The following is a 115343-nucleotide window of genomic DNA, read 5'->3' as shown; positions in this document are numbered from 1 at the left end:
TCCGCGCCCTGCTCTCCGGCGCCAACGCCATGGACCAGCACTTTCGCACCACGCCGCTGGAGCAGAACCTGCCCGTGGTCATGGCGATGCTTGGGCTCTGGTACAACAACTTCTGGGGCGCCGAAACCTACACCATCCTGCCCTACGACCATTACCTGCGCAGCCTGCCAGCGCATCTGCAGCAACTGGACATGGAAAGTAATGGCAAGAGCGTCACCCAGAGTGGCGAGCCGCTGACCTACCAGAGCGGGCCGGTCATCTGGGGCGGCGTGGGCGCCAACGGCCAACACGCCTTCCACCAGCTACTGCATCAGGGCACGCGCCTGATTCCGGCGGACTTCATTATTCCTCTCGAGACCCACAACCCGGTCGCCAGTCACCACGTTACCCTGTTTGCCAACTGCCTGAGCCAGTCACGGGCGCTGATGGCCGGCAAGACCCTGGACGAAGCCAGGGCGGAACTCAAAGCCGAAGGCATGAGCATTGACGAGATCGAAAAACTGGCACCCCACAAGGTGATTCCAGGCAACAAGCCCAGCAACACCCTGTTGATGGATAAGTCGACGCCGGACACCGTCGGCGCCCTGATCGCACTCTACGAACACCGCACGTTCGTTCAGGGCATTATCTGGGATGTGGATTCGTTCGATCAGTGGGGCGTGGAGCTGGGGAAACAGATGGGTAAAGGAATACTGGACCGTCTGACCGACGATACCGAGGGAGCCGACGAGGCTATCGACAGCTCAACGGCCAGCCTGATCCGGCTATACCGCTCGCATCACGGGGCATAAGGGCCAGATTATCGCTCAGAGGCCGGCGAGATTCGCCTGCCCTGCCAGGTAAAGTCCACCGGCCACAGCTTCTGGTCACGGTCATAAGCCTTCCACAGCGCTTGGTAGCACTCGCCGCAGACCGGATGAACGGCAGTCGGCGCAATTTCAGCCAGTGGCAGCAGCACGAAAGCGTTTTTTAGAATCTCGCCCCGGGGCAACTCAACACCGTCGACCCGGCCCACCTCGTCGTCGTATATGAGAATATCCAGATCCAGTGTTCGTGGGCTGAACTTCGGCACATCCCGCCGTCGACCATTGTCCGCCTCTAGTCGTTTGAAGCGCGCTGACAAGTCGGCCACACTAAGGCCTGTATCGACGCCTACCACCAGATTGTAGAAGGGCGAGCCATCGAAACCGACGGACTCACTCTCATAGACAGACGAAATGAGCAGTTCGTCAAACCAGCCAGCCAGCGCATCCAGCGCCGCCGTAATATAGCGCTCGCGGTCAATGTTACTACCGATACTGATATACACCCGCGCCATCAGCGACTCCCCCGTTCAATCCTTACGCCCACGGCTGCTGCAGCTGGAACAGCGCCGGGCTTACGAAGGGTCAGTCTTACCCAGCGCACATTGAATTCGCTCTGCAGCAAATCGGCAATGCCTTCTGCAGCGGTTTCCAGCAATTGGGGGCGAGTCTGGACCAGATAGACCGAAACCCGCTCACTGACCATAGCGTAGTTCAGTGCATCGCTGACATCATCCGACGCCGCTGGCACTCGGTTGTCCCAGGCCATCTCCAGATCCACCAGCAGCCGCTGACTGATTTCCCGCTCCCAGTCGTACACGCCGATGATTGCCTCAACGGCCAGACCTTCGATCAGTACACTATCTGTCAACGGATGGATCTCCCGGGCTAACACTCTTTGCTGATTGAATAACGCACAGGCAGCGGATACTGTGTAAATTCTGACCTGCTTTGTCGCGGGGCCGGCATTTTCTCATAAATGACCAGTACGCGTCTTTGCGTCTTTTTCACTTTGCCAACGAACATCGCCGATGAGTTTTCTGAGTGACCCGGTACTGACGGTCCTGCTTTGCGCCCTGGCATACTTGGCGGGTTCGGTGCTGTTTGCGCTGCCAGTCTGCCGCGCCTGGCACCTGCCTGACCCACGCGCTCAGGGGTCCGGAAACCCCGGCGCCACCAACGTCTACCGTACCGGCGGATGGCCGCCGGCGGCACTGACGCTGTTTCTGGATGCCGCCAAGGGCTGGCTACCAGTGTGGCTTGCCCACCAGGCAGACCTGACCATTCTTTCCCAGGCCATGGTGGCACTGTGCGCGGTGACCGGGCACATGATTCCGTTGTTTTATCGATTCAAGGGCGGAAAAGGCGTGGCGACGGCACTGGGGGCTGGGCTTGCGCTGGCGCCAGCAACCACTCTTTTGCTGGCTGCCATCTGGGCCCTGGTGATGTGGCGCTGGAAGATCTCGGCGCTCGCATCAATCGTGGCCATCGTCAGCGGCCCCATCATCAGCGCCTTGATCGAACCAGACACCCTGCCGCTGTTCGGCTTGCTGGCCATCCTGATTGTGGTACGTCATCGTAACAATCTGATCCGTATGGCCCAGGGCCGGGAACCCGGCTTCTAGTCCACCAGCCCATTCGTCCGTAGCTCGTCAACCGGTGGTAGCGTATTCATCGGCCAGCGCGGCACCGCCACAATCCGGTCGCCATCCTGCTGGCCGGCGTTCATGCGCTGACAACCCGCGTAGGCAATCATGGCGCCGTTATCCGTGCAGAACTCGGGGCGGGCGTAGAACACGGCGGCACGGAGCTTCTCAGTCATTTTCTCAAGCCCGGCACGCAACCGCTTATTGGCACTAACGCCGCCGGCAATCACCAAACGCTTGCAACCGGTCTGCTCCAGAGCCCGGCGGCATTTGATGGTCAATGTATCTACCACCGCCGCCTCGAAGGCCAGGGCGATATCGGCGCGGGTCTGGTCGTCCAGTCCGTCGGCTTTCTTGGCTGCCGACACGGTATTCAGGGTAAACGTCTTCAGGCCACTGAAGCTGAAATCCAACCCGGGCCGATCCGTCATCGGACGCGGGAACCGGTAGCGGCCAGGAGCGCCCTTTTCAGCCAGCGCGGCCACCCTTGGCCCACCGGGATAATCCAGCCCCAGCATCTTGGCGGTTTTGTCGAACGCTTCACCGGCCGCATCGTCCACAGATTCACCCAGCATTTGATACTCACCAATACCTTTAACCAACACCAACTGGGTATGGCCGCCGGAGACCAGCAAGGCAACAAAGGGAAACGCCGGAGGATTGTCTTCCAACATCGGTGCCAACAGGTGGCCTTCCATGTGATGGACACCCAGCACTGGCACACCCAGGGCAAACCCCAGGGCATGAGCTACAGAGCCACCGACCATCAGCGCTCCCACCAGGCCGGGACCGGCGGTGTAGGCAATGCCTTCGATGTCAGCGCGAACCCGGCTGGCATCGGCAAGCACCTGATCACACAGCGGCACCAGCTTACGGACATGGTCGCGGGAGGCCAGCTCCGGCACCACACCGCCGTAATCCGCGTGCATATCAATCTGGCTGAACAACGCATGCGCCAGCAGCCCACATTCGCTGTCATAGAGGGCAACGCCGGTTTCATCACAGGAGGTTTCAATACCGAGAATCAGCATAAATAAGGGCCACTACTCCGGGCTGGTAAACGTAATCGACGCATTTTAGCAGAAACCCGAAACCCTCCGTCAGTTTCATCGAACAAACATTGACCTTGGCCATGGGCAGGCGCTATCATTGCCGGCCTTAAATACGCACTGGTCGAGTTTTAGCCAATCTGACCAGGTATCGAGTCGATTTGACAGACAGGTCGATCAGATAAAACAGAAACCGAATCAATCAGGTAGGTGATTTTCGAATGCCAGCTGTTAAAGTGAAAGAGAATGAACCGTTTGACGTAGCCCTTCGTCGCTTCAAGCGCTCCTGCGAAAAAGCAGGCGTTCTGTCGGAAGTACGTCGCCGTGAGCACTACGAAAAGCCGACAGCCGTGCGCAAGCGCAAGGCAGCTGCAGCCGTCAAGCGTCATCTCAAGAAGCTTCAGCGGGAACAGCGCAAGTTCGAGCGTCTGTACTAAGCTTTACCGGACGCCGCTTGACTGCAAGCCTATAATCGCCTGTATAACCACAGGTTGCACAGAGCGATACCAAAATGCCGCCGAGGCCTGGCTTCGGCGGCATTTTTGGCTGTACTTCCAGGCCCGGCATTTCCCGTGCGACCGGAGACATCATGAGTGGACTGATCCCACAACACTTTGTTGAAAACCTGCTCGACAGGATAGACCTGGCAGAGCTGATCGGATCACGTATCACCCTGAAAAAGGCCGGTGGAAACTATAAGGCCCGCTGTCCATTCCATGACGAAAAAACGCCGTCTTTCAACGTTCGGCCGGACAAGGGCTTCTACCACTGCTTTGGCTGTGGCGCCCATGGCGATGCCATCAGTTTTGTCCGCGAATTCGACGGCCTGGGGTTTACCGACGCGGTAGAGGAACTGGCCCGCCGAGCCGGCATGGAAGTGCCCTACGACCAGAGCGCGCGCCAGGAAATGCAACAGGCGCGAACACTGACGGACGCCCTGGATTACGCCAGCCGCTTCTATCAGTCCGCCCTGAAGAGCCAGCAAGGTGAATTCGCCCGGGACTACCTCAAACAGAGGGGCCTGGACGACAGCATCATTGAGCAATACCAGTTGGGCTACGCCCCTGGCACCGGCACCGCCCTGTTCGACAGCGCAAGCAAGGACCTGCAGGGGCCATTGGTTGAAACCGGCGCCGTGTCTGACCGTTACGGGCGGCCCAGGGATTTGTTTCGCAATCGGGTAATGTTCCCGATCCGCAACAGCCGCGGGCGAACCATTGCGTTTGGCGGGCGCACACTGGGAGACGACAAGGCCAAGTACATCAACTCTCCGGAGTCTGATGTATTCCATAAAAGCCGCGAAATCTACGGCCTTTATGAAGCCAAACAGTCGATCCGCCAACTCGACAGGTTGCTGGTGGTGGAAGGCTACATGGACGTCATTGCGCTCGCGCAGAATGGCATCCACTTTGCCGTGGCCACGCTGGGCACAGCCACGAACCAGGACAGCCTGTCAGCACTGCTAAAGCAGGTACGGCACCTGGTGTTCTGCTTTGACGGCGACCAGGCCGGTTACCGGGCGGCGGACAAGGCCCTGGAAAATGCACTGGAATTGCTGACCGACGGCCTGCATCTGCAGTTCCTGATGATGCCGGACGGTGAAGACCCGGACACACTGGTGCGCAAGGAAGGCCCTGACGCGTTCCAGGAACGCATCAACGGCGCCACGCCCCTGTCCCGCTACCTGTTCAACCGGCAAAGCGAGGGGCTGGATCTGACGCTACCGGAAGACCGGGGCGAGCTAAAGGCACGGGTAGAACCGCTGCTGAAGAAAATGCCCAGGAGCACCCTCAGGGATGCCATGTGGCATGAAATGCTGCGACTGTGCGGCAACAACCGGGGCGACTGGCAAAACCGGCGCCAGCCGAACGGCAAAGGCGGATACGGCGAGCGCCGGGTACAGGAACAACGGATTGACGTAAAACTCAGCAAGGATACGCAGCTTTGCCTGGCCCTGCTGGAAGCGCCGGACATGGCCAGCGAAATTGCCGAACTGTGCCGGAGCAGCCGCCAGTACCGGCAGGCCGGACAGTTTGCCGGCTGGATTCTGGAGAACGCCATCAAAGACAGGCGCTCCCTGGTCCGCGAACTGGCAACGGATAACCGCGCCAGAGAACAGTTTTACAGCCTGTTCGATGGCATTGAACACATCCCCGCACGGGAACAGACTCTGGCTGGCGCCAGGGAAATGCTGAACCCGAACCGGGAAGTGGCACGTAAGCAGCGGCTGGCGTCGCTGCTATCGGAAAAACGCAGCCTGGCGGACCTTAGCGCTGAAGAGCGGCAGGAACTGAAGGCACTGACTGGACAGAACGACGACTGACCAGCGTTAGAAAACAGAGCCGGCGGGCCGAAAAAACGCAATAACTGCAGCCGGAAACGGCACTGCACTTGAAACTTGGAGTGTTGATCACCATCTAACCATCCGGTGGCAGAGCAACCGCGCGACAGCTATAATGGCTGTTTCACTTTTTTCCTTTTACCAGCGAGTTCACAAGGTGTCTATGTCAGGCAATTCGCAGAAATCACGTCTTAAAGACCTCATTGCACGAGGCAAGGAACAAGGTTACCTGACTTACGCCGAGGTAAACGACCACCTCCCGGAAGACATTGCTGACCCGGACCAGGTCGAAGACATCATTCGCATGATCAACGACATGGGCATCCAGGTGTCTGAAGTGGCACCGGACGCGGATACACTGCTGATGACCGACGGTGACTCTACCGCTGACGAAGCAGCGGCCGCCGAAGCCGCCGCCGCACTCGCTGCCGTAGAGTCAGACGCCGGCCGCACCACCGACCCTGTGCGCATGTACATGCGCGAAATGGGCACCGTGGAGCTGCTGACCCGTGAAGGCGAAATTGTTATTGCCAAGCGCATCGAGGAAGGCATCCGCGATGTAATGGCCGCTGTAGCCCACTTCCCCGGCATCACTGGCACTGTCATCCAGGCCTACGACCGCATCATCGAGAACGAAGGCCGTCTCAGCGACATCGTCTCCGGCTTCCTCGACCCCGACGGCGCCGAGCCGTTTATGGAGGAAGACACTACCCCGGACACGTCCAGCACCTCAGACGACTCATCCGACGATGATGACGATGACGACAGCGAAGAAGAAACTGAAAGCGGTCCGGATCCGGAAGAAACCCGCCTGCGCTTCGAGCTATTGAAAGAAAAGCTCGACACCGCGGACGCTTGCCTGGCCAAACACGGCCGTGGCCACAAGAAAACCCAGGAAGCCCTGAACGAGCTGGGCCAGGTGTTTGCACCATTCAAGCTGGGCAATAAAGCTTTCGATGAGCTGGTGAACGTTGTTCGCTCCACCAACGACCTGGTGCGTGAGAACGAGCGTGCGATCATGAAAATCTGTGTGCGTGAGTGCAAGATGCCGCGCAAGGATTTCATCAAGACATTCCCAGGCAATGAAACCAGCCTGGACTGGGCCGAGAAAACGTCCAAGGGCAAGAAGGCCTACGCCCCGCTGATCGCCGAGCGTATCGATGAAATCGTCCGCCTGCAGAAGCGCATTGCCAACATTCAGACCGAAGTGGACCTGGACGTTTCCGACATCAAGGAAATCAATCGTCGCGTCTCCATCGGTGAAGCTAAGGCACGCCGCGCCAAGAAAGAAATGGTGGAAGCCAACCTGCGCCTGGTTATCTCCATCGCCAAAAAGTACACCAACCGCGGCCTGCAGTTCCTCGATCTGATCCAGGAAGGCAATATCGGCCTTATGAAAGCGGTCGACAAGTTCGAGTACCGCCGTGGCTACAAGTTCTCCACCTACGCCACCTGGTGGATTCGTCAGGCCATCACCCGCTCCATCGCGGACCAGGCCCGCACCATCCGTATTCCGGTGCACATGATCGAAACCATCAACAAGCTTAACCGCATCTCCCGTCAGATGCTGCAGGAGATGGGCCGCGAGCCCACACCGGAAGAGCTTGGCGAGCGCATGGAGATGCCCGAGGACAAGATCCGCAAGGTATTGAAGATCGCCAAAGAGCCGATCTCCATGGAAACCCCGATCGGTGATGACGAAGATAGCCACCTGGGCGACTTCATTGAAGACATCCAGGCGCTGTCGCCCGTCGACTCCGCCACCGCAGAGGGCCTGCGCGAAGCCACCCGCTCCGTGCTCTCCGGCCTGACCGCGCGCGAGTCCAAGGTGCTGCGCATGCGCTTCGGTATCGAAATGAACACTGACCACACCCTGGAAGAAGTGGGCAAGCAGTTCGACGTTACCCGTGAGCGAATCCGCCAGATCGAAGCCAAGGCCCTGCGCAAACTGCGCCACCCTTCCCGCTCCGACCACCTGCGCGGCTTCATTGACGACCAGGGCAACGGATAACACCACAACAGTAGCGGGCGCCACCGCTCACCGGTATAATGGCGCCCGCTTTGTTGTTCCCCCGGGGCAACACCCTGAAAAGCAAACCTTTAAGCAGCATCCGCTGACAAAAGGGCCTATAGCTCAGTTGGTTAGAGCAGAGGACTCATAATCCTTTGGTCCCTGGTTCGAGTCCAGGTGGGCCCACCACTCCCCCATCTTTTACGTTTAAATAAGCCTCTGCCCATTACTCACCTTGTGGTCCGTGCTCACCAAGGTTATCGCTCCCTCATCATTCTTGATCCCCGTCACCAGGCACTCGGACATAAAGGGGCCGATCTGTTTGGGCGGGAAGTTGGTCACGGCAAGTACCTGTTTACCCAGTAACGACTCAGGGTTGTACAAGTCGGTGATCTGCGCACTGGATTTGCGGACACCCACCTCTGGGCCAAAATCGACTTTCAGCTTATAAGCCGGGCGGCGGGCTTCCGGAAACTCATTCACTTCGATGATAGTGCCGATTCGCAATTCTACGTTCTCAAAGTCTTCCCAGCTGATCATGCCTAGTGCGTCCTCTTGCCTCTATATGAATGCGGTTATTTTCTGTGGTCCGCGAGCAGGGTTCCGACCGTGAACGCGATGTCCTCGTGTTCGGTGTCCCGCCACGGTTCTGCAAGGGATTCGGCTTCCCACTGCTGCATACTGCCCAATGCCAGGATCCTTTCCACATAGGCGGAGGCGTCTTCACTCAGGCCCAACCCATAGGTGCGAACCCGGTAGACAACGGGGGCGAAGAAGGCATCCACGGCGGTAAAGTGGTCGCCAGCGAGGAATGGACCACCAAATTGCTGCAGGCCGTGGGACCACAAACTGTCGATGCGGTCGATGTCCTTTTGCAGACCCTCGCTAACAGTGTGCATGCGGATACGCAGGCCCACGTTCATGCTGCAGATATCCCGCAACGACTGAAATCCAGAGTGCATTTCAGCGACAGCACAACGGGCCCAGGCGCGGGCCTTTGCGTCTTTGGGCCAGACTCCGTCGTGGCGCTCCGCCAGGTACTCAATGATGGCCATGGAGTCCCATACAGTTATGCTTTCGTCCATCAGGCAGGGTACCTTGCCACTGGGGCTCAGGCGCCTGTATGCCTGCCAGGTGGGTTCGTCACCAAACACGATGAGCTGTTCATTGAATTCAATGCCCTGCTCTTTCATCAGGACCCAGGGCCGCAATGACCATGACGAGTAGTTCTTGTTCGCAATATGAAGGGTGTACATCCCTGTCTCCATCCAGGTTGGGTGGTTTTATCCGGAAATCATTTTTGCCGAATTCCGTGGCTTCGTATACAACTACACTAAGGCCATTAAAAATAACACAAGGAACGCACTATGCCCTTCTCTTCCGACCACATTGATGAACTCAACCTGCTGGCCATGTTCGATCTGTCTTCCGCGCAGGAGGGCATCAAGGTTCACCAGCATTCGGCCGCGCCAGAGATGGTGAGAGCGGCAGAACGTCTTCACCAGAAGGGGCTGATTACCCAGAAGGATGGCGGTTACCTGACGAGTTTGGGCAGTGAAATGGCCGAGCATGCACAGAAGGTGCTGTCCGTGCTTACAAGCGCTCAGAGATGAACGTTCTAGGCTGTCCCATAAGATAATTTGGGGGCTAACCCCAATACAAAAGCGCCCGTATCGCAAAGCGATACAGGCGCCTGTCGTTAATCAAACCGATCAGGAACCGGCCCGATCCACCCTTACGACTGCAATCGACGACGTCTACCCGACACAACCAAGCCAAGAGCGCCAAGGCCAAGCAGCCCTAACGTTCCCGGTTCAGGAACTTTGGTAACCGGCGTGCCGGTACCAGAGGCGTCGTCATAACCAAGGGCTTCAGAGTTAAGCGACTGCCACCGAACGCCGAAGTTGTCCAGTGTAACCGCCCCTGGAAGACTGGCGAATCCCAACTCCAGAGAGAAGCTGGCCGAGCCGCCAATTCCGACTCCCCCAGGACCACCACTGCAACTGCCCTGAGACTGACCTTTGACGCAGATATCCAGGGCTCCAAACTGGTTAGGGAAACTCCCACCAAGCAGAGCAACCCAAGGCGAGCTTGCCGTTACACTGGTTACGTTAGAGTCAACATTAAAGCCAATCCGAGAAACTCGCGATTCTTCCCACAGTGAACTGCTGGTATTCGCCAACACAATATCAAACACAAAACTGCTGGTCTTAATCTCTGTTAGCGTGAAACTGGTGCTGGCAGCAAGTCCCTCGACTTCCGTCTGCTCGATGTTGCCTCCGTAATAGACCGTCCCGGAATCGCCAACACTATCAAAGGAAATCATCGCCGCGCTGGCGCTACCTGCGATCATTAAACTGGCAACAACCAACGATGTTTTTTCGAGAATGCTCATCATGCAACTCCACCTGTCAAAAACCGGAATATTCCGGCAACGTAACCCAAATGGCCCAACACTCAGCCTTTCCGCTAGTTAAGCAATAACGAGGCCGGTCACCAGAAATAACCTATTTTCAGTTTGTTAAAAAAAGCATCTGATCATGGCACTCACCTGAGTGGAAAGAATCCTGACACATTTGGCAAACAACCATTGCACCGGTTGCCTGATGCCAATCAATTCACAAAACCGATAACAAACGCTTACACAAGAAAACACCTTCCGGCCTGATAAGACCCTGTATTTCCTTCATTTTTAAACCATTTTTAACTAGAAGGTGGTCATTCCGACACCAAAAGCTGTCAAAAAAGCCAACGTCCCGATAAGACAAGAGCACTACACTGCTTTTCGAACAAACGTACCAACAATAATTGCCAGCCCTGTTACCCGGCTCCGGGGGCACGGCGAAGGTCCATAACAAAGACAAACGAATGGAGTGTGTTTCATGGTTTCAACCTCCCGCTTTTCCCTGCGTGCGATGACACTCGCCGTTGCAGCCGTCTCGGCCGGCTCTTCATTGAATGCCTCTGCCAGCATGGGCAACATCGGTACAACCTATGGCGTGATGCCCGTGGACGTGGCCACCGCCCAGTCCCTGTCGATGTTCAACGAGCAGGTGTCAGCCACCTATTACAATCCGTCCTACCTGACCAGTGATGAGCGTGGCGAGCTGACCGGCGGCATCCTCCATGCGGAGCAGGAATTGCGCTCCAGTCGTTCCGATGCAGACGGCGATATCATTTCCGATTCTCCCAGTCAGCATGTGCTGATTGGCATGAAAACCAACCTGGCGGGCCTGACCCGCTTTGACCATCCGATTTACCTGGGCTTCATCGCAGGCGTTGAGAAGTATGGTAAGGAAATGCTGGCGTTCTCCTCCGAAACCTCCGAAACCGGGCAGTACCTGCAATACGGCAAGGAACCCCTGTTCCTCAATATTGGTGGCGCTACCCCACTCTGGCGGGGCATCTCGGGCGGTTTCTCGGTGCGTGTCACTCTGGAAGCGGCCGCTCAGTTGGATGCCGTTTCAACGCTTGGCGGTGAAACCAGCCGCGAGCGACTGGCGGTCAACGCCGAGCCTTCGCTGAAGTCCATCCTCGGCACCACCATCAAGTGGGGCGATACCTTCTGCCCGGACAGCGACTGTTTCCTCGACGGCTGGGAAAGCGCGGTCACCTATCGCGCCAAGTCATCCGCTTCGACGTCTGTGGACTCCAACATCATCGTGACCCAGACCATCCCCGACCCAGGCCTGAGCCTTGCGGTGGCCACCATCGATTCCTTCCAACCGGAAACCTTTGCCATCGGCACCCAGTACAAGGGCAATGGCTGGCGCATCGGCGGCAGCATCGAGCAGCAGAACTGGTCGGAGCTGGAAGACGAATTCTCCGGCGACACGATCAAGGACCAGGAGGATGTCAGCGCAGCCAATCGCATCCGTTTTGATGACATCCTGGTGCCTCGCATCGGCGCTGAATACCAGCTTAGCCGCCACTTTGCTGTTCGGGGCGGGCTTGCGTATGAGGAGTCTCCCCTCAAAACCACCCGCAACCCGGAGCTGAACTATCTGGACACCGACAAGATCGTGGCCGGGCTCGGCATCAGTGCAACCTATGAACGCACACGCGTGCTGGCCTACCCGGTGCGACTGGATATCGGTTACCAATATCAGCAGTTGCAGGACAGGGATTTCACCATTGTCGACTATGACGGCAACGAGCAACAGGCGACCGCCGACGGTGACGTCCACGTTATCAGCGGCTCGATCACCCTGAAGTTCTGAGGAGAAGTTTGCCATGAAACACAACAAGACATTGGCACTGGTTCCCGCGATGCTCCTTGCGGCATGCGGCGGGAGTGATGAACAGACCATCGACGAGCCCAATAGCCCGGGAGAGGTGGTCTACTCCTACCCGGCGGATGGCCAGAGTAACGTCAGCCCCAAGGCCGACATGGTACTGCGCTTCTCCCATGCGCTGTCTGACAGCGATGTCGCCAGCAAAATACGCATCACCGATGGAAGTACCGAGCTGAGCTTCTCTTCCGAAAGCGTGGATGGCGGGCGCAGCCTGACATTATCACCACAGGGCAAACTCCGCCCCGGAGCCGACTACACCATTGAGTTCACCGAAGCACTGCAAGCGGAAGGTGGCCGTACGATTTCTAACCCCAATGCCTTCGGCCCGGAGGGCGTGCAGTTTTCAACACGGGGTGCATTCAGCGGCATCGCCGGGCTGGACAACCTGAGCCCGGAGTTCGCGGTTGCGGAAATGATTCCGTCCGAGGGCAACGTGTTCCAGCCCATGAACTTCTCCACATTCCGTCTGCAGATGACCCAGACCGTGCATCCGGATTGGGAAGCACAGGGCGGTGTGATTGAAATCACTGACAGTAACGATAACGCTGTACCGGCCACGGTGATTGTCAACGGCAGGGACATAACCATTGACCCCTGCCTTGCAGACTCAAAGGAGCGCTGTGGCCGTGAGGAGGACGTACTGACCTCGGGCGAGACTTACACCGTGTCAGTCCGCAACCTGCCGAGTCTCCATGGCGGCACGCTGGACGACTTCAGCGAAACCATCACCCCACGCGACACCGGCCCGACCGTTGTGCTGTCTCAGCAAGTGGTGGATTCCGGTCTGAACGCCGGTGAGAGTGCCGACAACACCCGCAAGTCGCGGCTAAACGGGCAGATTATCAATGGAATCACCCTAAACTCCGTGTTGCAGGGGAATGCCGGACCGTCTCAGCAAACCGGCGACCTGTTCGCGGAGCTTGCTTACGCGCCGGCGTTCGAAGCCAATGAGCCCTTGCCATTGCGGGTACCAAAAGGCAGCCTGCTGACCAGCAGCAGCCTGGATGTCCGTATCAACGGAGAGGTACCGGTTATCGACCCGGCAACCGGCAGCATCCAGAAAACCGGCGACATTAAAGTCACCATGTTGTCGGACGCCACTGGCTACCTGATGCCGAACTCCTACACGGACAGCATGAACGCCCCTCGCCACGTCAAACTGTTCATGGACGTTGCCATGAACACCGAGGAGGCACAGCCCAATGCTTCACTTTCCCAGGACCTGCTTGGGGTGGAGCTGACCGGCATCGCGATCGTGGAAGACGGCGTGCTAACCATCGACGCCATCGGCATGGTCGAACCCAACCTGCTGGGCCAGGAATTCACCGACGCCACCATTGCCTTTCGCATCGAAGCCGCGACGGATTCCGAGTCCGCACTGGATGCCGCCGAACAGCGGGACAAAGAGCTGGCCGACAACACTGGCCCACAGTTAGTGAGCTGGATGCCAGGGCCGGACGATGCTGTCCCCGATACCCGCCAGGACATGCAACGCCCGGGTGACCCCATTGTACTGAACTTCAATGAGCCACTGGACGCTGATACCATCGCCGACGGCATCGTATTGGACGAAGGCGGCGTTCCACTGACTACCGGTGATGGCACCCTCGAGGCCATACTGGACGGAACGGTTCTGGTACTGAACCCTGAAGGCGGACTCAGGCATGGCGTTGACTACACGGTACAGATCGGCAACGCCCTGACAGACCTGGCCGGTAATGGCGCAACACCCGAGGACCTGACATTCGCACTGCCAGATCTGGGAGGCGACTCTGTCGCCAAGGCTTCGCCTCTTGCGCTGACCACCTACCCCGGTTACCCCTGCGTGACCACCGGCGTAGATCTTGCCCAAGGCACACATGGGCAATGCACAGACGCCGCCGAAGGCGGGCCTGCCGGTGATGTGCTGCCGGTTACCGAACACCCGGAAGACCGCCCCATCGTAGTGGTTTTCTCCCAGTCGATGGCTCTCGGCACCATCAACGAAAACACCTTTGTTGTTGAGAAAGTAACGGATGCCTCCACCCCAGTCGGCTCCGGAGATATCGTTAATGGCCGGATAGAGAAGAACAACCAGCGCATACGGTTCTACCCGGATTCCCCTTGGGACACATCAGATGGCAGCTTCTACCGTTACACCATGCGTTCAGCGACCGGAACCGGCAACTGCGATACCGCAATCTGTTCAGAACAGGGTTACCCCCTGCAAACGGATTTGCTGGTGGACCCGACCGACGTCGGGGGCCCGAACATGACGATTTACTTCCATAGCAGCGAAGCTCAGGAAACCGTATTCACACCTCTACGTAACCTGCCGATCCGTGATACCAACTCTAACTACGAAGTCGACTGCCCAAGTGTCGGGGATGAGGATTGCTTAGAGCCCTTCAACCATGAGGGCAACGACACAGACGGCTACCTCCCCTCGGCAAACGCGGCAAAACTGTTGGTCAACACCGCGGAGGACGACTCCTCCAGAGTAGGCTGCAGCCCGCGTGAAAACGACTGTCCGAGAAACAAGTTCATCTACCAGACCTACGCTCTGAATACCGAAGTGACGGGTCCGGCCACTGACCCTGAAACCGGCAAGACAGGCGTGGGAATCCTGCTGTACCCAACCATGCTGGCAACGACTTCGGCGGAGACTTATGTTGATCTTGGCCTCTTGGTAGCCCATTCATCAACCGGCCCTCAGATTCTGCGTATGCGCTATGCCAAGGACGATCCCGATTGCACCGGTAACGACTGCGCCAGGAACAGTCTGATTCCCGGCATTATCATCGAGGGTGACGACGGCCAGCCGATTTTCAAAACCAACGCGGAGCTGACCCTGGACGCGCCAGCGCTGACAGCAGATGTGAGCATCGAGCACAATCTGTACAGCTACCCGTTCGAACTCAAACTGGAAGGCCCCGTCAGGTTCTTCGACGACGGCCGTATGCAGGTCGAACAGCGGAATAACAATATCCCGGAGATCGATGTGGAGGCAACGGCGCTCTCAGTTATACCCATCAACATCCCGTTGATCATTCCACAGCAGGGCGTTTACCTGAACTTCCTCTCCAACCCCATCAAGGAGATTCCAGCAGAGTACTAACTTCAGGCTCCGCTACTTATGGCCAGCCCCCGGGCTGGCCTTTTTTGTGGCCTTAATAGCCGAAAAGCGGTTTCCCCCTCCCAGGCATTTCCTGCTAATCTGGTTTTCTATTGAAACTAATTGCAAAGTCCGAGGCCGTGCGGAGACGGTGCTCGGAAATGCTCAGAGTAAGATAATAAAAACCTATTTGGAGAGACCCCATGGAAAACGGCACCCACTACCGCACCTGCCACCTGTGCGAAGCCATGTGCGGCGTGGCCATTGAGGTCAGGGAAGGCCATGTCACCTCCATCAAGGGCGACGAGGATGACCCGTTGAGCCATGGCCACATCTGCCCCAAGGCCGTCGCCCTCCAGGACCTCCACGAAGACCCGGAGCGCCTGCGCAAACCGGTACGGCGCACCACCGACGGCTGGCAGGAAATGGAGTGGGACGAAGCCTTTGACCTGGTAGCCAGTCGCCTGCACCGGGTACGCAAAGAGCACGGCCGCAACAGCATTGGCGCCTACCTCGGCAACCCCAACGTACACAACCACGGCTCGCTGGTGGCTACCATGCCATTCCTCCGGGCCCTGGGTACCCAGAACCGTTTCTCCGCCACCTCCAACGATCAATTGCCCCACATGCTGGCCAGCCTGGAAATGTTCGGGCATCAGATTCTCTTTCCAATACCGGATATCGACCGCACCGACCTGTTCATCTGTATTGGCGCTAATCCGATGGCCTCCAACGGCAGCCTGATGACCGTGCCGGACTTCCGCGGCCGCCTCAAGGCGCTTAAGGGTCGCGGCGGCAAAATGGTGGTCGTGGACCCGCGCCGCACCGAGACCGGCAAACTGGCCGACGAATTCCATTTCATCCGCCCGGGCACCGACGCCCTGTTGCTGATGGCCATGGTGCACACCCTGTTCGAAGAGAACCTGGTCAATCTTGGCCACGCGGAACAGTGGACGAAAGACGTCGACCTGATACGGCTGGCTGCACTGGGATTCACTCCCGAGGCCGCCAGCGAGAAAACCGGCATGCCGGCGACTGATATTCGAAACCTCGCACGACAACTGGCCACAACACCCAGGGCTGCGCTGTATACCCGCATGGGCACCAGTACCCAGGCCTTTGGTGGCGTTGCGACATGGCTTGCCTACGTGCTCAATATCCTGACCGGGAAACTGGACAGCACCGGCGGCATGATGTTCACACAACCCGCGATTGATCTGATTGCACTCGGAGGCATGTCCGGACAGAAAGGCCATTTCGGCAAGCGGTTCAGCCGAGTGAAAAAACTGCCTGAGTTTGCGGGTGAATACCCTTCAAGCACCATTGCCGATGAGATTCTCACGCCGGGCAAAGGACAGATAAGGGCGTTCGTGACGGTGGCGGGCAACCCGGTACTCTCAAGCCCCAACGGCGGACGACTCGACAAGGCCTTCAGCGGCCTCGACTTCATGGTATCGGTGGATTACTACCTTAATGAAACCACTCGCCATGCGGACGTCATACTGCCACCCACTGCTGGTCTGGAACGCAGCCACTACGACATCATCTTCAGCATGTTTGCAGTCCGCAACATCGCCAAATACAGCCCGGCCCTGTTTGATGCCGGCAAGGACTCCCGCCACGACTGGCAGATACTGTTGGAATTGGCGCACCGTTTGGAGAAGAAGCGTAAAGGTGGCCGCCTGCCCCTGCGTTCCGAAATGGGTTGGCGCGCGTTCAAACAGATCGGGCCGGACCCGATCCTTGATCTTATGTTGCGGGCCGGCCCCTACGGAACCGACATCGGGCCTGCACGCGGCCTGGTCCAGCCCGCCATCGATCTGGTGATGGATATCCTTCCGGAGCGCCATCCCCTGCGGGGGCTGGCAAAAATGAGCCCACTGAACCGCCATTGGCAGGACTTGCCCAAGGGACTGTCTATCAGCGCCCTGAAGGAGCTGCCCAACGGAGTGGATCTCGGGCCGCTTCGCCCATGCATGCCCGGCAGGCTGTTTACCCGAGACGCCAAGGTAAACCTGGCCCCACGCCGATACCTGCAAGATCTGGATCGGCTCCATGCCTTACTCACGGCACCGCCCTCCGACGGTCTGTTACTGATCGGGCGCCGGCACGTTCGCAGCAATAATTCCTGGATGCACAACAGTCAGCGGTTGGTTAAAGGCAAAGAGCGCTGTACCCTGATGATCCATCCGAAAGATGCTGCCCGCTGTGGCCTTCAGGCCGGCGATTCCGCCGAGGTTGGCTCAGCATCCGGGCAGATTGTATTGCCGGTGGAGATTACCGAGGATGTGATGGCCGGCGTGGTTTCGGTACCCCATGGTTGGGGCCACCATCGGGAGGGTACTGGTCAGAGTGTGGCGGTTGCCCACGCTGGCGCCAGCATAAACGACGTGTTGAGCGATCAGGAAATTGATCCGCTTGTTGGCACGTCCGTACTCAATGGACAGACCGTGTCCGTAAAAGTCTGGCGTGCGGACCGCCAGCGCAAACAGGCCTGACATTTTTAAGGGAGACCCTCTATGCCGCCGTGGCTTCAATGGACATTGATTATTTCCGGCTTACTGGCCATCGCGTTACTTGTAGCGTTTATCGGCCGCCAGTCCCGTACCCTGCAGGACAGCAGGAAGCGGCAGGAGAAAGCCGAAACTTTCCAGAAGGAACGCCGCGACAGTATGATTGAAAGCATCCGGGTATTGGCCATGGCGGTGGAAGAGAATCAAGTGGAATACTCCGAAGCCTGTCTGCGAATCAAAGGCCTTTTGGATCACGTGGCACCAGAGTTGCTGGACCAGCCTCCTTTCCGGGTGTTCCAGGAAGTGCATGACCAGATCCAGCACATGCCGACCCATCGCGCCCGCCAGGAAACAGATGCTCGCTTTGTGGAAAAGATGGACCGCGAGCGTCTGGCGGTCGAGGAAGAGCACGCCGACGCCATCCGCCGCGCCGCAACCGCCATTCGACATCATCCGTTCCAGGCTTAACGCTCACCCCATACAGAGCTGACGCTTCAGTATTTTGTAACGTTTTGTAAGCATGTTTCGTCGCTGAAGATTTGATTAGCTTTACAAATCAATCTCTTCAGATGTCACAGAATTATGACGCCCTGCTCATTCACCAAACACCAACGTAGCCAGCTTTTATTTCACTCCATTTTGGCTAAGTTTAAAAAAGCACGTTGCCTCTACCGACCCTGCAACGGCTTACGTTGTTTTCTCCTGAACACGTTTGGTTTGATCTGCAACAAGCGGGTGAGCTTGCCGGCCTTCGGGCCGGCTTTTTTGCGGGGGGCTTTAGCCAGCATAGCGGTTTGTCGGCATAGAGGGACAAGACCTACTGGTTCATCATCCCCGCCATCGCCATGATGCTATCTTTGTTTTCGACCAGTTCGTCAAACTGCGCTTCCACCCTGTCCCTGTCCAGTCCAAGAGATTCGTAAAACGCGTCCGACACCTCTTCACCCGCACCCAACGCAACACCGCGTTTGGTCAGCAGTTGCCGGCCCAGCCAGAGCAGTTTGCCGTACACCGCATGGGGACCGTCATAATCAGGGTTCTTCTGATTGCGGATTGCCAGGCAGACCTCGTCGGGCATCCCCCAGTTCTGCATCAGTTCCGCCGCAATCTGTTCACGAGTCACCCCCAGCAGAAAATGCTCGATCATTGAGGAATCGAGATGAGGGTTGGCTTCCAGCGACCGGCACACCAGCTTGAAATGGGGAGGAAATACCTGCGCCAGCACCAGGTAGCCAAAGTTGTGTAACAGTCCCCCCAGGTACGCAAGACCGAAGATCGGACGCTCGCCACGAGGCATCATGCTGGCCAGGATACCGGCCGACTGGGCCTGCCATATCGCCTGTTGCCAGTAATCCACATAGCCTTCCGGATGGTCCTGGGGTTGTTTCAGAGCACGCCCCAGGGACAGGCCCATGGCCAGGTTCATCACCAGGTCGAATCCCAGAATCCGGGAGACAGCATCGTGCACAGAACGCACCTGTCCCGCCGCCGCATAAAAGGAGGAAGACGCCCAACTGACAACCTGAGCCGCCAGGCTGGGGTCACTTTCCACGACGTCCACCAGATCCCCCATCACAGCGTTGGGGTTCACCCGCAGGTGAATAATGCGCTGGGCGGTTTCAGGCAGAGGGGGCAACTCCAGCGTGTCTTCCAGGCGCTGCTGGATACGCAGCGAGGTAAACCGTCGAATGGCGGAATGCAGCTGGTCCCGGTCCTTTTCCGGGCTGTTGAGGTTCACGGTAATGCTATCCCGCGCCACCGAAAACGAATGGCGGTCGGCCGCAACGGTGATTCCCCGGAACTCGTCGCCGGGCATTACCATACAAAGATTCTGCTCACCCAGGACCAATGCCACAGAGGCTAATTCATCAACCCGCACGTCCACGATTGTAGGCCAGCCAGTTAAAGACGGTAACGCAGGCAGTTCGGTCAGGCCAGAGCGCTCACGAACCCGGACCTGCTCCCGCCGCTTCATCACCCGAAGGTCTCGCCCCAACTGTTTGTTCAGGGCATTGATATCCAGCAGGTCACCCTCGCGGCAAATGGCTTGGAGATTCCCTTCATCATCCGTGAGCAACACCATTCGCAACAGTTCGTCGTCCCGGGCCTGGCTCACATCCCTAAGGGAAACGCCGGCAGCAGACTCACCCAACGCCTGCCTGACTACGACAGGTAGCTCCATAAGTTTCTCCCAAAATGTAGACGGTGCCCCGTTGGACACATTGGTTTCACTCAGTATAGGGCACAAACAGCGACCCAACTTTGACATCAGGCGGGTTTTCACACGATTTCTGATGCCGGCGCGGCGCTGTTATACGTCGCCGTATCGAATTCGCTCCCCCAGCCAACGGCGAATCAAACCGTTCACCAGCGCCGGCTGCTTCATCAGCGGCGGCGCCATTTCACGGATTGGCTCGATCCAGCCCTTGTCCCGCTCAAAGTCTGCCAGCCGGAACTGCATCATACCGGTCTGGCGGGTACCTAACACTTCTCCCGGCCCGCGTATTTCCAGGTCTTTCTCGGCAATCACGAAACCGTCCTGGCTGTCACGCAGGGCCTGCAGACGCGACTTGCCATTCAGCGACAATGGTGGATGGTACATCAACACACAAAAACTGGCCTCTTCACCCCGTCCAACCCGGCCACGCAACTGATGCAACTGTGCCAGGCCCAGGCGCTCCGGATTTTCGATGATAATCAGCGAGGCATTGGGTACGTCAACCCCCACCTCAATCACCGTGGTTGCTACTAAAAGGTCGAGCTCGCCGTTCTTGAATTGCTCCATCACCGCCGCTTTTTCGGCCGCCTTGAGGCGACCATGGACAAGCCCCACTTTCAGGTCCGGCAAACGTTCCGCCAACTCCTGCGCGGTTACTTCCGCCGCCTGGCACTGCAGCGCCTCCGATTCCTCAATCAGCGTGCACACCCAGTATGCCTGCCGGCCTTCCTTACAGGCCTTTCGGACCCGATCGGTCACATCGTCACGCCGGCTGTCGGGAATGGCGATGGTTTCAATAGGCTTGCGGCCAGGGGGCAGCTCGTCAATCATCGACGTGTCCAGGTCCGCATAGGCACTCATGGCCAGCGTACGCGGAATCGGGGTCGCTGTCATAATCAACTGGTGTGGCGCCATAGTGCCACCGACGCCCTTTTCCCGCAGGGCCAGCCGCTGGTGCACACCAAAACGGTGCTGTTCGTCTACAATCACCAATGCCAGGCGGCTGAAGGTGACATCTTCCTGAAAAAGGGCATGGGTGCCTATCACCACGGTAGCTTCGCCACTGCCAATGGCCTCCAAAGCCTCCTTTCGGGCCTTGCCCTTAATCTTTCCAGACAGCCATGCCAACTGGATGCCAAGCGGCTCCAGCCAGCCGCGAAAATTCTGGTAGTGCTGTTCCGCCAGTATCTCAGTGGGCGCCATCAGCGCCACCTGAGCGCCGGCACCAATGGTTTGCAGCGCCGCCAGCGCCGCCACCACGGTTTTACCGGACCCCACGTCCCCTTGCACCAACCGCAACATAGGTACCGACTGGCTGAGGTCCTGACGGATCTCTGCCATAACGTGTCGCTGTGCCCCGGTGAGGCTGAACGGAAGCAGATCAAGGAAGCGTTCCGGCAGATCACCGGTTGGCAGTAACGGCAGCGCTTCCCGGGCCTGAACCTGCTGTCGTACCTGCAAAAGGCTCAGTTGGTGGGCCAGCAGCTCTTCCATGACCAGCCGCTGTTGAGCCGGGTGCCGCCCCTCCATCAACAGATGAACCGGCGCATTGGCCGGCGGCGAATGCACCAGCTCGACCGCTTCGGTGATACCAGGCAGCTGATAACTGGTGAGCAGTTCTTCCGGCAACCAGTCACGGATCGGGTAACGCTTGAGGTAGCCCAAAGCCTGCTGGCACAGAGCGCGCACTCGCGGTTGCTGAATGCCTTCTGTCAGCGGGTAGACGGGCGTGAGGGTGGCCTCACCCTGCGCTGGCATCGGCGGTGGATTGACCTGGTATTCGGGATGGTAGAACTCATAACCGGCCCGCCCTGGCCGAACCTCGCCGAAACAACGCACCCGCGCGCCTTCTGTGAGTTGGTTCTTCTGGGCGGCATTGAAATGGAAGAAACGCATGACCAGGAAGCCACTGCGATCCTTCAGGGTCACCTGCAGGCTGCGGCGCCGGCCCATCACCAGATCGGTTTTCATCACCTCGCCTTCCACCACCCCGACGTCGCCAATACGCAGGTTGCCCATGGGGATAATGCGGGTACGGTCCTCGTACCTGTGGGGAAGATGGAACAGCAGGTCCTGCAGCGAACGGATGCCCAGTTTCGACAACTTGTCGGCCAGGGCATTACCGACGCCCTTCAGGGCAGTGACGGCAATGTCGTCCAGTGACATCATGGCCTGGCTCAGGCAGTTGCGGCTGCGGCCGGGGTTTCAATCTTTGCTTTCTCGATCACCCGGCACTGGCTGGCCGCCAGCGACAGCACATCAATCGCCTTTGGTCGTGGGAAAGTGACCCGCCAAGCCAACGCCACCGTGCGATAGGGCACCGGTGCCGCGAAAGGCCTGACGGCAAGTATGTTCTCGTCATACTGCATCGCCGTGGCGGCGGACAGCGGCAACACCGTAATACCAAGACCGGAGGCGACCATATGGCGGATGGTTTCCAGTGAACTGCCTTCGGTTACCAGAGAGGGCGCCGCAGCACTGGGATTGCGGGTAACCGCATCCACCAGAGGCGGGCAGGATTCCAGCACCTGGTCACGGAAACAGTGGCCGGGGCCGAGCAGTAGCAACTGCTCCTGCGCCAGCTCCTCCGCTGTCAGGCTTTCGCGTTTGGTCAGTGGGTGACCTCCCGGCAGCAGTACCACAAAAGGCTCGTCGTAGAGAGGTAGGGTAACGACCTCAGGCTCTTCAAACGGCAGCGCGATGATAATGGCGTCCAGTTCTGACTGGCGCAGTTTCTGGCGCAGTGTGGCGGTGTAGTTTTCCTCGATGTAGAGCGGCATCTCAGGCGCGGCACGACGCAGTTCCGGCAGCAGGTGCGGGAACAGGTAGGGGCCGATGGTGTAGATGGCGCCTACCTTAAGGGGGGCATTGAGTTGGTTCTTGCCGTCCTGAGCCATGTCACGGATAACCCCCACCTGGTCCAGAACCCGCTGCGCCTGGTCGATGATACGCTTGCCCGTTTCGGTCACCCGGATACTGTTCTTGCTACGCTCAAACAGGGGGATACCAAGCTCGTCCTCCAGTTTCTTGACGGCCACACTCAAGGTCGGCTGACTGACATGACAGCGCTCGGCGGCACGGCCAAAATGCCTTTCCCGGGCAAGGGTAACAACGTATCTTAACTCGGTCAGAGTCATGGCGGGCTCCGGTCAGAATTCGTCCAGGTCAGGGATCGTGCAAACGTTCCGTTAATTTATTAGCCAAAGCATAAGGATTGATATTGTCTATGGCAATCACTGAGCACCAACAAACGCCAAGAATACTGGTCGCCGGCTGTGGCAAGCTCGGCGGTGCCATTGCCTCGAAGCTTACCAGAACCGCGAAGGTATACGGTCTGCGGCGCAATCCGGACAGGATTCCGGAGGGCGTCCAAGCGCTAGGGGCGGACCTGATGGTACCGGAGCAGGTGCGTTCAGTGCTGCCGAACAATCTCGACATTGTGGTTTATTGCCTGACACCCGCGACCTACGACAATGAGGGCTATCACAACGCCTACGTAAAGGGCCTTCAGAACCTGATCGACGCCCTGGACGGGCACCGACTCACGCGACTGGTGTTTATCGGTAGCAGCAGCGTCTACGCCCAGGACGATGATTCCTGGGTGGATGAGAGCAGCCCAACCGAACCCGCCCGATACAGTGGCCAGGCGATACTGGCGGGTGAGAGGACCGCGCTGGATAGCGGCAGCCCGGCGACAGCAATCCGTTTCAGCGGCATCTACGGCCCGTCACGGGCACGCTTCCTGGATACGGTGGTCAACGGCGACATGGACCCGGCCTCCCCCGGCCCCTACAGCAACCGTATCCACGAAACGGACGCAGTCGCAGCCACCTGCCATATCGTAGAGCGTGCACTGGCCGGCCAGCCGCTGGAGGAGTGCTATCTGGCCAGCGATTGCGAGCCTGTGCGTCTGGATGAGGTAGTGGCGTGGGTACGGGAACAACTGCCCTGTGCCAGGCCTGCCCCCGACGCCCGTAGAGGTGGCCGGGCCGGCAGTAAACGCTGCGACAACCAAAAGCTTCTGGGTACCGGCTTCCGATTCCGATACCCCGACTTCAGGGTGGGCTACCGAGAGATGATCGCCGAAAGGACCCGGTAGGCCAGGCGAGCACCGCCCCAATGAAAAAGGCGGCCCATGGGCCGCCTCCAGTGTAAGGTTGAGCTGATATCAGCTCAGCACCATCACTGCTTCCATCTCAACCGGAACGCCCTTAGGCAACGCCGCGACGCCCACGGCGGCACGCGCTGGATACGGCTCCTGGAAATAGGTGGCCATGATTTCGTTCACCGTTGCAAAGTTGCTCAGGTCCGTCATGTAGATATTGAGCTTTACGATGTCCTTGAGCTCGCCGCCACTGGCCTCGCAGACGGCTTTAAGGTTTTCGAACACCTGGCGGGTCTTGGCGGCGAAATCACCCGCGACCACTTCCATGGTTTCCGGCACCAGCGGAATCTGCCCCGACAGGTACACGGTGTCCCCGGCTTTCACTGCCTGGGAGTATGTGCCGATGGCCTGTGGCGCGTTATCAGTCTGTATTACGGATTTGTTGGTCATGACCTTGGGGTCCTCTTTATCAAAACGCCAATCCTCACCTCTGGGTGGCAGGCGTGTCAACAGGCCAAACGTCGCGGCTCTGGCCCGTTGCACCACGGTTACGTCAGTGCCTTACCCGGTTGATATGGGTGACAGCGCGAATATTTCTGATCCGCCGCATCACCCTGGCCAGATGCCGGCGACCGTTCACATGCACCACGAGGCTGACAATGCCCAGCTTGGCGTTCTGCTCTTCCACGTTGATGCGCTCGATATTACCATCCGCCATGGCAACCGCGTTGGCAAGCTCTGCAATGACCCCACGCTGGCGCTCAAGCTCCACTCGAAGTTCAACGGAGAACTCGTTGGCAATGTCCTTGGCCCACTTCAGATGAGTGAGGCGCGCCCTGCCTTCATCGTCCTCTGGCAACCGTGAGCAGGTATCCGAGTGGATCACCATGCCATTACCCGAGTCCATGGCACCGACCACCGGGTCACCGGGAATCGGCTTGCAACAGCTGGCAAACCGAACCAGCAAGCCTTCGGTGCCACGAATGGTGACCGGGCTGTTATCGGCCTTGTCCATAATTGTCGCGGATGCCACGTCCGATGCCTCATCATCTGTACTGCCGCTGACCAACTGGCGCGCCACGAGATAAGCCATGCGGTTGCCCAGACCAATATCGCTAACCAGATCCTCAAAACTGTCCACCTGATTGTGGCGGACCACCGCCTGGATCTGATGCTCGTTGATCTCCGACAGGCTGGTACCAAACCCTTTGAGCGATTTCTTCAACAAGGTTTTGCCCAAGTCCAGGGATTCGGCACGCTTCTGGTTCTTGAGCACATGGCGAATACTGCTCCGGGCCTTACCGGTTACCACGAAACTGAGCCAGGCGGGATTGGGCCGTGCTCCGGGTGCAGTAATGATTTCAACGGTCTGGCCACTTTGCAGCGGCTGGCTCAGGGACCCAAGGTTACGGTTGATACGGCAGGCCACGCAGGCATTACCGATATCCGTATGAATAGCGTAGGCAAAGTCGACGGGGGTCGCTCCGCTGGGCAACTCCATGATTTTGCCCTTGGGCGTGAACACGTAGATCTCGTCCGGGAACAGATCGACCTTCACATGTTCGATGAATTCCAGGGAGTCGTCCGCGCGCTCACGCATCTCCATCAGGCCCTTCACCCAACGGTCCACCCGTGTCTGGTTGACGCTGGTCACACTGGAGGGCTCGTTCTTGTACATCCAGTGGGCCGCAATACCGTTGTTGGCGATGTGTTCCATTTCCTCGGTGCGGATCTGGATTTCGATATTCACATGCATGCCGAACAGAGTGGTGTGCAGCGACTGATAGCCATTGGCCTTGGGCATGGCGATGTAGTCCTTGAAACGGCCCGGCAACGGCTTGTAGAGGCTGTGTACGGCACCAAGGATGCGGTAGCAGTCGTCCTCGGTGTCGGTGATGATCCGGAAGGCGTACACGTCCATGATTTCGTGGAAGGACTTCTGCTTGAACTTCATCTTGTTGTAGATGCTGTTCAAGTGTTTCTCCCGGCCCAGGATGCGGCCAGGCAGGCTGCGTTCTTCCAGCTTTTCCTGCAACTTGCCCCGGATATCGTCGATGATTTCCCGATGACTACCCCGCAGCTTCGCCACTGCCTTGGAAATGTACTTCGACCGCATCGGGTACAGCGAGGAGAAGCCCAGGTCTTCCAGTTCGGTACAGATGGAGTGCATACCCAGGCGGTTGGCAATCGGGGCGTATATGTCCAGGGTTTCGTTGGCGATGCGCTGGCGCTTCTCATAGGGCATCGGACCCAGGGTGCGCATGTTGTGCAGGCGATCCGCCAGTTTGACCAGGATCACGCGGATATCCCGTGCCATGGCCAGGGTCATTTTCTGGAAGTTCTCGGCCTGGGCCTCGGCGCGGGAACGGAATTCAATCTGGGTAAGTTTGCTGACGCCGTCTACGAGTTCAGCCACATCCTCGCCAAACTGCTCCGACAGTGCATCCTTGGGGATGCCGGTATCTTCGATGACATCGTGGAGCATCGCCGCCATCAGGCTCTGGTGATCCAATTTCAGGCTGGCAAGGATTCTGGCCACTGCCAGGGGGTGGGTGATGTAGCGGTCGCCGCTTTTGCGCATCTGCCCTTCATGGGCCTGTTCGGCATAATAGTAGGCTCTTCGCACCTGATTGATGCGATTGGTATCAAGATACGTGCTGAGTTCATTGGCCAGCACATCAACCGTTGCCTCTGCCGACACCGCGCCTCCGTGAGAATCATAAATGCCAGGGATAAAAAAACCCGAATGCATGCATTCGGGTCCTTCCGACGTTCTTCCAGTCATGTCTATAGATACACTATAAAACCGCAAGAACAGATTTCAATGCTTTGGACGGGTAAGCAGTAAATATTTCCCGTCTTCGGCCACATTCAGCCTTACTCGTCGTCATCCTCGGCGAGGAGATCGCGGGTGATCTTGCCTTCGGCGATTTCACGCAGGGCAATAACGGTAGGCTTGTCGTTCTCTTCGGCGACCAGCGGCTCAAAGCCCTTGGTAGCGATCTGGCGGGCACGCTTGGTGGCCAGCATAACCAGCTGAAAGCGGTTATCAACGTTTTCAAGGCAATCTTCAACGGTAACTCGTGCCATAACTTCCCCGACAATAGCAAAAATGACTGATTTCAGCAGACCGCGTAGTCTACTGCGACCGGTTTAATTTGTATACAGCTAATGCAGTCCGATCAATGGCGCTCGGACAACCTGACCAGCAACCCGGAGTGCCTGACCTGCTGTGCCTGCATGCGCAGGCGGTGGCAACGAACAATCGCCAGCAGATCACCCAGCGCAATGTCGAAATCATCGTTGACCACGAGATAATCAAATTCCACGGCGTGACTGCATTCATCTGCCGCCTCGTTGAGGCGACGCTCCACCACTTCGGGCGCATCTGTGCCCCGACCGGTCAGGCGATCCTTCAATGCCTCCGGCGACGGCGGCACGATGAAGATGCTCACGCAATCCGGCATCAGGTGGCGTACCTGCTCTGCACCCTGCCAGTCAATTTCCAGAATCACATCCCGTCCCGTAGCCAGTGTCTGCTTCACCCAGACCTGGGAGGTGCCGTAGTAATTCCCGAAAACATCGGCATGCTCCAGGAAGTCGCCCCGGTTGATCATTGCCTCGAATGCCTCTCGGGTGACGAAGTGGTAGTTGACACCATCCTGCTCACCCGTCCGCATAGGACGGGTTGTGTGGGACACGGAAACACCCAGCTTTTCATCCTGCTTCAGCATTTGAGCCACCAGACTGGTCTTACCGGCACCTGAGGGGGCGGAAATCACATACAGCGTGCCTTGTTCTGATTCCTGGCTCATGGGGCAAACAACTCCGGCATTGACGGGCTTTCAGTGGGCGCAGGACAACCCAGGCACCACCACAATAACGAGGGCGGGATTATACGGCGTTTGCGACGCCCCCGCATCCAAGCGACATTACTCCAGGTTCTGGACCTGCTCTCGCATTTGCTCTATCAACACTTTCAGGTCAACCGCTGCTCGAGTCACCCGGGCATCAATGCTTTTGCTACTGAGCGTATTGGCCTCCCGGTTGAGTTCCTGCATCAGGAAGTCCAGGCGGCGGCCGATGGCGTCGTCACTCTGGAGTGTTTCCGAGACCTCTGTGACATGAGCGTCCAGTCGATCCAGCTCTTCAGCCACATCACTCTTCTGCGCCAGCATCACCATCTCCTGGGCAATGCGATCCGGATCGATCTCGACCTTTGCCTGTTCGAAGCGATTTCTCAGATGCTCTTCCTGGGCACGGATCAATTCAGGCATCCGCTCCCGCACTTCAGCAACCAATTTGCCCATGGTCGCGAGCCGGCCTTCAAACAATGGACGCAGGCGCTCTCCCTCTCGCTCCCTGACGGTTACCAGCTCACTAACCGCGCGCTCAAACAACTCCCCCGCGGCCTTGCGGGCCGGGCCAAAATCCTGCTCCGTCGAGGCCAGCACTCCTGGCCACTTGAGAATATCCAGGGCGCTGATGTGCGCGGGGTTATCCAACATCTTGTTGATGTGATTGGCCGCCTCATTCACGGCATGGGCCACATCCTCATCAATCTCGAACCCTTGAGCCGCGGATTCCGTTGCCTGAAGCCGAATGGCTACATCCACCTTGCCACGCCGCAGTTGCTTGCGCAGTTGTTCGCGAAAACTGTTCTCCAACTCCCGAAGCGCCTCCGGCAAACGGAAGGACGGCTCCAGGTATCGATGATTAACCGTGCGAATTTCACAAGTAAGCGTTCCCCAGTCTTCCTGAGTATCCTGGCGGGCAAAGGCCGTCATACTTCTGATCATGGTGACTCCACGTTTGCGAAGCAGCAGATTTCAAGTTTAGCAGGCTGGACGCTCCAACATCGAACAGGCAACCCGGACTGCGTGTTATACTCCGCAATCTTTCGTTTATGCAATCGACTGGGGAATACCCCGGACACTCACCACTGAATATCAGGAACAACTATGAGACCGAGCGGAAGAACGCCGGAACAATCACGAGACATTCGCATCACCCGCCACTACACCCGCCACGCTGAAGGGTCTGTACTGGTGGAATTCGGCGACACCAAGGTGATCTGCACCGCCTCTGTCGAAAACAAGGTTCCGCCTTTCCTGCGGGGCGAAGGCAAAGGCTGGATTACCGCAGAATACGGCATGCTGCCCCGCTCTACCGGCAGCCGCATGGGTCGGGAAGCTGCCCGCGGTAAGCAGGGCGGCCGCACCGTGGAAATCCAGCGTCTGATCGGCCGCTCCCTGCGCGCAGCCGTAGATCTCAGCGCGCTGGGCGAGCATTCCATCACCATCGACTGCGACGTCATCCAGGCCGACGGCGGCACTCGCACCGCGGCTATTACCGGGGGCTGCGTGGCGCTGGTGGACGCACTGAACCATCTGGTGAAAGAAGGTCGGCTGAAGAAGTCACCGCTGAAGCAGATGATCGCGGCGTTTTCCGTGGGCGTCTACAAAGGCACACCGGTGCTGGATCTGGACTACCCGGAGGATTCCGAAGCCGAAACCGACATGAATGTGATCATGACGGACCAGGGTGGTTTCATTGAGATTCAGGGAACTGCCGAGGGCGCGCCGTTTGAGCAGGAAGAGCTGGATGGCATGCTGAAACTGGCCAAACTGGGCATTGGGCAGTTGTTTGAGGCGCAGAAGGCGGCTTTGGCACAGTAGCCGCTAACATCGAGGTTCGGGCGGGCTTGGGAAGATGGGCCTTCCCGGACCGTCTCCGGCCAGGGACGGCCGGAGTCGAGCGCACAGGGATGTGCTTGTAGCGTGTCCGGGAAGGCCCATCTTCCCGAGACCGCTTACTCCAATCCTAGAAACCTATTTCAATGTCATAATCCATGATCACCGGCGCGTGATCAGAAAAACGGGTGCTGTCATCAATCCAGCCATCCTGAATGGTCTTGCGGATGCCCGGTGTCAGCAACTGATAATCCACCCGGATACCGGCGTTCTTGCGGGAACCTTCCGCCTGCTCAGGCCACCAGGTGTACTGGTTGCTCTGCTTGTTGATATCGCGGAACGCATCAACACTTCCCATTTCATCAAACAGGCGATCCAGCCATGCCCTCTCGTGGGGCAGAAAGCCGGAAAAATCCAGTTTGTGGTACAGCGGGCTGGCGTCGGTCACATGATGGGCCGTTTGCAGGTTGGCGCAGAAAATAAACTGGCGACGCTTGCGCAGGGTTTTCTGCATATGGAGACCAAAGGCCTCCATGAAGTCGTCCTTGTGATCAAGGACGGTCAGGTCATCCTCGCCAATCAGCTCATCTTCCCGGCCCAAAGCACATGGGGATAGTACGCAGGCAACGGACACCTTGTCGAAATCCGCCTGAATAAAACGGCCCTCGCGATCAGCCTGCTCGTTGGCAAAGCCGTACATGATGGCTTTTGGGAAATGACGGGTGAAGATACCCACGCCGCCATCCTCGTTGCGCTCGCCATCAATAAAGTAGGCTTCATAGCCGTCCGGGATCAGGTTAAAATCCTCGACCTCGTAGGCCCGCATACGGTGGTCCTGAACGCAAACCACGTCAGCGTCCTGCCTGGCTAGCCATTCAAAGAAACCTTTTTCAACAGCCTGGGCAAGACCGTTGACGCTGATTGTAACTACCCGCATACGTGTTCCCTGATTCGGTTTGTGTGTATGATACCGGTTTTACGCGTTAATTAAAGATCCAAACCCGCCAGAAGCCTTGTCATGCACGACTATCAGCAACAGTTCATTGAGTTCGCCATCCGCCGTAACGTGCTCCGTTTCGGCGAATTTACGCTTAAATCCGGCCGCACCAGCCCCTATTTCTTCAATGCAGGGCTGTTCAATACCGGGGAGGATCTGCTTGAGTTAAGCAAGGCCTATGCCGCAGCGCTCCAGCGTAGTGGGCTGGATTATGACATTATTTTCGGGCCTGCCTATAAGGGCATACCGTTGGCGACGGTCACCGCCATGGCCCTGGCCGCCGAGGGTAACAACAAACCATTCGCCTTCAACCGAAAAGAAAAGAAGGATCATGGCGAGGGCGGCAATATTGTCGGTGCGCCCCTGGAAGGCAAGGTACTGATTGTTGACGACGTTATTACCGCTGGCACGGCTATCCGGGAATCCATGGAGCTGATCCGCACCTCAGGGGCGGAACCCGCAGGCGTGCTCATTGCCCTGGACCGCCAGGAACGAGGCGCTGGTGAACTGTCCGCCATCCAGGAAGTCAAAGAGGAATTCGGCATTCCTGTGGTCAGTATTATCAGGCTCGAGCAGGTACTTGCCTACCTGCAAAGCAGGCCCGGGTTCTCCGAACATGCTGACAAAGTCGCCGCATACCGGGACGAGTACGGGGTCTGAATCCAGGCATGGCTTATCGCTCAGCTTTTGTTATGCTTCCTGACATACATTGCTTTAAGCGGAGCGCCAGTCTCTCACCATGAATCGTCTGACCAGGTTTTCAATCGCTGCATGTGCTGCGGCTGCACTGATGTCTGCCTCTATCGTAGAGGCAAGGATGTACCGCTATACCGATGAGAATGGCCAGATCGTCATCAGTAGTACCATCCCCCAGGAGGCTTCGAGGCGAGGCTACGATATTCTCAGTAGAAGCGGCCGGGTGATTGAAACGATTGATCCGGAACCCACGGAAGAGGAAATTGCCGAAAGGGAAGCCGAGGAACAACGCCAGGCCGAAGCGGAACGACAGCGGGAGCTCGACCGCAAGCTTCTGGAACGCTACAGCCACCCGGACGAAGCCGTGCGCGCCATGCACCGGAAGATACGCGAGTTGCAGGGGCTGAATCAGCTCAAGAGAGGCAACATTTCGGTGATCGTCAGCCAATTGGACAGCGAACAAAGCCGGGCTGCAGACCTGGAACGTTCCGGTCGCGATATTCCTGAAGCGACACTGGAAAAAATACGCCGACTGGAAGCCCAGATTCGTGATATCGAACGAGAGATCAACTCGCAGAACGCCAATATAAAAGCACTGCGTGAGCGTTTCGAAGCCGACATTAAACGGCTGGAGGATATAACAGGTGAGGAAAGAACGCTTCCGCTGAACCCGGACGACCTGGAAGAATAATCAGCCACACGTCGTAACCAATCGGGCACAAAAAAGGTCACCTCACGGTGACCTTTTTTATGCTTCAAAGAACTCCGGTTGCCGATCAGGCAGTGGCGGCGCTCTTCTTGGCAGTGCTGGTGCTCTTGCGGGCTGTGGTTTTGCGTGCAGCCGGTTTCTTGGCCTGGGCAGTGGCCTTGGTTGACTGGGCAACACTGGTCACTTCGTCCGCTGCATCGCCAACGGCATCTGCACCTTCAGCCGCTTCTTTTTCAAGCTTGGCCACGAGGTCAGCGGCAAAGCTGCTGAAACGGGTATTCAGACTACGCAGCTGCTCAAACAGGTTCTCGCTGTATCCGTAGTAGCGGGTGCGCAGGGTCTTTACGCTGTATTCACGAGCTTCGGACTCCAGTTTTTCCGCATACTCGAACGGCTTGGAAGCCAGCTTCTTCTGCTGCTCTTCAGCAGCGTTGATGCCCTTTTCTACAATTTCCTGAAGCTGTTCCTGATAGGTCTTGAGTTTACCCATGATAATTCTCCTGAGATTGTGGATGCGTGGTTTGAAAATTTGCATCGTTATCGCCGGCAAACCGATGCCGACTTCTGATCACATGTCAAAGGTTACGGCCAAAAATTAGAATGTTCATACTAAAACCAACCCCCGATTTACTGACCACCAAAGGGCTCGGAGTCATTTCGGAATTTACCGACTGTTCACTTGATGATTTCCTCAGATTCGGCATACTTTGCGCCTCGAATTGAGAACGCCCGTCTCCCCGTTTTATTCAGGCCTCGCTTTTGACGTATCCCAATTACAGTAACAACAGCACCAATAACGCACTGACAAACGGATTGCGAGAAACACCATGCCAGGTAAAGAACTGAGCCGGAACGCTGCGGGCCACGGGCGGCTGTGGAAAATGGTCGTTGCCGGATTGGCGCTGGCCATCATGGCCGGATGCCAGGAAGATTCCGGGGCATCAAGGGCTGCCTCAAGCCAAGCCAACGAAGCATCGGAACAAAGGCTGGGTGATGCCGTTTCATCCATTCGGGACACCCTCGGGCAGCCTGAGCCGGTGCTGAAAGATACGTCCAACACTAACGAAGGGTTGGCCACCCCTCCCACACTGCACTGGGAGGCTCCGCTCACCCGGGAAGACGGCTCACGCCTCTATGCCAGCAACATCAGCGGCTACCGCATTTATTATCGTCTGCGACACAAAGATAGTTACGAGGTCATATCACTGCCCGGTAATGGCAATACCCGCTACCCGCTTGAGAATTTTCCGCCGGGCGCCTATGAATTCAGCATCACAGCCCTCGACGACAGCGGACTGGAAAGCCGACGTTCCGATGCGATCACTGTCGACCTGATTTAAGCGATCACCATCTGAAGATGACCCAACTGGGCACCAGCATGTCGGTCTCGTTCTCTCGAATCCAGCCACCGCCATCCGCTGGTACCAGGTAGTATTCGGGACCGACTTCCGGCACTACCTTGATCTCCACCAATTGGCCATTCACCCGGTATTCGTAGAATACCTCGCTCTCACCCGGGCGAATCACTATCTGTGCCCCGTTGGCGGATGGCTGGTAATCAGACACCACCAGGGGCTCCCTGGGTGTCTGTACAACATCGATATCCTCCTGGGCCGCCAAAGGCCCGCAGAGCACACCCAACACAAGACCCGAGCAAGCGATACGTTTCATTTTCATGGTACTCTTCGGTTCTGTTTAGAGACGTGCATCATCACGCTGACAAACGGGAAATGCACACCGTTGACGTCAGAGTTGCACAAGCCTATCAACGCTTCAATCAGAATCCGGATCCGTTTTGATATGACACAACAGCAGACTCCGCCGGTGGTTCTTGTAGATGGTTCGTCATACCTGTTCCGCGCTTATCATGCCCTGCCACCCCTGATGACCAGCAAGGGGCACCCCACGGGCGCCATAAAGGGTGTTATCAGTATGATCCGGAAGCTGGAACAGGATTTTCCGGGCTCAAAAATGGTGGTGGTGTTCGACGCCAAGGGCAAGACCTTCCGCAACGATCTGTACGAAGACTACAAGGCCACCCGTCCACCCATGCCGGACGATCTGGCTACTCAGATCCAGCCAATCCACGATATGGTTCGGGCCATGGGGCTGCCCCTGCTGATCGTCAGTGGCGTGGAAGCCGACGACGTCATCGGCACCCTGGCCCACGAGGCCACCAGCAAGGGCATTGATGTGGTGGTGTCGACTGGCGACAAGGACATGGCGCAGTTGGTGAGCGATCACGTCACCCTGATCAACACCATGACGGATACCCGCATGGACCGCGACGGCGTGGTCGAGAAATTCGGCATTGGCCCGGATCAGATCGTGGACTACCTGGCGCTGGTGGGCGACAAGGTGGACAACATTCCGGGGGTCAACAAATGCGGCCCCAAAACCGCCGTTAAATGGTTACAGGCCTGGGACAACCTGGATGACATCATTGAGCATGCGGACGAGGTCAAAGGCAAAATTGGCGAATACCTTCGGGAAGCGACCGAAACCCTGCCGCTCAGTCGCCAACTGGCCACCATCAAGACCGACGTAGATCTTGAGTTCGGGCTGGAAGACCTAAAGCTGAGGACCCAGGATGATGGCCAGCTGCTGGAGCTGTTTCGGGAGTACGAGCTTCGGTCCTGGATTGCCGAACTCGAAAACGGCGACTCAGACGATGGAAAAAGCACTGACAACGCAGGCGACAACAGCAACCACCCCGTCACCAAAGAGAAGACATACACGGTAGTGACCGATCAGTCGGAACTGGACAGCTGGATTGACCGCCTCAACAAGGCACCCTTGTTCGCCTTTGATACCGAGACCACCAGTCTGCGTTATATGGATGCCGATGTCGTTGGCGTGTCTTTTGCCATCGAGCCCGGCGAAGCCGCCTACGTACCATTCGGCCACGACTACATGGGCGCTCCGGAACAACTGGACCGAAACACAGTGCTGGAGCAGCTGAAGCCGTTGCTCGAAGACCCGAAAAAATCCAAACTCGGCCAAAATCTCAAGTACGACAAGAATGTGCTGGCCAACCATGGCATCAACCTGAAAGGCATTGCGGAAGACACCATGCTGGAGTCCTACGTGCTCAATTCCGTAGGATCTCGTCACGACATGGACTCGCTGGCTATGCAATACCTGGGCGAGCAGACCATCACCTTCGAATCCATCGCCGGCAAGGGCGCCAAGCAACTGACCTTTAACCAGATTGATCTGGAGCAGGCGGGGCCCTATGCGGCGGAAGACGCCGATATCACACTACGACTGCATCAGGTGTTACGCCCGCAACTGGAAAAAACCGGCCGGCTGCAGGAAGTGTACGAAAACATCGACTTGCCACTGGTGCCAGTACTGTCCCGCATGGAGCAACGGGGCGCGATGATCAGTGCCAGCACGCTGCGCCAGCACAGCCAGGAACTGGCAGAGCGTATGGCAGAACTCGAGAAGGAAGCTCACGAGGAAGCTGGCGAAAGCTTCAACCTGGGCTCGCCCAAGCAACTCCAGGCCATTTTCTACGACAAGATGGGGCTGCCGGTGGTGAAGAAGACCCCGAAAGGCGCCCCGTCCACAGCGGAACCCGTATTGCAGGAACTGGCTCATGAGCACACCCTGCCCCGGCTGATCCTGGAACACCGCAGCCTGAGCAAGCTCAAATCCACTTACACCGATACCCTGCCGGAATTGATTCACCATCGTACTGGCCGGATTCACACTTCCTACCACCAAGCAGTGACAGCCACTGGCCGGTTATCATCCTCGGAACCCAATCTGCAAAACATCCCCATCCGCAGCGAACAGGGCCGGCGCATTCGTCAGGCGTTCGTGGCGCCTGAAGGTTACAAGCTGCTGGCAGCGGATTACTCACAGATTGAACTGCGCATCATGGCGCACCTGTCGGGTGACAAGGGGCTGCTCAAGGCGTTTGAAAAGGGCGAGGATATTCACCGGGCAACGGCTGCTGAGGTCTTTGGCGTAGCCGTCGACGACGTCTCCGGTGACCAACGCCGCAGCGCAAAGGCCATCAACTTCGGGTTGATTTACGGTATGTCCGCGTTCGGGCTTGCCCGCCAGTTGGACGTGGGTCGCCATCAGGCCCAGGAGTATATCGACCGTTATTTCGAGCGCTACCCCGGCGTGCTGAGATACATGGACAACATCCGCAAGCAGGCCCACGACGACGGTTACGTGGAAACCCTCTACGGCCGCCGCCTGTACCTGCCGGAAATCAATGCCCGTAACAAACAGATGCAACAGGCCGCCGAGCGCACCGCCATCAACGCCCCCATGCAGGGAACTGCAGCGGACATCATTAAAAGGGCCATGGTCAGCGTTGAGGACTGGCTACAGGAAAACCATCAGGACGATGCCCGGATGATCCTGCAGGTTCACGACGAGCTGATTCTGGAAGTGCGTGAATCCGCCGTGGAAAAGATTCGAGAAGGCCTCGAGAAGCGGATGTCTGCCGCGGCGGCACTGGATGTGCCCTTGCTGGTGGAGGCTGGTGTCGGTAATAACTGGGACGAAGCCCACTGAACCTTCCTGTCCGGAGTTCCATTTTGGGGCGGGAAAGCGCTTTCCGCCCCAAAACACATCACCCTTCTTGCTCTCTCACCCCGACGTTCACAGCAACGGCGGCACTAGACCCAACAGCAGAAAACGGCACGAAATTCGCAAGCCTTGAGAGGGTCGGCCGCGGATTCACATGAGTGTACACCGGGGCCATGTTGTGACACTTTCTACCCGAGGCACTCACCATGACTTCTCTGGCTTCTGAGCGCAGTTGGCTTATGAACCCTGGTTTACTGAAACTGGTTCACCAATGTCGCCGTTTAATCCAGTCTGAGTTCGGGGTAAAGCTGCATCTCACGGAAGAGCACCTGGAACAGCACCTGGCAGACTATGCCAGCAAAACCCGCTCAGCCCATCTCATCCGCACCTGGGAAACGCTCAAACCCCAGATTCCCCACCTGGATCTGCACGACACCGATAACTCGAAGCGCATGTATCGCGGACAGGAAATTGCCGAGGAAACCTCAAGGGGCGACGGTAGTGCCTCCGAAACGGAAGCAGAAAGGGCAAGAAAGAAAAAGGTTATCTATCGCGGGCAGGTCATCGGTTGAGGGGCGCTGTGCACCCCTCAACGCACTACTTAAAACTGCTTACTGACCTGCACACCTGCACTCCAGGCGTCAAGTTCATAGGTACCGCGATAGCGTGCCGCACCGGGCATGGGCTCGTCGTTGACGTCATAGTTCTGTTCGTTCACTTCCTGATCGTCGAACAGCAACATGCCGGCCGCGACATCTACCGTCCAGCCTGAGCGGGCATCGGCATACTGCGCACCCAACGTGACCCAGTCGCGGTCACCCGATGGAATTCGAGCCGTACGGAAATCGTCGTTCACTGGCGATTCGTCCCAGGCATAGCCGGCCTTGAACGCCCACTCAGGGGTGGCCTGCCAGATGGCACCAACATTGGCCTGCCAGGTGTCTTTCCAGTTTTCGGAGACGTGCGTCACCAGGCGCTCATCACCCAGGCCGGGCCCCGCCTGCGAGGAGATGGGACCATCCTCCTCACTACTGACCACATCCAGTGCCTCAAACCGGCTCCACTTGGCCCAGGTAGCACCTGCCAGCAATGTCACGGTATCGGTCAGCCGGTGACGGGCGCCGAAGGTAATGCTCTCCGGAATGTCTAGCGGAACCGTGACCTTTTCGGTGACCGTGGACTGGCTGAACACCAGACCACCGCCACTAAGGCTACCCTGCGGATAATTGCGAACTTCTGCCTCGCCATCCAGTTCCAACTCCGTTCCGGTTTGGGCAGAGATGCCAAACTGAGTCTGCTCCGAGATTTCCCAAAGCATCCCGAAGGCAAACGTGAGCGCAACGTCATCGCCCTCGATATCCGCATAGCCGTCTTCCAATGTTCCAGGCGGCAATCCGAAGCGGGCTTCGGTGCCACTGTAGTCCTGGAATTTGGTCAGCCGGCCTTCGGCATAGATCACATTGACGCCCGCGCCCATGGAGAATCCGTTACCGTCGTTGACGGCAATGGACGGGCTGAATGCGATGGCGGTCAGCTCGGTCTTGTCCGCAAAAAAGCGCCCTTTGAAGTCGTTCTCATAATCCGCCGCCAGGCCATAGGGGGCATGCAGGCCAAAGCCCACGTCCAGCCAGTCGTTGATTTCGTGGGTCATGTAGAAATTGGGGAGGGCGGCCGGGTCGGCGATGTCACCACCGTTTCCACCGGCGACGGGACGGCCGTCATCGCGGACGGCACTGCCAGTGCCTTCCTTGAGCTCGGCATCAATATCCAGAACGGCAGCACCGAATGACATATTGGTGCCGGAAAGCTGGCTCATGCCGGCCGGATTGAAGAACACCGTGGTGGCATTCTCTGGGTTAGCGGCGGTACCGGCGTTGGCAACGCCCATGGCACTGGCACTTTGCTCATTAAGCGAGAAACCGCCAGCCAGCGCTGCGGCGGGTGTCGCCAACGCCGATGCTATCGCGATTCGGATAACAGAGCCGGGCAATACTTTGTTTTTGCGCATAAATCCCCCTGGATGATCGTCGGGACGGAGTATACGCACCGCGGGCCAATGGCCTCAAATGCCATGACTACTGATTCGGAATCCTAATCTGTTACTACTTTAGTCTAATTCCCGATCAATCGTCCTGGATCGACAACTTGTCGACACTGGAAGCCAGCTTGTCGGCACCCTGGGAATCGGCACCCAGCTTGATCATCAGGCGCAGGTCGTTGGCAGAATCCGCGTGCGCTAGGGCGTCCTCGTAGGTGATGGAGCCTTCGGCATAGAGTTCATAAAGCGCCTGATCAAAGGTACGCATGCCGCTCTCGTTGGACTTGGACATCAGCTCCTTAAGGCGGTGCACTTCGCCCTTGCGGATCAGGTCTGCAACCAATGGCGTGTTGACCAACACTTCGATGACGGCTTTGCGCCCCTGCCCGTCCGGCGTTGGGATTAGCTGTTGAGCGACGATGGCCTTGAGGTTCAGGGACAGGTCCATCCAGATCTGGTTGTGCTGTTCCGGCGGGAAGAACTGGATTATCCGGTCCAGCGCCTGGTTGGCGTTGTTGGCGTGCAGGGTCGCCAGGCATAGGTGGCCGGTTTCAGCAAACTGCACCGAGTATTCCATGGTCTGTCGGGTACGCACCTCACCAATCAAGATCACGTCCGGCGCCTGGCGCAGGGTGTTCTTCAGCGCCACTTCAAAGCTATCGGTATCAATGCCCACTTCTCGCTGGGTCACGATACAGCCCTGGTGCTGGTGGACGAATTCGATGGGATCCTCAATGGAGATAATGTGGCCCCGGCTGTTGCGGTTACGATGCCCGAGCATGGCCGCCAGTGAGGTGGACTTACCGGTGCCGGTGGCGCCCACGAACATGATCAGGCCGCGCTTGGTCATGGCCAGATCCTTGATGATTTCCGGCAGAGCCAAGTCATCAATTTGGGGGATTTTCACCTCGATCCGCCGCAGTACCATGCCGCAGAGGTTACGCTGGAAGAAGGCGCTAACACGGAAACGGCCGATGCCTCGAGCACTGATGGCGAAGTTGCACTCGTGGCTTTCTTCGAATTCGGCCCGCTGCTTGTCGTTCATGGCGCCATAGACGAACTCCCTCGTCTGCTCCGGCGTCAATGCATTCTTGGTGACAGGCAGGACCTTGCCGTTGACCTTCATGGAGGGTGGCACACCGGCAGTAATGAAAAGGTCGGAGCCGCCTTTGTCCACCATCAAACGGAGCAGTTTTTCGAATTCCATGATCTTTTTACCTGTGTTTCTGGCTTTCGGTGCTTTGGGTGTCGGGCAGCGCCTGTTCCAGGGCACGCTGTGAACACGTCCATGTGCGCTCGACAAAAACATCCATGTTTTTGACGTCCCTGGAACAGGCACTGCCCGACACCCTCCGAACTTTTGCCGAGCCTTCTACAAAGTTTAGAAATTATCCGGCATTTTTGCCTTCATTCTCGCGGCTTCGCGGGAAATCAGGCCTTTCTTCAAGAGTTTTTCCAAGCACTGGTCCAGGGTTGTCATGCCCAGGGAGCCACCGGTCTGGATTGCCGAGTACATCTGCGCGATCTTGTCCTCGCGGATCAGGTTACGGATCGCCGAGGTGCCAATCATGATTTCGTGGGCCGCAATCCGGCCGCCGCCCATTTTCTTCATCAGGGTCTGGGAGATAACCGCCTGCAACGACTCTGACAACATCGAACGAACCATAGACTTCTCTTCCGCCGGGAACACGTCCACCACGCGGTCGATGGTTTTTGCCGCCGAGGTGGTGTGCAGGGTGCCGAACACCAGGTGGCCGGTTTCTGCGGCGGTTAGCGCCAGACGTATGGTTTCCAGGTCCCGCAGCTCGCCGACCAGGATTATGTCGGGGTCTTCCCGCAGTGCCGAGCGCAGGGCTTCGTTGAAGCCCAGGGTGTCACGATGCACTTCCCGCTGGTTCAGCAGGCATTTCTTGGATTCGTGCACGAATTCGATGGGGTCCTCAATGGTGAGGATGTGTTCGTAACGGCTGTCGTTGATGTAGTCGATCATCGCCGCCAGCGTTGTGGACTTACCGGAGCCCGTCGGGCCGGTCACCAGCACCAGGCCACGGGGCACAGAGGCGATGTCCTTGAACACTTGGCCCATGCCCAGGTCTTCCATCGTCAGTACCTTTGACGGGATGGTCCGGAAGACCGCGCCGGAGCCCCGGTTCTGGTTGAACGCGTTGACACGGAAGCGGGCAACACCAGGCACTTCAAAGGAAAAGTCGGTTTCCAGAAATTCTTCGTAATCCTTGCGCTGCTTGTCGTTCATGATGTCGTAGATCAGCCCATGGACTTCTTTATGTTCCATCGGCGGAAGATTGATTCGGCGAACATCGCCGTCAACACGGATCATCGGGGGAAGGCCGGCAGACAGGTGCAAGTCTGATGCGCCCTGTTTGGCCGAAAAGGCAAGCAGTTCAGTAATATCCATAGGGGTCCTCGGAAGGCTTTTTTCTTTTATCCCGGTATACGCCGGCTCCGGTCACTGGCCCTGAACGGCTTCACTTGGCATTTCAGTGACCTGCGGGTAACGTGTCAGCGTATCAGAGACTGACCGGAATCGGCGGATTCGCACTATGAGCAGCATAGCAGACAACATCGGGAGCGTAACCCGACGCATACAAAAAGCAACATTGAAGGCCGGTCGCAGCGCGAGTTCCGTGCACCTGTTGGCAGTTAGCAAGACGCGCCCGGCCGACGAGATTCGCACGGCTTACAGCGCCGGCCAACGAGCGTTTGGTGAAAACTACGTTCAGGAAGCTCTGGACAAGATGGGCGAGTTGCAGGAGTTGGACGCCATCGAGTGGCACTTTATCGGCCCGATTCAGTCCAACAAGACCCGCCAGATTGCCGAGACGTTTGCCTGGGCACACAGCGTTGAGCGACTCAAAATCGCCCAGCGCCTGAACGATCAGCGCGCCCCCGCTCTCCCGCCGTTGAATGTCTGCCTTCAGGTGAACATCAACAATGAAGAGAGCAAGTCTGGCTGCGCCCTGGAGGACCTCATCGATATGGCAGATGCCATCGAAGAGATGCCAAACCTCTCGCTCAGGGGGCTGATGGCGATTCCGGACCCGGACCAGCCCGAGGCGGAATTGCGCTCAAGCTTTCGCAAGCTGGCCAATGCGCTTAAACAGATGCGCCAGGAAGCCCCTGGCTGCGGCCCGCTGGACACCCTCTCCATGGGCATGTCCGGCGATCTTGAGATGGCCATTGAGGAAGGCGCAACCTGGGTGAGAGTCGGTACCGCTCTGTTCGGGCCTCGGTAACCGGAGGCTGACAGCCTCAGATCCTGTTATCATCACCGGCAGACTGACAACTGACCACTACTGATCCAAACGTGGAGTGAACCTTGAGCACATCACCAACGATTTCGTTTATCGGTGCCGGCAACATGGCTAGCGCCATCATCGGTGGCATGCTGGACAGCGGCTTCAAGGCCGCCAACATCTGGGTCAGCGCCCCCGATGACAACCATCTTCAATCCATCCGTAAACAGTTTGGTGTCAGCGTCACCACCGATAATCGTTACTGCGCCGAGCAGGCCGACATGGTGGTTCTGGCGGTTAAACCACAGGTTATGGCAAGCGTCTGTGCCGACATCGCGCCGGTTGTGCAGAACACCCGCCCGCTAATGGTGTCCATCGCCGCAGGACTGGAAGCATCCACCTTGGACGAATGGCTTGGCGGCGGCCTCCCCCTGGTACGCGTGATGCCTAACACGCCGTCGCTGGTCGGCAAAGGGGCCGCTGGCCTCTATGCCAACGATCAGGTCAAAGAAAAACAGAAGGCCATGGTGGAGTCGGTCTTTAACAGCATTGGCTCGGCCCTCTGGGTGGAAGATGAGTCACTACTGCACGCAGTCACCGCACTGTCTGGCAGCGGCCCCGCCTATTTCTTCCTGATGCTGGAAGCACTGGAAGAAGCGGCTACCGATGCGGGCATCGCCAGTGACACCGCCCGCGCGCTGGCAATCCAGACCATGGCTGGCGCTGCCGAAATGGCAGGACGCAGCGAACACGACCCTGGCCAGCTCAAACGCAACGTCATGTCTCCCGGTGGCACCACGGAACAGGCCATCCAGACCTTTGAAGAAGGTGGCATGCGAGATCTGGTCAAGAAGGCCTACTCTGCCGCTTACAAGCGCTCCGGGGAAATGGCCAAAGAACTCGCCAACAAACAGTAACCGATAACGGGAGACACGGCTTCATGCTGGCTGACATTCTGATCACCATTCTGCTCATTGCCTCGACGTTTTACCTGACGATCGTACTGCTGCGCTTCCTGCTGCAACTGGCCAGGGCGGATTTCTACAATCCGATCTCGCAGTTCGTGGTCAAAGCCACCAATCCGCTGCTGCGCCCGCTTCGCCGCTTTATTCCCGGCTGGGGCGGTATCGACGGCGCGGCCCTGGTGCTAGCGGTCATCATCCAGGCGATCACCTTCTTCCTCATTCTTGTGGCCCTGAACAGCAGCATACCGGCGATCAACCCTCTCACCCTGCTCAGTTGGGCTATCCTTAACGTTCTTGATCTGATCGTTAAGATCTACTTCTGGTCCGTCATTGCGGTCGTGGTCGTCAGCTGGATTGCGCCACAAAGCGGCCACCCTGCTATCCAACTGGTTGCCCAGATTACCGAACCCGTGATGCGCCCCGTGCGAAATGTGATGCCATCCATGGGCGGCCTGGATCTGTCCCCGATTATCGTGTTCCTGATCCTCAACGTGGTTTCGGTGGTAATCGACCACATGAAGGTGGCCGCCGGCATGGGCTCCATCGTCGGAATGTAGACCACCTCTCAAAAACACATTCCGTTACATATCAGGACAATAAACTACTCTTACCCGCAGCTGGTTCATCTATCTGAATCAGCTGCATTTTTTGCCTCCCACACGTCGCCCCGCTATACAGACCCGCGATCCCCCACGCGGAATTGCCGCGCCAATGCGGTAACATTAGCTATATTTTTGGCACAACTTTAACCAACCAAGATCCAACGCAGTCGCCCGGAAGTCGCGCAGAAGGATGGTCCGATGAACAAGCAAGGAACCCTGTCGCAGCAGGTAGAGGCCTACCACGGCTGGAAAAAAGAACTGATCAGGCAGATCGGTCGCTACCGCCTGTGGCTGCAGGACAACAACCTGTTTTCAGACGATGTCAGCAACCGCATTCGTCACGGCCTTGAGCTGCTGATCGAAGATGAACTCACCATTGCTTTCGTGGGTGAGTATTCCCGTGGCAAGACGGAACTGATCAACGCCCTCTTCTTTTCAGAATACGGCCAGCGCATGCTGCCATCCCAGGCGGGCCGCACCACCATGTGCCCGACCGAACTGTTCTTCGACCGCACGTCAAACAGCAACTATCTTTTGCTGCTCCCTATCGAAACCCGAACCGGCGAGCTGTCACTCCAACAGCTGCGCAAACAGCCCGAGCGCTGGGTCAAACACGATCTGGACGAGCGTGATCCGGAAATCATGCGGGAAGTGTTGGCGGAAGTAGCCCGCGTAAAAAGCGTCACCCCGCAGGAAGCCCGCAAACTGGGCTTCGACGAGGACATGCTGGAACACGACCGCAACCAGCCCGGCAACGTTGTGGTCCCGGCCTGGCGCAACGCACAGATCAGCATCCGTCACCCGTTGTTTGAACGCGGCCTGCGCATACTGGACACCCCAGGCCTCAACGCCCTTGGCTCGGAGCCGGAACTGACCATCAGCATGTTGCCTCGCGCCCACGCCATTATCTTCCTGCTGAGCGCGGATACCGGCGTCACCGCCAGCGATATGACGATCTGGAAGGACCACATCGACACTGAGCACGCTGACCATCGTGCCGGGCGCTTTGCGGTTCTCAACAAGATTGACGTGCTCTGGGATGACCTCCAGGGCGAGAAGCACACCCAGGAAGCCATTGACCGGGTGCGCAGCTACACCGCCGACCATCTCGGCATGCGCCAGAACGACGTGATACCGCTGTCCGCCAAGCAAGGGCTGCTGGCCCGGGTCAAGGGCAACGAAGAACTGCTTGAACGTTCCAACCTCGTCCAACTGGAACAGCTGATTATCCAGCGCATCCTGATGCATAAGGAACAGCTGATCACCCAGAGCCTGATCAACGACCTGCTGGGTATGCTGCAAAACAGTCAGGCCGCCATGCAGAACCGGCTGGATGCGCTCGAAGAAGAGCTGCAAGCCTGTTCTGGCGCAACCATGGACAAAGACGCCCTACGGCGCCTGGCTGACCGCGCACAGCGGGACTACGACTTCTACTACAAGAAGCTGATCACGCTCCGATCCAGCCGCCGGCTGATGGACTCCCAGGGCGAGATGCTCAAGGGACTGGTCAGCGAGGACCGGTTTGAGGCCCATGCTGAGAAAATCCGCCAGAAGATGTCGAAGAGCTGGACCACCGCAGGCATGAACCACAGCATGGATCAGTTCTTCGAACTGCTGGAAAACGACCTGACCAATCTTCTTAGTGAGGGAAGGCTGGCCGAGAAGATGGTTAGCGCCATCTATCGCCGCTACAACGAAGACACCCGAGCCCGTCACCTGGAACCGATACCATTGCGAGCAGGTCGCCACGTTATTGCCATTCGCGAACTGCGCAAGAAGGCAAAACGCTTCCGCATCAGCCCCAAAAACCTGTTGACGGAGCAGTCGTTGCTGGTCAGGCGCTTCTTTAACGTGATGGTGGGCGAAGCTCGAACACTGCATCTGCGCGTACGGGCCGATGTCGAACGCTGGCCGTCGGAAGCGTTGTTGCCAATCATGCAATACTCCATGGAACAGAAGCAGCTGCTGGAGCACCAGATCCGCCGCCTGCGGGACATGGTTCGCACCAACCGCGACGGCCGGGCCGAACGTGAACGACTGCAGAACACCATCAGCGATCTGACGCGCCAGCTTGAACTCGCCGACGCCATGCAGCGGCAAATCCGCAAACCGGCACCCACCCTGATCCAGCAGAAGGTGGTCAACATTTCCGGCGCGGTCTGACCGGCGCCGGAAATGGCGGTTGCAGCCATGCAGGCCGGCCTTTAAACTGCTTGGCTGGCAATCGCTTGGCCATAGCAGTTTGGCCTGCACTCACACGCAGGTTTTCGCCCGGCCCTTGCCTGAAACGTCTTCCAGATAATACGGACTGAATCAGGAACCTGTCGCGCCAATGCCCGATCCCTTGCCAACGGATTCTGTCGGGATAGTCACCCCACAGACACTGCACTTCGATACACCGATCACTCTCGCCTGCGATCAGACGCTGGAGAGTTATGATCTGGTGATTGAAACCTATGGCAAATTGAATGCGGATGCCACGAACGCGATATTGATCTGTCATGCCCTCAGCGGCCACCACCATGCCGCCGGCTATCACAGCAAGGAAGATCGCAAGCCGGGCTGGTGGGACAGCTGCATCGGCCCCGGCAAGCCAATTGATACCAACCGTTTTTTTGTTGTCAGCCTGAACAATCTGGGCGGCTGCCATGGCAGCACCGGGCCCGGTAGCACCAATCCTCAGACAGGCCAACCCTACGGCCCGGATTTCCCGGTGATCACAGTACGCGACTGGGTTCACAGCCAGGCATTGCTGGCCGACCGGCTCGGCATTGAATGTTGGGCCGCCGTGGTGGGGGGCTCCCTCGGCGGGATGCAGGCTCTTCAATGGAGCCTGGACTACCCGGACCGTTTGCGGCATGCCGTAACTATTGCCTCCACCCCACGCCTGAGTGCCCAGAACATTGCCTTCAACGAGGTGGCACGACAGGCGATCACGTCCGACCGTGAGTTCCACGACGGCCGTTACTATGAGCACGACACGTTGCCGCGCCGGGGCCTGATGCTGGCACGCATGGTTGGCCACATTACCTACCTTTCCGATGCCTCCATGGGTGAGAAGTTTGGCCGTGAACTCCGGGATCAGGCCTACAAGTTCGGCTACGACGCAGAGTTCCAGGTAGAGAGCTACCTCCGTTACCAGGGCGAGCGCTTCTCGGAGTCATTCGATGCCAACACCTACCTGCTGATGACCCGGGCACTGGATTACTTTGATCCGGCCTATGAGCATGACAACGACCTGGCAAAGGCCCTGCTCCAGGCGCGCTGCGAATTCCTGGTAGTGTCATTCAGCACCGACTGGCGGTTTACCCCGGCGCGGTCCGAGGAATTGGTGAATGCCATGATCGCGGCCCGCCGCAAGGTCAGCTACGCGGAAATCGACGCGCCCTGGGGCCACGACGCCTTCCTGATTCCAACACCGCGATACACCGCCATCTTCCATTCCTACATGGACAGAGTTGCACGGGAGGTGGGCGCATGAGAACAGATCTGAAAATCATCGAGCAATGGATCAGCGCTGGCAGTCACGTACTGGATCTGGGCTGCGGCGACGGCACCCTGCTGGACTATCTGCAGCGGGAAAAACAGGCCACGGGGTTTGGCCTGGAGATCAATCCGGACCATATCACCACCTGCATGGGTCGTGGGGTGTCCGTCATCGAGCAGAACCTGGACACCCAGGGCCTGGGTAATTTCGAAGACCATTCCTTTGATACGGTGCTGATGACACAGGCCCTGCAGGCCGTTCGACGCCCGGACATGGTCCTCGACGAAATGCTTCGAGTCGGTCGCGAGGGGATCGTGACCTTCCCAAATTTCGCCTATTGGCGATTGCGCTGGTTCCTGATGCGACGGGGTCGCATGCCCGAATCCGAAACGCTACCGTATAAATGGTACAACACCCCCAACATCCACCTGTGCACCTTCAAGGATTTTGAAGCCCTGTGCTACCGCAAGGACTTCCGGATACTGAACCGCACGGTGGTGGATGGCGAGCACCAGGATCGCTGGCTCAGCCGTATTTGGCCCAATATGTTGGGGCAGATTGCCATTTACCGGATAACCCGGGAGAAATCATGACCACACAGAGTCGTAATCACTGGCAGGCGCTGTTGTCACTGGCGTGCCTGGTCCTGCTCTTCACTAGTCAAAGCCATGCTGATTCGAAGGACTTTGGTGAATTCGAGGTGCACTGGAGCGTTTTTCCAAGCACCTTCCTGGCACCTGAAATTGCCCGCGAGAACAACCTCAATCGCAGCCGAGGTATTGGTATCGTCAACATATCAATCATGAGGGAAACCGAGGATGGCGGCCTGGAACCGGTATCGGGCCAGGTGGAAGGCAAGGTTATGAACGATATCCAGCAGGCCCGGTTCCTGGCGTTTCGACGCATCCAGGAAGGTAACGCGGTCTATTTCATCGCCGAATACCAGTACAGCAACGCCGAGTTAATGACCTTCCAGATCACCACCCGTCCCGCGGGTGCCAGACAGGATCTGCCCATCCGATTCACCCACACACTGTTTAACGACTGATGACCAACGCCACCAACAGACTGGTAATCGCCAGCAACAACAAGGGCAAGATCGCCGAACTCGCAGGCTTGCTCGACCCCCTCGGGCTGGCGCCCGTAGCCCAGGGCGAACTGGGCGTTGACGAGGCCGAGGAACCAGCCGTCACCTTCGTGGAGAACGCCATCCTCAAGGCGCGCCATGCCGCCCGCATCACCGGGTTGCCGGCCCTTGCGGATGACTCCGGCCTGGCAGTTGATGCTCTGGGCGGCGCACCCGGCGTCCGTTCAGCTCGTTACGCCGGTGACACGGCCAGCGACGAGGACAATGTCCGGGCATTGCTCGACGCGCTGAAGGACGTTCCTGAAGGCCGTCGCACAGCTCAGTTCCACTGCGTACTGGTTTATCTGCGCCATGCCGATGATCCCACCCCGGTGATCTGCCATGGTCGCTGGCCGGGAAGCATTCTGCCAGAACCCCGGGGTGACGGTGGTTTCGGGTACGATCCGGTGTTCCTGGTACCGGACACAGGCACCAGTGCCGCCGAGCTGTCCCGTGCGGAGAAGGGACGCATAAGCCATCGCGGGCGCGCACTGACTCTGCTTCTGAATCAACTGGGGCAAGAGGCCGGGTGACCATGGCCCCGCCGGATGACACAGCGGTCAGCGCCCTGCCCCCGCTAAGCCTTTACATTCACGTGCCCTGGTGCGTGAAGAAGTGCCCCTACTGCGACTTCAACTCCCACGCACTGACCGGCGACATTCCTGAAGCCGGCTATCTTGATGCGATCATGGAGGACCTTGCCGGTGACCTCGCATTAATCCAGGGGCGCCCCATCCAAACCGTCTTCATAGGCGGCGGCACGCCTTCGTTAATGTCGCCGGACTTCTACAACATATTGTTCGACCGGCTGCGTACGCACCTGTCGTTTGCCGACGGCGCCGAGATCACACTGGAGGCCAACCCGGGCACGGTAGAACAAGCCCGCTTCAACGGCTTTCATGACGCCGGGATAAACCGGCTTTCGCTGGGCATTCAAAGTTTCAACCCCATGCAACTGAAAGCGCTGGGGCGTATTCACGACGACATGGCGGCCCACAAAGCCATTGAAGCAGCCCGCAACGCCGGATTCGACAACTTCAACCTGGACCTGATGCATGGTCTGCCAGGCCAGACACCGGCAGACGCCCTGGATGACTTGCAGGCGGCCATGTCGTGGCAACCCCTACACCTGTCGTGGTATCAACTGACCCTGGAGCCCAACACCGAGTTTTACAGCCGCCCGCCCCAACTGCCCGACGACGACCACCTCTGGGAAATCTATTGCCAGGGGGCCGACTACCTGCATCAGCAGGGTTTTACAGACTATGAGGTATCCGCCTGGAGTCGGCCCGGAATGGCGTCCCGCCACAACCTGAATTACTGGATGTTCGGGGATTACCTGGCGCTGGGTGCGGGCGCCCACGGCAAGGTCACCTTCCAAAACGGCGATATTCGGCGTTTCTGGAAAACTCGCCAACCCGAGGCCTATATGAACCGCATAGGCAGCCGCACCGCCGGCAGCCAAATGGTCGAGCTGGAAGAGCGACCATTGGAGTTTTTGATGAACGCCTTGAGGTTGACGTCCGGAGTGCCAGAAAACCTGTTCACAGAACGTACAGGTTTACCGTTGAGCAGAGTTGCGGTAAAACTTGAAGAATTGAGAAAAGAAAACATGCTGAAACCGGGACGGATACAGACAACGGAACTCGGACAGCGTTATCTGAACAGTCTGCTGGAGCGCTTCCTCTGATGTCACTGCCGCGCCTTATGACCCTTTTGCCCAAACGGCTCAGCCTGAGCCTGGCGGCTACGGCCGCCCTGTTGCTGATCCTGGTGGTGGTCAATCAGCCCCTGCAGACTGGCTCAGCTCCCCAGGGCATCGTCAGCTTCCAGATGGCCGCCACGGCGGACCAGTCCATGGCCATACTGCGCAGCTGGCGACAGGACGGCATGCTATGGGCACAGATATCCCTTTGGTTGGACTTCCTGTTTGTACCGGCTTACCTGGCCACGCTGATTTTCCTGACCAATCACCTGATGCTGGACCGACCGGGCGTCAGGGAGCGTAACGTGGCACGCTGGGTGAAAGCCCTGTTTGTAACTGCGGGAGCCGGCGATCTGACGGAAAACATTTTGCTACTCAATAACATGGACCCGCCCACGGATATGGTCAGCCTGTCCGCCACGCTCTGCGCACTGGTGAAATTCACCGGCCTGATGCTGGGTGGTGCCGGGCTGGTAATCATTCGCGCCGCCCGGCGCCATCCTCTGGCCCACGAATAGCGCCACCTGTTAGCGTACCCGGCAGCCTAATTGGTGCGGTAAAATACCAGATCCCAGACGCCGTGCCCCAGAGTCTCACCCCGTTTCTCAAACTTGGTGATCGGGCGATCCTCCGGACGCGGCGAATATTCACCGATGTCCTGTGAATTCGCAAAGCCCTCGGACTCTCCCATGATCTCCATCATGTGTTCGGCGTAGTTTTCCCAATCGGTGGCCAAGTGCAGGATCCCGCCCACACGCAATTTGTGGCGCAGGCGCTGGACAAATTCGTGCTGAATCAAACGGCGTTTGTGGTGACGCTTCTTGTGCCATGGGTCCGGGAAAAACACCATCACCCGGTCCAGCGCCGCATCGGGCAGGCACCGGTCGATCACATCGTTGGCGTCAATGGCGTAGACACGAACATTCTCCAGCCCCCGGTCTTCAATCTCTTTCAGCAGGGCGCCTACCCCGGGCAGGTGTACTTCCACGCCGATGAAGTCCTGCTCCGGTGCCGCTTCCGCCATGTCCGCCAGGGACTTGCCCATACCGAACCCGATCTCCAGGTTAAGCATGTTGTCCCGCCCAAAGATCTGGCGTGGGTCAATCATGCCCTGTTCACGGGTCAGGCCGTATTTGGGCCAACTGCGGTCGTAGGCCTTTTTCTGGCCTTCGGTCATCCGCCCCTGGCGTAGCACGAAACTGCGTACGCCACGGCGGGTCGTCACGGGTGAATCGCCGGAAACATCGTTGTGATCGGTCATCTGACGTCCTCAACCGCCCTGTGCGGTTTTCCTTCAATGGGTTATGGCAACAGTTTACCAGAGGCCACCCAGCGGACTATACCGAAACCTGCGCGTTCCGGGTCTGCTGTCGGTCCAGTTTGCGATAGCCCAGCGCCTCGACCAGATGACCATTGCCAATGTGGTCGTAGCCGTCCAGATCTGCCAGGGTCCGCGCCACCCGCAGTATACGGTGCAATGCCCTGGCAGAGAGTCCCAGACGCTCCATGGCAGCGGACAACATGGCCTCGCCTGCAGCATCCACGCGGCAGTGCGCCTTGAGTTCACCACCACTCAAGGCAGAATTCCCGAACCCACGCTGCATCTGCCGCTCACGGGCCTGATACACCCGCTCTCGAACAACCGTACTGGCCTCTCCTCCGCCATTATGCTTCATCAGTACCTCCCCGCTCTGTACCGGCACTTCCACATGCAGGTCGAACCGGTCCAGCAATGGCCCTGATATCTTTGCCCGATAACGGAGCACCTGCGGAGGTGTGCACTGGCATTCAATCGACGGGTGCCCCAGATAGCCACACGGGCAAGGATTCATGGCCGCCACTACCTGGAAGCGGGCTGGAAAGGTCACCTGCCTCGCCGCGCGGCTGATGGCAATCTCGCCGGATTCCATAGGCTCTCGCAGCACTTCCAACACCCGGCGCTCGAACTCCGGCAGTTCGTCGAGAAACAATACGCCGCGGTGCGCCAGGGAGATTTCTCCGGGGCGCGGGCTACCGCCGCCACCAACCATGGCAACGGACGAGGCGGTATGATGGGGCGCGCGGTACGGCGGCCGACACCACTCTCCGTCCCGCACGGGAAGGCCGGCCACGGAGTGGATACTTGCTACCTCAAGCGCAGATTCAGTGGTTAACGGCGGCAAAATACCCGGCAGGCGGCTGGCAAGCATGCTCTTACCAGTGCCTGGCGGGCCAAACATCAACAGGTTGTGCCCGCCAGCGGCGGCAATTTCCAGCGCCCGCCGCGGTACACTCTGGCCATGCACATCCGCAAGGTCCGGAGCGTTATTCACGCCCGTTTCCGGCACCGCTGGCGGTACCGGGGAAATCCTCGCCCGCTCACACAGGTGTTCGCAGACCGTCAGCAGGTGGCCAGCTGGCAACACATCGTCCTGGCTGGCGAGGGCGGCTTCGGCGGCATTGGCTTGGGGAATCAGCAACCGACGCCCCTCTTTGCGTGCTGCCAGTATCGCCGGCAGCACGCCTTTCAGCGGCCTGAGTGCACCATCAAGGGAAAGCTCGCCCACGCATTCGTACTGCGCGAGGCTTTCCGCCGGAATCTGCCCGGAAGCAGCAAGGATGCCAAGAGCGATGGGGAGGTCAAAACGTCCACCTTCCTTCGGCAGGTCAGCGGGCGCCAGATTGATGGTGATGCGGCGGGCGGGAAACTCAAAGCCGGCGTTCATCAATGCGCTGCGAACACGCTCCCTGCTTTCACGAACCCCCGTTTCGGGAAGCCCGACAATGGACAGCGCCGGCAGACCGCCTGACAGGTGGACTTCAACGGTAACGGAGGGTGCAGAAACGCCAATACTGGCGCGGGTATGGACAACGGCAAACATGACAACCTTCCATGGTTATAGGTAATAGCGGCCTGGCCGCCTGACGGGCCTCCCGCCTGTCAGCTACTCGGGAACTGCTTTTCCAGGTCAGCCACGCGCTTTTCCAGCGCCTCGACCTTTTCGCGGGTTTTCATCAGTACAGCTTGTTGGGCATCGAACTCTTCACGGGTGGCCAGTTCAAGGCGCGACAGAACCGTCATCACCGTTGCGCGGGCCTGAGCTTCAAAGTCCTCGCGCGCGGCACGGGCCATATCGGGAACGAACTGGCCGAACTGTCCCTGAAGCTGGGAAAAGAAATCCTGCGGACCTTTCACGAATCACCTCTCAAAAAATCACCGGTCAAAATAGCTGCGTTTGACTAAACCACGCCCTGGGCGGGCTTTTGGTCGTGCCTGAACGACGCTTCGGAGTGTAACACTAATGCCTCCCCTGCCATACTGTGGCCGTCGACAGTATAATGTCGCCGAGGCAGGCCGTAATGCTCGCACAGAGTTCGTGCATCATTATGGTTCGCTTATGGCAGGCAAGCCCCTAAATGGTGCGGCCTGACGATCCATTTTGGATCAGAATATACTCAAGATACTGATAATATTGTTATTTTTTGCGTTGGCACACCCGATGCTAAAAGCCTTGTACGCAATCCGCACAATTGGTGTGCGAGGTGGCAGCATCCCGACCTCAACAACAGGCCCAAGAGTTCCAGATGTTGAGACGGCTTTATCAAGGAGAAAGCAATGAAACTTGTGACAGCGATCATCAAGCCTTTCAAGTTGGATGATGTCCGTGAGGCACTATCCGAGATTGGCGTACAAGGCGTAACCGTCACTGAAGTCAAAGGCTTCGGTCGCCAGAAGGGCCATACCGAGCTCTACCGTGGCGCAGAATACGTGGTGGACTTTCTGCCCAAGGTCAAGGTTGAAGTTGCGATCGGCGACAACCTCCTCGACCAGGTCATCGAATCCATCACCAAGGCAGCCAACACCGGAAAAATCGGTGACGGCAAAATTTTCGTGACCGAGCTGGAACAGGCCATCCGAATCAGAACCGGGGAAACCGGCGAAGAAGCGGTTTGATCAACGCCTGACTTACCAGACTGCCAACGCAAAAAACTTATAACCTGAAAAGCCTCGTGCGGAGGGCTTCACATGGAAAGCAATCTCAATCACATTTTTGAACTCCAGTATGCGCTGGATACCTTCTACTTCCTTATTTGCGGTGCCCTGGTCATGTGGATGGCCGCAGGCTTCTCAATGCTTGAAGCCGGCCTGGTGCGTGCAAAGAACACCACTGAAATCCTGACCAAGAACGTCTCCCTGTTTGCCATTGCCTGCACGATGTACCTCATCTGCGGCTACGACATAATGTACGGTGGCGGTCTCTTCCTCAGCGGCGTTACCACGGTCGCTCAAATGGACGATGCGGCGATTGCCGGAGTCCTTGCTGCTTCCAACGAAGCCGGTTTTGGTGAGATGGGTGAATACGCCGGGGCTTCTGATTTCTTCTTCCAGGTTGTCTTCGTTGCAACCGCCATGTCCATCGTTTCCGGTGCCGTGGCCGAGCGCATGAAGCTCTGGGCCTTCCTGGCTTTCGCCGTCGTCATGTGTGGCTTCATCTACCCGATGCAGGGCTCCTGGACCTGGAACGGCGACGCTGTCTTCGGCATGTTCGAACTGAACTACAGCGACTACGCCGGCTCCGGCATCGTCCACATGGCAGGTGCTGCTGCGGCTCTGGCCGGTGTGCTGCTGCTGGGTGCCCGTAAAGGCAAGTACGGTGCGGACGGCCAGATCAAGGCGTTTCCAGGTGCCAACCTACCGCTGGCAACTTTGGGCACCTTTATCCTGTGGATGGGCTGGTTCGGCTTCAACGGCGGTTCTACCCTGAAGCTCGGTGGCATCGGTGTGGCCAACGAAGTCGCCAACGTGTTCCTGAACACCAACGCAGCAGCTGCTGGCGGCCTGATCGGCGCCCTGATTGTGGCTCGCATCATGTTCGGCAAGGCTGACCTGACCATGGCATTGAACGGCGCCCTGGCTGGTTTGGTGGCAATCACAGCCGAACCGGCTGATCCTTCACCTCTGCTGGCAACCATTATCGGCGCCATCGGCGGCATCATCGTGGTGTTCTCAATCGTGACACTCGACAAGCTGCGTATTGATGACCCGGTCGGTGCCATCTCGGTACACGGCGTGGTCGGCATCTGGGGTATCTTCGCGGTACTGCTGTCCGACGCGGACGCGACCTTCATGGGTCAGTTGGTCGGCATGCTGACCATCTTCATCTGGGTCTTCGTGACCAGCCTGATTGTCTGGGGCATCCTCAAGGCGGTCATGGGCATTCGGGTAACCGAAGAGGAAGAGTACGAAGGTGTAGATCTGTCTGAGTGTGGTATGGAAGCCTATCCGGAGTTTGTCAGCAGCAAGTAATATCAGCTGACACTGGATCAAAAGAGGGGCGCCTGCGGGCGCCCCTCTTTTTTGTTTCCTCTACCGTTCGCTCGACATCACCTCATCTTCCAGGGCATCCACCATGAACTGCGGCATAGCCAATGCCCCACGGTGGATGTCGGCGTTGTAATACCGGGTCACAAACGGCCGCTGGCCGGCGTCTTCCTCACGGAAATAGACCACCGGCTTTTCTTTCCCCGCCATGGTGCAACTCCACCAGCCGGTGGGGTACACCGGTTGCGGAAACGGCAGGGTGCGAACATGGTCGAAACCGGCCGTTTTCATCTCGTCGTGGATGGTCTTGATGATGGTGTTGGTGTGCAGCAGCGGCGATTCGCTCTGCTGGACAATGATGCCACCGTCTCGCAGGGCGATCATGCAGTCACGATAGAAGTCGAGGGCGAACAGGCCTTCGGCGGGGCCGACCGGGTCAGTGCTGTCAATGATAATGACGTCGAGGCTTCCTGGCACCGCATCGCGTATCCACTGGATGCCGTCGCCGAAGAAGAAGTTGGCGCGAGGATCAGTGTTGGATTCGCAGAGTTCGGGAAAATACTGTTCCGAAAGACGGGTCACACGCTCGTCGATTTCCACCTGCCAGGCCTCTTCCACGCCCGGGTGCTTGAGAACCTCTTTCAAGGTACCGCAATCACCACCGCCAACGATGACGACTTTTTTCGGGTCTTTATGGGTGAACAGGGCTGGATGAGTCATCATTTCGTGATAAAGAAAGTTGTCACGGGTGGTGAGCATCACGCAGCCGTCGAGCACCATCAGGTTGCCGAAGGTTTCGGTTTCCCAGATTTCCAGTTTCTGGAAGTCGGTTTGTTCTTCGTGCAATTTCTTCTTTACCTGCAGGGAAAAGGCGGTTCCCTGGTCCTGGAATATTTCGGTAAACCAGCCGTCGTTCAGTGCAGTCATGTCGTGTCTCCGGATGTACGCGTTGAGCCTGTTCGTATTGAAGCTATTGTAGGTGCGTAGCCACCACACCTAAAGGACTATCATTGCCTCTGGGCGGTGTTTTTCGGGTGTTGTTCTTTTAGCGGGGCGGTGGAATCCATACAATGAGCGCCATAGGCCGGCCCGTTGCCGGCTGCGGATTCAGCACAGGAAAACCCCATGAGCGAACCAACCCTCAGCGCCGCCCACAAGGTGTACAACATTGCCCACTGGAGCGATGGTTATATCGATGTGAATGCCCGTGGCGAGGTCCTGATAAGGCCCGACCGGGGGCACAGCGGCGAGGATATCAACCTGCCTGAGCTTACCCGCTCCCTGGTCCGTGAGGGCGTCCAGCTTCCGGTGTTAATCCGCTTTACCGATATTCTCCATGATCGGGTCAACAAGCTGTGTGGGGCGTTTAACAAGGTGGCCCATGAACACGGTTACCAGGGAGGCTACACAGCCGTCTACCCGATCAAGGTCAACCAGCAGCGCCGGGTGGTTGAGGAACTGCTCTGCGCCGAACCGGCCGCCAGCGACAACCAGATTGGCCTGGAAGCCGGCAGTAAGCCGGAGTTAATGGCGGTTCTGGCACTGTCGCGCCAGCAGGAATCGGTGATTGTCTGCAATGGCTACAAAGACCGCGAATACATCCGGCTGGCGCTGATCGGGCAGAAGCTGGGGCACCGGGTCTTCATTGTGGTTGAAAAACAGTCCGAGTTGCCGCTCATCCTCGAGGAAGCCCGCCGTCTGGGAGTGACACCACTGATTGGTGTGCGCGCACGGCTGGCGACCATCGGCAAGGGCAACTGGCAGAACACCGGCGGTGAGAAGTCGAAATTCGGCCTGTCCGCAAGCCAGGTGCTGGATGTGGTCGAGACCCTGCGCCGTGCCGGGGCCCTGGAATCCCTTCAGTTGCTGCATTTTCACCTGGGGTCGCAGATTGCCAATATCCGTGACATCCAGACCGGGCTGCGCGAGTGCGCCCGTTTCTACAGTGAATTACGCCACATGGGTGCGCCCGTGGGCACGGTGGATATCGGCGGCGGGCTCGGCGTGGACTACGAGGGCACCCGCTCACGCAGCAGTTGCTCGATGAATTACAGTGTGCACGAATACGCTTACAACGTGATTCATATCCTGCAATCGGAGTGCGATCGGGCGGACATTCCCCATCCCAACCTGATCAGTGAATCCGGCCGTGCGCTGACGGCTCACCACTCGGTGCTTGTGACCAATGTGATTGATCGGGAAGTGCCCGACACGCGACCGCCCGAACAACCGGCCAGCGATACCCCAGCACCGCTGCAGGATCTGTGGCGCGACCTGGAGAGCCTGCGGGATGAGGAATCGCGCCGTTCCCTGGCTGAGATCTACCACGATGTTCTCCACGCCATGGCGGATGTCCACACCCAGTTCGCTCATGGCCTGCTGTCACTGATGGACCGGGCCCGGGCGGAAACCCTCTATACCACCTGCTGCCGGGCTCTGAGAAAACAGCTGAATTCCGCCAACCGGGCGCATCGGGAAATCATCGACGAGCTCAATGAAAAATTGGCGGAGAAACTCTTCGTGAATTTTTCGCTGTTTCAGTCGCTGCCGGACGTCTGGGGGATCGATCAGATTTTCCCGATCATGCCGGTGAACGGGCTGAATCGCCCTCTCACCCGTCGCGCGGTCATTCAGGATATTACCTGTGACTCCGATGGGCGCATTGACCGGTACGTGGACGGCCAGGGCGTCGAAACCACCTTCCCGCTGCCCGAAGAGGCGCCGGAAGAACCCATGTTGATGGGATTTTTCATGACCGGTGCCTACCAGGAAATCCTCGGTGATATGCACAACCTGTTTGGCGACACCCACTCGGTGGATGTACGACGCAATGCCGGCGGCGGTCATATCGTGAGCGAGCCAATTCATGGCGATACCGTGGCCAAGGTGCTGCAGTACGTGAACTTCGAACCTGCCGCCCTGCTACGGGCCTACCAGCAGAAATTTGCCACCAGCGGACTGCCGGAAGAAGAACAGACGAGCCTGCTGGAGGAACTGGAAAACGGACTTGGCGGCTATACCTACCTGGAAGAATAATCCGGATCAGGCGTTGTTTACGCGCCAGGCTGAGGGCGACAGGCCTTCCCATTTACGGAAGGCGCGGCCAAAGTTGGACGGGTCGCTATACCCCAGGCGATAGGCAATGTCATCGATACCGAGGTCGGTCCGCCGAAGCAGCTCCAGGGAACGCCGATGGCGGATGTCATCAAGGATGCCCTGAAACTTCAGGCCTTCGGCGCTGAGCTGACGACGCAGTGTCCTGGGCGAAACACCCAGTTGCGCTGCCACGGAATCAATACCCGGAAGTCGGCCATTCCGTACCGACTCCAGCAACCGCCCCACTCGCTCCGGAATCGATGTGGTCGCTTCCAGCGATCGCATTTCCTCCTGGCATTGCGCTTCCGCTACCCGACGCGCCACAGGATTGGACAGGGAAATTGGCAGTTCCAGGAATTCCTTGCGAAAACGGAGCTGATTGGCGCCAGCGTCAAATCGGATACGATTGCCGAACAGCGACTCATAGGCCACAGCATACTCCGGTGGCGGATAATTCAGTCGACAACTCCCACCATCAAGCAGGCGGCGCCCGAATAACAGCAGGTTCACATCCATCAGCGAGGCCAGCACCACTTCCGCATTGAACCGATGCAGGTCATCCAGGCTGTGCACGATATCGAGCTGCAGTACCGCGTCGTTGTCCTCGGTGAAAAAGCTCAAATTCATATACACGAACCGGATGCGGAAATACTTGATCAGCACCGTAAGAGCCTGGCCAATGTTGTCACAACTGATGGCCGCCTGTGACAGGGAGCCATGAGTAGTGAACTTCAGGCGCTTGCCGTACTCCAATCCCAGAGCCGGCTCGTGGCTCAGCGCCAAGGCTGCGCGACAAAGGCTACTGAACTGCTCCACGGTAATGAAGTTGTCCGGGTGCCCCAACATCGACGGGCGAATTTCAGCCGAGCGCAGCAACTGGCCACGCGCCGCCCCCTTTTCTTCCGCCAACTGGCAAAGGATATCGGCGTAGTGAGCGCGAATAACAGGCAAGTTGCCAGTCTTTCCGGGAGCATTCATGTGGGCCAAGCGTTCCTGATCAATATCTGCCAAAGATTAGCCGTGATGATAGCGGTCGGCAATCTCCCTGCAGACGACACCGAGCGGCGGAGAAGCCAGCCAGTAGCATGCGCGGGGAAAAATACCGCCCAACAGATCCGTCTGCCCATCGCCCCCGTAAATATCACGACTGACAAACCCGGGGCGAGTGCATAGAATGATGAACACAACAATGCCAAATCATGCGACTGTCAAGGAGCGTCCGGTGTCCACACTGGATCAGAAACCAGCTCGGGCCGAGGGCCGCAAGGACCCCTGGAGCCAGCTACTGGAGAAAGTGGGTAAGCGTCAGGATCGACAGGCCTATCATGCCCTGTTTGAGCATTTTGGCCCACAGATCAAGTACTACGCTATGGCTAACGGCATGGCGAGCCATGCTGAAGAACTGGTGCAAGAGGTTTTCGTATCGATTTGGCGCCGCTCCTGCTTATATGACTGGCGGAAGGCTGCCGCGTCGACCTGGATTTTCACCATTGCCCGTAACCAGCGCATCGACATGCTGCGCAAGATGAAACGCACGAGCGCAGAGATGCCTGTTGAAACGGAAGACCTGTGGCAGATCCCCGGCGAAAACGAAGATGAGCCCGTTACGTCGCTGCACCGCCTGATGTCCGAACGCCGGGTAAGAGAGTCCCTCAGCCACCTCCCGGAAGAACAGATTACTGTGATTGCCAAGGTCTACATGGAGAGCAAGTCACACCAGATGGTTGCGGACGAGCTCAATATTCCACTCGGTACCGTAAAAAGCCGGGTTCGTCTGGCACTGAACAAACTGAAAGTGATTTTGCAGGACCAGAACGTATGACACGGCATCATCCAGACACACTCACCCTGATGGAATTCAGTGCGGGCAATCTCAGTGAGCCCCACGCACTGTGCATTCGTCTCCATCTGGATCAGTGCCCCCATTGTCGCAGCCGTGTGGATACGCTCGACAGCCTGGGTGCCGTAATGATGGAAAGTCAGCCCCAGGTCGGTGTTTCATCGGACATGTTTGACGCTATCCTGTCACGCATAGACAGCGAGCCTGACATGACGGAGACCTACATCAGTACACAAGCCAAGCGCATGAGCCCTCTTCAAAAGTTGCTGGGCGACGATCTCAACTCGCTGCCCTGGAAACGTCAGCTCGGCGATGTCAGTGTGCTGGACATCAGCGAACGGTTTCCCGGCCAGAACGAGCAGGTGGTTCTTCAGAAGTTGGCAGCCGGTGGGAAGGCACCCGCGCATACCCACAGAGGGAGTGAAACCACGATTGTTCTCCAGGGTGCGTTCTCGGACCAGAAAGGTGTGTTCAACCAGTGGGACTTCGTGGTGCTCAATCAGGAAGACGAGCACAAACCTGTGGCGGTTGGCTGCGAAGACTGCATCACCCTGTCCGTGCTCAGCGCACCGGTTAAATTAACCGGCACGTTCACTCGCTTACTGAACCCCTTTATACGCTGAGGCGGATGGACCTGAAACTGTACCAACCTGCCGGAGCCTTGGCCGAAAATGACCGGCCGTTGACAGTTTGTGACCTTCTGGGCGACACGTTGATAAACGATACTGATCACGTTGATTAGTGTCTCTGAACTAGTCCGGCCCAGCCCCCGTCGGGTTGGGCATTTGCTTACAGGCCACGCTCTTGCGTGGCCTTTTTTTATGCCTGCTCATTTCACCTCATGAATACGATATCCGGTTACTGATTAGAGACAGCCGGCTGGGCTGGGTTACAATCGTGGCTTTTCTCCGGAGATGCACCATGACGGGCGACGATTTTCATTTCCGCTTCGGCGGTATCGAACGACTCTATGGCCGCCGTGCTCTGGAGCACTTCCGTCACGCCCACATCGCCATCGTCGGACTGGGTGGCGTGGGCTCCTGGGCGGCCGAGGCACTTGCCCGCTCGGGAGTCGGCACCTTGACGCTGATCGACATGGACGATATCTGTGTGTCCAATACCAATCGCCAGCTCCACGCCCTGACCGGACAGTATGGCCGCACCAAAACGGACGCCATGGCGGACCGTTTGCGGGCGATCAACCCGGAGGCCGATATACGGGTTCACTTCGGATTCCTGAACACCAAGAACGTCGATGAACTGATTACTCCAGAGATGTCCGGCGTGGTCGATGCCATTGATAGCGTCAAAGCCAAGGCCGCGCTGATTGCCCACTGCCAGCGTCGCAAGATTCCACTGGTGTGTGCTGGCGGCGCCGGCGGTCAGATGGACCCAACCCAGATCCGCGTCAGTGACCTGAGCAAAACCACACAGGATCCATTATTGGCCAAGGTTCGTAATACTCTGCGGCGGGAATACGGTTTCTCACGCAACCCCAAGCGGCGTTTCGGGATTGAGGCCGTGTACTCCCTGGAACAGCTCACGTATCCTGCAGGGGACGGCGAGGTCTGCCTCCAGAAGCCAGCTACAGAGGGCCCGGTCCGTTTGGATTGCGCCTCCGGGTTTGGTGCTGCCAGCCCTGTTACAGCCAGCTTTGGCTTCTTTGCTGCGGCTCGGTTATTGGCTCGCCTGTCGCGCAAGGCCAATTCAGATAAGACAGCAGACTCTCTTTCGGAACCACAGAATTAAACCCATTATTCAACGGAACTGATTCCACTATGACCGTCAGCACTGTCTTCCTTCTTGCCTGCATCGGTGTGCTCTCCCTGTTCTGCCAGTGGCTCGCCTGGCGGGTTCGCATGCCCGCCATCCTGTTCCTCCTGGCCGGAGGCATTGCAGCAGGGCCGCTGTTGGGTTTTCTGGACCCCGAGATCGTGTTTGGAGACCTGCTGTTCCCGGTTATTTCCCTGGCCGTAGCCATCATCCTGTTTGAAGGCAGCCTGACCCTTCGCTACGACGAAATCCGCGGCCATGGCAAAATGGTCCGCAACCTGATTCCCGTCGGCTCCATTGTCACCTGCATCATTGGCACCCTGGCTGCCCGCTGGATCCTTGATGTGTCATGGGAAGTGGCGCTCCTGTTTGGCGCCATATCCATCGTCACCGGCCCCACCGTTATCGCCCCTTTGCTTCGTTCCGTCCGACCGGACGCAAAGCTCGCCAATATTCTGCGCTGGGAAGGTATTATTATCGACCCCGTGGGGGCTTTATTGGCGGTTCTCGTGTTCGAGGGCATTGTGTCCTGGGGCCAGGGCAATGTGTTCGGACATTCCATGTACATCTTCGGTAAAACCCTGGCGGTCGGCTTCCTGATCGGGGCGGTGGCCGGCTGGCTCAACGGTATCGCCCTGCGCAAACACCTGTTACCCCAGTATCTGCATAACGCTGGCACACTGACGTTCATGCTCGGGGTCTACGCCCTGTCGAATGAGATGGCCCACGAGTCCGGCCTGTTGACGGTCACTATCATGGGGATCTGGATGGCCAACATGAAGCAGGTCCCCATCGACAGCATCCTGGAGTTCAAGGAATCCCTGAGCGTGCTGCTGATTTCCGCTCTCTTCATCATCCTGGCAGCACGGGTGGAGTTCGAAGCCATCGCTCAACTAGGCTGGGGACTGGTGGCCGTATTGGCATTGCTGATGCTGGTCGCACGCCCGGCAAGCATCTTCCTATCGGCCATTGGCACCAGCCTCAACTGGCGCGACAAATTGTTCCTGAGCTGGATCGCCCCCCGTGGCATCGTCGCCGCTGCCGTTTCCGCCCTGTTTGCGTTTCAGTTACAGAAACTGGGCTACGAAAGCGCCGGGGCCCTTGTGCCACTGATATTCATGCTGATCATCGCCACCGTCACCCTACAGAGTCTTACCGCACGGCCACTGGCGAGGCTACTGAAGGTCGCCGAACCGGCGGAATACGGCTTTTTGATTCTCGGCGCCAACCCGGTGGCCCGAAAAATCGGCCTGGCGCTGAAAAAGCTGGAGGTCCCCGTTACCCTGGCGGATACCAACTGGGAGAACGTCAAACAGGCGCGCATGGAAAACCTGCAGGTGTATTTCGGCAACCCGGTGTCCGAGCATGCGTCGACCCACCTGGACCTGACCGGCATTGGTAATCTGCTGGTTATATCCCCCTACAAGCACATGAATTCCCTGGCAACCTACCACTTCCTGGACTGGTTCGGAAAAGACTCGGTGCTAACCCTGGCCGAAGGCGATCAGGACCAGAAGGCCCGGCACCAGACCGCCGAGAAAATACAACTGACGAGAGGGCTCTTCGGCGGCGTGAGCTATGCCAAGCTGGCCAGCCTGGCCAGCCAGAACTATTCGGTGAAAACCACCCAGCTCAGCGACGAATTTACGTTCGAGGATTTCCTGGACAAGTACGATCGCCAGGCCATGGTGCTGTTCGTGGTGAACACGCGCGAACACATCACGCCGGTCAAGAGCATGGAGGCCATCAAGCCCGAGAAAGACTGGACATTGGTGAGCCTGGTGCCACCCCAGGCGAGGAAGGAACGCAAGGAGCGGGATACCGGGGAGTCACCGGAACCCGCTCCAACCTGAGCGTATCAGCGGGCCCCGCAGTCCAGAACCAGCTTACCCCGAACATGCCCGCCCTCCAGCAAGCGGTGGGCATCGGCGACCTGTTCCAGCGGGAAGGCCTTGTCGATATGGACGCGTACATCACCGTCTTCGATCAATTCAGCGATCTCGTCGAGATGAAACACATCCGGGCGGACGGTCATTCCATGGGCTCTCAGCCCAAGGGACTCCGCCGCGGTTATGATGTCATCCGCCGTCGCGGTGGGAATTGTGACCAGTACACCGTGCTCGCTCAGGGTATGCAGGGAGCGCTTGCCCGCGTCGCCGCCGACCAGATCCAGCACCACGTCCAGACCATAGCACTCGTCCACCACGTCGGTGGTGTGGTAATCAATCACCTCATGGACCCCAAAGGCCGCCAGGAAATCGCGATTACTGGCTGAAGCGGTGGCGATCACATGGGCGCCCCGCTCGAGCGCGAACTGCACCGCAAAATGCCCGACCCCGCCAGCACCGGCGTGAATCAGCACTTTCTGACCAGCCTCCAGTTCCGCCACTTCGAACAATGCCTGCCAGGCGGTCAACGCGGCCAGCGGCATAGCGCCGGCAGTCACCAGGTCCAGCTCCTCCGGCACAATGGCCAACTCGTCGGCGCGAGCCACGGCGTATTCGGAATAACTTCCTCCGCCAGCCGGGAAGCCCACCATGCCCATCACCCGGTCACCCGGCGCCAATGTGGTCACATCTCGGCCGACGGCAATCACTTCACCCGACGCATCGTAGCCTGGCGTCCACGGCAGGTGGTCTTCAATCTGCCGGGCGGCAAATCCCAGGCCTTTCCGCGTCTTCCAGTCGATGGGATTCAGCCCCGCGCCGGCCACCCTGAACAGTACTTCCTCAGGCCCCGGGTCGGGAATGGCGGAGGATTCGATCCGCAGGACGTCAGTATCGCCAAACTGGTCGTAGACCACGTGACGCATGGCGTTGCCGGCATTCGGATCAACGGTATTTTCCATGGGGCTCTCCAGACAGCTTCAGGAACAGGACAGGAACATCTGTTCAGACTAGCAGAAATTCACTCTGTGGTATCAAAGGCGCGACCACCGGGCACCATCGCACCGCCGAGGATGTCGGCGTATTCCGCGGGCATCCGCGAGGGCCTCTGACTCTTCATGTTGACACAGGCATGGGTGGATACTGCCCGCACCAGGGTCTTGCCGTCGGATTCCCGCACCAGCTGGAACTGGCGAGCGGAGCGAAAACGACCATCGAACCCCGTCAGCCAAGTACCCAGCATCAAGCGGTCACCAGCGTTGGCGGACGCCAGGTAATCAATCTCGGTGCGAGTGATTGCCATGGCCTTACCGGTTTTTTCGTGCAGCTCCCAGGTCATACCCAGACTGTCGATGTGCTGCCAGCTGATCTCTTCAAGCCAGCGCACGTACACCACATTGTTGGCGTGCCCGAGTCTGTCAGTATCCGCATCCCGAACCTCGATGGTCATGGTAAACGGTTCGGGAAGATCCCAGTTCACCGGATTGCCGTCACTCATTGCTGTTATCCCCCAACCCCGGAATGGCTGACAAGGCTAACCGGCCGATGCGGTCGTTGTGAAGTGAACCAAAGTAGAGGTGGCCGTTATGGGGATTGACCGAGGTAATCTCCTGCAGATGGGTGCCCTTGGTATCGTGCAGACTGGTGATCACTCCGCCATCCTCGTTCATGGCCACCACCAGCCCGTATTCCTGAGGCTTCGGCTTGAAATAGTCCGGTAGTTTGGCCAGCAAATCCTTCAGCCATGGCTGCCGGTGCAGGGTATCCACCTGGGAATTTCGGAGCGTGGGAAACGCCACCCAGTAGCGGCCCTTGTGGTCGACTGCCAGGTTGTCGGGGAAACCAGGCAGGTTGTCGGCGAATACTTCGGCCTGCCCAGGATAACGACCACCGATCCAGTACTTGAGAATTCGATACTTCCAGGTTTCGTTCACCAGCAGGTACTCGCCGTCCGGCGACACCGCCACGCCGTTGGCAAAATGCAGGTTGCTGAGCAACACCTCGGTTTTACGCGTGGCCGGATCATATCGAAGCAGCCGACCGTGGGGGCGCATCTCGAGCAAATCCAGTTGATACTCGGGTTGACGGAACTTCGAACTGGCATCCGTAAAGTAGATGCGACCGTCCGGGGCAATATCCACATCGTCGGTGAACCGGAAAGGCAAGCCCTCCGCCTCTCGGGTCAGCACGGTAACGGTCTTGTCGGGCGCGATGGAGAGAAGCCCCTTCCAGGCATCCGCCACGATTAAATTGCCGTGACGATCAAATACCATGCCCAGGGGGCGGCCTCCGGTTTCCAGCCACTTTTCCGTCTGGCCATCCGGCTTGACCCGGACAATCCAGCCATCCTGCGTGCCAGTGTAGAGAATGCCGTCGTCATCCACCGTGGTGTCTTCGGGACCGTAAACCTCTCCCCTGGCCAGCAGGTCTGCCAGTCTCAGACGTTCGTTGGGAGCCAGCTTACCGGTCAATGGCTGCGGCGAAGGGGCGTTCCAGGCCTGACTGTTGATGGGAGATGGCGACAACAGGAAACCACCCAGCACCAAAAAACCAATCAGCAATGCGCCCAGAAGCCACTTCATAGAGGATGCCTGTTCCAGTCAGATACGATTCCGTAACCTTATCAGACACCCGCCGGCGGCTAAACTGGCAGGTACCCCTCGCTACCAGGCGCTAATTCGTGAGGAAACGACGACACAGTGCCACAAAGCTGTCGGGTTTCTCTGCATGCAACCAGTGCCCTGTCCCGGTGATGATTCTCAAATCCGCTGCGGGAAAGCGCTGACGGATGTCGTCGCGGTGCTTTTCCTGAATATAGGCTGAATCGGCTCCCTTGATAAACAACACAGGACCTTCAAACGGCCCCTCCCCTTCCGGTGCACGCGCAAGGTGAGGGTAACATTGCTCAATTACGGGCAGGTTCAGCCGCCAGCGGTACGGTCCGGGGTGCTGGCTTCCTTCGTCATCCGCCACCCGCACCAGGTTCTTCAGCAGGAACTGCCTGACACCAAGTTCCTCTACATAATCCGCCAGCACCTTGTCGGCATCTTGTCGCGTGCGGATCGAGCCCAGATCCACTGAGGTCAGCCCCTCCAGAACTGCATCATGACGGGGTTTATAGGTCACCGGTGCGATATCCGCCACGATAACCCGATTAACCCGGCCCGGAGCTTGCAACGCGACCTGCATCGCGGTCTTTCCGCCCATGGAGTGGCCCAGAATAGACGCCTTTTCCAGCCCCTGAGCGTCCATGTAAGCCAACACGTCGTCGGCCATAGCCGGGTAATCCATAGTGTCGGTATGGGGGGAAGCGCCGTGATTGCGCTGATCCAGAGCATGAATCTGCCACTGGTCCTGCAGGCGACGGGTGATGCCTCCCAGATTTTCCAGCGAGCCGAACAGGCCATGGAGAAGGATCAATGGCGGACCGTCGCCGGTAATGCGGTAATTGAGTTCAACACTCATGGTCAGGACCTCCTGGAGTCGCCGGATAGAATCGTGTGAGAACAGGCTGCTATCGTTAAGCCGACTACATTACCATCGAATGTTGTTGGCACAAGGGCAAGCCGCAGGCTTGCCTGACAACCGGCCAGATATTTCAGGCAAAAAAAAGCCGGGGTCTCCCCCGGCTCAGGTCATAAACGTTTGCTGAAACTGATTAGCAGTAGTACATGCTGTTCAGGTACTCAGCCAAAGCGGCGATATTAGAGCGCTCCAGCTCGTTATGGGGCACAAAAATTTCCAGTTCCATGAAAACACCTCCAATCCAGATGTGCGGGTGAGAATCCTCAATGACTTAATGCTATCGTTGTTAGGACCATAAACCGTTGACAGGCTGTCCCACAGGTTTGACATTTTGTATCAGCACCGATGAATTCCTGTTAACCATCAATCATAGGTGACCGTGAACTCATCCCAGGCAAAAGCCACCGCATCGCCACTGGTTGCAGCCTCCAGCACGCTGGCCCTGGTTCACTACCTGGACCGTCAAGGCGTGCTGGATCTCCCAGCCGTTGAGCAGATCGCCGGGTTCAGCAGGAACGAGCTGGCAGACCCGGACCTGCGCATTCCGGCCGATCGCCACTACCGCCTGTGGGAACACGCCGAAAAGGTAACCGGAGACCCTGCCGTTGGCCTCCATGCCGGCCAGGTGGTCGATCCTGACCGGATGGGACTGGTAGGCCATGTATTCTTCAATTGCGACACTCTGGGCGAAGCCGTTACCCAGTATGTTCGCCTGCACCGGTTGATCAACGAATCGGTGATCCTGAGTTTTGAACAGACGGGCGAGCAGGCCATCCTGACCTGGCAGGCGGACACCCCCGGGCATTACTGTCGCCAGGATATGGATAGGACACTCGCGGCGGCTTTATGCCGCACCCGACATTTCATCCATCCTTCCATCGTTGCCGAGTGGGCCGAGATCGCCCATCCGAAACCAGGCTATGCCGCCGAATATCAGCGATTACTGGGTGGCCCGGTGTTTTTTGGCTGTGCCGCAACGCGCCTGGCATTCAGTAGCCGCCACCTGAGCCATCCTATTCCCCATCGCAACCCTTACGTTTATTCCGCCGTGCTGAAACAGGTCAACGCAGTGCTGGCCCGGCTGCAAAGCAGGCGCACCTTCGGCCGCAAGATCCGGCGACTGATCTCACGCCAGATGTCCACCGACCGCATTGACGCCGACACTCTGGCAAAACAGTGCCATATGAGCCGCCAAACACTGTATCGACGGCTAAAAAAGGAAGGGCTTGGGTTTCACGAGTTAGTAGAGGAAGTCCGTAAGGACAAAGCCATGCGCTATGTGGCGTCGGACCATTACGCACTGGGCGAAATCGCATTCCTGCTGGGCTTTTCCGAACTCAGCGCCTTCAGCCGCGCGTTCAAGCGCTGGACCGGGACGGCGCCGGCCCAGTACCGTGCCCGCCACCTGAACCTCGACAACGGAGAAGCGCCGGAATGAGCATCGCAGATGTGCCCTGGCTGCCCCTCGCACTGGCCCTGATCTACCTGGCTGCCGCTGCCTGCATCTATCGGATACTGATGACCTACCGTGTAGCACAGGGGGCCATCGCCTGGATTCTGGCGCTAATCAGCCTGCCTTACATCGCCGTCCCCATGTTCCTGTTATTCGGACGCAATCGGTTCGGTGGCTATATCAAGGCCAGACGCACCGGGGACGCCGCGCTGACAGAACTGCTCAATCATTTCGAACACCAGACGGCTGCAATCAGCAAGCGCGCCGATGAACATTTTCCAGACGAGCTCCAGGCACTTTGCAAACTGGGCCGGCAGCCGTTTACCACCGGGAATCGGTGCGATCTCCTCAAGGATGGTGATGCCACCTTTGAAGCGCTGTTCGATGCCATGGAAAACGCCCAACACTACATTCTCCTGGAGTTCTACATTGTTCGCTCAGACAAAGTCGGCCAACGCATCAAGTCGATCCTGAAGCGCAAGTTGGCCCAGGGCGTTCAGGTCTGGTTCCTCTACGACGACATTGGTAGTGTCTGGCTGCCGCGGAAGTACCTCAGGGAACTGTCCGCCGCCGGTGCAAAGGTTGCCTCGTTCGGGGACGGCAATTTTCGTCGCATGCGCCTGCAGGTCAACTTCCGCAATCACCGAAAACTGCTGGTCTGTGATGGCGAAGTGGGATTTGTCGGAGGCATCAACCTCGGCGACGAGTACCTGGGCACTGCCATGGATGAGGAGCCCTGGCGTGACAGCCACTGCCGCATCACCGGCCCGGCGGTGACCGGGCTGCAACTGGCCTGGCTTGAGGACTGGAACTGGGCTAGTGAGGACTTCCCGACGCTCAACTGGACGCCTTCCCAACCGACGCCTGGCGATCAGGAAGTCCTGATTCTGCCAACCGGCCCGGCGGATACCTACGAAACCTGCACGCTGTTTTTCCTCAATTGCATCAACAATGCCCGTACGCGGATCTGGATCGCCTCACCGTATTTCGTGCCCGACGTTCAGATCATGAACGCCCTGCAACTGGCAGCCCTGCGGGGTGTGGACGTGCGAATCATTATCCCCGAGAAATCCGACAGCCGGCTGATACGGCTGGCTGCGTACTCATACCTGGTACAAGCATGCCGCGCCGGCATTGGCATTTATCGCTACCAGCCGGGCTTCATGCATCAGAAAGTCGTGTTGGTGGATAACCGTTACGCCGCCATTGGCACCGCCAACCTGGACAACCGATCGATGCGACTGAACTTCGAGATTACCGCCATCAGCACCGCCGTTGAGTTTGTGAATGGCATCGAACATCTGCTGGAACAGGATCTCATCAACAGTCGACTGATGACGGAACGGGATTACCGGGACCGTTCAGTAGCCTTCCGGTTGACTTGCCGCACCATACGATTGCTAGGCCCCCTGCTCTGAAACCGTCCGCTAGAGCCTGATCAGTTTTGGTGTGCCCATTTTCCATACGCAAAGAATGTGAGAGTATTCCAGAACCATTGAGCCAGCATGCTGTAACGAAGCAGGACCATGACCACATTCAAGCCCCGCGAAACCCTGACCGAACAGGTCGCTCGTCACATTGAAAACCTCATTGCTTTCGGCCAGCTTCGCTCCGGCGAACGCATCTATGAAAGCGCCATGGCCAAACAAATGGACGTGAGCCACGGATCGATCCGCGAAGGTTTGCTGCTGCTGGAAAAACGCCACCTGGTACAGAACGTGCCCCGCAAAGGCGCGTTCGTTACGCCGCTGGATGAGTATTTTGTGCGCAGCCTGTACGAAGTGCTGCAACTGTACCTGACCCATACCGGTCGCAAGCTGGTGCGGCAATGGCAAGCAGCCGATATGGACAAGCTCGAATCCCTCTACCAGCGCATGAAGAGCTGCCACGACAGCAACGACCTGCTGGCCTTCCTGGAGCTGGGCATTGAATACACTCAGGCGTCGCTGGCCTATGCCGACAACTATTTCATCATTTCCGCCATTGAGGATCTGTGGCCATCCGCGAAACGTTGCGCCTTTGTGGCGTTCCAGCGTGGCGGCAACCGGGTGCTGGAAGACAACCTGGCCCATGTGCGGGAATCGATCAGTGCGATCAAGGAACGGGACGAAGAACGCCTTGCCTCCATTTTGGCCGGGTACGCGGAACAACAGTGTCAGCAGGTGCTTGAAGCTATCGACAGCGCATCGGCTACGGCTTGAGCATCGGCCAGCTCATTCGAACAGGCGGGTAAACGAGAAGCCGACGTTGAGATAAGCACTCCAGTCATCCTGATTGTTGTAGGCCGTGGCAATCTGTACCGGCCCCAGAAAGGTTTCAACGCCGGCAAACAGGCTTCCAGAGCGCAACAGATTGTTCCAGCGAGCCTCCCCCAGCGAGGACCAGGCATTCCCGGTCTCGAACCCGGCTCCGGCAAACCAGGGTACAAACGGCCCGCCAAATTCCTGCCGGACGAAAACGCCCGCCAGGGCCGCATCCTCTCCCGCCACTTCGCCCTGGCTGTATGCCGATAACTGGTGAAAGCCGCCCAGCAGTATTGAATTCTCAATACCAGCAACGCCCTTGGTAACCGCGTTGGCATACAACAGACCGGTGATACTGGCTCTTCTCCAGCTTGCGGTACCCAGAGCCATGACGGTGACTGAGTCAAAATGACGGTCAGACCCAAGACCAGGGCGCTCGAATCGGCCACGAATACCAGCGAACCCTCCGGATTCCGGCAGGAAGGTATCGTCAAGGGAGTCGTGAACGAACTGGAGCCGGAGACTGCCACTCTGGATGGAGCCAGAGGGCGCCATCGGTTCGCCGATCTGCTCGTCGACGGTAGCGTAGCCCCGCACATACTCGAGACGCACCTCTCCGTTCACTCCCAGTTCGGTACCCAGAGCCAGATCGACCTGGCGATTGGTGATATCCACTTCGGTAATGCGCTCGCCTTCTCCATCAAACGCGCTCAGGCTTTCACGGGAATAGGCACCGCCCAACGTGAGGAATCGTTCGAAACCATAGTCCAATGGCTGGAACCACTCGGTTCGAACCCGGGGCTGGGTACCCAACTGGAGCCCGGTCGTCCACTCACCACCCAGGGCATTCAGGCCCGTCATTCGCAACGACGTGGCGACATTGAACCGAGTATCGTTCTCGAAGTTGTCTTCATAATTCAGGCCAAAGGACAGGTAGTTCGGCCCCCAGCTTTTCTCTCGAACCCGGACAACCAGGTCCGTACCGGGTCCGGCGGTCGGCACCAGCGAGTAGGACACGGTTTCGTAGTAGCCAAGACCGTAGATTCGCTTGAGATCCTCCTCCAGCGCATCCACGTCCAAAGGCTCGCCCGTCTGCTGACGTATGCGCTCACGAAGGAAATCTCCCGCCAGGCGCGAACGGTCATCGATGCGGATGTCGGTAACAACACCCGGGTTGAACGAGTGTGCTTCTAGCCGATTTCGAAATCGGTCCCACTCATCGTCACTGACGCTCAGGTGGCGAAGCTCACCGGCGTGACCACGGGCACTGCTGGCACCCAGTTCAAACAGCGCCGGGGCCTCATAAAAATCCGCTGAGGACAGCCCCTTCAGATCCGGCCGCATCAGGATGTCCTGATTATCCAGCAATCTGAGCTGTCGCTCGGTATTTTGCCGCGTCATCATGGTGGTCAACTGACCAACCACAGAAAACGCCTCGCGTATATCCTCCCGCTCCAATAGCGGATCGGTGATATCCACAGCAATGACAATGTCGGCCCCAAGCTCATGGGCCACACTAACCGGCAGATTGTTGGCCACGCCACCATCCACCAGCAAACGCCCATCCAGCGTGACGGGTGCATAGACGCCGGGAATACTCATGCTCGCGCGGATCGCTTCCGACAGATTGCCGCTGCCGATCACCACTTCCTCGCCGGTCTCCAGGTCCGTGGCGATGGCTCTGAACGGAATGGCCAGTTCATCAAAATCCTCAACGAGGGCGGCATCACGGGTGAGCTCATTGAGGATAAAGCCGAGGTTCTGACCGGCGATGATACCTCCCCCCAAATGCAGGCCGTCCAGGCGCACGCCAATGCCAGGGGATACCGGGTAGCGCCAGTCCTGACGTTTGCGCCTGACGGGCTTGTAGGCACGGCCCGGGTCATCCCGAAAACTGGACACCCAGTCCATCTCGATAAAGCGCTCTTCAATCTCCTGGACCTCCATACCAGAGGCATAGAGCGCCCCAACCGCAGAGCCGGCACTGGTACCCACGACAATGTCCACTGGCACCTTCAGTTCTTCCAGCACTCGCAGTACACCCACATGGGCCATGCCCTTGGCCCCTCCGCCGCTTAGCACCAGGCCCACTTTCGGCCGCCCAACATCGGCCATGACGGGCATGGCCGCGAGCACGGCAAGCAGGAGACCGATCAATCTGGCTGGTAACATCATCCCGTTCGACGTTCAGGCATTGTCTGCGGGATCCTCATCCGCCAGGGACAGGTGGGAGACATCAGGCACAACCGGTGGCGGAACCTCACTCTTCACGCCCAGATCACTGCCCGGAGGTGCCAGCGTCCAGTCGTCCAGATGCTGGAACATGGGGGCTGGAGCCTCCCGGTGCTCCTCCAGCGTAACGCCAACAGGGTCAAGGGTCAGTCCGGACCCGGAAAGAATGCTGTCGACCTTCTCGCCCGCCACTGGCAAACGATCGCCTGGCTCTACGGCCACGGCGCTCCCGGGCCCGGCACCCGAACCCGCCGCCCCTGCCGGAGGCGTTGCAGGTGCAGGTTTTGGCTCCGACGATGGTTGAGCGGCGGGCGCCTCGCGCGAGGTGGTAGAGGCAACAGCGCCCTCCATGGGCTGCACGTATGCCACCATGCCGTGCTTTTGCAACACCGAGCGGTATTTTTCCGCCTGGACCTCCTCCAGTTTGTTGCGGATAACGACTGGCTGACCGCTGAACATACGATCAATCTGGTCCACCGTTGCCTTGAACAGGGTTCTGGCATTACTGCGGGCGGTTGCCGGGTCGGTCCCCGGTGTGCATTCACCTTTGAAGACGAGTTGGAACATCATCCTGCCTCTATGCGCTTCTGTTTTTATCCATAGTAGTTGATCCTGATAGGCTGCGGAAATCCATACCCAGCCGACGGATTCTCTGAACATTGCAAACAATTGAAAAATTCGCGCAAAAAATGCGCAAACCTGTTCGCTCTCTGCAATAATCACCAGTAACTAAACGTTACATATGTTTACATTGATCGACGCACCGATTCCAAAGGAGTGGCTCTCATGGCCATCAAATGCATCACCGGCGCCCTCACCCTGTTGGCACTGACCTCACAACCGGTCATGGCTGGCAATCTGGACGTGTTGCTCAGTGGAATCTTCCCCGACAAACAGGCCACCTACATTGGCTATGAAAGCATTGAGCGTGAAGACATTCCCGCCACATCGGCCGTCGAGCGTAAATACCTGATCGTCGATTTCCGGTTTGAGTCCGAGCCGCCCCACGAACAACTTCAGGCCAACGTGCACCGAGTCTGCATGGCTCTGCTGAAAGACCGCGAACTGATTCGTTCGCTGTCCGACTCAGGCTACGACATGGTCGCCGTCGCCTTTGACCGCAAGTCACAGTTCGACTGCCTCTGACACTTTCCAGTCACTGATCCCGTCCCAGAAGGCGCGGAAAGGATTCAAGCGCACTGTTTACGGAATCCAGATTAAACGCCTCCACGTCGGTTAGCAGCCTCTCTCCATATCGGGTCACTGAAGGCGAACGGAACCGCTTACCCCACTCCAGCACACGGTTGGCAAAATCTTTCATCTGCTCCGGATCACCGCTTTCCCTCACAGTCTCCCACTCGTCGCCAAAATCCCGTGCAAGTTGCTCCTGCAACCATCCACGTTCCTGCATGCTGAGTGTCTGTGCCAACAGGCGTTCCGACTCCTCGGGCGTACCATCTTCTTCCGCCTGGGCACCCGTGGCCTCAACCCGAGGAAGCTTGACCGTAAAGGTGGACCCCGACCCGGGCTCACTCTCAACCTGTAGTTCACCACCCATCATGCGGACCAGCTTGCGGCTGATCGCCAGGCCCAGCCCCGTGCCCCCATAACGCCGCGTGTTCTGCCCTTCCTGCTGTTCAAAGGCGTCGAAGATCTGCTCCTGCTGGTCGGGCGGAATGCCGATACCGGTATCGGACACCGTCACAACCAAACGGTAAAAGCAGCGACGATCAGCCTCAGTGGCTGCCTCCTCGACCGGCTGTTTCTCCGATGACTTCCGGCGTGTGGCCGTGGCGCGGACCGTCACACCACCCTCATGGGTAAACTTGATGGCATTGCCAACGAGATTGAAAAGCACCTGCCGCAATCGCGTTTCGTCCAGCATCATCGCCGCCGGCATCTTGGAATCCACGCTGACTTCCAGCGAGATACCCTGCTCCGTGGCGCGCAGGTCAAATATATGGCGTACGTCACTGAGCAGCCGGCGCACCGATACTGCCGAATAATCCAACCGCATCTTTCCCGCCTCGATGCGGGACAGGTCCAGGATGTCGTTAATCAGCATCAACAGGCTGCGGCTGCCCGCGCGTATGGCATCCAGGTAATTCCGTTGCTGGGGGTCCTTGACGGTATTACTGAGCAAGTCACTGTAGCCAATTACGGCATTCATCGGCGTGCGTATTTCATGGGACATATTGGCCAGAAACTCGCTTTTCGTCAGGCTGGCCGCCTCGGCTTCCCGTGCCAGCCGTTCGGCCTCCAGCTTGGCCGCCCGCAGTTCATCCTCACTCCTGCGCAGGGCATTTTCAGAGCGGATACGCTCGTCCACCTCCCGTGAAAGCTTGCGATTCCAGTACAGGAAAATCAGCACCACCACGATAGCGATAAGTACAATACGACGCACCACGGTGTAGTCCGTTTCCTGCTCGATATCCAGGTGGATCCAGCGATTGTAGATCGACTCGGTCTCGGTAGCATCCAGACTGCCCAGCGCTTTGTTGAGGATGCGCTGTAGTTCAGGGCGTTCCTTACTGACGGCAAACCTTAGCTCATATTGGTAAGGCGTAATGCTCGTTATCCGAAGGTTGGACAACCCCAGGCGGGCAACGGTATAGCTGACCGCCGGAATATGAGTGACCATGACATCAAGGTCGCCGTTGGACAGGGCCAGCAGCCCTTCCTCGATGGACGTCATCGGATACAGATCGAGGTTGGGGTGGTTGATCAATAGGTAATCATGCCCCGCCTGCCGGTTCACCACACCCACCTTTTCGTCTCTCAACTCCCTCAATTCGCCGATAAAGCGACCATCGTCACGAATGGCAAGGGCAATGGGAACGGTCAAATAGGCGCGGCTGAACAGGAAAGATTCCTCCACCCTTGGCGTTCGGGACATCGCGGGCAGTATATCCACCTCACCCGAGCGCAGAGCCTGTTCCTCATCGGCACTGTTGTCCATCACCTGACGGCTGAAGCGAATATTCAGTTGCTCTTCCAGGCGTTTGACCAGATCCGGCACGAGCCCGGCGGACTGTCCATTCTGGGTGTACTCGAACGGCGGCCAGTCCGGCCGGAAGGCCACGCGAAGATCGGGGTTTCGGTTGAGAAATGCCCTCTCGTCAACTGACAGGGAAATGGCAGAGGGATCCAGTTCGGGCAACTCGGTCTGCAACCACGACTGGCGAATCGACCGGTGCTCACCGTGGTCAATAGCCAGAACCGCCTGGTTGAGAACCCGATACAGCTGGTCGCGCTCCTGGTCACTTCCCGCTGCCATTTCCAGCACCACGTCGACCGATTGCTGGTTCAGCAGTGTGGCTACCCCAACTCCGTTGACCATGGCGGACTGCAGGTAGTCCGACACCACAGGAACCGGGCCCAGAAACGCGTCCGCCTGCCCCGACAACACCATCCCAACGGCTTCGCTGATACTGGAAACTGGCACTGGGGAAAAGCTCTCAACCGGATCAAGCAATGCAAACTGGTTGGGATCGTTGGTGATCAGGGCGATGCTTGCGTCTTCAAGGTCTGAGAGAGTACGGATACCTGCATCATCGGCACCCACGAATATGCCGTAGGTCAAACTCATTAGTGGCGAGGACAGCACCACATTGGAGGGGGGGGAACGATGGGCCAAGTGGGTACTCAGGCGGGCATCCAGGGTCCCGTCCTGCAGCCATTCTCCGAGCTGCGCTTCCGGGGCCGAGACCGGCACAACAGGCACGCCAAGCTTTTCTGACAGCCGGTTTAGATAATCAATAAAAATGCCCGCCAGCTCACCCTCGCCGGTATCGAACACCAGCGGCACCTGATCACTTCGTACCCCGACTCTGAACGATTCCCTCGCCAACAGCCAGCGCAGATCCTCGCTCCCCAACACCGGCGCCGGAGAGGGTTGCGGTGGCTCAGCAACGGACACGCCAGGCACCAGCAGACCGGCGAGCAACAGCACAAAATGAAAAACGGACCTCACTGGATATCCTCACCGGTTCGGCTACAGTTCAGGGAACCATACCCGTAAATTCTTCCGATTGCATTCAGCGGGTTACCCGATCTACTCTGATCGTGCCCACAGCCTTTAAAGCACCGGCAACCTTGGGGAGAACCATGACCATGGATACCAGCAAACACGATTTCAGCACGCTCTTTGAACAACTCGGCATGCCATCCGACAGCGTCAGCATTGAGAATTTTATCGCCAAGCACTCGCCACTTCCCTCGGAAATTGCTCTGCAGGACGCTCCGTTCTGGTCGGAAAGCCAGTCACACTTCCTCGAAGAAGGCCTCGAGGACGACTCTGACTGGGCGGAAATTATCGATGAACTCGATGCCCTGATGAGACACTGAGTCAGATATTGCGCCCTGCAATAAGTACCTGGTCGCGGCCGGAGTCCTTGGCGAGGTACAGAGCCTTGTCGGCCCGGTCGAACACATCGTCCTCGTCGTCGTTTCCATCGAATTCCGCCAGTCCAGCTGAAAACGTCACCGACACCGGCTCTCCCCGGAAATGGAATGGCAGTGCTGCAATATGTCCGCGCATACTGTCCAATACTGCCCGGGCGTTGTCGGCTTTGGTTTCCGGCAACAGGATCACAAACTCCTCCCCGCCGAAACGCGCGATGAAGTCGGTTGCCCTCAGCCGCTCACGGAGTGCACGCGCAACCAGTTGCAACACGCGATCACCCGCCTTGTGCCCGTAGGAATCGTTCACACGCTTGAAAAAATCGATATCAAGCACGCAGACTGACAGCGAATGACGATAACGTTGCCAGCGCTGGTACTCGAATGACAGTCGCTCCTGCCAGGCTTCCCGATTGGGCAATTGGGTCAGGACATCGGTAAGGGCTTTCTCGCGCTCCTCCCTGAGCTTTTCCCGGACCTGATCCGATTGGGCTTCCATCGTCACCAGTTTCTCCTGCATGAGCTCCAGTTGCAGCGACAGGTTGCGCTCGCGCTCGGACTCCTGCTCCCGAAACCGCTCAACGGCACCACTGATCGACTCCAGGTGCCGGCTCACCGAGTCTTTCAGATCGCCAAAGTCGACGCTGCTTTCCACTTGCTGGCCGAACGACCATAGCTCCTGGCGAATGTCGCGATCCAGTTCTTGCGAGGCATCCAGGCGCCCTGCCTGGGCATTCGCCTGCTCTGAGAAACATTGGCGCAATACTTCCAGCCGTTCATCGAGACGCCGGAGAAAGGCCTCGAATTCCCTTTGCCCTCGGGTAACCGCGGCGATCACCAGCTCCGCCACACTGCTCAGTCCCTCTCGCAGTTCATCCCAGTTATCGCTGCTCAACAGCGACTCCTGTAGTCGTCGGGCTCTTGCCTCCGACGCGGCCTCCAGTGTCACCTGATCCAGCATATGACCCAACAGCTCACCAACCCGACGCGCAATCTTCAGGCGTTCGCTGTCTTCTGTGTCTGGCATCGCCAGCTCAACGGCGGACGAAGCCAGCGGGTTCTCGGCGGCTTCCGCCAACATCGGCTGATCGGACGACTCCTGGCTTCGTCCGCCACCAAACAGCCGGCCAAACCGGCTTCGTTTGCGATCTTGCCCGTCGCCGCTGCCCAGCCCTGTTTCCAACACCAGTGCCAGATCGACCAACCATCCGGTAGCTTCCAGTTGAAGGGTTTCCGGTTTCCGGAGTCGTTTCTCAAGGTCACGAATACGGTCCTTGCCGGATTTGAACAGAGGATGGGACCGCAGTTCTGACAGCAACTGCTCGAATGTCGTTCTCAGCCGGTCCGTGGATTCGGCCTTGCGGTCGTCCAGGGCGGCCACCTGGCGGTCAATTCTTTCCTGCAAATCCCGCCAGCTGTCTGCGTTGAGAGGGGGTTTTCGAAGCTCGTCACGAACCCGTTCCAGCAAACGGTCCAGCTCAGCGGTCTGCCCTTCGGACGCCAGACTGGTACGCACCAGCATACGCTGAAGCAGATTCCTTTCAGCTTCCCAATGCGATTCACGTTGATCTGAACATTCAAGTGCCTGGAGGTACTTATCCTTCCAGGATGGATCCGATGACATTTAGCGCTCCTGGCCCTTTACTGGACGCCTATTCCGTGACTGGTGCCTCAACGATGCTCCGTTTCCTGCCGGCTACGACGCCGGCGAGCCCTGGGATGACTCTGGTCGTATACCTTTGCCAGATGCTGGAAGTCCAGATGAGTATAGACCTGGGTCGTCGCTATGTCCGCATGGCCAAGCAACTCCTGCACCGCTCGCAGGTCACCACTGGACTCCAGCATGTGGCTGGCGAAGGAATGCCGAAGCAGGTGGGGATGCAGTCTTTGGTCCGCCCCTTTCGACATTCCCCACCGGCTGAGGCGGGACTGGATACTGCGAGTACTGAGCCGATCACCTCGCCGGCTCACATACAAGGCATTCTCTCCGTCTGGCGCCATCGCTCCGCGCACGTCAAGCCACTGCGCCAAAGCGTCCAACGCCCTTCGCCCCACCGGCAGAAGGCGTTCTTTACCACCCTTACCCAGCACCCGAACCTCCCCGCCTCGGACGTCCACGGATTGGAGGTCCAGCCCCGCCAGTTCCGACAGCCGCAGCCCGGAGGAATACATCAGTTCGAACATGCTCAGGTCGCGAATTTCCAGCGGGTCATCGGGCGTTGCGTCCAGCAGGTGGTTGAGCTGGTCCACATCCGCCACCCTCGGCAGACGCTTACCGGACTTCGGAGCTCGAATATCCAGCGCAGGATTGTCCACCGCCAGGTGTTCCCGTAACAGGTATTCGTAAAACCGGCGGATAGCAGACAGGTGCCGGGCAATACTCCGACCGCCCAACCCTTCACGGCTGAGCTGGGCAACGTATCGCCGCAAGTCGTGACTGGTGACCGACCGCCAAGCCGGTGATGGCTGATGCTCAACCCACGCAGCGAATCGATTCAGGTCATCGCGATAACTGCCGCAGGTGCGTGGAGAGTGTCGCTTCTCCGACGCCAGATAACGCAGGAACGCGGCCACGGGCTCTGCCAGTGTGGCAGCCGGGCCGGTTTCCTCGTCAGCCGGCGACATGGTCAGCGGGACTCCGCGACCACATCGGTGACAGGCAACGTGGCGGCATGCCTTTGCAGGATGGGCGGCAACAGGCGGCTCAGGGTGTCGCTGATGTAGGTCAGGAATAGCGAGCCCATACTCTGGTCGAAGTACCCTGGCTCGCAGCTGCCTACGGCAAACACCCCAACCAGTTCGTTGTTGCGCAGCGGAACCAGCGCCACTGAGGCAATGGGCTCCTCCCGATCCGGGAACAGGAAACTGCGCTCGCTCTCACGGAACTGGCCACAGACCGCTCGATCTCCTTCCAGCAAGCCGCCCAGGCGCGCTTTCGCTGCGTCTGGCGACACAACGTGCAGAGCACCTTGCGCCGCTGCCGGCAACTCACTGTCGGTAAAGAGAATCACCGAGGCCGCGTCCAGACCGAAATCACCACGGATACTGTCATCAATCGCGGCGGCCATATCATTCAGGTTGCGGGCCTCAATCACCTGCATCAGCAGGCGCTTGCTCTTTTCGAACAGGCGGTCGTTGTGGCGTGCAATGGACACCAGTTCCACCAGCTCGCGCCGCAACGTGTCGCGCTGCTCGCGGAACAGATGCACCTGGCGCTCCACCAACGAGATCGCCCGACCGCTGTCGTGGGGCAGGGTCAGGCTGCGCAGGAGTTCGTCCTGATCAATAAAGAAATCGGGGTTATTCCGCAGATAGTCTGCGACGGCTTCCCGGGTGAGCCCTTCGGCCTTCTTGTGGGCCGTTTGTTCTGTCATGCTGCTCTCCTGATGGTCAGGGCCTTGATGTGGCCGGCTGGCGATGGCGATTGTTCTGTCGGTTGATACCGGATTTTGCATCGCTGTGCCGTGTGCTCTTACGTCGTCTCGGAGGCTGGTCTGCCGGTAGGCGAAGCTGACCCTCGAAAACGCTGGCCGTCGGGCCTTCCATCATAACAGGGGCCCCCTCACCCTGCCATTCGATGACCAGACGCCCACCTTTCAGTTCAACGTCCACCCGGTTGTCCAGCAGCCCTCGCAGGCAGCCAGCAACCACCGCTGCACAGGCACCACTGCCGCAGGCCATGGTTTCGCCGGAACCACGCTCGAATACCCTCAGGCGAACGCGGGTACGGTCAATGATCTGAAGGAACCCGATGTTGGCACGCGCCGGAAACCGCGGATGGCTCTCAAGCCTGGGGCCAAATTCGCCTACCGGCGCGGTATCCACGTCATCCACCAATAGCACCCCATGGGGATTGCCCATGGAGACGGCACTGAGCTCCACGGTATCACCGCCGAGTTCCACTGTGTACACGTCCTTGCGGCGGTCAGCGGCGAACGGAATGGCCGGGGGATTGAGTTCCGGCACCCCCATATCGACAGTGACCATGCCTGCACGTCCGACTCTCAATTCGATAACGCCCTTGGCGGTCTGAACCCGGATCACCTTCTTGTTGGTCAGACGCTGATCACGGACAAAGCGCGCAAAACAGCGGGCACCGTTGCCACATTGCTCGACTTCCGAGCCGTCGCTGTTGAATATCCGGTAGCGGAAGTCCACATCGGGCAACCCCGGAGGTTCAACCACCAGCAACTGATCAAAGCCAATACCGAAATTCCGGTCGGCCAGTTCGCGAATCATCTCCGGGCGCAGGCGAAAGGGCTGGCTGATGGCGTCCACCACCATGAAGTCGTTCCCAAGACCGTGCATCTTGGTGAAGTTAAGCATTGGGCCCTGATTGCGCCGGGACTGACTCATCTCCGCCTCTCCACTCATTCCGGCAAACAGCTTTCTGGGCCAAGCTGTTCATCCAGGGTTTCCCGCCGACGCACCACGTGCACCTGCTCGCCATCCACCATCAGCTCCGGTGGGCGGTTACGTGTGTTGTAGTTGGAACTCATGACAAAACCATAGGCCCCAGCGGAGCGAACCGCCAGCAAGTCGCCCGCCTGGAGTCTCAGCTTGCGATCCTTGCCAAGGAAATCACCCGTCTCACACACCGGCCCAACCAGATCCCACTCTTTCTCGTCTCCTTCGTTGCGGGGCGTTACCGGGATAATGGATTGCCACGCGCTGTAGAGCGCGGGACGAATCAGGTCGTTCATTGCCGCATCTATGATGGCGAAGTTGCGATGCTCGGTGCACTTGAGAAATTCCACCCGCGTCAGCAGGATGCCGGCGTTGGCGGCAATGGACCGCCCCGGTTCCATGATCAGTTCCAGCGACCGGTCGCCCAGGCGTTCCGCCAGTGCGGTCACGTAATCCGACGGTTGCGGCGGCTGTTCCTGGTCGTAGGTGACCCCAAGGCCACCGCCCATGTCCAGGTGTCGGATATTAATATTCTTTTGCGCCAGGGTGTCGATCAGCTCCAACACACGGTCCAGTGCATCGAGGAAAGGCGACACCGACGTCAGCTGCGAGCCGATATGACAATCCACACCCTGTATGTCCAGGTTCGGCATGGCGGCAACACGCTCATAGACAGCCGGGGCTTCGGCAATGTCGATACCGAACTTATTCTCTTTCAGCCCTGTGGAAATGTAGGGATGGGTGCCTGCGTCCACGTCTGGGTTCACACGCAGGGAAACCGGTGCCCTTACACCGAGTTCGCCTGCCACTTCGTCCAGGCGATCCAGTTCGGTGTCGGATTCCACATTGAAACAGCGAACACCGGCCTCGAGGGCGCAGCGCATTTCCCAGCGCTGCTTGCCAACCCCGGAAAAGACAGTCTTCGCAGGGTCTCCGCCGGCACGGATCACCCGCTCCAGCTCTCCGGCAGACACGATATCAAAACCGGCGCCGAGCCTTGCCAACACGTTCAGTACGGCGATATTGCTGTTGGCCTTGACGGCGTAGCACACCAGGTGCGGCCGACCGGCAAGCGCCTCATCATAGGCGCGGTAATGGCGCTCGAGGGTGGCGCGGGAATAGACATAGGCTGGCGTACCAAAACGCCGGGCAATGTCCTCAACCGCCACGTTCTCAGCGAACAACTCACCGCTGCGGTAATTAAAGTGATCCATGGATGTCCTGAGCCTGTTTTCGGGGCAGCCCGCCGAACCTAGTGGTCTTCAGCCTGTTTGCTGCTGTCGTGTTCGTCGGATTTCTGACTGGGCGTGGTCTGCTCGGCGGCAGCATCGTCACTGGCTGGCGCCTGACGATACAATGGCCCCTTCTGGCCACACCCAACCAGAAACGCGACCATTAACAGCAGGAACATGAGTCTCTGTCCTGGTTTCATCGGTAGCGGCCCCCGTTGTCTGTATGCACGCAGTATACCTGAGTGAGACCGTGCCCGGCGAGATGCCACCGCTCACGATTCCGGATACTACAGATGCCGGTTCAGCAAAGCTTCCAGCTCGGTGCGGTAGTAGAGATACTGGATGGTCTGGATATGCTGCTGGTATACCTGTGGATCCAGGTCATGGGGTAGGTGAACATCCGTCAGGTAGACCGGGTAGTGCTCGTCACTTTGACGGAGCGAACGAATATAGTGGGCCACCGCCGGTATCAGCTGGTCTCCATACTCCTGAATGGTAAACTCCTGGTCGCCGCAGAAAATATCGAAACGCACCTGGGAGTCGCCCTCCTGAATACCGATCGCCTGCACATCCAGCCCAGGCAGGCGCATGTTGCTATCGGCGTCCGGCCGCCTTTCCGCACGCCATTGACCGTCGCGAAGTACCATCTCATAGCACTGGACACCTGCAACACCGGTCACGGAATCCAGTTGTCGCAACTGCCGTCGCTCAATCAGGTTCTCCAGGAATCGCAGCAAGGGCACCAGCAGGAAGCGACGATTGGTGTAACCCTGCTGCCAGCAGAACACCGCCCCCAATTCATCCACGACCCATACCTTCGCAGTCTCTCCCGTGACCCGGTAAAACACCTGGATATTATCCGGTTCGCTGGCATGACATACGGTGCGTAATGGCAGGTCATCCAGCAATGCGTATTGGTCAAACACCACCGGCACGTAGGATTCCTGCGGTTTGGACAGGTGCGCCATCAGCGCTTCGTTGCTGTCCAGGGCCACGAATCCGGGCTCGGTGCCACTGAATTGAAGCAGAAAGAATCGCCGGTCCATCTCGATGACGTAACGCAGGGGGTGAGGGCCGACACCGCCGGCGAAGAAATAACGCATCACATCCATGAACAGCTCGCGTACGCGGCGGGCTATGGCGGCTCCGTGGCCTGTACTGTGGCTATGAACCATGATGTCCGGCAACCGGTCAGGGGCGTTAGCCACCGAGGCCAGCACGTTTTTGAGGCACTGCACCAGCGTGTCTCCGGCAGCATAGTGCTGCAAACTCACCTCGTGCCAGCTATTGAAGGTGACCTGGTCAATGGTGTTCACCAGGTTCTCCCGTCCGCCGCTGAAGCCCAGTGAATCGTGACGGGCGCTCAGCTTGTGCAATCCCCGCTCGGTCAGATAGGCCTGCGGGTCGACCCCCACATTGACAAACAGCAGGTTGCGCAGCGGGTGCACGCCCCGGGAAAGCGCCTCCCGGCCGGCCGGCTCCACCGGGAATGGCAGAAACGCACCGAGTGCATCCAGCATTTCCCGCAACTCTGCCACCGAGGCGATACTGCTGCCAGCCCGAACATTCAACCGTGTGGCCCGGGTCAGCAAGCCGTTGTAATAGCCCCAGACCAACAGCTCAGTAAGGTTGCCCGAACGGCGGATGACCGGCTGCCAGAGTGCATCTGACGGATCCTCAAGATCACGGTATAGCAACCAGCCATCGTGACCAGCCGAACCACCCTGTTCCGACTGGTGATGGAACGCAAGATTCTCTTCCGCCAAGGAGGGGGCGAGCCCGGGGTTGATCTGTTCGACCTTCCCGGCCTTACGCTGGAAGGCGGCATACAGCTTGCGCCCCAGCAGGTTCATGTCATTGCTGCTGATGGCCGCACGGGTGCCATGATCCCGCGCCAGGCGAGACAGCAGTCGATAGCTGTGGGTCAACTCGGCCACCACGACCCGACGAAGAGTGACCACGTCCTCTGCACGCCAGCGGATCCGGTTGTCCAGGTTTTTCAACTCAGCAGCCGACCAACCCCAGGAGTCCACCAGGGCCTGCAATAGCTTGGCTCTCCAGCCTGAGAGGGTCTGTTCCGAACGGGTAAGTGGCAGGCCCGCCTTGAGATAAAGACTTTGACGCACCAAGGCCAGACGCTGGGGTGCATCTTCTTCAAGCAGCCACTGCTCCAGCCGTTCGTACAGCAGCATGTAGGGGTCGAGCCGATCAGGGTTGGTTTCACCGGAATACACCGCCGCCTTGAAGACCCGAGACAACAGTGGCTTCTCGTTACTTTCGGTACTTTCGCTACTGTCGTTACTCTCATTACTTCGGGCATAGCATTCGATCAGCAGCAGCTTGAGGATCGACTTCCAGGGCATGTCGATGCCTTTGTACAACTGCCAGACTCCAGCTCCCAGAAATTCTTCCTGCGGTATCGAGGACACGGGGCCGAAATCAATGTATTCATCGCCCCGGATAAAACGGCAGTCAATCAGCTGCCGGGCGCACTCGTCATAGCGCCGCTCATCCTCCACGGGAACCAGCCACCACAATGGATAACGGCCGCCCAGGTGAATGCCCGTTCGGTAGAATTCGTCCAGCAGCAGATAGTGCTGCGAACTGCCGCAGTTTTCCCCGGTCACTTCCGCTCGCTGCCTTCCGGCACGCCAGTCGGCGGCGGAAAACACAAACACATGAAGCTCAACCCCCAGGCTCTCGGCCCAAATGGACAGACTCTGAGCCTTACGTTCCAGGCATTGCACGCCCCGCTCCGAGAGATCCGGACGATGACACAGCCAGATGTCCAGATCACTGGCCACCGAATGACCCAGGGTCCCGGGACTGCCCATCAGGAACAAGGCTTCCAGGTCTGGCTTTCTGCGCCCCTCGTCCTTGAGTGAAAAGGTTCTTGCCAGTCGCCGGGCAGCGTTCAGCGTGGACTCAGGGGGGCGATAGTGGCTCAGCCCATAGGGACAGTCGCTGTCGAGATAACCGGGCAGAGCCGGGTGATTAAGATGGAACACCAGTGGCAACACGTCCAAGACCGCCTGTTGCCGATAGGTCAGCGCCGAGTGGGCACGATCCCAGCGCTCCCGGTTGACAGCCATGAACCGGTCCCGCAGCCGGCGCAGCGTTTTTCGGTCTATACCCTCATCAAAGTCCAGGGCAATAGGAGCGGTTTGGATGGTCAAGGCGACTCCGCGGGAGAGGTTCTTTCCGATACCATTATCAGTATGATGACCGAATCGTGGCAAAATCGGCAAAAAAATAAAAGCGGGGGAACATTAGCACGCTCCCGCTACAACCTGGCTGAGGCTTTTCCGTCGTGAAAGAATTCTTTATCCGTCGAGACCGTTCCGACGCCCCCCAGGGCGCCGAACGTCGAACCTTGATCCGCATCAACGACGACGGCGTGATCCTGTTCGCTGATCATCACGCCGAGGCAGTGCTGGGCTACGACGCCAGCGAACTGGAGGGTCGCAAGGTTCAGTGCATCCTGGCCGCACGCCAGGACGATCCCTTTGCACCGGCCCATCGCCACCGCATTGAAAATGGCGAGTCGATACTGATCACCTTCCGCCACAAGGAAGGCTTTTTCTTCACGGCGGGCCTTAGTCTGCGCATGGACATTCGCGATTCCGACCAGGCAGCCAGTGCATTTATAAGCCAGCGAGACCATTCCCCCATCGACCACCGCCTGATTCGGCTGACTGAAACTTCGGCTGGCGTTGGCATCTGGGAGCTGGACCTCCACAGCAATGAGCTGATCTGGACGGACGGCATGTATCACCTGCTGGAATTGAGACCCGGTAGCGAAATCACACCCGAACAGGCACTTTTCTACTGCCAGTCCAGCCAGGGTAAGATACGCGCCCTGTTCCGTCGCTGCATCCGCACCGGGCAGTCCTTTTCCCTGACTCTGGATCTGATAACCGCGCGACAGAACGTTCGCCGCGTGACGTTGACCGGTCGCGCCCTGAAAGCCGGCGAACGGATACAGCGACTGGGGGGAACTCTGGTCGACCACACGCCTGAGCGCAATCACACCCTCGCCCGCCAGCAAGCTGAGCAGATGCTGGGCGCCACCATCAACGCCACCAACGACCTGGTGGTCGCGGTTGATCGCCAGCTCAACCTGCTGCATTTCAACCGCGCCTTCAGTCGGCAGTTCGAGCTCACCTTCGGCCTTCGGCCGGAATCCGGGAGCAACCTGAACGACGTATTGCAGAGCTTCCCCAACGAACGTCGGCTTATCGAGCGGCTCTGGCACCGCGCCTTCGAGCGCGACAGCTTCGTGGTGGAAATGCCCATGGCGCAGCAGCATCGGGAGCTGCCGCTTTACGAGATTCACTATCAACGCCTGACCAACGACCAGGGCGATGTGATTGGCGCCGTTCACGTGGCCCGGGACATAAGCGACCGCCTGCAGAATTCCTCCAGCAGCGAATACCGCGTCCAGCATGACCCGGTCACCGGCCTGATGAACCGAAAAGCCTTCCTGGGCCGTCTGCAGCGAACGCTGGAGCAAAAGCCCCGGCGGGAAAGCAGTGACAGCCTGCTCTATCTCGACCTGGATGGGTTTGACCACTTCAATGACATCGCCGGCAGCGGCACCTGCGACCGTTACCTGCGTGAGCTGGCCGGCAATCTCGGGGTCAAGATCCGACAGCGGGATGCACTGGCACGACTGGCCGGCGACACCTTCGCCCTGTTGATCGAAAACTGTCCCGAAGCGCGCGCCCGCAAGATTGCCGACAGCATTCTCGAGCTGATCGGCGGTTTCGTGTTCCACTGGCAGGACAAACAATTGCAGACAACGGCCAGTGGCGGCCTGCTGTTTCTGGACGACGACGCACCCACCGATTCCGAACAACTGCTGACCCAGGCGGCTGACCTGTGCCACACCGCAAAAACCTCCGGCCGCAACCGGATCCATGCCGCCCGGGCCATGTCTCTGTCGCTGGACGAGGGCACCACCAATGCGGTGCTGGAACAGATCCAGCAGGCACTCGACAGCGGCCACCTCAAACTTGAATACCAATCACTACGCCCCGTCGCCAGTGTTACCTGGGGCGACCACATAGAAATACTGACCCGAATTCCCGGCGAGACGCCCGACAGCCCTCCGCTGACCCCGGACGCTTTCCTGCCCGTTGCCGAACGCTTTGATCTCGCCAAACGCCTGGATCGCCAGGTGATCCGTCAGACCCTGGCCTGGCTCGAACAGCACCGTCTGCTGGAGCCGCGCCTCAAGTACTGCGGTTTCAACCTGTCCCTTGCCAGCGTACTGGATGACTCGTTTGCGGACTTCATGGAAGCCGCACTGAAAGGATCACCCTTTGCCCCGGAATGCTTCTGCCTGGAGATAAGGGAAGCCCACGCCACTCAGTATCCGGACGATGTCGCGGTACTCTGCGACAGCCTGCACCGCATTGGCTGCCGGGTAGCGCTGGATGGCGCGGGAGCGTCGGTGGAAAGTTATGGCCTGGCGGCAAAGCTGCCGGTGGACATCATCAAGCTCGACCACAAGATCATGCAGCACCTGAACGACGATCCGGTGCAGCAGGTAATGGTAGAGGCGCTTCATAAAATAGCGGAAGCCTCGGGCAAGGTAACGGTCGCCACCTTCATTGAGAACGACGACACCCTCCGAAAGGTACGAACCCTCGGTATTCACTACGGCCAGGGCTTCCGCCTCTACCGGCCACGCCCACTTGAGGAGCTGAAACCGGTGGAGGTTGCCCTGACTACGGGGAAGATCGGAGGCTAGCTAGAGTGCCTTGCGCGCGCTACTGCAGCGCGCACCTGCTTCGGCGCGGTGCCGCCAAGGTGATCACGCGCCTGCACGGAACCTTCCAGCGTCAGCACATCGAACACGTCTTCGCCGATGACGTCGGAGAAGCGGGTGAGCTCTTCCGTGGTCATCTCGGAGAGGTCACGCCCTTCTGCCACGCCAAAAGCGACGGCCTTGCCCACAATCTCGTGGGCATCACGGAAAGCCACACCTTTCTTGACCAGATAGTCCGCCAGATCAGTTGCAGTGGAGAAACCCCGCTTGGCCGCCACACGCATGTTGTCGGCCCGTGCTTCAATGGCCGGGATCATATCCGCGTAGGCCTTGAGGCAGCCTTTCACAGTGTCCACGGTATCGAACAACGGTTCCTTGTCCTCCTGATTGTCCTTGTTATAGGCCAGTGGCTGGCTTTTCATCAGGGTCAACAGACTGATCAGGTGACCATTCACTCGGCCGGTCTTGCCACGCACCAACTCCGGCACGTCCGGGTTTTTCTTTTGCGGCATGATGGAGGAGCCTGTGCAGAAGCGGTCCGGCAGGTCGATGAAATCAAACTGGGCTGAGGTCCACAGTACCAGTTCCTCACTGAAGCGCGACAGGTGGGTCATCAACAGGGCGGCAAAACTGCAGAATTCGATGGCAAAGTCCCGATCACTCACGGAATCCAGGGAATTCTCACTGGGCCGGTCAAAGCCCAGCAGCTTTGCGGTGATGCCACGATCAATCGGGTAGGTTGTACCCGCAAGCGCCGCGGCACCCAGGGGCATCACGTTCACCCGCTTGCGGCAGTCCTGCAGGCGCTCGGCATCCCGCACCAGCATTTCGTACCAGGCCAACAGGTGATGGCCAAAGGTGACCGGCTGAGCGGTCTGCAGGTGCGTAAATCCTGGCATGATGGTCTCAGCCTCGCGCTCGGCCAGATCCAGCAGGCCGGCTTGCAGGCGCCGAAGTTCTTCGGAGATCACATCAATTTCATCACGCAGGTAGAGGCGGATATCGGTGGCCACCTGATCGTTACGGCTGCGGCCAGTGTGCAGCTTCTTGCCGGTGATGCCGATACGGTCCGTCAGGCGAGCCTCAATGTTCATGTGCACATCTTCCAGGCTAACCGACCATTCGAAGGTGCCGGCTTCGATGTCCGCCTTGACGGCTTTCAGGCCTTCAATAATAGTGTCACGCTCTTCCGCAGTCAGCACACCCACTTCCGCCAGCATGGTGGCATGGGCAATGGAACCGGTAATATCGTGATGGTATAGGCGCTGATCAAAGCCTACGGATGCTGTGAAACGCTCCACAAAGGCATCGGTGGGTTCGGTGAAACGACCGCCCCAGGGTTTCTCGGCGCTCTTGTTCTGATCCGTCATGGTCTATCTTTCCTGCTGACAGCCCGGCATCATTCTGCGGGAATGGGTAAATGGAATATCGCGGGATTATAGCATTCTGCAGCACCCAGTTGCCCTCCCCTATTCAGGAACAGGTTCAATGGCCGCAAGATACACCAGGGAACGCCCAGCCCCGGCAGCCGCAGAAAGCGACGCCGATTTTTATGTGCCGGACCTTTGCCGGGTCAGAGCGGTTTTCCTGCTGGTAGTCACCAGTGAACTGCTGGTGCTGGTGCTGTCCATCGTTCAGGCCGAAAGCCACTGGATTGACTGGAATTACTTCGGCCTGCTGTCCCTGTTCGTGCAATGGACAGTGCTGACCAGCGCCGCCCTGATTTGCCTCATGCGGCGCTGGCTCTCACGGCTGACGGTTACGCGTGCCACGGTGGTGATAGTCACCATCGTGATGCTGGACGTGCTGGCCTTCAGCCTCTTCGCCGACAGCGTACTGCACCCACAACCCGGCCTGGAAGCCTGGCAGAGCGTTGCCAAGAAACTGCTGCTGGCACTGTTGATCACACTGATGGTATTGCGTTACTTCTACCTACAGTTCCAGTGGCAACAACAACGGGAATCAGAAATGCAGGCCCGACTGACAGCGCTGCAGGCACGCATCCATCCACACTTCCTGTTCAACAGCATGAACACCATTGCCAGCCTGATCGTCGTCAACCCGGAACGGGCCGAAGACGCCGTGCTGGATTTGTCCGAACTGTTCCGTGCCAGCCTGCGTACCGGCGACCGCCTGATTCCCCTGAGCGCGGAACTGGATCTGTGCAAGCGTTACCTGGCCATTGAAAAGCTGCGCCTGGAAGACCGGCTGACACTGGAATGGCGTATCGAGGACGGACTGGATCAACAGGCCATCCCGCCCCTGACCCTCCAGCCGCTGGTCGAGAACGCCATTTATCACGGCATTCAGCCCCGTCCGAACGGAGGCACCGTAAAGGTTGAGGTCTACCGCAAGGGACCCTCAGTCTACCTGATGGTGCAGAACCCGCGCCCGGACTCTGACCAGGGTAGCCACGAAGGCAACCGAATGGCGCTGGCCAACATTCAGTCCCGCCTGCACGCCCTGTTCGGTGAGCCCGCCGTGCTGAAACACAGCCACCAGAATGATATCTATACTGTCACTCTCCGGCTGCCGTGGCAGAAAGCGAGTGGCAACGGAAAACCGGCAACAGGGAGCAAGTAGGCAAGCATGGGCGACAACAATCACCGCAGCGTACTGATTGCCGACGACGAACCTCTGGCCAGGGAGCGGATGCGCCGACTGGTGGAGGCGTTGCCTGGCTATAATGTCTGTGACGAGGCTGGCGACGGCGAGGAAGCACTGGCGAAAACCGCGCGCCTGGCGCCGGACATCCTGCTGCTCGATATCCGCATGCCGGGCACCGATGGCATGGAAGCCGCTCGACGGATGACTGCGCTCGAGGCCCCTCCGGCCATTATCTTTTGCACCGCTTATGATCATTACGCCATCCAGGCGTTCGACGTACACGCGGTGGCATACCTGCTCAAACCGGTGCGCCGGGAAGCGTTGGCCGACGCTTTAAACCGGGCAGGACGTATCAACCGGGTGCAATTGCAGGCATTGACTGAAAAGCAATCCGGCACCGACGAACAACTAGCCATCCGCACCCACCGCGGTACCGAACTGATCGATATTCAGGGAATCCTGTACTGCGAAGCTGATCAGAAATACGTCACCATCCATCATCTTCGCGGCGAGACCGTCACCGACTACACCCTGAAAGAACTGGAAAGCACCTACTCGCAATATCTGCTTCGGGTTCACCGGCACACACTGGTGGGCGTGCGCTATATCCGAGCGCTGCTGAGGCAACGGGATGGCCAGAATCTGGTTGATCTGACAGGCCAACACGGACAATTGCCCGTGAGCCGGAGACACGCCGCCGCTGTGAGGCAATGGCTGAAGGAACATAGCCCCGGGTAGTCTGGACGCACAACATTCGGCTCCACAATTCGCCTCACAAAGAGTACCCTTGGCGTTCCATTTTTCAGATCCGGCAACGAACACCATGTCAAAACGAACCCTTCGCATTGCAACCCGCAGCAGCGCACTGGCGTTGTGGCAGGCGGAATTCATCAAGTCAGAACTGGAACGGCGACATGACGATCTAGACGTCGAACTGGTCAAGATCAAAACCCAGGGTGACAAGATCCTGGATGTGCCGCTGGCCAAAATTGGTGGCAAAGCCCTGTTCGTGAAAGAGCTGGAAGAGGCCATGCTGGATGGCCGTGCCGACCTGGCCGTGCACTCCATGAAAGACGTGCCCATGGAATTTCCCGAAGGGCTGGGGCTGGTGGCCATCTGTGAGCGGGAAGACCCCACCGACGCGTTCATCAGCAATGACTATGAGAACGTGGACGCACTGCCCCACGGCGCCGTTGTCGGCACCGCCAGCCTGCGCCGGGAAGCCCAGTTGCGCGCCTACCGGCCCGACCTGGAAATCCGCACCTTGCGTGGCAACGTCAATACCCGCCTGGCAAAACTGGACGCCGGCGATTATCAGGCCATCGTCCTGGCCAGCTCCGGGCTCAAACGCCTGGGCTTCCATGACCGTATCCGCTACTGTCTGCCAGACAGCATATCCCTGCCTGCCGTGGGCCAGGGCGCGCTTGGCATCGAATGCCGCCTCGACGATGCGGAACTGATCGCTATGCTGGAGCCCCTGGACCATCGCGACAGCTCGGACCGAGTGAAGGCGGAACGGGCCCTGAACCGTCGCCTTCAGGGCGGCTGCCAGGTACCCATCGCGGCCTACGCGTTACTGGAAGACGATGACATGCTCTGGCTTCGGGGACTCGTGGGCGCCGTCGACGGTACCCAGGTGTTCCGCGTTGAAGGGCGCGCGCCCCGCAGCGAAGGCGAACGTCTTGGGCGCGAACTGGCGGAAGATTTACTCGCACTGGGCGCAGACAAGGTGCTGGCTGACATCTATGGCCACACCCCAACCTGATTCGCTACCCCTTAAGGGCCGGCGGATACTCATCTGCCGGCCACAACCGGAAGCCGACCGGCTGGCCTCGCGCTTTTGCGATGCCGGCGCCGATGCGCGGGTCATGCCGCTCATTGCAAGAGAACCTCTCCCGGAAGCCCCCACAACCCGCACACTGATCCTCAACCTGGACGAGTTCACCCACGTTATTGCCGTCAGTCCCTATGCCGCCGCCCTGCTGCTGGACTGGCTGGACGAGTGGTGGCCCCAGACACCCTCCGGCATCCACTGGTACGGCGTCGGGGCAGGAACCGCCACGGTGATGAGCAACTACGGTCTGGAAACACGGCGACCGGAATCCGGCCACACCAGTGAAGATTTGCTACAGTTGCCGGAGCTGGCCACACCAGACCACGAAAAGGTTCTGGTGGTGCGCGGACAGGAAGGCCGGGAACTGATCCCGCAAACCCTGGAACAAAGAGGTGCGCGAGTCACCGTGCTGCCCCTTTATCGTCGCTTCTGTCCCGACTATGATAAAGCAACGTTGAACGCGATGTTGAACGACTTTTCCCCCGAGGCCATCGTCACACTGTCGGGAGAAACATTGAACAATCTCATCGCACTCAGTGACAATACCGGCCATAATCTTGAAAACACTTTGCTGGTTGTCCCCGTTGAGCGGATTGCCGAACAAGCACGTCTGGCCGGCCTTCGGCGAACGTGTCTACCAGGAAGCCTTACCGATAGCTCGATTGTGGCTGCAGTTGCAGGACAACTTGCCAGCCTGGACGGAGGCTCCGGAAACACCAAGTAAGGATGCCCGTGACAGAATCAAACGCACAACTGCCCGCCCCGATCGAAAAGCATCAGCAAACACGGCAAAAACTGTGGCCCCTCTGGATCATTACCCTGTTGGCACTTGCCCTGGCAGTCGCCCTGGCTCTTTGGGGCTGGCAGCAATGGAACAACTACCAGGCACTGCAGCAGTCCATCACCAGCCTGGAAAGTGACACCGAGCAACTGGACCGGATGTACGGCCAGACCGGCAGCGAGCAGAGCCGTCGGCTGCAAGCACTGGAAGACAAGCTGTCTGAACAGCGTGAACTGATCGCCACCCAGCAACGACAGATCGACCACAACGCCCGCGAACTGCTGGAGGCCGGTAACCGCACCCGTACCGACTGGCTGCTGGCGGAGGCGGAATATCTGCTGAGGGTGGCCAACCAGAGGCTCATGATCGAAAAGGACATTCGCGGAGCCTTGGCGGCACTGGAATCCGGTGATGAAGTTCTGGCGGAATCAGACGATATCGGCGTTTACCCGGTTCGCCAGCAACTGGCCAAGGAAATCCTGGCGCTCAAGGGCATTGTCGATGTCGACCGCACCGGCCTCTACCTGAAACTGGAAGCAGCCATCGACAGCATCCACCAACTGACAGACAGTGCACTGATTCATGATCGCGCCCCAGGGTTTGTCAGTGGCGGCGAGAACCCGGAAGCCGATGCGTCCGGGCAGGGACTGGTTGCCGAGGGATGGCACAAGGTCAAGCAAACCCTGTCTCAGGTGGTTGTGGTTCGCAGGCTCGATGAGCCGGTCAAACCCCTGCTGTCTCCGGAGCAAAGCGCCTATGCACGGCTCAATCTGCAGTTGATGCTGGAAGAAGCCGAGTTGGCCGTACTTCGCGGCCACCAGGAGTTGTACTCACGCTCCCTGACCAAAGCCAGCAATGCCATCAATAACTGGTATGACAGCAGTAACTCCCGCATCATCGCGCTCTCCCAGACTCTGGAAGAACTCTCCCAAAGAAACGTTGATCCGGAACTGCCAGACATCAGCCGCTCACTGAAATTGCTCAAGTCACGACTGGCCGGTCGGCTGAACAACGGAGATGCTGAAGAGAGTGACAGCAATGATCAACAGGGAGATGCGTCATGATCCGCATTCTGCTGATCATTCTGATCGCCCTGCTACTGGGCACCGGGCTTGCCCTGGGGTTGCAGTACGATCTTGGCTACATCCGCATCAGTCTGGGCAACTACCTGATTGAAACCAACTTCTGGATTGGTCTGGCGTTGCTGGTGCTGCTGGTGGTGGCCTCCGTGCTGGCCATCAATCTGTTCCGGCGCCTGCGTCATGGCACCGGCATGGTCGCCGGCTGGCTGGCCCGCAGCAACGAACGCCGGGCCCGGCGCCGTACCACTCAGGGCCTGCTAGCCCTGGCGGAGGGTAACTGGCCCCGTGCCCGCAAACTGCTCATTTCCTCAGCAGATCATGCGGACACGCCACTGATCAATTATCTGGCAGCGGCCCAGGCCTCGTTTGAATCCGGCGATCACGAGGCCGTTGACGAACTGCTGCGCAAAGCGTTTGAAAGCACACCGGGTTCCGACATGGCCGTGGGCATCACCCAGGCCCAGTTACAGCTGGCTGGCAACCGATTGGAGCAGGCCCTGGCGACGCTGGTGCGGCTGCGCAAGCAGGCGCCTCATCATCCGTTTGTACTTAAGTTACTGAAAAACACCTATGTTCGCCTGGAAGACTGGCGCGAGCTTTCCCGCCTGTTGCCGGAAATCCGCAAGCGTAACCTGATGGAGAGTGAAGAACAGGGCGACCTGGAACGCCTGGTTTGGCTCAACTTGCTGCAGCGTGCTGCTGAGGAATGCCGCCGCCACTCGGGCGAGCCTTCCGCTTCCCTTGAGCCGCTCACCAAACTGTGGGATGAATTGCCAGGATTTCTCCGCCGCGACGAGCACACCATTCGCGAGTATGCCCGGCTGCTTGCCGACCTGGGCGACGAAGCCCAGGCTGAAACCCTGCTGAGGAAAGTCCTGCGCAATCACTGGGGTGATGAATTGGTCAATCTGTATGGCCGCGTAAAAGGCCTGAAGCCGGATGAGCAGTTGCTGGTAGCCGAGCAATGGCTGAAAGACCGGCCCAATAATGCGGAACTGCTGTTGGCGCTTGGCCGCCTAAGCCTGCGAAATGAGCTTTGGGGCAAAGCGCGGGAGTACTTCGAAACCAGCCTTCGGCTACGCCGCAGCCGTGAAACCATGGCTGAACTGAGCCGCCTGAATGCCCATATGGGTGAGGGTGAGAACAGCGTGAAACTGTTAATGCAGGGATTGGTTAACGATAGTGGGTTGCCGGATTTGCCGATGCCTAAGGCCTAATTGGCGGGCCTTGTAGCCTTCTAAATTGGGACTGGCCCCGGGTGGGGCCTCACCCCCTGGGGGCGTATTCCAACACATCAGAGAAGAACGCCGCCTGCGGTAACCCGGCCTCTATCAAGGCATCCATCAGCGTATACACCATTGTCGGCGAGCCGCTGGCGTGGACTTCCACGTTGTTCCAGTCCATCCCCGATGCCAGCACCGTACGGACCAGCTGGTCGTGGTGGCCACTCCACTCGTTGTCTTCGTCATCTCCTACCACGGGCAGGAACGTAAACGGCGGCCAGGATTCCTGCCACTGCTCGGCCAGGGATCGCAGGTACATGTCCTCGTGGCGGCGAACGCCCCAGTAGAACTTCACGGGTTTGTCGTAAGACGTTTTTCGCAGGTAGTCCACCAAGCTCTTCATTTGCGCAAAGCCGGTTCCGGCGGCGACCAACAACAACGGTTTGTCCGGCGCGGACGCCAGACATGCGCGGCCGTGAGGCAGCTCAACGGTCACCTCTCCGCCAGAGGTCAGTGCGTCAATCACCTTCTGAGCAGACACCCACTCCGGTGTCGCCTGGATGTGCAGTTCGATCAAATCGTCAGACGGACTGCTGGCGATGGAGAAGTAACAGGGATCAGCATCTGGCAGGTTCACGGACAGGTACTGGCCAGCGTGAAACGACAGTTCCCGGCGACGGGGCAGTTGCAGCTCCACACGGTATACATCGTGGCTGATGGAACGCACGTCCACCACCTTTGCCTGGAACTTGCGAGGCTGGTTGTCTCCGGCTGCCATAACGGCGTCTATCTCCAGTTCAAGGTCACTGAGCGCTAGGGTGCGACACATCATTAGTCGCCCGGTGACCGGAATTATGTGTTGATTGCGGGTGTTCAGGGCCTCACCACGGACCAGGCGAGCCTCACAGAGCTCGCACACGCCATTGCGACAGGCCGCGGGAACCGCAATACCCGCCCTGCCGGCTGCCGTAAGCAGCGTCTCGTCGGCGGCTGCGACAAAGGACAACGCCGCCGGTGCGAGTTGAATACAACATTCACGGCTGGCCATATCAATCGGGGCGATCGGATGAAACTTCAATCCCCAGGCTATCCCATATGTCATCAACACGCTTTTTGACGTCGTCGGACATGGTAATGGGTGTGCCCCACTCCCGATCGGTTTCACCCGGCCATTTGCTGGTAGCATCCATCCCCATTTTCGAGCCCAGACCGGACACCGGTGAAGCGAAGTCCAGGTAGTCGATGGGGGTACTCTCAACCAACGTGGTATCCCTGGATGGGTCCATGCGGGTCGTCATGGCCCAAATCACGTCTTTCCAGTCCCGGGCGTTCACGTCATCGTCGGTGACAATCACAAACTTGGTGTACATGAACTGCCGCAGGAATGACCATACTCCCATCATCACCCGTTTGGCATGGCCGGGGTACTGTTTCTTCATGGTCACCACTGCAAGACGGTAGGAGCACCCCTCAGGAGGCAGGTAAAAATCCACAATCTCGGGGAACTGCTTCTGCAGAATGGGGATGAACACTTCATTAAGCGCTACGCCAAGGATCGCTGGTTCATCGGGCGGGCGGCCGGTGTAGGTGCTGTGATAAACAGGGTCTTTGCGGTGGGTCATCCGCTCGACAGTAAACACCGGGAACTCATCCACTTCATTGTAATACCCCGTGTGATCCCCGAACGGTCCTTCCGGCGCCATATCATCCGGATAGATAAAACCTTCCAGCACAATCTCGGCACTGGCCGGCACCTGCAGGTCGCTCAGGCCACACTGCACCAACTCGGTTCGACCACCCCGAAGCAGGCCAGCAAAAGCGTATTCCGATAACGAATCCGGCACCGGCGTCACCGCACCCAGGATGGTCGCCGGGTCTGCCCCAAGGGCGACGGCCACAGGATAGGGCTTACCCGGATTGGCCTTCTGGAATTCCAGGAAATCCAGCGCACCTCCGCGATGGCTGAGCCAGCGCATAATCAGCCGGTTACGGCCAATCACCTGTTGCCGGTAAATGCCCAGATTCTGGCGCTCCTTGTTCGGACCACGGGTTATCACCAGCGGCCAGGTCACCAACGGCCCGGCATCACCCGGCCAGCAATGCTGGACCGGTATCTGGTACAGATCCACCTGGTCTTTTTCGATCACCACGTCCTGGCAGGGCGCGGAGCGAAGCACCTTGGGGCTCATGCGCATCACCTGCCGGAACAGCGGCAGTTTCTCGATGGCGTCTTTGAAGCCCTTGGGAGGATCAGGTTCTTTCAGGAAGGCGAGCAGCTTGCCGATGTCCCGCAGCGCGGTCACGTCGTCCTGCCCCATGCCCATAGCAACGCGCTTCGGCGTGCCAAACAGATTGGCCAGCACGGGCATGTCGTAGCCTTTAGGGTTTTCGAACAACAACGCGGGGCCACCTGCTCGCAGGGTGCGGTCGCAGATCTCGGTCATTTCCAGGTGGGGATCGACTTCCACTGAAATACGCTTCAGCTCTCCCAGCTTTTCAAGCTGGCCTATGAAGTCTCTCAGGTCGTTGTATTTCATCGGCTACTCCGGTTGATTCCGGCATTGTACGCGAATTCTTCGGTTTTGGTTCGGCCTGGGTATTGGCTTGGATTCCTGCGTGGGTGCGGGAACTGGATGGGGGATCAGTGCGCGTACCAACTCTGGACGGCGGAGTCGGGGTGAGCTGCCCCGGACCGTGCATTGCCAGGGATGGCAATGCCGAGCCCCCAGGGATGGGTTCACGGCGTGTCCGGGGCAGCTCACCCCGGCTCCGCCTGCCCCCAAACCTGAGGCGCAGCAGGACTTAACGACGCTTCATTGACTGGAAGAATTCGTCGTTGGTCTTGGTTTCACGCAGCTTGTCCAGCAGGAACTCAATGGCACCGGTGTCGTCGTCCATGGAGTGCAGCAGCTTGCGGAGAATCCAGATACGCTGGATATCCGCCTCACTCATCAGCAGATCTTCACGGCGGGTGCCGGAGCTGCGGATATTGAGAGCCGGATAAGTGCGCCTCTCGGCGATCTTGCGATCCAGGTGAATCTCCATGTTACCGGTGCCCTTGAACTCCTCGTAGATGACTTCATCCATCTTGGAGCCCGTGTTGACCAGCGCGGTGGCAAGAATGGTCAGGCTGCCGCCCTCTTCCACGTTACGGGCCGCGCCAAAGAACCGCTTGGGCTTCTCAAGGGCGTGGGCGTCAACACCACCAGTCAGCACCTTACCGGAGGACGGAATCACCGTGTTGTAGGCACGAGCCAGACGGGTGATGGAATCCAGCAGAATCACCACATCTTTCTTGTGCTCAACCAGGCGCTTGGCCTTTTCGATAACCATCTCGGCCACCTGCACGTGACGGGCCGGGGGCTCATCGAAGGTGGAGGCAATCACTTCACCACGCACGGTGCGCTGCATCTCGGTCACTTCTTCCGGACGCTCATCAATCAGCAGCACCATCACATGGCACTCTGGATTGTTACGGGTGATGGACTGGGCGATGCTCTGCATAAGCAACGTTTTACCAGCTTTGGGCGGAGACACGATCAGGCCACGCTGGCCCTTGCCGATGGGCGCGACCAGATCCAGAACCCGGGAAGACAGATCCTCGGTGCTACCATTACCGGCTTCGAGCATCAGGCGCTCGTCGGGGAATAGCGGCGTGAGGTTCTCGAACAGGATCTTGTTTCGGGCGTTGTCCGGCTTGTCGAAGTTAATCTCATTAACTTTCAACAGGGCAAAGTAACGCTCGCCGTCTTTCGGCGGGCGGATCTTGCCGGCAACGGTGTCACCCGTCCTCAGGTTGAAACGGCGAATCTGGCTTGGCGACACGTAGATGTCGTCAGGACCGGCAAGGTATGAAGCATCGGCGGAACGGAGGAAACCGAAACCGTCCTGCAGAATTTCCAGTACGCCATCACCGTAGATGTCTTCGCCGCTTTTCGCATGCCTCTTCAGGATCGTGAAGATGACATCCTGCTTGCGCGAGCGAGCCAGGTTATCGAGGCCCATCTCTTGCGCAATATCGAGCAATTCGGGCATGGAGTTCTGCTTGAGTTCAGTAAGATTCATAGGTTGTTAGATAGTCAGGAATGGAAGTAAACGAATATTGGAATGAAAGGGATGCCCCTAAACGGATTGATCGGATATACGTTGAACTTGGTGCTGGCCAGATGGAGCAACCGGTGTAGATGGAGTCCGGAAAGGTACTGAAGCCAGAGACAGGAAGAACAACCGTTCGCCGGGCAACAGCGATCATCAGTCACCTTGCGTACCAATGTCAAGTAATGTCGCGCATTTTTGAACCAAATTCTCCTTGCGGGCACTTCTGTGGCATCTGCGAATACTCAACACCCCTCTGATAGCTTACTCCCCTTCCATTCATCATTCCCAATAGAGATACTATTAGACAGACCTTAAAGACTTCGGAGAACACCCATGAGCAGCGACACCACCGTCGAACTGAAACCCCTGAGCGTCGCCCTGCTGACAGTGTCTGACAGCCGTGGCGAAGCGGAAGACTCATCGGGGCAGTTTCTGGAGAACAGCATACTCGAAGCGGGCCACCGACTGGTCGCCCGACGCATCCTCCCTGATGATGTCTATCTCATACGGGCGCTGATGTCAGGCTGGATTGCCGACCCGGAGATCAACGTGGCAATCATCACCGGCGGCACCGGCTTCCATGAGCGCGACAGCACACCGGAAGCGGTCACCCCACTGCTGGACAAAGCCATCGACGGCTTCGGAGAGGAGTTCCGTCGGCTTTCCGCCAGCGAGATTGGCTCTTCCACTATTCAGTCCCGAGCTTTTGGAGGGTTAGCCAATCACACGGTGATTTTCTGCCTGCCCGGCTCCACAAGTGCCTGTCGCACGGGCTGGAATGGCATTCTGGTCAGCCAATTGGACAGCCGTCACGCCCCCTGCAATTTCTCAGATCTGGCCCTCGGCAAGCCGGACAAGCCTCTCAACCGGATCAACCAGGTTATTGGCGAGCGCGCGGAGCGATAACCCATGGCAAGCTCTGATCTGACTCCCGTTGAAGAAGCCATTGATCATCTGGTTGCCCGGGCGCGTCCAATCACGCACTCGCAAACCGTGGCACTGACAAATTGTCTGGACCGGGTTCTGGCCCGGGATTACACGGTTCCGGCGGATGTACCGCCAGCGGATAACAGTGCCGTCGACGGTTACGCCGTGCGTGCCGGAGATCTTGCCGGCGGGGGACCACTGCCGGTGTCTGGACGCACAGCTGCCGGTGAAAAGCGCCTGACCCTTGAGCCCGGAACAGCCGTACGTCTTTTCACAGGCTCGGAAATCCCCTCTGGCGCAGACGCAGTCATCATGCAGGAACGGGTCAGCGTGTGCGGGGACAGTATCACCGTCAATGGGCCTGTCAGCGAAGGCCAGAATATCCGTCGCCGTGGCCAGGATCTGGCTCAGGGCGAGCTGGCACTGGCGGCGGGCACCAAGATCCGCCCCCAGGAAATGGGCCTGCTGGGTTCCATTGGTGTGGCAGACGTTGCCGTGTACGCAAAACTGAAAGTCGCCATTCTCACGACCGGTGACGAGCTGGTGGACCCCGGACAACCCCTGGGGCCCGGACAGATCTATAATAGCAATCGCTACACCATGCTGGGGCTGCTGGCGAAAGCAGGCTGCGAGGTGGTGCTTTGCGAGACCTTGAAGGACGCCCGGGAAGCGACCCGCAGCACTCTTGAGCGGGCCGCAGCCGAGGCCGACCTGATCATCACCAGCGGCGGCGTGTCGGTGGGCGAAGAGGACCACGTTCGGGCGGTGCTGGAGGAGTCAGGCGACCTGTCCCTATGGCGACTGGCCAGCAAACCGGGCAAACCAATGGCTTTCGGTACGATTGGCGGCACTCCGGTTCTGGGCCTGCCCGGTAATCCGGTGGCAGTACTGGTCAGCTTTATGGTGATGGGCATTCCGTTTATTCGCGCCTGCCAGGGCCGGACGGGCGTTACGGGCCGAGGTGAATGGATCCCGGCCGGATTTTCAACGGAGAAGCCGTCGATTCGTCGGCAGTACGTCCGCGCTCGTAAGAGCATTGGCGATGACGGACTGACGATCACGGCCTATCCCAACCAGAGCTCCGGTGTGCTTAGCTCTGCGTGCTGGGCTGAGGGATTGGCTGTGGTGCCTGAAAACACGACCATTACCCTCGGCGACCCTGTTATCTACTACTCGTTTGCGGAGCTGCTGGAATGACCATGGCTACGGATAATTCTATTACTGTGAAGTTCTTTGCCCGTCTGAGGGAGGAACTGGATACCACCACGTTGACCGTTGAGGCCCAACCCGGGCTGACAGCCGGGCAACTGCTGCACAGCCTTGCCTCTAAAGGGGGGCACTGGGCCCAACTGGACGGCGCGCAACCGGTGATGATTGCGGTTAATCAGGTGATGACCAAGCCTGACAGGGCGTTGCAACCTGGCGATGAAGTGGCCTTTTTCCCGCCCGTGACAGGAGGTTGATGTGATTCGCGTTCAGCAACAGGATTTTGACTCTGCTGAAGAGTATCGCGCCCTTCGGAACAGTGGTTCCGGCACCGGGGCCATCGCGACGTTTACCGGACTGGTTCGGGACAGTGGTGACCTGAGCGGCGTGACAGGGCTGTTTCTGGAACACTATCCGGGGATGACTGAGCAGGTTATCGAGGGGCTGGTTCATGAAGCCTCACAACGCTGGGATGTGCGGGACGCGCGGATTATTCACCGGGTGGGATCGCTGTCATTGGCTGATCAGATTGTGTTTGTGGGGGTATGCAGTGCCCACCGCGGGGATGCGTTTGCGGCCTGTGAGTTCATCATGGATGCGCTGAAGACGTCGGCGCCGTTCTGGAAGAAGGAGATTACGGGCGACACGGAGCACTGGGTTGAGCAGAAGGCTGCCGATTTGGATCGCAGCCAAAGCTGGGAGTAGTCCTCAAAGTTCTTTCAACCAGACGGCAAGCAATGCCATGCCTTCTTCCGAAAAACGCTTTGAATACGTCCGTGTACGCTTGGGCTCCGCCATCCTTGGCTCCGCACATTTTCGGAAGAAGGCATGGCATCACTCGCCTGATATATTGCTTGCCTGGTAATAAAAAACCGCCCGTGAACCTTGGCTCAGGGGCGGTTTTGGCCGGTGGCAGCAATCAGAGGTTGCTGTCGAGGAACGCAGCCAGTTGTGACTTGGACAGTGCGCCCACTTTGGTGGCGTCCACGTTGCCGTTTTTGAACAGCATCAGGGTGGGGATGCCGCGGATGTTGAATTTGGGCGGGGTCTGCTCGTTTTCGTCGATGTTCAGTTTGCAGACTTTCAGCTTGCCTTCGTACTCTTCAGCCATTTCTTCCAGAACCGGCGCGATCATCTTGCATGGGCCGCACCATTCTGCCCAGTAGTCGACCAGTACCGGTACGTCTGACTGCAGTACATCCTGCTCAAAAGAGGCGTCTGTAACGTTTACAATATTTCCGCTCATTTCAGTTTCCCGATTCGTGCACCCACCAGCGGCTCTGGCCGCCTGAATGATGCTGTTGACTGTTCTGACAGCTGCCGCAAAAGGCTTGGGGCAACCGATTTCCTAAATTATTGTAAGCCTTACTTTACGCGATTGGTCAGGCGTATGTGAAGCGCTTCGTTCCACCCCGGCACTTCGGATTACCCTCATCTTGAGCGTTGACGCCCCATTGCGTTACACCGCATATCGCTTATAGTAATCCCCAGGCATGGTGGTTAACGCCCGCCTTCGCCCTGACAAAGATGGTTACATGAACGCTGCCGCGTTTCCGGCACGCATTCTTTCAAGTTCCCTTTCCCTCTATTTAGGGCCTGGCAGAAGGAATTCAATACACGTGACGGCCAACTCTTCCGCCACCCCGCCAGAACTGCTCGCTGCAATCGATATGGGCTCCAACAGTTTCCACATGGTGGTGGCCCGTCTGGTTCACGGTGAAATCCGCACCCTGGAGAAGATGGGGGAAAAGGTGCAGCTCGGCGCCGGGCTGGACAGTCATAACCGCCTCACCGAAGAGACTCAGGAACGTGCGCTGGCCTGCCTTAGCCGTTTTGCCCAGAGGCTTCAGGGCATGCCGCCGGAGGCGGTTCAGGTGGTGGGAACCAACGCGTTGCGGGTGGCGCGCAACGCCCATGAATTCATGACCAGGGCGGAAGATGTGCTGGGATACCCAGTGGAGATTATCGCCGGCCGCGAGGAGGCCCGCCTGATTTACCTTGGGGTGTCACACACCCTATCGGATGACAAGGGCCGGCGCCTGGTGATTGATATCGGGGGCGGCAGTACTGAGTTTATCATCGGAGAGCGCTTCGAACCCCAGGAGCTGGAAAGTCTACACATGGGCTGCGTGTCGTTCCGCAACCGATACTTTCCGGACGGCAAGATCACCCGAAAGCAAATGGACAAGGCCGTTACCCACGCCGAACAGGAACTGCTTAACATCCGTCAGCACTTCCGCAACAAGGGCTGGCAAAGCGCGGTGGGGTCATCCGGCTCGATCAAGGCGATTGCCAGTGTGTTGACCAGCCTCAGGATCATTGACGGCGCGATCACCCTGGACGCGATGATGGAACTCAGAACCCGGCTGGTAGACATGGGTAAGGCTGAGAAACTCGGTAACTTGGGCGTCCGCGCCGACCGGCAAAGTATCTTCCCGGCAGGGTTTGCGATTTTGATGGGTGCGTTCCAATCCCTACGGATAACGGAAATGACGTTCGCTGATGGCGCTCTTAGGGAAGGCTTGCTCTACGACATCGCCGGCCGCATTCAGCACGAAGATGTAAGGGTACGAACGATACAGGCCTTGCAGGAACGCTACCACGTAGACCAGGACCACGGCAGTGCCGTGGAGCATACCGCTATCGCAGCCTGGAAGCAGGTGGCCAACACTTGGGAGCTAGACACGGCGGCAGATGAAGAGGTGCTGCGCTGGGCCTGCCGATTGCATGAGATCGGCCTGACCATTTCACACAGTCAGTACCACAAGCATGGCGCCTACCTGCTGCGGTATTCCGACCTTCCCGGCTTCAGCCAGCAGTTCCAGCGCGACCTGGCAACGCTGGTGCGCGGGCACCGGCGCAAGTTCTCTCCCGCCATTTTCGACGGGCTGAACTCCGAAGACATTCCCCGTCTACGCTACCTGTGTGTGCTGGTTCGACTGGCAGTGCTTTTACAGCATCCGCGGAATCATGAGCAGCCACCCGAATTCCGCCTGCACCCGTCCAACAACGGTCTGGCGCTGGAATTCACTGAAGGATGGCTGGATGAACGCCCGCTGACCCTGGCCGATCTTGAAAACGAACGGGATTACTTGGCCAAACAGGATTTCACCCTGGAGGTGAAATTCTAGGGCGTTAGTTCTGCCTCAAGGCTCTCGACCGTTTCGCTAATTTCAAGCCATTCGGCTTCCACCTCTGCCAGACGACTCTTTGCGGTGGCCTGTTGCCCCAAAAGCTCCTTTAGCTTCTGCTTGCCCTGATCGGCGTAGAGCTCCGGCTCTGAAAGGCTCTGCTCTAGCGTCACCAGCGTGGACTGGAGCTGATCCATCTCTTTCTCCAGTGCAGCCTGTTGCTTGCGGTAGGGGCTAAGTTTCTGGCGAACGGCCGCCTCCGCCCGCTTTCGGGCCTTGCGATCTTCGGCGTTCTCGCCAGCACCACTATCCGCAGCCAACGCGTTATCGCCGGCTGTCTGGGCCTCGCTATTTTCCCGGCGTGGAGCTTCGGTTTCGTCCTTGCGACGGTCCGCCAGCCAGCGCTCGTAGTCTTCCAGGTCGCCTTCGTATTCCGTGACCCGCCCCTCGTTCACCAACCAGAAGTCATCGACCGTGTTGCGCAGCAGGTGACGATCGTGAGAGACCACCACAATCGCCCCCTCAAAGTTTTGCAGCGCCATGATCAAGGCCTGACGCATTTCCAGATCCAGATGGTTGGTGGGCTCGTCCAGCAGCAACAGGTTGGGCTTTTGCCAGGCAATCACCGCCAACGCTACGCGAGCCTTTTCGCCACCGGAGAATGAGCGTATAGCGCTCAGGGCCTCGTCGCCGTGGAAGTCGAAGCCTCCCAAAAAATTACGGACACTTTGCTCGGAGGCTTTCGGAGCCAGCCGCTGCAGGTGCAGGAATGGGCTCGCATCCAGATCCAGTGACTCCAACTGATGCTGGGCAAAATACCCGATCGCCACGTGTTCTCCCGTGGTCCGCTCACCTCGCAACAGCGTGCTTTGTCCCCGCAGGGCATCCATTAACGTGGACTTACCAGCGCCATTGGGGCCCAGAAGACCAACGCGACTGCCTGGCAGCAGAGACAGATTAATGCCTTCGAGCACAACGGCATCGCCATAACCGGCCGCGCCGTTACGAATCGACATCAGCGGATTGGACACCTTATCGGCTACCGGAAACTCGAAACTGAACGGCGAATCCACATGGGCCGGAGCAATTTTCTCCATACGTTCCAGCGCTTTGACCCGGCTCTGGGCCTGGCGGGCTTTCGTGGCTTTTGCTTTGAAACGATCGATGAAACGCTGAATCTCGGCGATTCTCGCCTGCTGGCGCTCAAAACCGGCCTGTTGTTGCGCAATACGTTCGCTGCGCTGAGTCTCAAATGACGAGTAATTCCCCGTATACAGGTCCAGCCGCCGCTGATCGAAATGCACCAGGTGGGTCGCTACACGATCCATGAAGTCCCGGTCGTGTGAAATGAACAATAGGGTGCCCTCGTATCGCCGCAGCCAGTTCTCAAGCCAAAGGCAGGCGTCCAGATCCAGGTGGTTGGTGGGTTCGTCCAACAGCAGCAGATCTGACGGGCGCATCAGAGCCTGGGCCAGATTGAGGCGTATCCGCCAGCCGCCAGAAAACGAGGACACCGGTCGGTCGGCGTCAGCATCCGAAAACCCCAAACCTCTCAGCAGCGATTCCGCGCGGCGCGGCGCAGACCAGGCTTCATGGATATCAAGTTCGCCATGGATACGGGCAATGCCGTGATCGTCTCCCCGTTCTTCCGCATCAGCCAGTTCGGACTCCATGCGTCGCAGATCATAATCGCCATCCAGCACAAAATCCCGGGCGGTACGGGACGAGGCGGCCACTTCCTGGGCCATGTGGGCGATTCGGCACCCTCCGGGCAGAGACGCACTGCCCTGTTCCGGCGCCAACTGCCCCAGCAACAACTGGAACAGGCTGGACTTACCAGCACCATTGGCGCCCACTATCGCTACCCGTTGGCCAGGCTGGATGGTCAGGTTGACGGCTTCTAGCAACCAGACGCCACCTCGTTGTAAACTGAGATCGGTTATCGTAAGCATAACGTAATGGTATCAAGGAACGTTTGATAAGGAACCGGCTTGGCCCCTATGGCGTGTAGCGGTAGCAAGATACCTGAGGATGCAGATCCGGAAAACCCATTGTGGCGGTTTGCCTGTCGTTTCTGGGAGTCCTCTGCGGCACAGGATGCATGCCTCGCTCTGCAGAACCGGGGTTGGAGCGTCACCCGGATTCTCTGCGCAGCGTGGCTGGCCACGTCAGGCAACGTGTTTCCGGGCACTGAGAGCGCGCAGGTTGTCGCATGGCGGCGCCAGGTTACGGAGCCGCTCCGATCAGCGAAGAAAACCATTACGAAAAATAACCCCAGCACTGCTATTGTAAGAGAGTGCATTGCCCGTAGCGAACTTGAAGCGGAACGAGTGGAACTGGCCCTGAGCTATCAGGCTCTGGTTTCAGACAAACATACAGGCAGCAGTGAGATACCATTGGCCAGACTGGCCCTTAACAACTTGCTCGCCGCAGCACCTGAGAAGACAATGGATAACGAGACCGGCAGCTTGCTGGACACATTGACCAGAGAACTGTCGACACTCGTTGAAGGAGATAACAAGCCATGTTGATGAAATGGCTAATCCGGCTAGCGTTTCCTGCACTGGGCGTTTTAGTGGCTCTCATGTTTTTCGGCCTGAATGACCCTGCCGAAACCACCAGCGAACCCGCAAAGGCCGAAACCAACTCGGAAATTCCCGCGTTTGAGGGTCTGGTTCCCTCACCGGTTCCGACTGAAGGGCCCGACATCGTCTTCAAATGGCGGGACAGTGACGGCAGTTGGCACTATGCTGACAAGCCGCCTGCGCAAGGCCCGTGGAACGCGTTGGCGATAGAGCGATCTGAAAGCAAAAGCGTGCGCCCGCCCGTGTCCGACTCGGAAACCGATTGGCAATCACCCTACCGCGCACCTTTTTCGCTCGGCCCTGACACTGCCAATAACGGTAGCTAAGATTACACCCTTCCTTAACACATGTTCAGTGGCATCTGGCCACAGAACCCGTTACCTTTTGTGCGTTCCCGATCATTCAATGCAAGCTTAACTAAGGACGATGTAATGAGAAAAACCCTGATCGCACTGACTGTGGCCGGTGTCATGGCAGGCTGTTCCTCTTCCCAGGAAGCGGTTCCGGAAGATCCGGCGCTGGAATCCACGGATGAGAAAGTCAGCTACGGCATGGGCCTGGTCATGGGCCAGAGAATGAGCAATGACCTGCCAAACCTTAAAATGGAGCAATTCCTTCAAGGCATTCAGCACGGCCACGCCGGCGATGAAGAACAGACGCGAATGAGCCGTGAGGAAATCCAGGAAGCCCTGATGGCCTACCAGACCCAGCTCCAGGAGCAGGAATCGGCCAAGGCGGGAGAGCTGGCGAAGAAAAATCAGGAAGCCGGGGAACAGTTCCTCGCGGAAAACGCCGAACGCGATGGTGTCAAAACCACGGAATCCGGCCTGCAATATGAAATCCTGGAAGAAGGCGATGGCGAAAAGCCAACGGCCGAAGACCGCGTACAGGTGCACTACACCGGTGAGTTGATTTCAGGCGAAGTATTCGACAGCTCCCGCGAACGTGGCGAGCCGGTCACCTTTGGCCTGAACCAGGTCATACCAGGCTGGACAGAAGGACTGCAACTGATGTCTGAAGGCAGCAGGGCGAAACTCTACATTCCTTCGGAGCTGGCTTATGGGCCAGGAGGAAACCAACGGATCGGGCCCAACGAGACCCTGGTCTTTGACGTGGAACTTCTGGAAATCAACCCGGAATAAATAAGCCGCTTGGCAACGGCTACTCCCCCCATTTCCTTTTGAAATCGGGGGGAGGTCCAACCTTCACCTCAAGCCGACGACATTACCTTGTCAGCGTGGGCATTGTGCAGATGCTCAATCAGGAAATCTTCCATCTCAAACCGGCTTTCCAAGGTTTCGCCTAACTCTGATAACTGCTGGAACAAATCGCGAACTTCGCTCTCCGTCAGCGACTGACCGTTAAGGCGATCATTGAAATTGAGCGCCGTTTCCGTGGTCTGCTCGATTCTTGGGTACAGCTTTGCCGCCAGCTCCAGCCCACCGTCGTTGAATTCACGGGCTTCCTGGACCAATTGCTCGTATATCTCGAAGTGCCCTGCCGAAACGTAATCCACCAGCACCTCACACAGCTTGATAAATTTCGTGCGCAGCGCCTCCGTCTGGGAATAGTCCGTCGTACCGGACAGATCGCAATAGTGCACCAGCAGTTCCTGCCTTTCTTTCAGCCAGCGATCAATCAGCTCGCTGACGCCACCCCAACGCTCCCTGGCATTACGGCAATTATCCAACATGACGCCTATCTCCGGTTACCGGGTTCTGGTTTGATTCCTGTTGTATAGAAACTCAAGTGTGTCGAAACTCAAGTTACCCCATGCCAGCGGTCCGTCGCAACCGTTTCATCCCTGTATCCATTCCGGTTTTCTTGGGGGCCGGAACAGCATCACCAGGCCGACAATCACCAGCGACAAGAAAAAGATAGCCGTCCAGCCAGGAATACTGAGCCCCAGAAAATGCCAAGTCACTTCAGCGCAATCGCCCGTGCCTTTCAGCGCCGTGGTCAACACCTCCATCCAGGGCAACACATCCAGCATGTAATCCACCGATGGTCCGCAGGCTGGCACCTGATCCGCCGGCAGACTTTGAAGCCACAATTGTCGACCCGCCATCGCCAGGCCAGCACCGGCGCTGACCGACAACAACAACCCATAGATCCTTGCACCGAACCCATGGGGGCCGTGGAGTGCTGCCAGCAGGCTGACGATGCCTGCGGCCATAAAGCCGAATCGCTGCAGCCAACACAGTGGACAGGGTTCCAGCCCCATTACATGCTCCATGTAGAAGGCCACGCCAAGCAGCCCTGCGCATAGCAGGAATATCAGAAAGAAAACGGCTCTGGAGTTCAAAGGGGTACCTCGGGTCAACGTTCAGGTCAGTCTGTCTCCCGCCTTGAGCGGTAAAGCACCGGATGCTGCAACCGCGCATTGAGCCTGCTATTCTCCCAGCATCAGGTGGCGGCTGCGTACGCCCAGCCACTTAACCTTAAACCAATACGAACTTCAAGCCTATGACACTTAAGCCAAAGTACGTTCTTCTGACCTTGTTTCTTGCCTTCCCCCTGGCCCCAGCCGCCTTTGCCCAAGAGGACGAAGGAGGAGACGAGCCACAGGAGGAGCAAGAAAAGGAACCAGCGATCACGGACTACATCGAAATGGATCCGCCCTTTGTCACCCACGTGGGGGAGCCAGGCACCAAACTGACGTACCTGAAGGCCGCCGTTACCATCAGGGCGTCGAAGGAAACCACTCGTCCGGCGCTGGAGGCACACATGCCCAGACTCCGTCATGAGTTGGTGATGCTGTTCGGGGAGCAGACTGACGCAGAACAACTATCCTCGACCGAGGGACAGCTGTCGCTGCGTGAAGAGGCCACGAAGAGAATAAATACTGTATTGGAAGAACAACAGACCGGTGAGAGCATTACCGGTGTGCTGTTTACGGAGTTCGTTGTTCAGAAGTAATACAATGGACGGGTGAGCAATTGACGGGCGCAGGCATCAGGCGATGCGGGAGAACAGGTCGTCGACCGGCTGCGCCTCATTGGTCACCTGCTCAGCGTCTTCCCATCCCGCTTCCCAGGCGGCAACAACGACTTCCCCGCGATAGGGACAGCGGCTGCGCTCCATACCCATAGAGGCGGCCATATAACCCTGGCGATAGGCTTTGTTCAGGGATTCAACATCCCATCCCAACTTGATGCCTCTGGCCATACTGGTTCTCCCTTTACCTGTAGCCACCATCAGATGCTGTCATTCTGCTTACAGAAATTAACAGCGCGAACCGAAGGTGACAAACGTTAATTACGTTTCTGTGCGACAGGTCCGGGGAGAGTGTGACGCCCGACCGGGAGGGACTCTCCCGGTTCAGGATTGCAGGTACTGCTCCAGGAATTCTCCGAATGGCTGGTTCTCTGCCTGCTCCATCTCGGCCTGCTCGGAAAGCGAATCGGCGGTCATCTTTTCGAACGCCGCCATCACGTCCGGCGTCAGCCCTTCCCCGCGAAGCGTTTGCTGGTGCTCCCTGGACATTTTCAGCCCCCATTCCCGGTGGCCCATGCCGGAAGCCTCCATGGCTTCAAGCACCTTCGCTGAAGGTAACTCACGCGGATCGTCGAGCTTGGCACGCTGATCATCAAGCGCTCGCCGATAGGTGGAATCTCCGTTCAAGCTGTCCAGCTGTTCCGCAAGGGGGCCAAGGCGATCCAGCAGGGCAGCGGCAGAGTCACCGACCCGGCCCAGCTCACCGGAACGGCAGATCGTCAAGTCCGGATTCCGGCCCCGAGCCACCACATCCTGGTAGTTGTCATCCAGGCGATCGCATTCGTCATCGTCAATGCGTGGGCTGTCTGACAGCAGACAATCCAGCAGGAACAAGTCAAGAAAATCGATCTGGCTTTCGTTAACGCCGACCGGGGAGAACGGATCCAGGTCCAGACAGCGCACTTCAATGTACTCCACGCCCCGTGACTCCAGGGCCTGTATCGGCTTTTCCCCACGCTCGGTGGTGCGCTTCGGCCGCACGGCATTGTAGTACTCGTTCTCAATCTGCAACACGCTGGTGTTGATCTGGATGAACTCGCCGTCGCGCCGGGTTCCCATCTCTTCGTAGGCTGGCCAAGGGGTGTGAATTGCCCTGAACAGGGTATCGGTGTAGGTCTTCAGTTCATTGAAACAGATGTTCAGCGATGCCTGGGCGTTGTTGTGGTATCCCAAATCGCCCATGCGCAGCGATGTGGCCTCGCGGCCATACCAGGTATCACCACCGAACCTGCTCAGATCATGACGTACACCCGCCACAAAGCTGGCATCCAGCGCCGGAGACGCTCCGAACAGTAGCATCAACATCCAACTGCGGCGACGGAAATTGCGGATCAGCCAGAAGTACTGGTCTGACTTGAAGTCCTTCAGGTTTTGCTGGTTGCCAAGGGCTTCCTGCCAAAGCCGCCAGAAACTGTCTGGCAGCGACAGGTTGTAGTGAGCGCCGGCAATGCTTTGCATCATGCGGCCATAGCGTACGGCCAGCCCCTGGCGATACACATGCTTCAGGCGACCGATATTGGCGGTGCCATACTCGGCAATGGGAATGCTCGCGTCGCCGTCCAGTTCACTAGGCATACTGGCGGCCCAGAACACTTCATCCCCAAGGTTGTGTTGAACGAACCGATGGGTATCCCGGAGCGAGTCGAGCATGCCTCGCGTGGTATCGAACACCGGGGTAATCAGCTCCAGCAGGGCTTCGGAGTAATCCGTGGTGATACGCGGATGGGTCAGCGTGGAGCCCAGCGAGCGGGGGTGCGGAGTCTGTGCGATGTAGCCGTTGCGATCGACCCGCAGGCCTTCTTTCTCAACGCCTTTTCGGAATCCGGCCCATTGGCTGGCCGTGAACTGCTGAAAAAGCTGATGGCGGGATTCACCCATGAATGACTCCTGCTTGAATGGCCGCCGAAAACACCGGCGGCCATTACGGTAGTGTGTAGCGGCGCGGGTTAACGGCCGTCTTTGCGGGCCGACGCCAGAGCCTGTGCCAGCGCTCCGGCCATGGCACCCTTTTGTCCGCTGTCTGCGCCCTTCTGGCGGTCATTTCTTGCGGAAGGCTTGCCACCTCTATCCCTGCGGTTACCGCCCGCCCCGGCCCGGTTGTCGGATTTCTCCCCAGGCTGGTCATCCATACGCATGGAAAGCGCAATCCGCTTTCTCGGGATATCCACGTCCATCACTTTCACCTTGACGATATCCCCTGCCTTGACCACTTCCCTTGGATCTTTCACGAACGTATTCGACAGCGCTGAGATGTGCACAAGACCATCCTGATGGACGCCGATATCCACGAACGCACCAAAGTTGGTTACGTTGGTAACCGAGCCCTCCAGCACCATGCCCGGCTTCAGGTCATTGAGGGTTTCCACCCCCTCCTCGAAGCTGGCAAAGCGGAACTCCGGCCGGGGGTCACGGCCCGGCTTTTCCAGTTCCGTAATAATATCCTTTATGGTCGGCAGACCAAACTGTTCAGTGGCATAGTCCTGTGGGTTCAACGAGCGCAGAAAATCGGCGTCGCCGACAATACCTTCAATCTTGCGATTGTTCTGGCGGGCAATGGCCTCAACTACGCCATAGGCTTCCGGGTGCACCGACGAGCGATCCAGCGGATTGTCTCCCCCCGCAATGCGAAGGAAACCGGCCGACTGCTCAAAGGTACGGTCACCGAGGCGGGAAACTTTAAGTAACTGCCTGCGATCACGGAATACGCCATTGTGATTACGGAAATCGACGATGTTCTGGGCAATACTCTGGTTCAGGCCAGATACCCGCGCCAGTAGAGGGATGGATGCGGTGTTGAGATCCACGCCAACACCGTTAACACAGTCCTCCACCACGGCATCCAGGCTGCGGGCCAGTTGCACCTGAGACACATCGTGCTGGTATTGCCCCACGCCGATGGACTTGGGTTCGATCTTCACCATTTCCGCCAATGGGTCCTGCAGCCGGCGGGCGATGGAGACCGCTCCGCGAATGGTCACATCCAGGTCGGGCAATTCGCGGGAGGCGAATTCAGAGGCAGAATAGATCGAAGCACCGGATTCGCTGACCACAATCCGCGCCAGCTTAAGCTCCGGATAACGCTTGCTCAGGTCTGCCACCAGCTTTTCGGTTTCCCGGGAGGCCGTTCCGTTACCAATGGCCACCAGTTCAATGCGGTACTGCCGGCACCAGTTCGCCAACTGCTCGATGGACTGGTCCCACTGGTTGCGGGGAGCGTGTGGGAAAATACCACCGTGGCCCACCACTTGGCCGGTACCGTCGATGATGGCCACCTTCACACCGGTGCGCAGGCCGGGGTCCAGCCCCAGTGTGGCGCGGGGGCCAGCCGGCGCCAGCAACAGCAGGTCCTTGAGGTTGGCGGCAAACACGTTGATGGCCTCGGTTTCCGCCGCTTCCCGTACGTGAGCCATGAGGTCGGTTTCGATTTGGGTGGACAGCTTTACCCGCCAGGTCCAACGCACCACTTCCGACAACCAGCGGTCAGCCGCACGGCTATTGTCACGGATGCGCCAGCGCGCGGCGATGCGCTGCTCTGCTGGATGAGGCTGGCGACGGTCGTCTTCAGCATCGCCAACAACAATGGAATAAGTGAGTACGCCTTCATTGCGCCCCCGAAGGATGGCGAGCGCGCGGTGGGATGGCACCTTCTTCAATGGCTCGACATGATCGAAGTAGTCGCGGAACTTGGCGCCTTCATTTTCCTTGCCGTCTACCACAGTGACCTTAAGCTGCCCCTGCTGCCAGATAAAGTCACGCAGTTCACCCAGAAGTTCCGCGTCCTCGGCAAAGCGTTCCATCAGAATGTAGCGGG

General features: G+C 58.3%; 105 protein-coding genes and 1 tRNA gene (2 of these 106 running past the window's edge). 56 read left to right on the top strand and 50 right to left on the bottom strand.

Features of this window, described 5'->3' with window-relative positions; genetic code table 11:
- On the top strand, positions 1–791 hold the 3' portion of the coding sequence (gene pgi / locus AC0B60_RS14670) for a glucose-6-phosphate isomerase (RefSeq protein ID WP_465086572.1). Its footprint begins 874 nt before the window's first position; only the last 791 of its 1665 coding nucleotides appear in the window; its start codon lies off the left edge, out of view; its stop codon occupies positions 789–791.
- An 8-nt stretch (positions 792–799) separates the two neighbouring features.
- Here the strand turns inward: pgi and folK are convergent, their stop codons facing one another.
- Positions 800–1318: a 2-amino-4-hydroxy-6-hydroxymethyldihydropteridine diphosphokinase gene (folK, locus tag AC0B60_RS14665; protein ID WP_465086571.1), complete on the bottom strand. Its 519-nt coding sequence runs from the start codon at positions 1316–1318 to the stop codon at positions 800–802.
- On the bottom strand, positions 1318–1674 hold the full coding sequence (folB, locus tag AC0B60_RS14660; RefSeq protein ID WP_465086569.1) for a dihydroneopterin aldolase: 357 nt from the start codon (positions 1672–1674) through the stop codon (positions 1318–1320). Before folB ends, folK begins: the two co-directional genes overlap by 1 nt.
- A gap of 160 nt (positions 1675–1834) precedes the next feature.
- On the opposite strand from folB, the gene plsY reads away from it, so the two are divergent.
- Positions 1835–2428, top strand: a complete 594-nt coding sequence (gene plsY / locus AC0B60_RS14655) for a glycerol-3-phosphate 1-O-acyltransferase PlsY (protein ID WP_465086568.1) — start codon at positions 1835–1837, stop codon at positions 2426–2428.
- Here plsY and tsaD read toward each other — a convergent pair.
- Entirely contained in the window at positions 2425–3480 is a 1056-nt protein-coding gene (tsaD, locus tag AC0B60_RS14650) for a tRNA (adenosine(37)-N6)-threonylcarbamoyltransferase complex transferase subunit TsaD (protein WP_465086567.1), read from the bottom strand. The genes plsY and tsaD overlap by 4 nt on opposite strands.
- Before the next feature lie 239 nt (positions 3481–3719).
- On the opposite strand from tsaD, the gene rpsU reads away from it, so the two are divergent.
- From rpsU to AC0B60_RS14630, 4 genes are all read left to right on the top strand, one after another.
- Complete coding sequence (rpsU, locus tag AC0B60_RS14645) at positions 3720–3935, top strand: 30S ribosomal protein S21 (protein WP_007153483.1); 216 nt, start codon at positions 3720–3722, stop codon at positions 3933–3935.
- 152 nt (positions 3936–4087) lie between these two features.
- On the top strand, positions 4088–5821 hold the full coding sequence (gene dnaG, locus AC0B60_RS14640; protein ID WP_465086566.1) for a DNA primase: 1734 nt from the start codon (positions 4088–4090) through the stop codon (positions 5819–5821).
- A 181-nt stretch (positions 5822–6002) separates the two neighbouring features.
- Positions 6003–7850 carry an RNA polymerase sigma factor RpoD gene (gene rpoD / locus AC0B60_RS14635; protein WP_465086565.1) on the top strand — a complete coding sequence of 616 codons (1848 nt, stop codon included), beginning with the start codon at positions 6003–6005 and terminating at the stop codon, positions 7848–7850.
- 112 nt (positions 7851–7962) lie between these two features.
- Positions 7963–8039: transfer RNA gene (locus AC0B60_RS14630), tRNA-Ile, on the top strand.
- Between the two features lie 18 nt (positions 8040–8057).
- Here the strand turns inward: AC0B60_RS14630 and AC0B60_RS14625 are convergent.
- Together AC0B60_RS14625 and AC0B60_RS14620 are read right to left on the bottom strand one after the other, a co-directional pair.
- Entirely contained in the window at positions 8058–8390 is a 333-nt protein-coding gene (locus AC0B60_RS14625) for a tRNA-binding protein (RefSeq protein ID WP_465086564.1), read from the bottom strand.
- 35 nt (positions 8391–8425) lie between these two features.
- The gene (locus AC0B60_RS14620) at positions 8426–9106 is read right to left on the bottom strand and encodes a glutathione S-transferase family protein (protein ID WP_465086563.1); all 681 of its coding nucleotides are present in this window, start codon (positions 9104–9106) and stop codon (positions 8426–8428) included.
- Positions 9107–9217: 111 nt separating this feature from the next.
- Between AC0B60_RS14620 and AC0B60_RS14615 the strand changes: the two genes are divergently transcribed.
- Entirely contained in the window at positions 9218–9463 is a 246-nt protein-coding gene (locus AC0B60_RS14615) for a TIGR02647 family protein (protein ID WP_465086562.1), read from the top strand.
- 122 nt (positions 9464–9585) lie between these two features.
- Here the strand turns inward: AC0B60_RS14615 and AC0B60_RS14610 are convergent, their stop codons facing one another.
- On the bottom strand, positions 9586–10248 hold the full coding sequence (locus AC0B60_RS14610; RefSeq protein WP_465086561.1) for a cistern family PEP-CTERM protein: 663 nt from the start codon (positions 10246–10248) through the stop codon (positions 9586–9588).
- Positions 10249–10732: 484 nt separating this feature from the next.
- On the opposite strand from AC0B60_RS14610, the gene aupA reads away from it, so the two are divergent.
- The 4 genes from aupA to AC0B60_RS14590 all read left to right on the top strand — a co-directional run bounded on the left by aupA (position 10733) and on the right by AC0B60_RS14590 (position 18220).
- Positions 10733–12070 (top strand): alkane uptake protein AupA, encoded by a 1338-nt coding sequence (gene aupA / locus AC0B60_RS14605; protein WP_465086560.1) that lies wholly within the window; start codon positions 10733–10735, stop codon positions 12068–12070.
- Between the two features lie 13 nt (positions 12071–12083).
- Positions 12084–15242 (top strand): Ig-like domain-containing domain, encoded by a 3159-nt coding sequence (locus AC0B60_RS14600; RefSeq protein WP_465086559.1) that lies wholly within the window; start codon positions 12084–12086, stop codon positions 15240–15242.
- A 200-nt stretch (positions 15243–15442) separates the two neighbouring features.
- The gene (locus AC0B60_RS14595) at positions 15443–17737 is read left to right on the top strand and encodes a molybdopterin-dependent oxidoreductase (RefSeq protein WP_465086558.1); all 2295 of its coding nucleotides are present in this window, start codon (positions 15443–15445) and stop codon (positions 17735–17737) included.
- Positions 17738–17758: 21 nt separating this feature from the next.
- A complete protein-coding gene (locus tag AC0B60_RS14590) occupies positions 17759–18220 on the top strand; it encodes a DUF2489 domain-containing protein (RefSeq protein WP_465086557.1) in 462 nt (153 codons plus the stop codon).
- Between the two features lie 349 nt (positions 18221–18569).
- Here AC0B60_RS14590 and AC0B60_RS14585 read toward each other — a convergent pair whose 3' ends face one another.
- From AC0B60_RS14585 to AC0B60_RS14575, 3 genes are all read right to left on the bottom strand, one after another.
- Positions 18570–19934 (bottom strand): HDOD domain-containing protein, encoded by a 1365-nt coding sequence (locus tag AC0B60_RS14585; RefSeq protein ID WP_465086555.1) that lies wholly within the window; start codon positions 19932–19934, stop codon positions 18570–18572.
- 129 nt (positions 19935–20063) lie between these two features.
- The gene (recG, locus tag AC0B60_RS14580) at positions 20064–22139 is read right to left on the bottom strand and encodes an ATP-dependent DNA helicase RecG (RefSeq protein WP_465086554.1); all 2076 of its coding nucleotides are present in this window, start codon (positions 22137–22139) and stop codon (positions 20064–20066) included.
- Between the two features lie 8 nt (positions 22140–22147).
- Positions 22148–23107 (bottom strand): hydrogen peroxide-inducible genes activator, encoded by a 960-nt coding sequence (locus tag AC0B60_RS14575; protein WP_465086553.1) that lies wholly within the window; start codon positions 23105–23107, stop codon positions 22148–22150.
- An 89-nt stretch (positions 23108–23196) separates the two neighbouring features.
- Here AC0B60_RS14575 and AC0B60_RS14570 point away from each other — a divergent pair, with 89 nt between their 5' ends.
- Positions 23197–24069: an NAD-dependent epimerase/dehydratase family protein gene (locus tag AC0B60_RS14570; RefSeq protein WP_465086552.1), complete on the top strand. Its 873-nt coding sequence runs from the start codon at positions 23197–23199 to the stop codon at positions 24067–24069.
- 69 nt (positions 24070–24138) lie between these two features.
- On the opposite strand, the gene AC0B60_RS14565 is transcribed toward AC0B60_RS14570, so the two are convergent.
- From AC0B60_RS14565 to AC0B60_RS14545, 5 genes are all read right to left on the bottom strand, one after another.
- The gene (locus AC0B60_RS14565; protein WP_036205609.1) at positions 24139–24525 is read right to left on the bottom strand and encodes a RidA family protein; all 387 of its coding nucleotides are present in this window, start codon (positions 24523–24525) and stop codon (positions 24139–24141) included.
- A 103-nt stretch (positions 24526–24628) separates the two neighbouring features.
- Entirely contained in the window at positions 24629–26776 is a 2148-nt protein-coding gene (locus AC0B60_RS14560; protein WP_465086551.1) for a RelA/SpoT family protein, read from the bottom strand.
- Positions 26777–26952: 176 nt separating this feature from the next.
- On the bottom strand, positions 26953–27165 hold the full coding sequence (rpoZ, locus tag AC0B60_RS14555) for a DNA-directed RNA polymerase subunit omega (protein WP_317307014.1): 213 nt from the start codon (positions 27163–27165) through the stop codon (positions 26953–26955).
- Between the two features lie 92 nt (positions 27166–27257).
- Entirely contained in the window at positions 27258–27890 is a 633-nt protein-coding gene (gmk, locus tag AC0B60_RS14550; RefSeq protein ID WP_465086550.1) for a guanylate kinase, read from the bottom strand.
- A gap of 117 nt (positions 27891–28007) precedes the next feature.
- On the bottom strand, positions 28008–28874 hold the full coding sequence (locus AC0B60_RS14545; RefSeq protein WP_465086549.1) for a YicC/YloC family endoribonuclease: 867 nt from the start codon (positions 28872–28874) through the stop codon (positions 28008–28010).
- A 162-nt stretch (positions 28875–29036) separates the two neighbouring features.
- Between AC0B60_RS14545 and rph the strand changes: the two genes are divergently transcribed.
- Positions 29037–29753, top strand: a complete 717-nt coding sequence (gene rph / locus AC0B60_RS14540; RefSeq protein WP_085681672.1) for a ribonuclease PH — start codon at positions 29037–29039, stop codon at positions 29751–29753.
- Positions 29754–29898: 145 nt separating this feature from the next.
- Here rph and AC0B60_RS14535 read toward each other — a convergent pair whose 3' ends face one another.
- Positions 29899–30705, bottom strand: coding sequence for an exodeoxyribonuclease III (locus AC0B60_RS14535; protein ID WP_465086548.1), 807 nt, complete (start codon positions 30703–30705; stop codon positions 29899–29901).
- A gap of 81 nt (positions 30706–30786) precedes the next feature.
- Here AC0B60_RS14535 and pyrE point away from each other — a divergent pair, with 81 nt between their 5' ends.
- The gene (gene pyrE / locus AC0B60_RS14530; RefSeq protein WP_465086546.1) at positions 30787–31425 is read left to right on the top strand and encodes an orotate phosphoribosyltransferase; all 639 of its coding nucleotides are present in this window, start codon (positions 30787–30789) and stop codon (positions 31423–31425) included.
- 130 nt (positions 31426–31555) lie between these two features.
- Positions 31556–32152: a DUF4124 domain-containing protein gene (locus AC0B60_RS14525; RefSeq protein WP_465086545.1), complete on the top strand. Its 597-nt coding sequence runs from the start codon at positions 31556–31558 to the stop codon at positions 32150–32152.
- 85 nt (positions 32153–32237) lie between these two features.
- Here AC0B60_RS14525 and AC0B60_RS14520 read toward each other — a convergent pair whose 3' ends face one another.
- Positions 32238–32660 (bottom strand): hypothetical protein, encoded by a 423-nt coding sequence (locus AC0B60_RS14520; RefSeq protein ID WP_465086544.1) that lies wholly within the window; start codon positions 32658–32660, stop codon positions 32238–32240.
- A gap of 337 nt (positions 32661–32997) precedes the next feature.
- Here AC0B60_RS14520 and AC0B60_RS14515 point away from each other — a divergent pair, with 337 nt between their 5' ends.
- Positions 32998–33510: a fibronectin type III domain-containing protein gene (locus AC0B60_RS14515; protein WP_465086543.1), complete on the top strand. Its 513-nt coding sequence runs from the start codon at positions 32998–33000 to the stop codon at positions 33508–33510.
- A gap of 4 nt (positions 33511–33514) precedes the next feature.
- Here AC0B60_RS14515 and AC0B60_RS14510 read toward each other — a convergent pair whose 3' ends face one another.
- On the bottom strand, positions 33515–33841 hold the full coding sequence (locus AC0B60_RS14510; RefSeq protein WP_465086609.1) for a DUF2782 domain-containing protein: 327 nt from the start codon (positions 33839–33841) through the stop codon (positions 33515–33517).
- A 129-nt stretch (positions 33842–33970) separates the two neighbouring features.
- Between AC0B60_RS14510 and polA the strand changes: the two genes are divergently transcribed.
- Entirely contained in the window at positions 33971–36706 is a 2736-nt protein-coding gene (gene polA / locus AC0B60_RS14505) for a DNA polymerase I (RefSeq protein ID WP_465086542.1), read from the top strand.
- A gap of 221 nt (positions 36707–36927) precedes the next feature.
- Positions 36928–37293, top strand: a complete 366-nt coding sequence (locus tag AC0B60_RS14500) for a hypothetical protein (protein ID WP_465086541.1) — start codon at positions 36928–36930, stop codon at positions 37291–37293.
- Between the two features lie 29 nt (positions 37294–37322).
- Here the strand turns inward: AC0B60_RS14500 and AC0B60_RS14495 are convergent, their stop codons facing one another.
- The 3 genes from AC0B60_RS14495 to AC0B60_RS14485 all read right to left on the bottom strand — a co-directional run bounded on the left by AC0B60_RS14495 (position 37323) and on the right by AC0B60_RS14485 (position 41175).
- Entirely contained in the window at positions 37323–38729 is a 1407-nt protein-coding gene (locus AC0B60_RS14495) for an OmpP1/FadL family transporter (RefSeq protein ID WP_465086540.1), read from the bottom strand.
- A gap of 115 nt (positions 38730–38844) precedes the next feature.
- Positions 38845–39966 (bottom strand): PilT/PilU family type 4a pilus ATPase, encoded by a 1122-nt coding sequence (locus AC0B60_RS14490; RefSeq protein ID WP_465086538.1) that lies wholly within the window; start codon positions 39964–39966, stop codon positions 38845–38847.
- 174 nt (positions 39967–40140) lie between these two features.
- Complete coding sequence (locus AC0B60_RS14485; protein ID WP_027830795.1) at positions 40141–41175, bottom strand: type IV pilus twitching motility protein PilT; 1035 nt, start codon at positions 41173–41175, stop codon at positions 40141–40143.
- 145 nt (positions 41176–41320) lie between these two features.
- Between AC0B60_RS14485 and AC0B60_RS14480 the strand changes: the two genes are divergently transcribed.
- The 10 genes from AC0B60_RS14480 (at position 41321) to AC0B60_RS14435 (ending at position 50416) form a co-directional block, all read left to right on the top strand.
- Entirely contained in the window at positions 41321–42013 is a 693-nt protein-coding gene (locus tag AC0B60_RS14480) for a YggS family pyridoxal phosphate-dependent enzyme (protein ID WP_465086537.1), read from the top strand.
- Positions 42014–42096: 83 nt separating this feature from the next.
- Entirely contained in the window at positions 42097–42930 is an 834-nt protein-coding gene (gene proC, locus AC0B60_RS14475) for a pyrroline-5-carboxylate reductase (RefSeq protein WP_465086536.1), read from the top strand.
- Positions 42931–42953: 23 nt separating this feature from the next.
- The gene (locus AC0B60_RS14470; RefSeq protein WP_036203140.1) at positions 42954–43535 is read left to right on the top strand and encodes a YggT family protein; all 582 of its coding nucleotides are present in this window, start codon (positions 42954–42956) and stop codon (positions 43533–43535) included.
- A gap of 243 nt (positions 43536–43778) precedes the next feature.
- Positions 43779–45743 carry a dynamin family protein gene (locus AC0B60_RS14465; RefSeq protein WP_465086535.1) on the top strand — a complete coding sequence of 655 codons (1965 nt, stop codon included), beginning with the start codon at positions 43779–43781 and terminating at the stop codon, positions 45741–45743.
- A gap of 169 nt (positions 45744–45912) precedes the next feature.
- Positions 45913–47061, top strand: coding sequence for a homoserine O-succinyltransferase MetX (gene metX, locus AC0B60_RS14460; protein ID WP_465086534.1), 1149 nt, complete (start codon positions 45913–45915; stop codon positions 47059–47061).
- Positions 47058–47660, top strand: coding sequence for a methionine biosynthesis protein MetW (gene metW, locus AC0B60_RS14455; RefSeq protein ID WP_465086533.1), 603 nt, complete (start codon positions 47058–47060; stop codon positions 47658–47660). Before metX ends, metW begins: the two co-directional genes overlap by 4 nt.
- On the top strand, positions 47657–48115 hold the full coding sequence (locus AC0B60_RS14450; protein ID WP_465086532.1) for a DUF4426 domain-containing protein: 459 nt from the start codon (positions 47657–47659) through the stop codon (positions 48113–48115). Before metW ends, AC0B60_RS14450 begins: the two co-directional genes overlap by 4 nt.
- On the top strand, positions 48115–48726 hold the full coding sequence (rdgB, locus tag AC0B60_RS14445) for an RdgB/HAM1 family non-canonical purine NTP pyrophosphatase (protein ID WP_465086531.1): 612 nt from the start codon (positions 48115–48117) through the stop codon (positions 48724–48726). Before AC0B60_RS14450 ends, rdgB begins: the two co-directional genes overlap by 1 nt.
- A 2-nt stretch (positions 48727–48728) precedes the next feature.
- Positions 48729–49883, top strand: a complete 1155-nt coding sequence (hemW, locus tag AC0B60_RS14440) for a radical SAM family heme chaperone HemW (RefSeq protein ID WP_465086530.1) — start codon at positions 48729–48731, stop codon at positions 49881–49883.
- Positions 49883–50416: a hypothetical protein gene (locus tag AC0B60_RS14435; protein WP_465086529.1), complete on the top strand. Its 534-nt coding sequence runs from the start codon at positions 49883–49885 to the stop codon at positions 50414–50416. Before hemW ends, AC0B60_RS14435 begins: the two co-directional genes overlap by 1 nt.
- Positions 50417–50442: 26 nt before the next feature.
- Here AC0B60_RS14435 and trmB read toward each other — a convergent pair whose 3' ends face one another.
- The 3 genes from trmB to AC0B60_RS14420 form a co-directional block, all read right to left on the bottom strand.
- Positions 50443–51159: a tRNA (guanosine(46)-N7)-methyltransferase TrmB gene (gene trmB, locus AC0B60_RS14430; protein ID WP_007154277.1), complete on the bottom strand. Its 717-nt coding sequence runs from the start codon at positions 51157–51159 to the stop codon at positions 50443–50445.
- Between the two features lie 76 nt (positions 51160–51235).
- Positions 51236–52759, bottom strand: coding sequence for a YifB family Mg chelatase-like AAA ATPase (locus AC0B60_RS14425; RefSeq protein WP_465086528.1), 1524 nt, complete (start codon positions 52757–52759; stop codon positions 51236–51238).
- A 59-nt stretch (positions 52760–52818) separates the two neighbouring features.
- Positions 52819–53073: an accessory factor UbiK family protein gene (locus tag AC0B60_RS14420; RefSeq protein ID WP_465086527.1), complete on the bottom strand. Its 255-nt coding sequence runs from the start codon at positions 53071–53073 to the stop codon at positions 52819–52821.
- Positions 53074–53493: 420 nt separating this feature from the next.
- On the opposite strand from AC0B60_RS14420, the gene glnK reads away from it, so the two are divergent.
- A complete protein-coding gene (gene glnK / locus AC0B60_RS14415; RefSeq protein ID WP_004578958.1) occupies positions 53494–53832 on the top strand; it encodes a P-II family nitrogen regulator in 339 nt (112 codons plus the stop codon).
- Between the two features lie 72 nt (positions 53833–53904).
- Positions 53905–55185 (top strand): ammonium transporter, encoded by a 1281-nt coding sequence (locus AC0B60_RS14410; protein WP_465086526.1) that lies wholly within the window; start codon positions 53905–53907, stop codon positions 55183–55185.
- A gap of 60 nt (positions 55186–55245) precedes the next feature.
- On the opposite strand, the gene speE is transcribed toward AC0B60_RS14410, so the two are convergent.
- A complete protein-coding gene (gene speE, locus AC0B60_RS14405; protein ID WP_465086525.1) occupies positions 55246–56127 on the bottom strand; it encodes a polyamine aminopropyltransferase in 882 nt (293 codons plus the stop codon).
- A 198-nt stretch (positions 56128–56325) separates the two neighbouring features.
- Between speE and speA the strand changes: the two genes are divergently transcribed.
- Positions 56326–58236 carry a biosynthetic arginine decarboxylase gene (gene speA / locus AC0B60_RS14400; protein ID WP_465086524.1) on the top strand — a complete coding sequence of 637 codons (1911 nt, stop codon included), beginning with the start codon at positions 56326–56328 and terminating at the stop codon, positions 58234–58236.
- Between the two features lie 6 nt (positions 58237–58242).
- On the opposite strand, the gene AC0B60_RS14395 is transcribed toward speA, so the two are convergent.
- Positions 58243–59307: an AraC family transcriptional regulator gene (locus tag AC0B60_RS14395; RefSeq protein WP_465086523.1), complete on the bottom strand. Its 1065-nt coding sequence runs from the start codon at positions 59305–59307 to the stop codon at positions 58243–58245.
- A gap of 211 nt (positions 59308–59518) precedes the next feature.
- On the opposite strand from AC0B60_RS14395, the gene AC0B60_RS14390 reads away from it, so the two are divergent.
- From AC0B60_RS14390 to AC0B60_RS14375, 4 genes are all read left to right on the top strand, one after another.
- Positions 59519–60118, top strand: a complete 600-nt coding sequence (locus AC0B60_RS14390; RefSeq protein ID WP_465086522.1) for a sigma-70 family RNA polymerase sigma factor — start codon at positions 59519–59521, stop codon at positions 60116–60118.
- Complete coding sequence (locus tag AC0B60_RS14385) at positions 60115–60759, top strand: ChrR family anti-sigma-E factor (RefSeq protein WP_199446904.1); 645 nt, start codon at positions 60115–60117, stop codon at positions 60757–60759. Before AC0B60_RS14390 ends, AC0B60_RS14385 begins: the two co-directional genes overlap by 4 nt.
- A gap of 298 nt (positions 60760–61057) precedes the next feature.
- Complete coding sequence (gene tcdA, locus AC0B60_RS14380) at positions 61058–61885, top strand: tRNA cyclic N6-threonylcarbamoyladenosine(37) synthase TcdA (protein ID WP_465086520.1); 828 nt, start codon at positions 61058–61060, stop codon at positions 61883–61885.
- 29 nt (positions 61886–61914) lie between these two features.
- Complete coding sequence (locus AC0B60_RS14375; RefSeq protein ID WP_465086519.1) at positions 61915–63762, top strand: cation:proton antiporter; 1848 nt, start codon at positions 61915–61917, stop codon at positions 63760–63762.
- Between the two features lie 5 nt (positions 63763–63767).
- Here AC0B60_RS14375 and AC0B60_RS14370 read toward each other — a convergent pair whose 3' ends face one another.
- The 4 genes from AC0B60_RS14370 to AC0B60_RS14355 all read right to left on the bottom strand — a co-directional run bounded on the left by AC0B60_RS14370 (position 63768) and on the right by AC0B60_RS14355 (position 67260).
- Positions 63768–64757, bottom strand: coding sequence for an NADP-dependent oxidoreductase (locus tag AC0B60_RS14370; RefSeq protein WP_465086518.1), 990 nt, complete (start codon positions 64755–64757; stop codon positions 63768–63770).
- Between the two features lie 59 nt (positions 64758–64816).
- Positions 64817–65293: an acyl-CoA thioesterase gene (locus tag AC0B60_RS14365; protein ID WP_465086516.1), complete on the bottom strand. Its 477-nt coding sequence runs from the start codon at positions 65291–65293 to the stop codon at positions 64817–64819.
- On the bottom strand, positions 65286–66377 hold the full coding sequence (locus AC0B60_RS14360; protein WP_465086515.1) for an SMP-30/gluconolactonase/LRE family protein: 1092 nt from the start codon (positions 66375–66377) through the stop codon (positions 65286–65288). The genes AC0B60_RS14365 and AC0B60_RS14360 overlap by 8 nt, the downstream gene beginning before the upstream one ends.
- Positions 66378–66468: 91 nt before the next feature.
- On the bottom strand, positions 66469–67260 hold the full coding sequence (locus AC0B60_RS14355) for an alpha/beta fold hydrolase (protein ID WP_465086514.1): 792 nt from the start codon (positions 67258–67260) through the stop codon (positions 66469–66471).
- Between the two features lie 433 nt (positions 67261–67693).
- Between AC0B60_RS14355 and AC0B60_RS14350 the strand changes: the two genes are divergently transcribed.
- The 3 genes from AC0B60_RS14350 (at position 67694) to AC0B60_RS14340 (ending at position 70974) form a co-directional block, all read left to right on the top strand.
- Complete coding sequence (locus AC0B60_RS14350) at positions 67694–68758, top strand: AraC family transcriptional regulator (RefSeq protein ID WP_465086513.1); 1065 nt, start codon at positions 67694–67696, stop codon at positions 68756–68758.
- Positions 68755–70191, top strand: coding sequence for a cardiolipin synthase (gene cls / locus AC0B60_RS14345; protein WP_465086512.1), 1437 nt, complete (start codon positions 68755–68757; stop codon positions 70189–70191). Before AC0B60_RS14350 ends, cls begins: the two co-directional genes overlap by 4 nt.
- A gap of 108 nt (positions 70192–70299) precedes the next feature.
- A complete protein-coding gene (locus AC0B60_RS14340) occupies positions 70300–70974 on the top strand; it encodes a GntR family transcriptional regulator (RefSeq protein WP_465086511.1) in 675 nt (224 codons plus the stop codon).
- A gap of 12 nt (positions 70975–70986) precedes the next feature.
- On the opposite strand, the gene AC0B60_RS14335 is transcribed toward AC0B60_RS14340, so the two are convergent.
- Positions 70987–73191 (bottom strand): patatin-like phospholipase family protein, encoded by a 2205-nt coding sequence (locus AC0B60_RS14335; RefSeq protein WP_465086510.1) that lies wholly within the window; start codon positions 73189–73191, stop codon positions 70987–70989.
- Positions 73192–73203: 12 nt separating this feature from the next.
- Positions 73204–73815 (bottom strand): hypothetical protein, encoded by a 612-nt coding sequence (locus tag AC0B60_RS14330; RefSeq protein WP_465086608.1) that lies wholly within the window; start codon positions 73813–73815, stop codon positions 73204–73206.
- A gap of 219 nt (positions 73816–74034) precedes the next feature.
- Between AC0B60_RS14330 and AC0B60_RS14325 the strand changes: the two genes are divergently transcribed.
- Complete coding sequence (locus AC0B60_RS14325; RefSeq protein WP_465086509.1) at positions 74035–74394, top strand: hypothetical protein; 360 nt, start codon at positions 74035–74037, stop codon at positions 74392–74394.
- Between the two features lie 10 nt (positions 74395–74404).
- On the opposite strand, the gene AC0B60_RS14320 is transcribed toward AC0B60_RS14325, so the two are convergent.
- Positions 74405–77200 (bottom strand): transporter substrate-binding domain-containing protein, encoded by a 2796-nt coding sequence (locus AC0B60_RS14320; RefSeq protein ID WP_465086607.1) that lies wholly within the window; start codon positions 77198–77200, stop codon positions 74405–74407.
- A 161-nt stretch (positions 77201–77361) separates the two neighbouring features.
- Here AC0B60_RS14320 and AC0B60_RS14315 point away from each other — a divergent pair, with 161 nt between their 5' ends.
- On the top strand, positions 77362–77595 hold the full coding sequence (locus tag AC0B60_RS14315; protein WP_465086508.1) for a DUF2789 domain-containing protein: 234 nt from the start codon (positions 77362–77364) through the stop codon (positions 77593–77595).
- 1 nt (position 77596) lies between these two features.
- Here AC0B60_RS14315 and AC0B60_RS14310 read toward each other — a convergent pair whose 3' ends face one another.
- The 7 genes from AC0B60_RS14310 to AC0B60_RS14280 form a co-directional block, all read right to left on the bottom strand.
- The gene (locus AC0B60_RS14310; RefSeq protein WP_465086507.1) at positions 77597–79273 is read right to left on the bottom strand and encodes a diguanylate cyclase; all 1677 of its coding nucleotides are present in this window, start codon (positions 79271–79273) and stop codon (positions 77597–77599) included.
- Positions 79274–79320: 47 nt separating this feature from the next.
- Positions 79321–80274 (bottom strand): tyrosine recombinase XerC, encoded by a 954-nt coding sequence (gene xerC / locus AC0B60_RS14305; protein WP_465086506.1) that lies wholly within the window; start codon positions 80272–80274, stop codon positions 79321–79323.
- Between the two features lie 2 nt (positions 80275–80276).
- Positions 80277–81023, bottom strand: a complete 747-nt coding sequence (locus AC0B60_RS14300) for a DUF484 family protein (RefSeq protein WP_465086504.1) — start codon at positions 81021–81023, stop codon at positions 80277–80279.
- A gap of 16 nt (positions 81024–81039) precedes the next feature.
- Positions 81040–82005, bottom strand: a complete 966-nt coding sequence (dapF, locus tag AC0B60_RS14295) for a diaminopimelate epimerase (RefSeq protein ID WP_465086503.1) — start codon at positions 82003–82005, stop codon at positions 81040–81042.
- Between the two features lie 14 nt (positions 82006–82019).
- Positions 82020–83270: a diaminopimelate decarboxylase gene (gene lysA, locus AC0B60_RS14290; protein WP_465086502.1), complete on the bottom strand. Its 1251-nt coding sequence runs from the start codon at positions 83268–83270 to the stop codon at positions 82020–82022.
- A 38-nt stretch (positions 83271–83308) separates the two neighbouring features.
- Positions 83309–83488, bottom strand: coding sequence for an LPS translocon maturation chaperone LptM (lptM, locus tag AC0B60_RS14285; protein WP_465086501.1), 180 nt, complete (start codon positions 83486–83488; stop codon positions 83309–83311).
- A gap of 87 nt (positions 83489–83575) precedes the next feature.
- A complete protein-coding gene (locus AC0B60_RS14280) occupies positions 83576–86464 on the bottom strand; it encodes a class I adenylate cyclase (protein ID WP_465086500.1) in 2889 nt (962 codons plus the stop codon).
- A 134-nt stretch (positions 86465–86598) separates the two neighbouring features.
- Here AC0B60_RS14280 and AC0B60_RS14275 point away from each other — a divergent pair, with 134 nt between their 5' ends.
- Positions 86599–89043, top strand: coding sequence for an EAL domain-containing protein (locus AC0B60_RS14275; protein ID WP_465086499.1), 2445 nt, complete (start codon positions 86599–86601; stop codon positions 89041–89043).
- Here AC0B60_RS14275 and argH read toward each other — a convergent pair.
- A complete protein-coding gene (argH, locus tag AC0B60_RS14270; protein ID WP_465086498.1) occupies positions 89040–90431 on the bottom strand; it encodes an argininosuccinate lyase in 1392 nt (463 codons plus the stop codon). The genes AC0B60_RS14275 and argH overlap by 4 nt on opposite strands.
- Before the next feature lie 118 nt (positions 90432–90549).
- Here argH and AC0B60_RS14265 point away from each other — a divergent pair, with 118 nt between their 5' ends.
- The 6 genes from AC0B60_RS14265 to AC0B60_RS14240 all read left to right on the top strand — a co-directional run bounded on the left by AC0B60_RS14265 (position 90550) and on the right by AC0B60_RS14240 (position 96582).
- The gene (locus AC0B60_RS14265) at positions 90550–91644 is read left to right on the top strand and encodes a sensor histidine kinase (RefSeq protein ID WP_465086497.1); all 1095 of its coding nucleotides are present in this window, start codon (positions 90550–90552) and stop codon (positions 91642–91644) included.
- 6 nt (positions 91645–91650) lie between these two features.
- On the top strand, positions 91651–92406 hold the full coding sequence (locus tag AC0B60_RS14260; protein ID WP_465086496.1) for a LytR/AlgR family response regulator transcription factor: 756 nt from the start codon (positions 91651–91653) through the stop codon (positions 92404–92406).
- An 85-nt stretch (positions 92407–92491) separates the two neighbouring features.
- Positions 92492–93433: a hydroxymethylbilane synthase gene (gene hemC / locus AC0B60_RS14255; RefSeq protein ID WP_465086495.1), complete on the top strand. Its 942-nt coding sequence runs from the start codon at positions 92492–92494 to the stop codon at positions 93431–93433.
- Complete coding sequence (locus AC0B60_RS14250; RefSeq protein WP_465086494.1) at positions 93414–94226, top strand: uroporphyrinogen-III synthase; 813 nt, start codon at positions 93414–93416, stop codon at positions 94224–94226. The genes hemC and AC0B60_RS14250 overlap by 20 nt, the downstream gene beginning before the upstream one ends.
- Before the next feature lie 2 nt (positions 94227–94228).
- Complete coding sequence (locus AC0B60_RS14245) at positions 94229–95347, top strand: uroporphyrinogen-III C-methyltransferase (protein WP_465086493.1); 1119 nt, start codon at positions 94229–94231, stop codon at positions 95345–95347.
- Entirely contained in the window at positions 95344–96582 is a 1239-nt protein-coding gene (locus tag AC0B60_RS14240) for a heme biosynthesis HemY N-terminal domain-containing protein (protein ID WP_465086492.1), read from the top strand. The genes AC0B60_RS14245 and AC0B60_RS14240 overlap by 4 nt, the downstream gene beginning before the upstream one ends.
- A 49-nt stretch (positions 96583–96631) precedes the next feature.
- Here AC0B60_RS14240 and AC0B60_RS14235 read toward each other — a convergent pair whose 3' ends face one another.
- The 3 genes from AC0B60_RS14235 to rho all read right to left on the bottom strand — a co-directional run bounded on the left by AC0B60_RS14235 (position 96632) and on the right by rho (position 100653).
- Positions 96632–97636, bottom strand: a complete 1005-nt coding sequence (locus AC0B60_RS14235) for a 2Fe-2S iron-sulfur cluster-binding protein (protein ID WP_465086606.1) — start codon at positions 97634–97636, stop codon at positions 96632–96634.
- 1 nt (position 97637) lies between these two features.
- Entirely contained in the window at positions 97638–99125 is a 1488-nt protein-coding gene (ubiD, locus tag AC0B60_RS14230) for a 4-hydroxy-3-polyprenylbenzoate decarboxylase (RefSeq protein WP_465086491.1), read from the bottom strand.
- Between the two features lie 265 nt (positions 99126–99390).
- A complete protein-coding gene (gene rho, locus AC0B60_RS14225; protein ID WP_465086490.1) occupies positions 99391–100653 on the bottom strand; it encodes a transcription termination factor Rho in 1263 nt (420 codons plus the stop codon).
- Between the two features lie 366 nt (positions 100654–101019).
- Here rho and moaB point away from each other — a divergent pair, with 366 nt between their 5' ends.
- The 4 genes from moaB to AC0B60_RS14205 are packed head-to-tail and all read left to right on the top strand — an operon-like array spanning position 101020 to position 103524.
- Positions 101020–101592, top strand: coding sequence for a molybdenum cofactor biosynthesis protein B (gene moaB / locus AC0B60_RS14220; RefSeq protein ID WP_465086489.1), 573 nt, complete (start codon positions 101020–101022; stop codon positions 101590–101592).
- A 3-nt stretch (positions 101593–101595) separates the two neighbouring features.
- Positions 101596–102810, top strand: coding sequence for a molybdopterin molybdotransferase MoeA (locus AC0B60_RS14215; protein ID WP_465086488.1), 1215 nt, complete (start codon positions 101596–101598; stop codon positions 102808–102810).
- Positions 102807–103076, top strand: coding sequence for a molybdopterin converting factor subunit 1 (gene moaD / locus AC0B60_RS14210; protein ID WP_465086487.1), 270 nt, complete (start codon positions 102807–102809; stop codon positions 103074–103076). The genes AC0B60_RS14215 and moaD overlap by 4 nt, the downstream gene beginning before the upstream one ends.
- Before the next feature lies 1 nt (position 103077).
- Positions 103078–103524 carry a molybdenum cofactor biosynthesis protein MoaE gene (locus tag AC0B60_RS14205; RefSeq protein ID WP_465086486.1) on the top strand — a complete coding sequence of 149 codons (447 nt, stop codon included), beginning with the start codon at positions 103078–103080 and terminating at the stop codon, positions 103522–103524.
- Between the two features lie 214 nt (positions 103525–103738).
- On the opposite strand, the gene trxA is transcribed toward AC0B60_RS14205, so the two are convergent.
- Positions 103739–104065 carry a thioredoxin TrxA gene (gene trxA, locus AC0B60_RS14200; RefSeq protein WP_007153552.1) on the bottom strand — a complete coding sequence of 109 codons (327 nt, stop codon included), beginning with the start codon at positions 104063–104065 and terminating at the stop codon, positions 103739–103741.
- Between the two features lie 373 nt (positions 104066–104438).
- On the opposite strand from trxA, the gene ppx reads away from it, so the two are divergent.
- On the top strand, positions 104439–105950 hold the full coding sequence (gene ppx, locus AC0B60_RS14195; protein ID WP_465086485.1) for an exopolyphosphatase: 1512 nt from the start codon (positions 104439–104441) through the stop codon (positions 105948–105950).
- On the opposite strand, the gene AC0B60_RS14190 is transcribed toward ppx, so the two are convergent.
- Complete coding sequence (locus AC0B60_RS14190) at positions 105947–107902, bottom strand: ATP-binding cassette domain-containing protein (RefSeq protein WP_465086484.1); 1956 nt, start codon at positions 107900–107902, stop codon at positions 105947–105949. The genes ppx and AC0B60_RS14190 overlap by 4 nt on opposite strands.
- Positions 107903–107950: 48 nt before the next feature.
- On the opposite strand from AC0B60_RS14190, the gene AC0B60_RS14185 reads away from it, so the two are divergent.
- From AC0B60_RS14185 to AC0B60_RS14175, 3 genes are all read left to right on the top strand, one after another.
- Positions 107951–108481 carry a DUF2390 domain-containing protein gene (locus AC0B60_RS14185; RefSeq protein WP_465086604.1) on the top strand — a complete coding sequence of 177 codons (531 nt, stop codon included), beginning with the start codon at positions 107951–107953 and terminating at the stop codon, positions 108479–108481.
- The gene (locus AC0B60_RS14180; RefSeq protein WP_465086483.1) at positions 108475–108861 is read left to right on the top strand and encodes a DUF4124 domain-containing protein; all 387 of its coding nucleotides are present in this window, start codon (positions 108475–108477) and stop codon (positions 108859–108861) included. The genes AC0B60_RS14185 and AC0B60_RS14180 overlap by 7 nt, the downstream gene beginning before the upstream one ends.
- A 105-nt stretch (positions 108862–108966) precedes the next feature.
- Complete coding sequence (locus tag AC0B60_RS14175; RefSeq protein ID WP_465086482.1) at positions 108967–109677, top strand: FKBP-type peptidyl-prolyl cis-trans isomerase; 711 nt, start codon at positions 108967–108969, stop codon at positions 109675–109677.
- Positions 109678–109745: 68 nt separating this feature from the next.
- Here AC0B60_RS14175 and rsd read toward each other — a convergent pair whose 3' ends face one another.
- Together rsd and AC0B60_RS14165 are read right to left on the bottom strand one after the other, a co-directional pair.
- Positions 109746–110228, bottom strand: coding sequence for a sigma D regulator (gene rsd, locus AC0B60_RS14170; protein WP_465086481.1), 483 nt, complete (start codon positions 110226–110228; stop codon positions 109746–109748).
- A 105-nt stretch (positions 110229–110333) separates the two neighbouring features.
- Positions 110334–110840 (bottom strand): disulfide bond formation protein B, encoded by a 507-nt coding sequence (locus AC0B60_RS14165; protein WP_465086480.1) that lies wholly within the window; start codon positions 110838–110840, stop codon positions 110334–110336.
- Between the two features lie 161 nt (positions 110841–111001).
- On the opposite strand from AC0B60_RS14165, the gene AC0B60_RS14160 reads away from it, so the two are divergent.
- On the top strand, positions 111002–111454 hold the full coding sequence (locus AC0B60_RS14160) for a flagellar basal body-associated FliL family protein (protein ID WP_465086479.1): 453 nt from the start codon (positions 111002–111004) through the stop codon (positions 111452–111454).
- A gap of 36 nt (positions 111455–111490) precedes the next feature.
- Here AC0B60_RS14160 and rmf read toward each other — a convergent pair whose 3' ends face one another.
- The 3 genes from rmf to AC0B60_RS14145 form a co-directional block, all read right to left on the bottom strand.
- Positions 111491–111703, bottom strand: coding sequence for a ribosome modulation factor (gene rmf, locus AC0B60_RS14155; RefSeq protein WP_465086478.1), 213 nt, complete (start codon positions 111701–111703; stop codon positions 111491–111493).
- A 153-nt stretch (positions 111704–111856) separates the two neighbouring features.
- Positions 111857–113410 carry a glutamate--cysteine ligase gene (gene gshA / locus AC0B60_RS14150; RefSeq protein WP_465086477.1) on the bottom strand — a complete coding sequence of 518 codons (1554 nt, stop codon included), beginning with the start codon at positions 113408–113410 and terminating at the stop codon, positions 111857–111859.
- Between the two features lie 68 nt (positions 113411–113478).
- Positions 113479–115343, bottom strand: partial view of a Tex family protein gene (locus AC0B60_RS14145; protein ID WP_465086476.1) — the 3' portion only. The gene runs 478 nt beyond the window's last position; 1865 of the gene's 2343 nt are visible here — the last part of the coding sequence; its start codon lies off the right edge, out of view — the gene reads right to left on this strand; it ends in the stop codon at positions 113479–113481.

Source organism: Marinobacter sp. V34, from assembly GCF_055524115.1.
Note: the sequence above shows the minus strand (reverse complement) of the source record. Positions and strands in the feature narration are given on the sequence as shown.

Coding starts and splice junctions, on each gene's coding strand:
- cls (WP_465086512.1), top strand. CDS start 68,755: ATGAGCATCGCAGATGTGCCCTGGCTGCCCCTCGCACTGGCCCTGATC.
- AC0B60_RS14330 (WP_465086608.1), bottom strand. CDS start 73,815: ATGTTCCAACTCGTCTTCAAAGGTGAATGCACACCGGGGACCGACCCG.
- AC0B60_RS14595 (WP_465086558.1), top strand. CDS start 15,443: ATGGAAAACGGCACCCACTACCGCACCTGCCACCTGTGCGAAGCCATG.
- AC0B60_RS14265 (WP_465086497.1), top strand. CDS start 90,550: ATGGCCGCAAGATACACCAGGGAACGCCCAGCCCCGGCAGCCGCAGAA.
- trxA (WP_007153552.1), bottom strand. CDS start 104,065: ATGAGCGGAAATATTGTAAACGTTACAGACGCCTCTTTTGAGCAGGAT.
- AC0B60_RS14335 (WP_465086510.1), bottom strand. CDS start 73,191: ATGATGTTACCAGCCAGATTGATCGGTCTCCTGCTTGCCGTGCTCGCG.
- rho (WP_465086490.1), bottom strand. CDS start 100,653: ATGAATCTTACTGAACTCAAGCAGAACTCCATGCCCGAATTGCTCGAT.
- moaB (WP_465086489.1), top strand. CDS start 101,020: ATGAGCAGCGACACCACCGTCGAACTGAAACCCCTGAGCGTCGCCCTG.
- AC0B60_RS14245 (WP_465086493.1), top strand. CDS start 94,229: ATGCCCGTGACAGAATCAAACGCACAACTGCCCGCCCCGATCGAAAAG.
- AC0B60_RS14180 (WP_465086483.1), top strand. CDS start 108,475: ATGTTGATGAAATGGCTAATCCGGCTAGCGTTTCCTGCACTGGGCGTT.
- AC0B60_RS14515 (WP_465086543.1), top strand. CDS start 32,998: ATGCCAGGTAAAGAACTGAGCCGGAACGCTGCGGGCCACGGGCGGCTG.
- lptM (WP_465086501.1), bottom strand. CDS start 83,488: ATGAAACCAGGACAGAGACTCATGTTCCTGCTGTTAATGGTCGCGTTT.
- metW (WP_465086533.1), top strand. CDS start 47,058: ATGAGAACAGATCTGAAAATCATCGAGCAATGGATCAGCGCTGGCAGT.
- AC0B60_RS14625 (WP_465086564.1), bottom strand. CDS start 8,390: ATGATCAGCTGGGAAGACTTTGAGAACGTAGAATTGCGAATCGGCACT.
- metX (WP_465086534.1), top strand. CDS start 45,913: ATGCCCGATCCCTTGCCAACGGATTCTGTCGGGATAGTCACCCCACAG.
- AC0B60_RS14235 (WP_465086606.1), bottom strand. CDS start 97,636: ATGGCCAGCCGTGAATGTTGTATTCAACTCGCACCGGCGGCGTTGTCC.
- AC0B60_RS14590 (WP_465086557.1), top strand. CDS start 17,759: ATGCCGCCGTGGCTTCAATGGACATTGATTATTTCCGGCTTACTGGCC.
- AC0B60_RS14615 (WP_465086562.1), top strand. CDS start 9,218: ATGCCCTTCTCTTCCGACCACATTGATGAACTCAACCTGCTGGCCATG.
- rpsU (WP_007153483.1), top strand. CDS start 3,720: ATGCCAGCTGTTAAAGTGAAAGAGAATGAACCGTTTGACGTAGCCCTT.
- rdgB (WP_465086531.1), top strand. CDS start 48,115: ATGACCAACGCCACCAACAGACTGGTAATCGCCAGCAACAACAAGGGC.
- AC0B60_RS14485 (WP_027830795.1), bottom strand. CDS start 41,175: ATGGATATTACTGAACTGCTTGCCTTTTCGGCCAAACAGGGCGCATCA.
- glnK (WP_004578958.1), top strand. CDS start 53,494: ATGAAACTTGTGACAGCGATCATCAAGCCTTTCAAGTTGGATGATGTC.
- AC0B60_RS14545 (WP_465086549.1), bottom strand. CDS start 28,874: ATGATCAGAAGTATGACGGCCTTTGCCCGCCAGGATACTCAGGAAGAC.
- argH (WP_465086498.1), bottom strand. CDS start 90,431: ATGACGGATCAGAACAAGAGCGCCGAGAAACCCTGGGGCGGTCGTTTC.
- moaD (WP_465086487.1), top strand. CDS start 102,807: ATGACCATGGCTACGGATAATTCTATTACTGTGAAGTTCTTTGCCCGT.
- tcdA (WP_465086520.1), top strand. CDS start 61,058: ATGACGGGCGACGATTTTCATTTCCGCTTCGGCGGTATCGAACGACTC.
- AC0B60_RS14375 (WP_465086519.1), top strand. CDS start 61,915: ATGACCGTCAGCACTGTCTTCCTTCTTGCCTGCATCGGTGTGCTCTCC.
- rpoZ (WP_317307014.1), bottom strand. CDS start 27,165: ATGGCACGAGTTACCGTTGAAGATTGCCTTGAAAACGTTGATAACCGC.
- AC0B60_RS14585 (WP_465086555.1), bottom strand. CDS start 19,934: ATGGAGCTACCTGTCGTAGTCAGGCAGGCGTTGGGTGAGTCTGCTGCC.
- AC0B60_RS14500 (WP_465086541.1), top strand. CDS start 36,928: ATGACTTCTCTGGCTTCTGAGCGCAGTTGGCTTATGAACCCTGGTTTA.
- AC0B60_RS14185 (WP_465086604.1), top strand. CDS start 107,951: ATGGCGTGTAGCGGTAGCAAGATACCTGAGGATGCAGATCCGGAAAAC.
- xerC (WP_465086506.1), bottom strand. CDS start 80,274: ATGTCGCCGGCTGACGAGGAAACCGGCCCGGCTGCCACACTGGCAGAG.
- speE (WP_465086525.1), bottom strand. CDS start 56,127: ATGACTGCACTGAACGACGGCTGGTTTACCGAAATATTCCAGGACCAG.
- AC0B60_RS14340 (WP_465086511.1), top strand. CDS start 70,300: ATGACCACATTCAAGCCCCGCGAAACCCTGACCGAACAGGTCGCTCGT.
- AC0B60_RS14620 (WP_465086563.1), bottom strand. CDS start 9,106: ATGTACACCCTTCATATTGCGAACAAGAACTACTCGTCATGGTCATTG.
- tsaD (WP_465086567.1), bottom strand. CDS start 3,480: ATGCTGATTCTCGGTATTGAAACCTCCTGTGATGAAACCGGCGTTGCC.
- AC0B60_RS14495 (WP_465086540.1), bottom strand. CDS start 38,729: ATGCGCAAAAACAAAGTATTGCCCGGCTCTGTTATCCGAATCGCGATA.
- AC0B60_RS14535 (WP_465086548.1), bottom strand. CDS start 30,705: ATGCGGGTAGTTACAATCAGCGTCAACGGTCTTGCCCAGGCTGTTGAA.
- AC0B60_RS14315 (WP_465086508.1), top strand. CDS start 77,362: ATGGATACCAGCAAACACGATTTCAGCACGCTCTTTGAACAACTCGGC.
- AC0B60_RS14525 (WP_465086545.1), top strand. CDS start 31,556: ATGTCTGCCTCTATCGTAGAGGCAAGGATGTACCGCTATACCGATGAG.
- AC0B60_RS14365 (WP_465086516.1), bottom strand. CDS start 65,293: ATGAGTGACGGCAATCCGGTGAACTGGGATCTTCCCGAACCGTTTACC.
- gmk (WP_465086550.1), bottom strand. CDS start 27,890: ATGAGCCAGGAATCAGAACAAGGCACGCTGTATGTGATTTCCGCCCCC.
- trmB (WP_007154277.1), bottom strand. CDS start 51,159: ATGACCGATCACAACGATGTTTCCGGCGATTCACCCGTGACGACCCGC.
- rsd (WP_465086481.1), bottom strand. CDS start 110,228: ATGTTGGATAATTGCCGTAATGCCAGGGAGCGTTGGGGTGGCGTCAGC.
- speA (WP_465086524.1), top strand. CDS start 56,326: ATGAGCGAACCAACCCTCAGCGCCGCCCACAAGGTGTACAACATTGCC.
- AC0B60_RS14570 (WP_465086552.1), top strand. CDS start 23,197: ATGGCAATCACTGAGCACCAACAAACGCCAAGAATACTGGTCGCCGGC.
- AC0B60_RS14480 (WP_465086537.1), top strand. CDS start 41,321: ATGAGCAGCATAGCAGACAACATCGGGAGCGTAACCCGACGCATACAA.
- AC0B60_RS14565 (WP_036205609.1), bottom strand. CDS start 24,525: ATGACCAACAAATCCGTAATACAGACTGATAACGCGCCACAGGCCATC.
- pyrE (WP_465086546.1), top strand. CDS start 30,787: ATGCACGACTATCAGCAACAGTTCATTGAGTTCGCCATCCGCCGTAAC.
- AC0B60_RS14160 (WP_465086479.1), top strand. CDS start 111,002: ATGACACTTAAGCCAAAGTACGTTCTTCTGACCTTGTTTCTTGCCTTC.
- lysA (WP_465086502.1), bottom strand. CDS start 83,270: ATGGATCACTTTAATTACCGCAGCGGTGAGTTGTTCGCTGAGAACGTG.
- AC0B60_RS14325 (WP_465086509.1), top strand. CDS start 74,035: ATGGCCATCAAATGCATCACCGGCGCCCTCACCCTGTTGGCACTGACC.
- AC0B60_RS14465 (WP_465086535.1), top strand. CDS start 43,779: ATGAACAAGCAAGGAACCCTGTCGCAGCAGGTAGAGGCCTACCACGGC.
- dapF (WP_465086503.1), bottom strand. CDS start 82,005: ATGAGTCAGTCCCGGCGCAATCAGGGCCCAATGCTTAACTTCACCAAG.
- AC0B60_RS14190 (WP_465086484.1), bottom strand. CDS start 107,902: ATGCTTACGATAACCGATCTCAGTTTACAACGAGGTGGCGTCTGGTTG.
- AC0B60_RS14385 (WP_199446904.1), top strand. CDS start 60,115: ATGACACGGCATCATCCAGACACACTCACCCTGATGGAATTCAGTGCG.
- AC0B60_RS14355 (WP_465086514.1), bottom strand. CDS start 67,260: ATGAGTGTTGAACTCAATTACCGCATTACCGGCGACGGTCCGCCATTG.
- AC0B60_RS14250 (WP_465086494.1), top strand. CDS start 93,414: ATGGCCACACCCCAACCTGATTCGCTACCCCTTAAGGGCCGGCGGATA.
- dnaG (WP_465086566.1), top strand. CDS start 4,088: ATGAGTGGACTGATCCCACAACACTTTGTTGAAAACCTGCTCGACAGG.
- rph (WP_085681672.1), top strand. CDS start 29,037: ATGAGACCGAGCGGAAGAACGCCGGAACAATCACGAGACATTCGCATC.
- AC0B60_RS14410 (WP_465086526.1), top strand. CDS start 53,905: ATGGAAAGCAATCTCAATCACATTTTTGAACTCCAGTATGCGCTGGAT.
- AC0B60_RS14310 (WP_465086507.1), bottom strand. CDS start 79,273: ATGTCATCGGATCCATCCTGGAAGGATAAGTACCTCCAGGCACTTGAA.
- gshA (WP_465086477.1), bottom strand. CDS start 113,410: ATGGGTGAATCCCGCCATCAGCTTTTTCAGCAGTTCACGGCCAGCCAA.
- AC0B60_RS14175 (WP_465086482.1), top strand. CDS start 108,967: ATGAGAAAAACCCTGATCGCACTGACTGTGGCCGGTGTCATGGCAGGC.
- AC0B60_RS14470 (WP_036203140.1), top strand. CDS start 42,954: ATGCTGGCTGACATTCTGATCACCATTCTGCTCATTGCCTCGACGTTT.
- rpoD (WP_465086565.1), top strand. CDS start 6,003: ATGTCAGGCAATTCGCAGAAATCACGTCTTAAAGACCTCATTGCACGA.
- plsY (WP_465086568.1), top strand. CDS start 1,835: ATGAGTTTTCTGAGTGACCCGGTACTGACGGTCCTGCTTTGCGCCCTG.
- AC0B60_RS14610 (WP_465086561.1), bottom strand. CDS start 10,248: ATGATGAGCATTCTCGAAAAAACATCGTTGGTTGTTGCCAGTTTAATG.
- rmf (WP_465086478.1), bottom strand. CDS start 111,703: ATGGCCAGAGGCATCAAGTTGGGATGGGATGTTGAATCCCTGAACAAA.
- AC0B60_RS14435 (WP_465086529.1), top strand. CDS start 49,883: ATGTCACTGCCGCGCCTTATGACCCTTTTGCCCAAACGGCTCAGCCTG.
- hemW (WP_465086530.1), top strand. CDS start 48,729: ATGGCCCCGCCGGATGACACAGCGGTCAGCGCCCTGCCCCCGCTAAGC.
- AC0B60_RS14490 (WP_465086538.1), bottom strand. CDS start 39,966: ATGGAATTCGAAAAACTGCTCCGTTTGATGGTGGACAAAGGCGGCTCC.
- AC0B60_RS14575 (WP_465086553.1), bottom strand. CDS start 23,107: ATGACTCTGACCGAGTTAAGATACGTTGTTACCCTTGCCCGGGAAAGG.
- AC0B60_RS14215 (WP_465086488.1), top strand. CDS start 101,596: ATGGCAAGCTCTGATCTGACTCCCGTTGAAGAAGCCATTGATCATCTG.
- AC0B60_RS14520 (WP_465086544.1), bottom strand. CDS start 32,660: ATGGGTAAACTCAAGACCTATCAGGAACAGCTTCAGGAAATTGTAGAA.
- polA (WP_465086542.1), top strand. CDS start 33,971: ATGACACAACAGCAGACTCCGCCGGTGGTTCTTGTAGATGGTTCGTCA.
- AC0B60_RS14240 (WP_465086492.1), top strand. CDS start 95,344: ATGATCCGCATTCTGCTGATCATTCTGATCGCCCTGCTACTGGGCACC.
- ubiD (WP_465086491.1), bottom strand. CDS start 99,125: ATGAAATACAACGACCTGAGAGACTTCATAGGCCAGCTTGAAAAGCTG.
- AC0B60_RS14600 (WP_465086559.1), top strand. CDS start 12,084: ATGAAACACAACAAGACATTGGCACTGGTTCCCGCGATGCTCCTTGCG.
- AC0B60_RS14300 (WP_465086504.1), bottom strand. CDS start 81,023: ATGACAGAACAAACGGCCCACAAGAAGGCCGAAGGGCTCACCCGGGAA.
- AC0B60_RS14450 (WP_465086532.1), top strand. CDS start 47,657: ATGACCACACAGAGTCGTAATCACTGGCAGGCGCTGTTGTCACTGGCG.
- AC0B60_RS14510 (WP_465086609.1), bottom strand. CDS start 33,841: ATGAAACGTATCGCTTGCTCGGGTCTTGTGTTGGGTGTGCTCTGCGGG.
- hemC (WP_465086495.1), top strand. CDS start 92,492: ATGTCAAAACGAACCCTTCGCATTGCAACCCGCAGCAGCGCACTGGCG.
- recG (WP_465086554.1), bottom strand. CDS start 22,139: ATGATGTCACTGGACGACATTGCCGTCACTGCCCTGAAGGGCGTCGGT.
- aupA (WP_465086560.1), top strand. CDS start 10,733: ATGGTTTCAACCTCCCGCTTTTCCCTGCGTGCGATGACACTCGCCGTT.
- AC0B60_RS14425 (WP_465086528.1), bottom strand. CDS start 52,759: ATGTTTGCCGTTGTCCATACCCGCGCCAGTATTGGCGTTTCTGCACCC.
- AC0B60_RS14370 (WP_465086518.1), bottom strand. CDS start 64,757: ATGGAAAATACCGTTGATCCGAATGCCGGCAACGCCATGCGTCACGTG.
- AC0B60_RS14360 (WP_465086515.1), bottom strand. CDS start 66,377: ATGAAGTGGCTTCTGGGCGCATTGCTGATTGGTTTTTTGGTGCTGGGT.
- folK (WP_465086571.1), bottom strand. CDS start 1,318: ATGGCGCGGGTGTATATCAGTATCGGTAGTAACATTGACCGCGAGCGC.
- AC0B60_RS14260 (WP_465086496.1), top strand. CDS start 91,651: ATGGGCGACAACAATCACCGCAGCGTACTGATTGCCGACGACGAACCT.